This window comes from Indolivaga capnocytophagoides DSM 22835 (assembly GCF_000426485.1).
Classification (GTDB): Bacteria; Bacteroidota; Bacteroidia; order Bacteroidales; family Dysgonomonadaceae; genus Dysgonomonas_A; species Dysgonomonas_A capnocytophagoides.
The window spans coordinates 745,436-860,778 of the sequence record NZ_KE384529.1 but is presented as its reverse complement, the minus strand read 5'-3'; the positions used below and the strand labels follow the sequence as shown (position 1 = coordinate 860,778).

Below are 115,343 nucleotides of genomic sequence, written 5' to 3'. Positions count from 1 at the left end.
TTCAATTTTAAGTTTTTGGCAGATCGTCCATGGCTTTGGAATATAGTTATGTGGGTAACAATGCTTGGTGGAACAAGTGTTGCAGTGACTGGTGTATGGCTAAGTATTAAATATTTGAGACGGAAAATCAAGAGGTTTTCAAAAAAGTGTAGAAAACAATGATACGCAAGTTTATATATTCGCTTCACAGAGTTTTAGGAACAGCAGTAAGTCTGCTATTCCTAATGTGGTTTTGTACAGGATTGGTGTTGATATACCATTCGTTTCCCAATGTGACGACGGAACAGAAAAACAATATGCTCCCATCTTTGCCTGACTCCCTTCCTTCTATCGAAGAGTTATCATCTCGGATCAAGAATCCGGATAAAACAACCAAGATAAGATTGCGTCAGTTTCAGGGACAAACATTGATAACAGCGAGTGAAAAAAAACACAGCTATACTTTCTGCGCTGATACTAATCAGCATGTTCACAAATTAGATTATCAGGCGGTAGAAACTATTGCTAAAAGATGGATAAATGCCCCTGTCGAAAAAGTAGATACATTGAAAGAATTGGAGCAATGGGTTATGTATTCGAAGTACGAACCTGAGTTACCTATTTACAAATTTTATTTTTCGGACGAAAAGCATAGTCAATTATATATCAGTTCTAAATCGGGCGATGTGCAGCAGTTTACGAATGCCGATCAGCGATTCTGGGCTTGGATAGGAGCAATTCCTCATACTTTATATATTCCGGTTTTGCGAAAACATACTCAGCTTTGGATAGATACAATTATGACATTGGCTATTGTGGGGTTAGTGATGTGTGTAGGAGGTATTTATGTTGGAATAGATGCATATTACCGTCGTTATAATAAGAAAGGTAAATTCGAAAGCCCATACCGTAAAAAATGGTATTGGTGGCATCACGTAATAGGGTTGTTGTTCGGTATATTTTTATTAACGTGGGCTATAAGCGGAGTGATGTCTTTGAAGAAAGTTCCGCAATGGCTAGTTAAGACTCATCAGGAGTATAAAATTCCGATGAAGATAAAAGGAAAGCATCCATCTCTTGATAAATATATACTCGACTATCGTTTACTGAAGCAAAAATATCCTGATCTGAAGGAGGTCGAATGGGCATATTATCAAGGTGTTCCTATTTATAAAACAATTATCGGAGGAAAAGAAGTGTCATTCGATGCATCCCAAGATACAATCAAGGAATTATTTCTGTCGCAGAAGGCAATAGAAAAATCTATGCGGTCGATACATGGCGATAGTGTGAGATTTAATGTAACTTTGATAGATGAGTACGAAAACTACTATCTCCCTTGGAAGAAAGAATTGGCTTTGCCTGTTTACAAAGTGGAGGTTGACGATGCTGATAAGAGTTTATATTACATCAATCCTAAAAATGGAGATTATAAATACCTCAATCAAAACCGTAAAACCCGTAAGTGGATATTCAATGCTTTGCATTATTTTCATATCAAATGGTTGATGAATAGACCTGTGTTGTGGACTATTGCTATATGGATAGCAGCCTCGGGCTGTATTGTTATCTCAGCAACAGGAGTTTGGCTGAGTTGGAAATGGATAAAACGAAAATTAAAGAAATAAGGTCTCAGACCTTTTTATTACTTTGGTTCGTATAACAGCCAAAGCCTATTATAAATTGAAAACAGATCATTAAATATTTACTATTACTAAATATGTCGAAAGGTAAAATAATAGTAGCCGGAATTGGTCCGGGCTCAAAAGAAGATATTACTCCTGCTGTATTAGAGGCTGTGCGTCAGTCAGATGTTATCGTAGGATACAAATATTATTTTCAGTTTATTACTGATTTTGTGAAACCCGATGCTCAATGTATTGATACGGGAATGAAGAAAGAACGCCAACGTGCCGAAGAGGCTTTCCGTTATGCCGAAGAGGGTAATGCGGTTTGTGTTATCAGTTCGGGCGATTCGGGAATATACGGAATGGCTCCGCTCATTTTTGAAATGAAGAAGGAGAAAAACAGCGATATAGAAGTGGCGGTATTACCCGGAATCAGTGCTTTTCAGAAAGCTGCTGCCATATTGGGGGCTCCGATCGGACACGATTTTTGTATTATATCCATGTCCGATTTAATGACTCCGTGGGATAAGATCGAAAAACGTATCACTGCTGCTGCTATGGGCGATTTTGTTACTGCTATTTACAATCCCAAGAGCAACGGACGTTATTGGCAGTTGTACCGATTGGTAGAATTATTTTTGGAAGAACGTTCGCCGGAGACTCCTGTCGGTTATATTCGTCAGGCAGGACGTGACGATCAGGAAGTAAAAGTTACTACTTTGGGCGAATTCGATCCCGAGGATGTGGATATGTTTACGATTGTAATTATCGGCAATTCACAATCGTACCGATTCGAAGGCGATAAGATAATTACGCCCAGAGGCTATTATCGCGAAGATGAAGTAGAAGGAGCAAAGAACTTAGGTCAAGATATAATGATCCGTAGCTTCAGAACTATCGATGGCGAACTTAAGAATCGCAATATCCCTCTTGACAAAAAGTGGGCATTACTGCATTCTATCCATACAACAGCCGATTTTGATATGGAGAATATCCTGAAAATAGATGATAATGCCGTAACCAATTTATACAAAGAATTTACCGAAGGTAAGGTTCGAACTATTATCACCGATGTAACAATGGTTGTATCGGGTATTCGTAAAGGAGCCATGGAGCGTATGGGCATAGAGGCTAAATGTTATCTGCACGACCCTCGTGTTGCTGAGATGGCTAAAGATAAAGGTATTACCCGCACACAAGCCGGAATTCGTCTTGCAGTTGAAGAACATCCCGATGCTTTGTATGCATTCGGTAATGCACCTACTGCTCTTATCGAGTTATGCGAATTAGTACGTAAAGGAAAAGCTAATCCCATCGGAATAATAGCTGCGCCCGTAGGTTTTGTGAATGTTCGTGAATCGAAACATATGACTAAACCGTTTAAAAATATCGCTAAATTAATAGTCGATGGTCGCAAAGGCGGAAGTAATCTTGCTGCTACTTTAGTTAATTCGATATTGACTGTTGATGATGCTGAACAATTAAGACCGGGTAGAGATGTCTAAATTTTATGTTATCGGTATAGATGATAATCAAGATCAGCATTTTCGTCCCGAAGTGTTAGATGTTATCCGTTCTCATTCTGTTTTTTCGGGAGGAGCAAGGCATCACGAGATTGTGCAATCTTTTTTACCGTCCGATGCTATTTGGATTGATATTGTAGTGCCTCTTAAAAATGTTTTTGATCAATATAAAGAATACGACGAGGTTGTTGTATTTGCATCGGGCGACCCTTTATTTTTCGGCTTTGCAAATACGATTCAACGCGAAGTGCCGGATGCCGAAATAATCCTTTATCCGTATTTTAATTCGTTACAGTTATTGGCTCACCGACTGGTATTACCTTATCAGGATATGCATATAGTATCGTTGACGGGACGTCCTTGGCTGAAATTCGATCAGGCATTGATAGAAGGTCACCATAAAATAGGAATACTTACAGATAATAAAGAACATACTCCATCGTCTATTGCCGAACGTATGATGGAATACCGATACGACAATTATGTGATGCATATTGGCGAATTACTTGGAAATAAAGATCGAGAGAAAGTGACTACTTTGCCTTTAACTAAGGTAATAGGACAGACTTTTTCGTTTCCGAACAATATTATTATTGAAAAGAACGAGCAGCGTAATCGTCCGTTGGGAATTCCCGACAGTGAGTTTCACTTATTGAATGGCAGGGCAAAAATGATTACAAAGATGCCTATTCGTCTGTTATCGCTGAGTTTGCTCGATTTGCGTAATCGGAAGGTCTTTTGGGATGTGGGCTTTTGTACGGGTTCGGTTTCAGTCGAAGCCAAGATGCAATTTCCTCATCTTGATATTTATGCATTCGAGAAACGTGAAGAGGGTAGGGACTTGATGTTCAATAATACCCGCCGATTTGGAGTGCCCGGCATTCAACCATTTATAGGAGACTTTGCAGAGACAGATATCACGGATATTCCTCGTCCCGATGCCGTTTTTATAGGTGGACATGGCGGAAAGATGAACGAGTTTGTATCCAAAATAGTTTCGGTATTAAATCCGAATGGGGTGATTGTTTTTAATTCTGTTTCGGACGAAAGCCGACAATTGTTTCTGGATGCAATAGAATCGAATAACTTAAAACTTGACCAGAGTATTACTATCAAAGTGGATGATTTTAATGCTATTGATGTGATGAGGGCTAGTGTTTAATATAATATTCGTTGTAGGGGAGTATGCAATACGCCCCTACAGACTTAACAATCAACAGTTCAATAAATAAGTAGAAAAAAATAAGAAAGAATATGATAAAAACAGCCATAATACTGACATCTGAAGTGAGTTTGCCGATGGCGGAAGCAATAAAGAAAGATGTTCTGTATTCCGAGATTTATTCTAAGTCGGAAATCAAAAATACTGTTACAATAGCATCTATTAATGATTGTATAAAAGATATTTTCGATAAAGTAGATGCTATAATATTTATCGGGGCAATGGGAATCTGTATTCGTAGTATAGCCCCTTATATAAAGGACAAGCATACCGATCCGGCAATAGTAAATATCGACAGTACAGGACGATATGTAGTATCTGTATTGTCGGGTCATGTAGGTGGGGCAAATGACTTGACTAAACGTTTGGCTCTTATTACAGGCGGTGAGGCAGTAATTACCACACAAAGCGACAATACAAATCTTTGGGCATTAGATACTATTGGTTCGAAATTCGACTGGAAAACCAGCTCTAATGCAGACAATTTCAATCATCCATTGACTGCTTTTGTGAATAAGAAAGCTACTGCTCTTTTATTGGATGTGGCGGATGAAGGAACTCAGTATCTTGAACGTACTAAGCCCGATCATGTAAAGGTTTTCTACAAATACGAAGATATTAATCAGTCTGAATTTGAACTGCTGATTGCTGTAACTCCGTTTTTATATTCCGATGCTCGTTTGCAGATTATATATTATCATCCTCAGATACTGCATTTAGGAGTGGGATGTCGTAAGCAATGCCAACCGGAAGGAATATTCGATTATATTTCGGCTGAATTACAAAAACTGAATATTGCAAAAGAATCTATAAAAGATATTTCTACAATAGACCTGAAGAAAGACGAACCATTATTGGCTGATTTACACGCGCATTTTAATAATTTACCTGTAAACATCTATACATCCGAAGACCTGAAAGATATAGAAGTGCCCAATCCGTCGGAGAAAGTCGAAGAAGTAACTTCAGTGCAAGGAGTATCTGAATCTACAGCCATAAAGAGTGCAGATGGAGGTCAACTTGTTATTGAAAAACAAAAAGGAAAATTGAGCGAAGGCAACGACTTTACGTTTGCTGTTGCAATAGATAATCATGCCATTAGACAGGGACATATCGAGATTGTAGGTGCAGGACCCGGCGATCCGGATTTGATCTCGGTAAAAGGACGTCATTTTCTCGAAGCTGCCGATCTGATCCTTTATGCCGGAAGCCTTGTTCCTGTAGAATTGACCTATTGTGCAAAACAAGGAGCAGTAGTGCGCAGTTCGGCGTCGATGGATTTGGAAGAGCAATTCGAGACCATGAAAGAATTTTATGATCAAGGAAAACTCGTTGTGCGTTTACATACCGGCGATCCTTGTATATATGGAGCTATTCAAGAGCAAATGGCATATTTCGATCAGTACAATATGTCGTATCATATTACTCCGGGTATATCGTCATTTCAGGCAGCTGCGGCTGCTTTGGAGTCGCAATTTACGATTCCCGAAAAGGTACAGACGATCATCCTCACTCGTGGTGAAGGTCGTACACCCATGCCCGAAAAAGAGAAACTGCACATGCTTGCCCGTTCGCAAAGTACAATGTGTATTTTCCTTAGTGCCACTGTTGTAGATCAGGTTCAGACTGAGTTATTAGAACATTATCCGCCTACAACACCTGTTGCAGCTTGCTATAAGTTGACATGGAAAGATCAACGTATCTACAGAGGTGAATTAAAAGATCTGGCGAAAATTATCAAGGACAATAAACTTACACTTACCACGATGATCGTAGTAGGTGAGGCTATTGATAACCGGAAGGGACTGTCGAAGTTATATTCTCATAAATTTAAACATTTGTTCAGAAGGTAATCATTGATAACCCATCTGATTTGAGTATTTTTGATCGATCAAAAAAAAACGAGTCAATGCAGGAAGATAGAATAAATAAAGCACTCGAATTACATAAACAAGGCTTTAATTGTGCTCAATCGGTTTTTGTAGCTTATTCTGATATTTATAATCTCGATAAAGATATTGCTTTACGCCTTTCAACCTCCTTTGGTGGAGGTATCGGTGGCATGCGTCATGTTTGTGGTGCGGTGTCGGGGATGGCTATGATAGCAGGATTGGAAACAGGAACTTATACCCCTCATGATAAAGATGGTAAGAAACAAAACTACGATGTGGTGAAATTTCTTGCCGGAGAATTTGAAAAAGAGCATGGATCTATTATCTGTAAACAATTGCTGGGATTGGAAGAATGCCCTACTGTGACAAAGAAAAAGCCTTGCGATGAATACATCCGCTATTGTGCGCAACTTATCGAAGAAAAGTTACTAAATAAAGAAATTATATAATACAATGTTACAATTCAATATCGAAAAGCCCAAGGACGAAATTCGTTCTTATCTACAAGAAAAAATAGATAATCTGACTAAACCTAAAGGTTCGTTGGGAGTTCTGGAAGATCTTGCCATGCAAATTGGTTGGGTACAACAGACTTTAGAGCCTAAACTTACGCATCCTTGCCACATAGTTTTTGCAGGAGATCACGGGATTGCAGCCGAAGGAGTAAGCCCTTCTCCACAGGAAGTAACTTATCAGATGGTTGCTAATTTTTGGGCAGGAGGAGCAGGTATTAATTTTTTGGCACGTCAGCATAATATCGACTTACATATTGTGGATTCGGGGGTTAATTTCGACTTTAAGCCAACAGATCCTATTATTGATAAAAAGATAAGAAAGAGCACAAACAACTATCTTCACGAAGCGGCTATGACTCGCGAAGAAATGGGATTAGCTATCGAAAGAGGTGCAGAATGTGCTCAGGCTTGTTTCGATAAGGGGTGTAATATAATCGGATTCGGCGAAATGGGTATTACCAATACTTCGTCTTCGGCATTATGGATGTCTTATCTGGCAAATATTCCTTTGGCTGATTGTGTAGGTGCAGGCTGTGATGATTCGGGTAAAATTATTGAACATAAATACCGCGTACTCAAACAATCTCAGGAAAACTACAAAGGTGATGGTTCGGTTGAAGATATTATCCGCTATTTCGGAGGATTTGAAATGGTGATGGCTGTAGGTGCTATGCTGAAAGCTGCCGAGTTGAAAATGATTATATTAATAGACGGATTTATAATGACTAACTGTTTGTTAGCTGCATCGAAACTTAACAGTAATGTATTGCATTATGCTGTATTTGGTCATCAGGGCGATGAGATTGGCCACAAACTGATTCTAAGGCATCTGGATGCAAGACCGATTCTTCATCTTAGTTTCCGATTGGGAGAAGGTACAGGCGCACTGTGTGCTTATCCGATTGTAGATTCTTCGGTACGTATGATTAACGAAATGAATTCATTTAAAAAAATACAGGTTACCAAGTATTTCTAAGGTAATAACCTGATACAAATATAACGAGGGGTAGATTGTTCAGATCTGCTCCTCGTTTTTTATTTAGCTAAATGTTTGTTTCTTATTGAAAAATATGTTTTATTTGTGATATCAAAATAATATCATAAATATATTAATATGAAAATAGGAGAGAAAAAATTTGAAGGAGCGTGTTTATCGGGATTTCTTGCTTTATTTGTGTTGTTGGCTCTATTAGTAGCCAGTTGTTATATGTTTACTCAAGGGATGGTTGTATTATACATTATAGCTATAATCGGAATAGTCGTTTCTGTAATTGGAATGTTTGGATTTATGATTATAGAACCTAATGATGTCCGTGTGATGATGTTTTTCGGGAAATATAAGGGAACTAATTCTAATAACGGATTTTTCTGGGTAAATCCTTTTTATTCGAAAAAGAAGGTTACACTCCGTGCCCGAAATTTGGATATAGCCCCTATAAAAGTGAACGATAAGGTGGGCAATCCCATAATGATAGGAGCCGTTTTGGTATGGAGAGTAAAAGATTCATACAAGGCTACTTTCGATATAGATACATCGTCGATGAATAACATGTCGGCACAAACCGCAGCCGGTCAGTTTAGTAACAGAATGAAATCGTACGAAAACTTTGTGAAAATACAGAGTGATGCCGCATTGAGACAAGTTGCCGGAATGTATGCCTACGATGATAACGAAAATGGTGTTAATGGTGCTGTAACATTACGTTCCGATAATGGCGAAATTAGCGAAAGGCTTGAGCAAGAACTAAACAGCCGACTCGAAATTGCAGGTATAGAAGTTGTTGAGGCCAGAATCAATTATTTGGCTTATGCAGCCGAAATAGCCAGTGTAATGCTTCGCAGGCAGCAAGCTGATGCTATAATTTCGGCACGAGAAAAAATTGTAGAAGGAGCTGTAAGCATGGTTCAACTGGCTTTAGCAAAATTAGAGAAAGAAAATGTGGTGGAATTGGATGAAGAGCGTAAAGCTGCCATGGTGAGTAACCTTTTGGTAGTATTATGCGCTGATGAAGCGGCTCAGCCAATAGTTAATGCCGGAACATTGCATCATTAACGTTTGAAATCATAATTAATACTTTATTGTGGCAAAAAAAGAAAAAGATACTACCGTTAAAAGTTTCGTTCTTCGAGTCAGTCCCGAAACCATGGAAGCTCTTGAGAAATGGGCTGCCGATGAATTTCGAAGCACTAATGGACAGATACAGTATATTCTTGATCAGGCCTTACGTAAAGCCGGACGAATAGCTAAACCTAAGTAAGTATTGGTCAGATCTATAAAAAAGACTGCGAGAATATATGTTTTTAGATATATTCTCGCAGTCTTTTTATCTGGTAATCTCAACTTTCTTTACAATACCAATTCTTCAAATAAAGATTGTACTGTAGCATCCAGATCGTCCGAAAATCCTGTATGAGGACGTGATGTTTGTATACAAGCACTCTTAACAGCTGTCAGCCAACGGAATCGTTCGGGAATATCCATCGAAGCTATTACTCCGCAGCCTTTTTCGCCGTGTGCTGTTTTTTCGAAAGCCTGTAATGCCGAATCTACTGCATCAAAATCCAACTCTTTGTTGAATAGACTTAAACGATTGATATCGAGAATGTATCTCATCTTTATATACTTAGCCTTTTTCGAGAATAAGATAATCCCGACATTGATAAATTCTTCGCGCTCCACCTTTGGCACTACACGAATGACCGCATATTCATATAAGTGCTTTTCTTGCATCCTGAGCCGCTTTTACGAACAAATCCGAATGATGGATTCGCTCTGTTAAGAAATTATAGTATACATTCTTTATCTCTTCGGGGCTTTCTTCTTCACCTCCCCAGTTGAGCCAGTCGTTAGGCAAAAGATTGGTCATCTCCCTGATTTTTTCGTCAGTCAATATTGCTTTGAATTCCTTATCCACAGATTCTAATTCCGAGGCATAAGGAAGCAATACATGATCTTTGATTTGTGGAAAGGGACTGACTGCATACTTTTCGTAATTCACCCAAGAATGATGGAAATAAAGTGATGCACCGTGATCTATCAGCCACAACTCTTTATTCCAATACAGCATATTGGTATTTCGGGCAGTACGATCTACATTTGTCAGAAAAGCATCGAGCCACACTACTTGTGATGCTAATTTCGAATCTACTTTTGTCATTACAGGGTCGAACGTAAGTGCTCCCGACAAAAAGTGTAATCCGAGATTCAAACCTCTGCTTCCTTGCAGCAGGTCTTGTATTTCTTCATCGCCTTCGGTACGCCCGAAAGCTTCATCGAGATTGATAAATACATATTCGGGCACCTTGAATCCGAGAGTGTGGGCAACTACTCCTCCCAAGAGTTCCGATACCAGTGCTTTGGTTCCATGCCCTGTTCCCCTGAATTTCAGAACATACTTAAACCCGTCGTCGGCATCGGCCAATGCCGGTAGTGACCCTCCTTCTCGTAGGGGCATTATATATCTGGTTACATTTACTGTACGTAAATCCATAGTTTTGACCTTTCTATTACTTAGAAAGCAAAGATAAATGTTTCTTTTTTATTGTACCGATTTATAATTCATGCAAATCAGTATAAAAATGTTGGTTTTATTTATATAATCGGATTTACTTCATAACTAACGCACCCTACCGGGTTTGTTTTTCATTTTGCCTTGATGCAAAACGAAACAAAAAATCAAGACCGCGCCTCCAGCCCGACCCGTTACATGCTCGAAAGCTAAGACAAATAAAAATGATTATCGCCGATGTCTATTTGTCTTTTAACGCTTTCTTCTCACAACGGGTACCCCGGACTTCCGACGATGTCGACAGCCTGACGGGCGTCAGCCAAGCGGCGTCAACTGTAGGTGCGAGGTATCCGTTCTGTGCAGCAAGGCGTAAAGAATAAAATGTGAAGTCCGATAGGACGACTTTATTTTATTCCGCCTGCAAACAGGTAACGGATCGCACCGAAAGTGTGCCGCAAAAGACTTTTAGCTTCCTTTTGGGGCTTAGGCCAAAAGGAACACAAGCAATCTATGATTGCGCGTAGTACAAAAGAAAAGAACGTTTTAAGTAGTGAGGGCAGAGTCAAATTTATTAGAATTATGCCGAGTCTCTCAAAACGACTAATGTAATTGAACCTTTTAGTTCTTAAATCTAACTACAGATTGGTATAATTCCTTATCTTTGCAATCGTTTTGGTGCTGCTGTCCGTATTCGCGGAGAGTAGTGAAAAGGGAATCAGGTGAAAGTCCTGAACAGACCCGCTGCTGTAATCTCTATTCAGTTAACAGTTAACAGTAATCGGTTAACAATAATACTGAGAAAATTTTTGAGCAAGACTCAATATCCACTGTCAGAAACAGTGAACAGTTAGAAATAAAAGTCAACAATAAATAAATTGCTAATTGATATTTGCTAACTGCTAACTGTCAAAGATGGGAAGGTGCTCAGAAACGGAGTAAGTCAGAAGACCTGCCAATACATAATACGTTTAAGGCTCGTGGTAAAGGCTGTAAACATTCACAGATTTGAATCTCTGTTTTTTACGATTCGGTTTTCTGAATATAACATCCTGTACCAAAGAGTGTAATCAAAAACAATATTTTTGAAAGAAAGAATAATGTACCCAATTACCTTTGTATCACTTGGTCCCGGAGAAGCTGAGCTAATAACGCTTAAAGGCTTGAAAGCCCTTCAAACTGCCGATTGTATTTATTATCCAGCAACTATATCGAAAGAGGGAACAGTATCTTCTCGTGCCTTAGATATCATGTCCGAGTTGGATATTGATACCCGAAAAGGAATACCTTTTCATGTTCCTATGAGTAAAGATCGCACCAAAGCTATTGCGGCATATGCCAATGTAGCTAAGGATGCCGAACTACAGTATAAGGATAGCAAAAAAGTAGCCATTGTAGCTGAAGGCGATGCCGGATTTTATTCTTCTATACATTATATATTCGAAACATTAGAACAAGACAACATTCCCGTAAACAGAGTAGCAGGTGTGCCGGCATTTATTGCCGCAGGTGCTTTAGCCGGAATACATGTAGTCAAACTCGAAGAAGAGTTGAATGTTGTTCCGGGAATTATTTCGTCTGATGAACTTACCGAAAAAATTAATCTCGGAAAAGTGATAGTGATTATGAAAGTATCGTTATGTGCCGATGCTATCAAAGAGTGTATCGGTAATAACAAGAATGCCGTTTTTCACTACTTCGAAAATGTAGGAGTAAAAGATCTGGAATATTATACAACCGATATTCAAGAAATTTTAAAACGCAAGATACCCTATTTTTCTTTAATGATAATTCAAGGAAATCCTTTATGAAAAAGTTTCTTATACTTCAACTTACCATCGTAACAGCTATTCTGCTCAGCGGTTGCGGTAATAAACGCAATGATGGCAATGCGTCGTCCGATACCTCGTCTAACGAAAACAGAGAAAAGGTCGAGATAAAATATGCACAAGGGTTTAAAGTAACCGATAAGGGTACTTACCGACTGGTGGATATTGAAGACCCTCAGCACGAAAGCAAGATGACTTATCATTATGCTTTAGTTGACAGAGGACAGAGCCACGATGGTATTCCTCAGAATTATACGGTAATAGAAACACCCGTTCGGAGTGTTATTTGTATGACTACTTTGCAGTTGGCAAACTTTATCAAGCTCGATGCTACCGATAAAGTGGTGGGAATGACAAGTACACATTATCTGTTCAACGAAAAGATGAAAGAACAGATTAAGAACGGAAAAACAGGGCAGATAGGTATAGAAGGAAATTTTGATAGTGAGCTGATTCTGGCTTTACACCCTGATATTATTTTGGTATCTCCATTCAAGAGAGGAGGATATGAAACCATTAAAGACTTAGAAATTCCTCTGGTTACTTTCTTGGGTTATAAAGAAACAACACCGCTCGGACAAGCAGAATGGTTGAAATTTACAGCCATGCTTTTAGGACAGGAGAAGCAAGCAAATGAACAGTTTGCCGATATAGAAAAGAAATATCTGGATCTCGAAAAACTGTGTGAATCGGTTAAAGAGAGACCAACAGTATTGAGTGGCGAAATGCGTTCGGGTAACTGGTATGTAGTTGGAGGTAAAAGTTATCTTGCAGAGCAGTTTTACGATGCAGGAGCACAATATTTCCTGAAAGATAATACCGAAACAGGTGGTCTGAATATGGAATTTGAATCGGTTTATGCACAAGGCGCAAATGCCGATTATTGGCGTATGTTAGTAAGTCATACCGGTGATTATTCGTACGATGTAATGAAGCAGAGCGATGCCAGATATGCAGACTTTAAAGCATTTAAAGAGAAAAAAGTAGTGTGCTGTAACCTGCGTCAAAAGCCGTTTTACGAAAAAGCACCAGTTGAACCCGAAGTGGTATTGGCAGACTTAATCAAAGCTTTTCATCCCGAATTGCTGCCCGATCATCAACCAGTGTATTACGAATTGTTGAAATGACCTCGAAACAAAATACGATATCATTTTCAGTTATATTTATCTCGATTATAGCTTTCTTCCTTCTCAACTTGGTGTTAGGTACAATCGCTATACCCATACGCTCCATCTGGAATATTTTGTGGAATATAGGAGATGAGTCTGTTATCTGGCAGAATATCGTATGGAAATCGAGATTTCCTCAAACAATTACAGCCTTATTTGCCGGAGCAGGATTAGCTATAAGCGGCTTGCAGATGCAAACAGTATTCCGCAACCCACTGGCAGGACCATCCGAATTGGGTATCAGTTCGGGTGCAAGTTTAGGAGTTGCTCTTATGATTTTACTATCGGGTAGTATCGGAGGTATGGCTTTGAGCCGCATCGGATTTTTTGGAGAAATAGCCATCTCTGTTGCAGCTATTTTGGGTGCATTTATCGTGATGACTATTATTATAGCAATATCGCAACGTGTAAGAGGCAATGTTATATTATTGATCATCGGAGTAATGATCGGCTATATTGCGAGTGCAATTATCGGAGTGCTTAAATTCTTCAGTAACGACGAAGATGTCCGCGCTTATGTCATTTGGGGATTGGGAAGTTTCTCTAAGGTATCGGGTAATCAGGTGTATACTTTCGTTGCAGTGATGGCTGTGCTTATCCCATTGTCTTTTCTGTTGATCAAAACGCTCAATCTGATGCTCTTGGGCGAAGGTTATGCCCGTAATTTAGGATTAAACATAAAGCGGGCACGACTCTATACTATCATCTGTTCGTGTATTCTTACAGCTATTATAACCGCATACTGCGGACCTATTGTATTTTTAGGATTGGCAGTACCTCATCTGTGCAGAACCATATTTCGTACATCCGATCATCGTATACTTATGCCTGCCGTTACACTTACGGGTGCATCCTTGGCTCTGTTGTGTAACCTGATAGCACGTATGCCCGGATTCGAAGGTGCATTGCCTATCAATTCGGTTACGGCTTTGATAGGTGCACCGATAGTTATATCGGTATTGTTCGGTAAACGTAAAAACGAAATAAGCTGATGAGTAAGCAGAAAACCATAGAATTGCAAAATCTTTCGATAGGTTACATCACAAAGAAAGAACGAAAGGTTGTTGCTGAAGGCATTACAGCCAATATACAGAGCGGCGAGCTTACTTGCTTATTAGGTGCAAACGGTATCGGTAAGTCGACATTGTTGCGTACCCTTTCGGCTTTTCAGCCTAAGTTGGCAGGAGAGGTGTTTGTGCAAGGTAAAGAAATAGCGTCTTATACAGAAAAGCAATTATCGAAATTATTGAGCGTTGTATTAACCGAAAAATGCGATGTCAAAAATATGTCGGCTCGTGAGCTTATCGGCTTGGGACGTAGTCCTTATACTGGTTTCTGGGGGACGCTGAACGAAGATGATAAGCAAATGGTAGATAAAGCTATTTCGCTCGTCAAAATAGAGAATCTGGCTAATCGTATGGTAGATACTCTTAGCGATGGCGAACGTCAAAAGGTAATGATTGCCAAAGCATTGGCGCAAGATACCCCGATTATATTTTTGGACGAACCTACCGCCTTTCTCGACTTTCCGAGTAAGGTGGAAATTATGCAGTTATTACATCGTTTATCGCGGAAAACGAACAAAACAATTTTTCTTTCTACTCACGATCTCGAACTGGCATTACAGATTGCAGATAAGATATGGCTTATAGATAAGCAGTCGAGTGTAACAATCGGTACCCCCGAAGATCTCTCATTGAGCGGAAAACTCAGCTCATTCTTTGCCCGAAAAGGAATAATATTCGATGAAGAATCAGGATTGTTTCGGGTCGAGAATTCGTATAACAGGAAGATCAGGCTTAGTGGTCATGGTCAGCTTTACACTATGGTACGTAAGGCTTTACTTCGCAATGGTGTGTTAGCAGATCGTATTGTCGAGTCGGATGATTGTATAGAAGTTGATAATAAAAACAGAAGCATATCTCTTTTCCGGCAGGGATTTACTCCCGTAACAGTGGAATCGATAGAACATCTTCTGGATATATATATTTAATTATGATACTTATTCTCGGAGGAACAACCGAAGGACGTCATGCTGTTACTGTTTGTGACGAAGCCTCTAAACCATATTACTATTCAACTAAAGGTGAATCTCAGGAAATTACTTGTGTACATGGTATCCGTTTGACGGGTGCAATGGACGAAGATACTATGTCGACCTTTTGTCGGGAGAATGACATTCACTTGATTGTTGATGCGGCTCATCCTTTTGCGGAAGTACTTCATCAGATTATAGCCAAGGTTTCTAAAGAGTTATCGATACCCGTTGCCCGTTATGAGAGAAATTATCCCGAACATAGCGATAATCTTATTTGGTGCGATACATACGATGAGGCGATTGAATACCTCGAAAATCATAAGATAGATAATCTGCTCGCTTTGACAGGTGTAAATACTTTGGCAAAGCTGAAGCGATACTGGCAGAATCACGAAACATGGTTCAGAATACTGGACAGGGACGAATCGAGAGGGATAGTCGAAAAAACGGAATATCCTTTCGACCGGATTATCTACTATCAACAAGGTGAGGATGAAATCCCTTTGTTCGAAAAGCTCAAACCTGAAGCTATTATCACCAAAGAAAGTGGCGAATCAGGCGGATTTATGCAGAAAGTTGAGGCTGCCGAAAAGCTGGGTATTCCTGTTATAGTCGTGAAACGTCCTAAGCTGGACGAATCTTTTATTTCGGTGTACGGTGAGAATGGTTTGCGGAAGTTTATCGAAAGAGCAGTCCCCGATTTCTTCGAACTTCGTACCGGATACACCACAGGTACATATGCAACCGCAGCAACTAAAGCTGCATTGACAGCCTTACTTACTAAATCGGCATGGAATGAGATAAGTGTGACTCTTCCCAGTGGCGAATGGGTATACATTCCTATTACTTCTACATCGTGGGGAGACAACGAAGTATCTTGTACCGTCATTAAAGATGCAGGTGATGATCCGGATGCTACCAATAAGCAGGCGATAGTATCTACAGTTAGACTGAATACCGAATCGAGAGGAGTACGTTTCCTACAAGGAAAAGGAGTGGGAGTAGTAACCCTGCCCGGACTCGGAATAGAAATAGGTGAACCTGCAATAAATGCTACCCCTCGTAAGATGATTAAACGTGAGGTATTTAAAGTATTACGGCATAATCAATATTTACTTCCCGATCAGAGTGTACGTATCGGTGTAGATGTAACCATATCAGTACCTAATGGCGAAGAAATTGCTAAACGAACCTTCAACCCGAAATTGGGCATTATGGGAGGAATTTCTATCATTGGAACATCGGGAGTGGTAAAACCATTTTCGGCAGATGCTTTCCTTCGCTCTATTCGCAGAGAAATGGATGTCGCAAAAGCCTTGAAATGCGAACGGATTGTTATAAACTCAGGAGCAAAAAGCGAAAAGTTTGTGAAGAGTATTTATCCCGAATTACCGTCTCAGGGCTTTATTCATTACGGGAATTTTATCGGAGAAACTATCAAGATTGCATCCGAATTGGGTTTTAAATATGTTACAATGGGTATCATGTTAGGTAAAGCGGTTAAGCTTGCCGAAGGTTCACTTGATACTCACAGCAAGAAGGTTGTGATGAACAAAGTATTTCTGACCGAAGTTTCAAAAGAGGCAAAATGTTCGCCGGAGACTATCGATGCCATACAAGGTATCACATTGGCTCGCCAGTTATGGGATATAATAAAGGAAGATGAAAGAGAATTTTTTTCAATAATTATACGTAAATGTCATCAAGTATGTGCAACACTTTTACCTGCAGGAGAATTAACAATACTGTTGATTGATGAAGATGGTGCTATTACGAGTTTGTAAGTGGTTTTTTCTCTGACTTCTTTTTGGGTTTATTACCTCTTGGTTTATGTCTTTTTATACTCTCCAAAAATATTGATACACGTTCGTCTCTTTCTCTGTAATTTTCAACCATCAAATAAAGTGAACGTTTGTAGACTGCTCTTATGTAAGTAGGTTTAATGCTTTTCCATAGACTCTCGAGATGAGGAAGTAAACCTTCATTACCCAATACCTGCTCAATCTGTTCATCCGTATGATTTTCGAGACAGCGCATATACCACATCATCCTGCGCACCGATTTTTCGTGTTCATTACATAGCAGGATCGGATTGATCATATCTTCGATAGTAAGGAATTCGATCTCTATATTTGTTGTTGAGTCAACCGACCATCCTTTCGCATCTGTTGTTTTCGTTTTTGATGCCGATACAGCGGGTTGAGGCTTTTGTGCTGACTTTCGTTGTGTTTTAGCTTTTTTCTGAGGCTTAGGGCGTGTGGGGTTAGGTGGGTTTGCTGTATTATTACGGTTGCGTTTATTCTGATTTTGATTAGGTTGAAGCTGTACTCTGAATAGTTTCCTGAAAATAGTATTCCATGTTGCCCTATTTAGAGAACCGTATTTTCCATAAATGAAAAGTAACACAATGCTGATGCTTACGACCAGATATACAAGTGTTATACGGGCGGTATTTTCTTTCTCTTCCTGCTCGTCATACTCTTTTCTCCAATCTTTGTATTCTTCTACATTCTTTAATGCTTTTTCAAATAACGAATCTCCCCGAGCTTCTTCTCTGGCTTTAGCTTTGGCTTCGTATTCGGGGTCCATATAGTCTGCATAAGCTGCAGACCGGATTGTTTTTTCTTCATTTTTTGAGGTGTTGCTGTCAATCCAGTCATCATATATCTTTATAAAATTTTTTATTGATCTTTGATTTGATCCTGATGTTGCAAATGGCGATTTAAGTAGATTTTCTTCACTTATATCTACTCCGTAATTATCCCAGAAACGAATAACTTCTTTGCGTCCTTTAGGTGTTTGATTTATTAATAGTCCGGTTGATGAAGTTATTGTTAATGCAGCTATATCACGGGCTGTTTTTTTCGAAACCTTTGCTCCTTGCCCTTTTAGATATATAAGCATGCTGTGATCTAGGTTCTTAGATGCCTGCATGAGTGGATTAAGAATCTCATCTTTTGGATTTATTTTAGCCCCTGCCTTTAAAATCTGCCTGACAATTGTTGTATCTTGGGTATTTACAGCAAAGTCGAGTACCGATTGGTGTTGCAGCATCAGCATTCTGACAGGAGACCTGTCATCATTCGATTTTGACTTTATTTTGATTCTGTAATTGGGGTTAGCTCCTGCTTCAATTAATTCTTCTATAATGAGTTTCCTCTTTTTCTGTATCGCATACATTAATATGCTGATGCCGTATTCGTCCGTAATGTTCGGAGAGGAGCTATTTAAGCCTAATTTTACATTGTCGTAATTTCCTGTTTTTACAGCTTGTAATAAATACAATTCATTTTCGCTTACTGCTTCTTTTTGTGAAAAAGCCAGTGAAGAAAAGCATAGAAACAAAATGTATAATACCAATAGCCGAAAGTGGGACATGTAAAGACCGGATAAATGTTGTTAAAATACAAAGATAAACTCTTTCTCCGATGATGAAAATTTTTGCAACTTGGTTGCAGTCTATCTCTGTTACCTTTGCTGTATAAATTTTAATAAAAAAATAAAGTTATGTCACAATCACATAGTTGCAGTTGTTGTCACGAAGAAACAGAATCAACAGGTATTTCCGACGGTCATTCTTCTGGCCGCGGATACTCCTTGAAGATCTATTTACCTGTATTGGCTAGCCTGTTATTATTACTTGCAGGTATAGCGATGGATTATTTTGATATTGGATTTTTTACCGGATATATCCGCTTGTTATGGTATGTAATAGCTTATATACCGGTTGGTTATCCTGTACTGAAAGAAACTCTTGAAGGATTTATCAACAAGGAGTTTTTTACAGAATTCTCATTAATGTCTATTGCCACTTTAGGAGCTTTCGCGATCGGTGAGTATCCCGAGGCGGTGGCAGTAATGCTTTTCTATACGGTAGGTGAATTATTTCAAGGTGCAGCTGTAAATAGGGCTAAAGAGAATATCAAAGCATTACTTGATGTACGACCCGATAGTGCGGCTGTATTACGGGATGGTATATATTTGAATGTACCGCCTGAAATTGTTGCCGTAGGTGAATATATTCAGGTAAAAGCGGGAGAGAAAGTTCCGTTGGATGGAGAGATGTTATCCGAAAGTAGCAGTTTTAATACTTCGGCACTGACAGGTGAAAGTAAACCTAAGACAATACGAAAGGGAGAGCCCGTTCTTGCAGGTATGCTCAATCTGGATAGAGTTATAGAAATAAGGGTGGCGAAAGAATATTCCGACAGCTCCCTTGCTAAAATTCTCGATTTAGTGCAGAATGCTGCATCCAGAAAAGCCAAAACCGAGCTGTTGATTCGTAAGCTGGCAAAAGTATATACGCCTATTGTCTTTTTTCTGGCGGTCGCCATTACAGTTATTCCGTACTTTATAGTCAATCAATATGATTTTAACGACTGGCTGTATCGGGCATTGGTATTTCTGGTTATTTCATGTCCTTGTGCATTGGTTATTTCTATTCCGTTAGGTTACTTTGGCGGAATAGGGGCAGCGTCTCATCACGGAATCTTATTTAAGGGAGCTAATTATCTGGATTTGATGACAAAGGTTAATACCATCGTGATGGATAAAACCGGAACTCTTACACAAGCGGTGTTTAAAGTACAGAAGATAGAATCGGCTTTGTATTCACAGAATGAGTTTATTTGTATTGCGGCTTCTATTGAAAGTCTGTCAAATCATCCTATAGCTAAGGCGATTACAGAGTACGCAGGGACAGATATCTATTTGAAGGAGGTTTCGGATACTGAAGAAATTCCCGGACATGGATTGAAAGGTATTGTTGACGGACGGATTGTGCTTGCAGGTAATACTAAACTTTTGGATAAATTCGGAATAGAATACCCCCGTGAGGTACATGCTGTTGTGGAAACGATAGTATTGGTTGCTATTGATGGACAATACGCCGGTTATCTGACTATTGCCGATGAAGTAAAAGACGATGCTGCTCAGGCTGTATCTTCTATGCATCGACTGGGTATTCGTCAGACAGTGATGCTTAGTGGAGATAAGTCGGGTATAACCAAACAATTAGCAGGAGATTTAGGTGTAGATTCGGCTTACGGGGATTTGCTGCCCGAAGATAAAGTTCGTTATATAGAAGAAATTAAGGCTGATCCCAATCATGTTGTTGCTTTTGTCGGAGATGGAATTAACGATGCTCCGGCACTGGCTTTGAGCGATGTTGGAATAGCTATGGGAGGCATGGGGAGTGATGCGGCTATAGAAGTGGCGGATGTTGTAATACAGACCGATCAACCGTCTAAAATTGTAACAGCTATCCGGATTGCTAAAGCTACCCGACAGATTGTCTTGCAGAATATTGTTCTGGCAGTGGGTGTAAAAGTCGCAGTGCTGTTACTCGGAGCATTTGCCGTAGCGAGTATGTGGGAAGCTGTATTTGCTGATGTAGGAGTGGCCTTGCTAGGTATATTGAATGCTGTCCGTATAATGAAAAAGAAGTTTTAATTAGTCGCTTGTTATTATCAGAAAAGATTGATAGTCGAATATTCTATATTTGCGGTTTATTTAACATATAAATAAAGTCTTGAATAACTTGAATAAGGAGTTGTAAATTATTCGGAAAATATTTCTATATTTGTCCGATAAACAACTCTTTTTCTTTTTGAAGATGGTAAATAATCTGATATTTAATAGCGGTGAAGTAATTCTGAATTTTAACTATTCAGGTTTGGCTGTGTCGTGTGAAATATTAGAGAGAGAGAGAGAGAGAGAGAGAGAGAGAGAGAGAGAGACGCAGACCGTGCGTAACCAATAAAAAATATTTCAAAAAACAAAATCTTTTGTGTCAAACTGATACAAACCGACTTGTCGTATCTACATTTCTCACAACATACTTAAATTTCATAAAGAGTAAACTTGATAGAGGACATCGGGTAGGCATATTACTTTTTGATTTGTATACAACAACTACTCTTTATAATACTCTATCCAAGAGTTTACTATGTTTCGCAGCAAGGAGCAGTGATTGCTCTTTGCTGTTTATTTGCTTATTTCAAGAAATCACTGATCTTATCGAAAGTGATTCTGAATTGTTTATCTACTTCATCGGCTATTTTTGTCAATACCGGAAACGGATCCTCGTGTTTGTATTTGTAAGGGTAATCGAGAATGTCAACCCTGATGGGAACATCCCTTCTACTGCCATTCAGTGTATTGATAACTTCGTATGCCGGAACTACCTCATCCTTAGCAAGAGTCAGCGCATAGAACTGATTACTCATCGACCTGAATTTTTCGTCACGATAATGGGTCAGTGTCTTATAATTGAGCATAGATCTGAAATTGATGCCTTCTTCATAGGGAGCATTAAGATAATGCTGTAGCAGCCTGTTGTTACGCATATGACTGTCAATATGTTCGACAACATAAGAATATAGGCTGACATTGGCTTCGCTGTCTAAGATGAATTTCGAGACAGGAGATAACCTGTTGAATACGGCTCCTCCGCAGAAAGTTGCATATTTGGAGTTCGAAAAATATCCGTTTTTGTTTGTCATCATCAGTATTTCGCCAAGAAAAGTTCCGATCGAATATGAAAAGAAATCAATCGATGCTCCGGCTTCTATTGCCGGGTGAAGACCTGCCTTAATTTCTTCTACGAAATGTATGACGTCATAATAAGTTTGCAGCCCCGACCAGATGAAACGCTGTGGTTTATTATGAAGACGGGTACTTATAGCTACATTCGAGAGGCTTGAATTGATGATGATAGGATGCCGTTGTTTGCGCTGTTCGCTTATCTTATACATTTCGTGTGGATCGCTCCAGATCGAAGGAGCCCTGTTCATATGAAAGGCTATCGGGAACAGTACAATTGCTTTGCCTGTTCTGTCTGCGATGTGTTTTGCCCATGGCAGGTATTTACTCCAATATTTTTCGTTGAACCCGTGAAAAAACAAAATGATGCTTTTTGCTTTTTTATCAGCTTTTGGCATAATCATGTGATAACGGAATTTCAGATTCTCGAGAATTTCCGCATCAGTCTTGTTCAACATTTGCTGGATAATATCCGGTTCGTAGTCGTCCGGAATACTTGGTGTATATTCATATTCGTCTTTGTTCTCCAGACCTCCGGGTAAGAGAGAACAGCTTTTTACCTCAAAACTGAAATTACGAAACACGAGATTTTCATCGATCGCGATTTCATCATCAGTATAATTTTCAATGGCTTTCAGATGATTGAATAAATCAATGTATTTCATTGTTATTATACTTAAATAGATAATAAATAGGTCTGAGACCTTGAAATAAGAAAACTAATAGGCTTTACTTAAGATCTTATATCTTATGACCCTAAAATTACATATTATTTACAGATCGTCCTATATAATATATAGGTAGAATTGTTAAGAATTGTAACCCTTAAAAGCATCAGGCGAATAATGACAATACATCTGTATCCGCCCAATAGATATGGGTATATCCGGCTATTACATTTTTGTAGCGTAACAATTTTGTTTCGGTTTCTACGCCTTTGGCAGTATATATATTCGTTTCGGAAGATGGATTCTGCGGAGAATCGGCAATTCGGGAATAATGGAACTCATGTCCTTTGATCTCCCTTCCTGCATAACAGAATGAACGGTATCCCAACTTCAACCGCATATTCTCCATTGTTGCTTTTTGAGGAAAGATCCCGACCATCGGGTATTCTTTGCCATCTTTATCTGTGATAGATTTACTTAGATACATCATTCCCCCGCATTCTGCAAGTATTTTTCCTCCATCTTCAGCATGATTTTTTATATCCTCCATCATTTGTTTATTGCTGCTCAGTTCATTCAGATACAGCTCCGGATATCCTCCCGGCAGGTATAGAAAATCGGACTTTGGTAAATGCTTGTCTTTGATAGGGCTGAAAAATGTTACATTCCCGATTTCTTTCAGTTTCGATATATTTTCGTGATACACAAAGTTGAAAGCCTCGTCATAAGCTACTGATATATTCAGAACCGGATCTGCTGGTATATTTTTAGATGAGGTATAGTCTATTGCAGCACATGTTGTTATTTTAAGCAGCCGGTCTATGTTGATATGTTTCTCAACGAGAGCTGCTACTTTATCTGCGAATTCATCAAAAACAAATTGTTCGTCTATATTTAACCCTAAGTGTCGGGATGGTATTTCTACTTCTGCATTTTTAGGCAGATACCCCAATGGTTCGAGTCCGACATCGTGACAGGCATCTTTCAGAAAACTATAGTGAGACTCAGATGCCACAAAATTAAAGATGACTCCTGCTACATTTATCCCTTTATAAAAATTTTTGAATCCATATAATAAAGCAGCTGCAGAATATGCCATTGATTTAGCATTAATAACCAGAATAACAGGCATACCTATCAATTCTGCAATGTTGGCACTGCTGCCTGCCATACGGTCGTATCCGTCGAAGAGCCCCATAACACCCTCGGTCACCCGAACGTCTTTGTCGAAGCCGTGTTTTGCGAAAATAGATTTGACATGATCTTCGGAAGATAAAAACAGATCAAGGTTGATAGACTTGTTCCCCGATGCCAGATCGTGGTATTTAGTGTCTATATAGTCGGGACCGCATTTGTAAGGCTGGGTTTTGAGATTTCGGTTTTTTAATGCACGGAGCAAACCCAGTGTTACGGTAGTCTTACCCGAACCTGATGTTGTTGCTGATATTAGAAATTGAGAGTTCATATTATAAGCAATAGTAAGTATTTCTTCGTCCGTTTCCTGATTTTGATTTGACTGATCGGAACAAACAAAAATAATACAAAAAAAACGGCTATCCGAAGATAACCGCTTGTATGTATAATAAAATGATCTTAAAAATTGAAAGTTTCCGGATCTGAACCCAGTCTTTGGTTTTTATTCAAAGCCGAAACTTTAGCAATATCATCAACTGATAATTCGAAATCGGTGATGTTAAGATTCTCAATCAGACGCTCTTTGTGTACTGATTTCGGAATGACAATAACGCCACGCTCCACGTTCCAGCGAAGTACTATCTGAGCCGGAGTCTTTTTATACTTTTCAGCAAGTGCGAGTATTACGGGATTACTCAAAATATCTGATTTTCCTGCTCCCAGTGGACCCCATGCCTGGGGGTATATCTTTTTCGATTTGCAATAGCTGATAACGTCCTCCTGTGTCAGGTACGGATAGCATTCTATTTGGTTGACCGCAGGTACAATACTGGCTTCTTTCAATAAATCGTCCAGATGATGCGGATTGTAATTACTTACACCTATAGCCTGGGCTTTTCCTTGTTTATAAAGATGTTCCATATCTTTCCATACCGATACGTATGTTTCTTTTACCGGCCAATGTATCAGATACAGATCCACGTAATCGGTATCAAGTCTCTTCAAACTGGAGTTGATAGCATCTTGTATCTCTCCCGAACGCTGATCGGCATTCCAAAGTTTAGTGGTCAGGAAGATGTCTTGACGGGGTACACCCGAATCTTTGATAGCTTTCCCTACGGCTTCTTCATTTCCATAAATCATGGCAGTATCAATATGTCTGTATCCTACCGACAATGCCATTTTTACGGTTTCGTAAGCAATATTTGCATCTTCTACCCTGAAAACTCCTAACCCTACAGCCGGAATTTTAACGCCATTATTCAAAACAAACTCTTTCATACTTCTGTCTTTTATATATCCTATAAACAGCTATTTTCGTATTAAAACAAAAAAGATAGTTGTTTTGTAAATACAAAAGACGCATTTAACAAAAATTTAGATTGGCAGACTTATACCTTACAAAGATTTAACTTGTGCATCCAGATGTTCGATATATGCCTTTTGATAATATTCGATATTTGGATTCTTCATTACATCATAAAAATGAAAACTATCCAGCTTCGATAATCCGACAAAAGCATTCATTCGATGGAATCCGAACATAACACCTTCGTCGACATTGTGCTGATGAAAAAACTCTCCTTCTATTGTAAATGCGTCTGATGGAGCATTCCATGTTGTTGTAAGCATGTATTTGCGGCCTTGCAGTGATCCGCCTGTTCCGTAATTACGTGTTGGGTTGATGCGGTGACGTCCGTCGCTTACATAAATGCCCTTGTTGTTGCCTTCAGTAAATACCCTGTCGAGATATTCCTTAAAGCCGAAAGGAACCTGAAACCACCAGATAGGTGTATGGTAGATGATGAGATCTGCCCAAACAAATTTATTCACTTCTTCGTTGAGGTCATAAGGGTTGTTGATGTCTGTGGTCTTTACTTCGTAGCCTTCGTGTTGTTTAAAATAGTCGATAGTCCAGTTGGTTAATGTGTGATTGAATTCCCCTCCTGAGTGTCCGAACTTTTGTCCTGCATTTATAACAAATATTTTCTTCATAATTTATTCTTGTTTTATTATAACAATACAAAAATACTATACGCTTATTGATTATAAAAATAATATAAATTATATATTTGTATAATAATTATAATAAACAACAATGGTTAATCTCGAATGGTTTAGAACCTTTAAGACTATTTATGAGACAGGATCGCTCACATCGGCAGCAGCTAAGCTGTTTATTTCGCAACCGGGTGTAAGCTTGCATCTCAACTCTCTCGAAGCTCATGTCGGATACAAACTGTTCGATAGGGGCACTCGTCGTATGATACCTACCGAACACGGTAAGATTCTATATAATTCGATCGTAGAGGGTGTTGATAAGCTCGAAGCTGCGGAGAAGCATTTTTTCAGGAATACCCATTCCGATAAAACAAGTATTAGTATAGGTATGTGTTTTGAAACATTTCAGGTGGTACTCGAATCGCATATCGGTGATTTGCCTTTCGATCTTATTACTAAATTCGGAGGATACGACGAGATGCTTGCAGATCTGGATAAGGGGTTGCTCGATTTTGTAATATCTCCCCAGAGGTTCGATTCCATAAATATGCAATATACCCCCTTCTCGTCCGAGAAAATTATACTTGTGGCAGGGGCGCAGACCGACACTTCTACATTTATAAAAATGAAAGATGACGGAGACTTGAGAGGGTGCGAAAACTGGCTTACCGGTCAGATCTGGTTTGGTACTACCGGCGATATGGAAACGATTCGTAATTTCTGGCTTGCTAATTTCAGGAAACGTCCCGATTTTAAGCCGAACTATATTGTACCCAATAAACTGTCGATTATCCGTTGTTTGTCTGATAAAAAAGGCTTGGCGATTATTCCCGATTTTTTGTGTCGGAAGCAAATCGAAAACGGTGAGCTTAATCTGCTTTGGGAAGGTAAAGTCCCTCTCGAAAATACATTGCATTTTGTACAGCGCAAAAAAACTATTTACGAAAAAGAATTACAGATACTCAAAGATATTTTTGTGAAAGAATTTGAATCGGAATTAGCCGTTCAGCCTAATTTTTGACTCGAAAGGTTAAAACTTAGGTGTAATTCTGTTACATATTATCTATAATACTTATCTTAGCAACGGAAAGTATTAATGATATACTTCTAGTAAATAACAGCCTTTTGTTATTTACTTACTAAAGTAATAAAAAGGTCTGAGACCTTATTGCAGAAATGATATGTCAACTATTGAAAAAGCGATAGCTTCTTTACCTCTCAAAGGGTATTTAGATGTAGATGTACCAAAGGGTACAGATTTGGTTGAAGAGATCAACCGGATGCGTAAAGAAAAGAATGCGATAATACTTGCCCATTATTATCAAAAGGGTGAAATTCAGGATATAGCAGACTTCTTGGGTGATAGTCTTCAATTAGCCCGTGAGGCCGAAAAAACAAATGCAGATCTGATTGTGTTTTGTGGTGTCCATTTTATGGCAGAGACAGCCAAGATTCTCAATCCGACTAAAAAAGTTATTCTGCCCGATACACAGGCCGGATGTTCTTTGGCTGATTCGTGTTCGGGAGAAGGATTGCGTGAACTGAAAAAAAAGCACCCCAATGCTATAGTCGTCAGTTATATTAATTGCGACTCTACCGTAAAAGCCGAGAGCGATATCATCGTTACATCGTCTAATGCGGAACATATTATCCGTTCCATACCCGAAAATCAGGAGATTATATTTGCTCCGGATAAAAACCTCGGAAGATACATCAATCAGGTTACAGGTCGTAATATGATACTTTGGGACGGAGCCTGCATCGTTCACGAAGCATTTTCGCTCGAACGTATAGCACAGCAAATGCTCGATCATCCCAATGCAAAACTGATAGCCCATCCCGAAGCACAGAAACCCGTGTTACAGGTTGCCCATTATGTCGGATCGACTGCTAATATGCTCAATTATGTGGCAACGGACGAATGTCAGGAGTTTATAGTGGCAACCGAAGAAGGAATTTTGCATGAAATGCGCAAGCGTGCACCTCATAAGACATTAATACCTGCGCTTACACTTGATGATACCTGTAATTGCAGTGAGTGTCATTTTATGAAACTCAATACCATGCAGAAGTTGTACTTGTGCATGAAATATGAGTTGCCCGAAATTACTATGGATGAAGAACTGAGACTGAAAGCATTGCGTCCCATAAATAAGATGCTCGAAATGTCGAAGCAAATAAAGTAAAGTCTATAAAAAGGTCTGGGACTTTAACCCAGAAGGAAAACAATGATTTACACAGATGTTTTAGTGATCGGTTCGGGTATCTCCGGACTATCTTATGCACTGAAAGTTGCATTAAAAAAACCTCAGGCTCGCATTTCTATTATCACAAAAGCCGATGAGGACGAGTCAAATACCAAATATGCACAAGGTGGTGTAGCTGTGGTGACAGACTTTCAGAAAGACAGTTTCGAGAAACATATCGAAGACACTCTTCGTGCCGGAGGCGGAGTCTGTAAAAGAGAAGCTGTGGAAGTGGTTGTCAAAGAAGGACCCGAACGGATACGTGAAATAGTAGAATGGGGTGCAAACTTTGACAAAAATGACAATAAAACTTTCGACCTCGGGCGAGAAGGCGGACATACCGAAAACCGTGTAATACATTACAAAGATGTAACCGGAGCTGAAATAGAACGGGCTTTACTTCAAGCTGCATCAAGCCTTCCGAATGTAGAGATCCTCAATCACCATTATGTGATAGACCTGATAACGGAACATCATATACCGAATGAATCGTTTGATAAATATAACCTGAACTGTTATGGAGCTTATGTGCTGGATATTAAGACTCAGGTGATGAAAAAGATGTCAGCTAAGATTACCCTTATGGCAACCGGAGGATGTGGTCATGTATATAAAAATACAACGAACCCATTGATCGCAACGGGCGATGGTATCGGATTAGCGCATCGTGCGAAAGCTAAAATCAGCAATATGCAGTTTATCCAATTTCATCCGACGGCCTTTTACCGTAACCGGGCTGGACAGCTTTCGCTTATATCGGAAGCTGTGAGAGGTTTCGGAGCTAAACTCCGTACTGCATCAGGCGAACCATTTATGCACAAGTATGACGACCGTGAAGAGTTGGCATCTCGTGATATTGTAGCCCGTGCCATAGACAGCGAAATGAAATTGAGAGGGGATGACTATGTTTGTTTAGATTGCCGTCATCTCGATCATAAGAAATTTTTGGAACATTTTCCGAATATATATCAGCAGTGTAAAGACGACGGATTGGATATGTTTACCGACTTGATACCTGTTGTGCCTGCAAGTCATTACCTTTGCGGTGGGATAGATGTGGATTTGTACGGACAAAGCACCATCAAAAATATGTTTGCGGTAGGAGAGTGTTCCAATACAGGCTTGCACGGAGCAAACAGATTGGCATCCAATTCGCTGCTCGAAGCATTGGTTTTTGGTCATAGAGCTGCTCTGAAAACAGTTGAAAAGTTGGATGAGGATAACTTCAATTATATTAACCTCAATAAAGTACCCGAATGGAATCAGGAGGGCTTGAAGGTGACCGAAGAAATGGCATTGCTCAACTATCTACGGAAAGACTTGCAAAGCCTGATGAGTGATTTGGTAGGTATTGTACGCAGTGATGCCCGCTTGCGTATAGCCAAGCAAAAGGAAGAAGAAATATATCGCGCTGTGAAAGAGGTGTATAACCTGTCTTTGCTTTCGCCTCAATTGTCAGAACTTAGAAATCTGGTGAGTGTAGCATTTCTCATCATTACTCAGAGCATAGAGCAGAAAGAAAACAGAGGAGCATTTTATAATAAAGATTTGGATAAAGAAAATATATAATGAACAGACCATCTTATGTGACCGACGACCGGTTACGTCATTTTATCAGTGAAGCAATACGCGAAGATGTCGGGGACGGAGATCATTCGACCATGGCAAGTGTTCCTGCCAATATGATCAGGCGGGCGCACCTGATCATCAAAGACGATTGTATCCTCGCAGGAGTTGATCTGGCTTTGGAAATTTTCAGGTATTATGATAAGGATCTGAAAATAGATGTATTGAAGAAGGACGGAGAGTTTGTCAAAAAAGGAGATATAGCATTCGAAGTCGTAGGATCTGCTCGTTCTATTCTTACAATGGAGCGTTTTGTGCTGAATTGTATGCAGCGTATGAGCGGGATTGCAACCTATGCCCACGATACAGTGAAACTGGTGGAGGGAACAACCACTAAGATATTAGATACGCGTAAGACAACACCCAACTTTCGGATGTGCGAAAAATGGGCTGTTTATATCGGAGGGGCTCAAAATCATCGTTTCGGGTTATATGATATGATTATGTTGAAGGATAATCATAACGATTATGCCGGAGGAATTACGGCGTCAGTAACATCTACCGTAAAGTATCTGAAAGAAAAGGGTAAGGAAATGATGATAGACGTAGAAACCCGTAATTTGGTAGAAGTAAAAGAAGCTTTAGCTACAAATGCCGTCGATATCATTATGCTCGATAACATGTCGCTGGATGAAATGGCTGAAGCTGTGAAACTGATCGGGGGAAAGGTAAAAACCGAAGCCTCGGGAGGTATCACCAAGGAGGCGGTAAAAGCTATCGCAGCTGTAGGTGTAGACTATATCTCTTCGGGAGCGATTATATATGCTGCCCCTGTAAAAGATATGAGCCTCAAAGCATTCTGAGGTCACAGACCTATTAGCTCCATCCAAGTATAACAGTTTTAGTCTTAAGTCTTTAAAATACGACATTAAATACTTTCTGTTACTTAATGGTTATTGAGCTTGTGTAGCAGCAGCTTTCTTTTTGGCTTTTTCTATAGCCCGTTGCTTGTGTATGTTATTTAATTTTTCGGGTATTTCGAAATAGATATCCTGCGATTTGTAGAGAGGACTGGGTTTGATCTTGAAATAATCATACCCAGCATTTACCAATTGATGGCGATATATGATTTCAGGTATTTCGAAGTGAGAGAACATTATATTGTATTCGTCTGCCACATAAATCACTTTAAACGAAGTTAGCGGATCTTTGCCGTCTCCGCTTTTTACAATGATATCAACAAAGGTTTTGTAGCGGTTGCGGTATGGTTCGTATTCACTTTCGGTTTTTTTGAGTTGAAACATAGCGTATGCCATGGCATTATTTGCTTCGAGACTCACCGGATTTTTGGCAAGAATGGCTGTGCATTCGGCAATCGCTTCTTCGTATAGCCCTTTTTCCATCAGCTGATTCATTTTCTCTTCTCCCGGTTGGTTTACGAGATAGTCTTTCTGAAAAGCAAAGCCATAATATATATAGGTGTAATCTATAACCGTAAGAGTGGAATCGAAAGAATTGTACCTTTCTAATAGGTTAGGATAGTAATAGTCGCCCCCGGGGTTAATTACGGCATCTTCAATATCCATGAAATTTATCTTGGGTACATCCTGAGCCTTGCTGGATATTGAAAATATAATCGCAGTTATTAAAAAAAACAAATTTTTTAGCATAATCTAGTGTAAATATGTACGTTTAAATCCCTTTACGCTGTAAAAATACAAAAAAATTAGTATATTGGCAGTCTCTAAATCTGTCAAATCAGCTTATTCATCGATTATATAGTTCTTTTTGTCGAACATAGTTGACAAACTCAGATTTATGAGATAATTTCGCAATAAGAAACAGAGAATATTCAATAATATATTCAAGAAAAGTAGCTTCAAATATTTAATGATATATTTGAGTTTATAGCAGATTCTGATTGTTATACTTACTAAAGCGGCAAATAGGTCTGAGACCTTAATTCCTTTTACAGCTATTATTTTTTGTATATTAATAAAATAAGGTCTGAGACCTCAAGAATAATCAAAAGGATATTTTCAAATGAAAGAAGATAGCAATAAAAGTGTCTTTTTTAATTAAAAGTCCTTTTTAGGTTAGTGTTAGTTAGTGTGTTTGAAGAAAGCCCATGTTGTGAAACACGGGTTTTCTCTTTTTATATAGTTGCCGTTTGTTAATTTAAGAATTCGCAGTTTCTAGTTCAAGCAATTTCTTTTTTCGCCATAGCCCTCCACCATAACCAGTCAGAGAACCGTCCGAGCCGATTACTCTGTGGCATGGAATGATGATAGATATTTTATTCATGCCGTTTGCTCTTGCCACAGCCCTCACCGCTGAAGGGTTGCCTGATTTTTTAGCTTGTTCCGCATAGGATGCGGTTGTACCGTAAGGTATTTCGAGCAGAATATCCCACACCTGCTTTTGAAAAGTAGTTCCGACCATATCCAACGGTATATCGAACGATTTGAGCTTTCCGTCGAAATACGCATCTAACTGCAATCTCAGGGCATTGAAATGGATATTGTCTCCTTGTACGATAGGAGCCTTTAATGATTTTGTAAGGTGTTTAAACTCAGTTTCGAGCATCTTCCTGTCTGAGAATTCGAGCAGACAGATTCCTTTATCCGTAGCACAGGCTATCATCGTTCCCAGAGGAGTTTCGATACGTGTTAGGTTAATAATTTTATTGTCGATGCTTTTCTGTGGAGAAGTGCCTATCAATTTTTTGAATGAGTCGGTAAATCCACTGAGTGATTCATACCCCGATTCGAAGGCAATATCTGTAACACTGTCCCCTTCTTTGTATTTATGGAATGCCTGATTGATTCTGAACATTCGTTGGTAAGCATGGAAAGTGATTCCATGATTGCGTAAAAACCACCTGCGCACCTGACTCGGTTCTATGCCCAGTCTACGTATATCCCAGTCCTTCAGTTTCTGATTGGGGTGGGAGTATAGAGCGTTCAATACTTTCTGTATATAGTCGGGCGTTTTTCCGTATGTTTCCATCGGATGACAGATTTTGCATGCTCTGTATCCTTTGAGTATAGCTTCTTTTGTCGATTCGAAAAACTCAACGTTCTCCCGTTTTGGTTTCCGGGCTGTACAGCTGGGACGACAGAATATTCCCGTTGTTTTTATACCGGCTATAAATGTTCCCTCAAAAGAACTGTCTTTTTCTATCAGGGCTTTATAAAATATATCGTCTTTGTTCATATTTATAAGTAAGGGTAAGTATTTAATGATATACGTTTAGTTTATAACAGACTTTGGCTATTTTACATGCCAAAGCAATAAATTAGGACTGAAACCTTATAACAACTGATCTGCTGTAAAAGTATGGATATCTGTGATGTTTGACAACCGAAAAATGAACATCTATTTTTTTGCTTTGAAGTTTTTGCTATTTGTCGATTAAAAATCCCTATCTGTCGATTTTCATTGCCGACTTTTTCATCCTCTCTTACATTTGAATAAAAAACAGGTCTAAGACCTTAAATGCACAAAAAAATGAAAAAGATTCTTGTAGTATTGGCAGCTTTAGCTGTTTTTGTAAGTATGGAGGCTCAGCCGCCTATGGGAGGTGCCCACGGTGGACGTCCGCCAATGAGAGGACAAGGAGGCATGGATCGTACACAATTTGGAGATTCTGGAGAAATAGGGATTCTGAAGTTTCCTGAAATACCGGGATTGACTTCCGAGCAGCGTGAAAAGTTAGTGAAGGCAGCAACTGCCGAGCGTAAAGATGTGATGGCTCAGATGGATAAGAAAAGAGAACTGCATATGAGTGCCGGAAGACCCGAGCAGCTATCCGAAAAAGAAAAGGCAAAGCTCGATAAGCAGACTCAGAAAATAGATGAAAAAATTGAGAAGATAAAGGCGAAAGCCGATAAAAAATACCGCTCGATATTAGAGCCCGACCAATATCAGGTGTTTGCGGATAAAAAAGCCGAAATAGAGTTTAAAGGAGGACATAAGCAAGGTAGCAGGCCACAGCGGAGAGAGAATACTCAGCGACCCGATGATGATTTTGGCGGTGGAACTCCTCCCGATATGCCTATGGACGGTGGAGGATTTTAACCGCGGTACATGTAAGCAAAAGCAAGTATAACTGATATATTCTGTTGATAACAGACTTTAATCAATTTACTTAACAAATATCAATAAAAGGTCTGAGACCTAATTACAACTATCAGCATATGAAAAGGACTTATATTGTCTTTGCATTTCTTGCAACGATCGGCTGTTTATTTGCTTCCGGGATTAAAGCTCAGGAGGCATGGACATTGAGGTTGTGTATCGAATATGCCAGACAACAAAACATTCAGGTACAAAAATCGCAAGTATCGGCCGAAAGCTATAGCGTGGATGTACTGCAATCGAAAGCTGCACTGTTTCCTAGTCTTACGGGAAGTGTGTCGCAGAGGCTTGCCAATTCGCAGGTGGCCAATAGTAATGGCGATTACAAGTACGAGCAAACTTTTGCAGGAGAGTATTCTCTTAATGCTAGTGTTACGGTTTATAACGGAAACCGCAACAGGGATGCTATCAAAACGGCACAAATGAAAAAGTCGGCACAGGATTTAACGACTCAGGAATTACAGAATTCGATTGAAATATCCATCACTCAGGCTTACTTGCAGATGCTTTATACACGTGAGTCGATTAAAAACAACGAAAATATCGTTGCAACATCCGAAGCCGAACTTAAACAAGCTAAAATATTTCTTGATGCAGGAAGTACTACTCGAAGCGAGTATGCGCAGGTGGAAGCTCAGTATTCGTCTGATAAGTATAATTTAGTGTTGGCTCAGAATTCGTATGATAATTATAAACTTCAGTTGAAACAGTTACTGGAACTAGATCAGGACGTAGATTTTGAGGTGGCTTTTCCGGAAGTCGGCGATGATGAAGTGTTGCAGATGGTGGCATCCAAACGTGATGTTTACAGTACTGCTCTTGCTATAATGCCCGAAATCAAAAACAGTAAACTCGGAATTGATATTGCTAATCTGTCAAAGAAAACGGCTAAGTCGGGATATTTACCCACTGTATCTCTTACCGGAAGTATCGGAACAGGAAATATCTATAATCAGTCGCCTTCGTTCTTTACACAGTTGGATCGTAATTTCAATCAGAGTATAGGAGTGTCGGTCAGCATACCTATTTTCGACAACAGGCAGAATAAATCGAATGTACAGAAAGCTGATCTTGATATCCGTACAGCTGAATTAGAACTGCTGGATACTCAGAAAACTTTACTGAAAACGATAGAAGGATTGTATCAGGATGTGGTTTCGGCTCAAAGCAAATACATCGCAGCCAAAGATCAGTTGAATTCTACCCGTTTGAGCTACGAGCTGGTGCAGGAACAATTCAATCTGGGAATGCGTAATACGGTAGAACTGACTACCGAAAAGAACAATTATACCAATGCTTTACAGAATCTTTTACAAGCAAAGTATACTGCCTTGCTGAGCCTGAAATTATTGAATTTCTATCAAGGGCAGGAAATATCGTTATAAGTGACAATAGCTCTGAGTCCTTAATGCTGGAACAGATGATTGAATACTAACATTTACATAATAAAGAAACAATGAATAAGAACAAAAAGAAATACCTGATCGTAGCATTGGTTGTGCTGGCTGTCGTTGCTGGTATTTATTTGCTCATACCGAAAGGACAGAAATCGCAGATGAAACTGGATACGGCAAAAGCCGAAAAAGGAGATATCTCGACCTCGGTAACAGCTACCGGAACTGTCGAGCCCATTACTTTGGTCGAAGTCGGTACACAGGTGTCAGGAGTTATCTCGAAGCTGTATGTAGACTACAATTCGGTGGTGAAAAAAGGAGATATACTAGCCGAACTTGATAAAAATATCTTGCAATCGGAACTCGAAAACGCTCAGGCAACCTTACAGACCAAACAGGTGGAACTAGCTAATACCGAGCGGACTTATAATCGTCAGAAAGAGCTATGGAACAAACAGGCGATAAGCAAAGCCGATTGGGAAACAGCCGAAACTAATTATAAAACTGCAAAACTTGCCGTAACATCATCTGGAGCCGCAGTTCTGAAAGCCCGTACCAATCTGGGATATGCTACTATTTATTCGACTATAGACGGGGTGGTTATCTCACGTGCTGTGGAAGAAGGACAGACTGTAGCAGCATCATTCAGTACGCCGACACTGTTTACAATTGCCAATGATTTGACCAAAATGCGTGTGATTGCTAATGTAGATGAAGCGGATATAGGCGGTGTGAAGGAGGGACAGAGAGTCTCGTTTACGGTAGATGCTTATCCAGATGATCAGTTCGAAGGAAAAGTAGTACAAGTACGTCTTGAAGCTACAACTACATCTAACGTTGTAACTTACGAAGTGGTGATTGAAGCTCCGAACCCCGACCTCAAATTGAAACCAGGACTTACCGCCAGTGTGAATATTTATACAATGGAAGAGAGCGGTATATTATTGGTTCCGGCTAAAGCTCTTCGTTTCAATCCCGATACGGAATTAATGAAAGGTATGAAAGATATTCAGGTAGGGCAGCCCGTTACAGTCGATGCAAAAAATCCGAAACAAAAGGTTGTATGGGTCAAATCCGGTAATTCTCTGTCGGCGCATCTGGTCACTATTGGTGTTACAGACGGGGTACATACTTCTATAACTCAAGGTTTGAGCGGTGGAGAAGAAGTTGTTACAGGATTATCACAGAACCAGAAAGGCGAAGTTAGTGCAGAAGCTCAGGCTGGAGGCGAATCGAGTCCGTTTATGCCAAAACCTCCGGGGGGAAATAATAAGAAAAAATAAACAATAATAAAAACAGGTCTGAGACCTAAAGAAATAAATAAAATGAGAAAAATATACGGAATCGCATTATTAAGCCTGTGTTTATCTACAACTGTAGTAGTTGATGCTCAACATCAACCACAGCCTCAGCAAAAAGAGCAGGCGAAGAAAACAGTAAAGAACAATTCGGATCAGTATTCTACCGAAGTATACTATTTTACAAAGAATAAATTGTCGGAAGAAGCATTAAGAAAGAAAATACTTAAACTGTCGGGCGTAAAAGATGTACAGATCAATCTGGGTGGTTCGTCTATAACTGTAAAATTTGACAGTAAAAAGAATACAAAGGATAAGCTGAAAAAATCTTTCAACAAATGGGGGACTCCCGGAGACTTCGAAGATCGTAAATCGGGTCATTCCACAGGTAAAAATACTTATAGCGATAAGAATAGGTCTGAGAATCAGCAGAGACCGCAGGGTGAGAAACACTAAGGTCTGAGACCTTGGTTTAGTAATGAGACGTAAAAATAACGAAATGGCAAAAGAAATAATAAGAGTCGAAAATCTGAAACGGGACTTTGTCGTCGGAGAAGAAACGGTACATGCTTTGCGTGGTGTCGATTTCTGTATCTACGAAGGAGAATTCGTTACCATCATGGGAACAAGTGGTTCCGGAAAATCTACTCTTCTTAATATAATTGGCTGCCTCGATACTCCTACACTGGGCGAATATTATCTCGATGGAGTATCGGTGCGTACCATGGGGAAAAACGACCGTGCTACATTGCGTAACCGTAAGATCGGGTTTATCTTTCAATCTTACAATTTGCTGGCAAAAACCACTGCCGTGGAGAATGTAGAGCTTCCCTTGATGTATAATTCGTCTGTATCGGCAAAAGAACGTCGAGCCAGAGCTGTAAAGGCTTTGCAGGATGTAGGGCTGGGCGACCGTCTCAACCATAAATCGAATCAGATGTCGGGAGGTCAGCAACAGCGTGTGGCAATAGCACGTGCCTTGGTTAATGAACCGGTGATAATTCTGGCCGATGAGGCTACCGGTAACCTTGATACACGTACTTCGTTCGAGATTCTCACGCTATTGCAGCGATTATATAGAGAAGAACACCGTACCATTATCTTCGTGACACACAATCCCGAACTGGCGCATTTCAGCAGCCGTAATATTGTTATTCGTGACGGACGTATCAAGGAAGATACGTACAATGATAATATTAAATCGGCAAAAGAAGCTTTGGCTCTGCTTCCAAAAGAAGACTAGCCGTACCAAAACCGAAAAAATATGAATTTAGTCAATCTATTTAAGATAGCTCTGCGAGCCCTGAGCGGCAATAAGTTTCGGGGATTCCTTACCATGCTTGGTATTATTATCGGTGTGGCGGCCGTAATATCTATGCTGGCGATAGGACAGGGGTCGAAGAAGAGTATACAGGATCAGATCTCTACAATGGGATCGAATATGATTAACATACGTCCCGGAACAGGACAGTTCGGCGGAGTAAGACAGAGTGCCAGCAGTATGCAGACGCTTAAACTCGAGGACTTTAAGGCAATTGAAGAGCAAGCCGAATATATATCCATGGCTTCGCCCGAAGTATCGTCTTCGGGTCAGGTTATCTTCGGAGCAAATAACTCGCCGACAAGTATCTATGGAGTAAATCCCTCGTATCTGGATATTCGTAAATATACTATTTCTGAAGGTGAGATGTTTACCGAAGCAGAAGTGAAGACATCTGCAAAAGTCTGTGTAATAGGACAGACCGTAGTAGAAAATCTTTTTACGAATGGCGAAGATCCGGTGGGTCAGACTATCCGCTTTAATAAAATACCGTTTAAAGTGATAGGTGTGCTGACTTCGAAAGGAGATAATACGATGGGGATGGATCAGGACGACCTGATCATCGCTCCTTATACTACCGTTCAGAAGCGTATTCTTGCCATTACTTACATCCAGTCTATATCGGCATCCGCTGTGAGCGAAGATGCTACTGAGGATGCCATAGCGAGTATCGAATCTATTCTTCGTCAGCGACATAAGATAGGTGCAAATGATGAAGACGACTTCAATGTACGCTCGCAAAAAGAACTGATCACCATGATGAGTTCTACTACCGAAATGATGACTGTGTTGCTGGCGTGTATCGCCGGAATATCTCTTCTGGTAGGAGGTATCGGTATCATGAATATTATGTATGTGTCTGTAACAGAACGTACACGTGAGATCGGGCTGCGTATGTCCATCGGTGCGAAAGGAGTGGATATACTGATGCAGTTTCTGATAGAAGCCATCCTTTTGAGTGTGACGGGCGGTGTGATTGGTGTTATATTGGGCATAGGTAGTTCGTTTTTAGTGAAAAATATTTTGTCATGGCCTATCGATATTGAAGTTTATACAGTAGTTTTGTCGTTTATCGTATGTACGGCTACAGGGATATTCTTCGGATGGTATCCTGCCAAAAAGGCTGCCGATCTTGATCCTATCGATGCTTTGCGGTACGAATAAAAAGAACATGATCCTTTGTCTGTAACGAGCAAAAGAAGCATAATAATGAAAAACTTTATAAAGATATTTTCTCATATTCTTGTTTGGTGTATTATATTGTTAGTACCTATCTATATCATGTCTAAAGAAGGTACTTTCGATAGTGGGCCTTACATTTCGTACATGGTGAGAACGGGTATTTTTGCTGTGTTGTTTTATGTCAATTACCTGTATCTTATAGATAAATTTTTATTCAACAAACAGGTAATAAGATATCTCGTGGCAAATATAATTTTGATAACCGCATTATTACTTGTGCAGACTTTATTACTTGATTTGTTGATGCCTCATCCGGAATTTTTTCAACGCGAGATGACCGAACGGAAAGAGGGCAGGCATCCCGGACCTCCTTTCGCTATGAGAATTTTTTCGGACTATCTGCTGATATTTTTTGTTTTGGGACTGAGTGTTGCTATGAAAATGACTATCCGTTGGTATGCAGACTCTATCAAGTTCGAACAGGCTAAAAGCGGTCAGTTGGAGGCCGATCTCCGTAATTTACGGAGTCAGCTTAATCCGCATTTCCTGTTCAATACGCTTAATAATATTTATTCGCTGATAGCGATAGACCAGATCAAAGCTCAGGATTCGGTACATCGGTTGAGCAATTTGCTCCGTTATGTGTTGTATGACAATGACCGTAAGCTGGTTCCGATAGAAAAAGAACTCGAATTTACCCGGAATTATATCGATTTGATGAAATTGAGGGTAAGTTCGAATGTAAGACTCAATGTTATGATCGAAAATAAAGGAAGTAATGATATGATTGCTTCTCTCATGTTTATGACGTTGATAGAGAATGCTTTTAAGCATGGACTCACAAGCAAGGGTGAATGTTTTATAGATATTAAGATTCTGGTCGAAAAAGAAACCGGAGTACTGTGTACGGTAGAAAACAGCCTGCCTGATGTCGATACCCGGATAGAGGCTAAAAATTCGGGTATAGGGCTTGCAAATCTTACTAAGCGTTTGGAGTTGATATATCCCGGCAAGCATGAATTTATTGTCGAGCATCGTCCGGATAGTTTTTTTACTTTGCTGCGAATTGATTTTACCTGAAAATAGCTGACTATGAAACTAAGATGTGTAATAATAGATGATGAGCCTTTGGCTATCGATCTGCTGAAATCTTATGTAAATCAAACCCCTTATCTTGAATTGGTTGCTGCATTCGAGAATCCGTTGGAGGCGTTGGAGGTTATCCGTACCGGAAATATCGACCTCTTGTATCTCGATGTGAATATGCCGCAGATCACAGGGCTTGAATTCTCGAAGACTCTGCCACAGAGTACACGGGTTATATTTACTACAGCTTACGATCAGTATGCAATAGAAGGATTCAGATTGAATGCTTTGGATTATCTGCTGAAACCGATCAGTTATCCCGAATTTCTGGCAGCATCGAATAAAGCAGAGGAGTGGTTTAAATTGACATCTTCGGTGAAAGATAAGTCGCTGGAATCGTCTTCCTCAAGCATATTTATCAAGTCGGGATACAGAATGGAGAAGATCAATCTGGATCAGATCTTATATATCGAAAATCAGAAAGATTATGTCAAATTTCATCTCGAAGGTATAGCAGAGCCTGTCAGCTCGTTGATGAGTATGCAGTCTCTCGAAGAAAAACTGTCATCGCGTCAGTTTATGCGGGTGCATCGTTCGTTTATTGTTAATCTGGATAAGGTAAAAACCATAGAGCGTAATTGTATTGTTTTCGGTAAAGAATACATTCCTGTATCAGACTCATACAAAGATCGTTTTATGGAGTTTTTGAGTAAACATTTCTTCTGATTCGCTAGATAGGTAGTTGGGTTTTTGACGTCATTAACTCAGTTAATTCCTCCAATAATACACAAAGTAAAGTAAATAAAAGGGAAAAAAATAAAAGTAAAGTAAGACGGTCATAGACCTTTTTTATGTCATTAAATACTTTCAGTTACTTTATAATAAAGATTTCTCCGAAAATATCTGGAAAATTTTATCTATCCTTAAAAACTGTGTACTGTGTTGTGTATTTTATGTTGTGTTAATAATTCAATTACCCGATGGGCTTATGGTTACAGCCCGTTTTTTACCCAGATAGATAGAGAGGAGAAGTCCGATAACTACTACGAACATACTGAAAGGGAATATTTTATCCATGCCCCAATGCTCTCCGACAGCACCAACCAAAGGGCCTGTTATCCCTAGAGATATGTCGATAAACAAGCCATAACCGGCTAAAGCCGAACCTTTGTTGGATGCAGAGACCAGATTGACCGCTTCTACTCCCAAAGCTGGAAATACAAGAGCAAAACCGCATCCGGTGATACCTGCACCGAGCAATGCCAGCCATACATTGGGTGCATAAGCCAGAATTGCCAAACCGATGGCTTCGACTGCAAAAGATGCTATACTTACTTTGATGCCGCCATAAGTTTTTATGGCATTACTGAAAACAACCCGGGTGAGTATAAATGTAGCACCAAATACGGTAAGGCACAATGCCCCGTTTGTCCAGTGCATATAATCGTAATATAACGTGATGAAAGTCGATAATGTCCCGAATCCGAGTCCGCCTAATGCAAGGCATATCCCGTAAGGAGATACTTTGGCTAGTACTTTCATAAACGGCTGGCGGTTTTCGATAATTTCGTTCCGGTATGCTTTTTTTCGGTGTGCAACCAGATAACCTGTTACTGCTATTGCCATAATGATGATGGCAACACCTTCTATTCCGATAAATTTTTCGAGATATACACCTAGAGGAGCTCCGATAGCCAATCCACCGTAACTGGCTATTCCGTTGAATGATATAGCTGTACCTGTATGTTGATCTCCTAGTGCCAGCATTGCCCAGTTGATAGGGCTTGCACCGATCATTCCTTCTCCGCATCCGGTAATCAGGCGTGTTATAACCAATATAGCCAAACTGATGTGAGGAATGCCTTTGCATTCGTAAGCTATCCAGAGAAGAATACCACTCAATAAAAAGCTACCCATACTGATAAGAACAGCCGGTTTAGGGCCTTTCTTATCTGTAATATTTCCTGAATACCCCCTCATGGCAAAAGTTGTGAGGTATTGCAGGCTTATTACTAATCCTGCTATTATTGTATTATATCCTAATACTTTATTGATGAAGAATGGCAATACTGCAAGAGGTAATCCTATAATTGTATAGCCAAAGAATGTGAGTATTACATATCCGACCAATGACCTGCTTATTTTATTGGGCATCGGAGATCCTTTTTGTGTCATCATTTCTGTTTCTCTTAACTTATTTAAAACAATCTTCTTTGATATAAAGTGTAAAATTACAACTTTTTATCTTTTCCCTATTTGTTTTCCTTGGTTAAGTAAACTTATATTGTTAAGTAAAATTAAGAGAGTTTCAGATTTGGATTACCTCTGGATCATCATCTTTTGTTTATTGAATAATAGCCGGTTGAGAAACTGTCATTTCTCGCCTTTCATTCAGATTAACTTTCGATAATATAGATTCCAGCAAAGGCAGCATATGATTAAGTCCTCCTGTTTTGATCAGAAAATTCCATAGAGGTTCGAACTTTTTCCATCCTCCCGTATAAAACAGATGTTTGAGTTTGTGCTTTATCAAATCGTGTTTCCATGATGCTTCGAATATATTCGACCATGAATAAAATTCGTTGTATGCCCAGTTGTATCCTTCTTCCAATTCTCGGGTCGAAAGGTTTGTAGTACGGTATACCACATGACGGGTATCGTACAGATCCCAGTTGCGGGATGTAATGCGCCGTGCCTGTTCCATATCGCTGAACAGGCGTGTACCGGGGTAGGGGGTCAGTATGTGGAAGGTTGAAGTAGTAATTGCGTTTTGTACCCCCCAATCCACGGTACGTTTGAATACATCTTTATTGTCGTGGTCGAGTCCGAATACAAAGCTGCCGTTTATCATTATGCCTAATGAATGCAGGCGTTTGACAGCTTCGGAGTAGTCTCTTGCCAGATTTTGCTTTTTGTTGCTCATTTTGAGATTTTCCGGTGAAAAAGTCTCAAAGCCCACGAATACACTCCTGAGACCTGCTTCGGCAGCCTTTTCTATCAGGTTGCCATCGAGAATAGACGCAATAGTTGCCGCTCCTTGAAATACACGGTTCATACCCCGCATCCCTTCGAACAATTCAGAAGCGAATTTTTTATTGCCCAGCAGATGATCGTCCAGAAAATATAAATGCCTGCCCGGTAGGCGGTCTATCTCGGCTAGAGCATCATCTACCAATTGTGTATAAAAAGATTTACCTCCTTCGTAAAAAGCATCTTTATAACAAAAGTCGCAGTGATGAGGACATCCTCGGGTCACAACTATCGAATTAGGAACCAGGTATTTGTGGCGTTTAATAAGATCCCGTCTAACGACAGGCATGTTTTGTAAGGTACGTATTGATGAACGGTAAATCTTTTGTGGTGTTTTGTTCCTGAAATCTTTTAGAAATCGGGGAAATGATTCTTCGGCAGGGCCCAAAAAGATACTGTTGGCATGGAGTGCGGCCTCATCCGGAAGAGCCGTGACGTGTAATCCTCCCAGAATCACATAAGCTCCTTTGTCTCTGTAATGGTCTGCGATGCGGTAGGCTCTGTATGCATTGGTTATGTAGACCTGAATGACTACCAGATCGGGTTCGTCATCCAAGTTTAGTTTTTCGATGTGCTGATCCTGAAGATCTATTTCGTCATCGGGAGAAAGATATGCGGCAAGTGTAGCCAACCCTAGTGGAGGAAATAAAGAGTATTTAATCGGACGCCAGAATGGACTTTCTGCTTCTGTTAATGCCGGAAGAATCATTTTTACTTTCATATCTGTCTGATTTATAGTGTTATTTTATTCTTTGATTATGTTATAAAAAGAACTTTGAATTACAAAGTTATTTAAATTTTTATTTCTGCAAATTATTTTCGTGAGAATTACTAAAAGATTACTTTTAAGTGACGAGAATTTTTTAGTGATATACTTTTAATTTATAAAAGGCTTTGGTTGATTTATTTATCAAAGTAATAAATAGATCTGATGTCTTAAGTAGCTCTAAAATATGGATGCATCATTAATTACATATACTCAGTTTGCCCCTCTCAAAGCGTTGGAAAACTATATCTGTGCATATTGGTTTTTCAGCTCGGAAGAACTTGTTCAGCAGCAGTTTGATATTCTTCCCGATGGCTATTTTGATCTTGTGATAACCTGTAATCATGGATGTATAACCAATTGTCGTCTTGTAGGTATATGGAACAGCCGTATAGCAGTACATTCATCGGTATGCAGACAGATAGGCATCAGGTTTAAGCCATACGCTCTTCTTGGGCTGTTGAATCTGAGGATTGCTGATTTGCTTAATACGGGGACTTCTTTTAACCTTTGGGATTGGGGTATCAATTCAGACATTGTTCTTACGTCACCTCCTGAGACTCTTGTTGGTTATTGGAATGATCTTTTTCTGAAAAAGGTCGATGATAAATCAGAAGATAAGAGGTTACTCTCTGTATTTAACCTTATCGAAAATACAAACGGAATTATTTCAGTAAAAGATTTATCTTCCTTATCCGGAATGTGTGACAGGCAGATGAGACGTCGTATGAACGAACTGATAGGCATCGGAGTGAAAGAATATGCAAACATTGTTCGTTTTAAAAAGACAATGAAATTGCTCAAGACCGATAAAACACGTTATGATGCTTACTTTGATCAGTCTCACTTTATCAAGAACTTCAAAGCATATACAGGAATTATCCCATCTGATTTTGAATTTGGAAATAATGTCCGATTTTTACAATACTTCGATTTTGGAAAAGATTAGTTTTACCTGAAATTTTAAAACAAAGTATTAATGGAAACAACAAATTTGTCGGTATGCTTTCATACTCAAAAAATAGCTGAGTGTAAGGATTTCTATGTGAATAATCTGGATGCGGTTGTGACTTTCGACTCCGAGTGGTATATAGTGTTGCATGTGGACAAACTTAAGCAGTTTTCGCTCTGTTTTATGACTCCTCAGGATGAAACACCTTTGTATGGAAAGGGGGGAGTTACTCTCAATTTTATGGTTAATGATGTAGATAAAGTCTATAACGAGTTGGTGGAAGTGAAGAAACTTCAACCAATCCGAGATTTGACATCTAACCCTTGGGGAGACCGGTCGTTTATCTTGTCCGATCCATTGGGTAATCGTTTATATGTTTATTCGGAAATAAAACCTTCCGACGAATATAAAAACTGTATCAAATAAAGAAAATTTACGCTGCTTTTTCGTAAAAGTCTTACATTATGATGTAAGGCTTTTTTTTTGATTTAAATGCAATTTGTTGAAAATGAGATTAAAAATATATGCAAATTGTATATTTATACATTTTTTGAGCAAAAATATATATCTTTTATTGTTTTATTAAAAACTATTAATCTATATTTGTGGACTAGATCAGGCAAGGTACATAAACATTATAATTACTATACTTCACCCCTGCTGAAGCAATGATATTTGTATTACAGCATCAATGCTGTATGAAGACACTTGTGTTTAGTGACTAAACACACAGTCGCATGTCTTATTGCCATAGCTGCTTTTCTCAACACCAATTGTCAGACAAATAAAACAGGTTTGCCTAAGTCTGTTTTGTTTGCCCTTAGGCTTTGATTCTTCCCAATATTACACCACATTACGGTTCCCTCCTGTTTATTATACCATATACAAAATTTAATCTATCAAAAAAAAATAATATGAGTTTTCTACACCTTTGTGAGCAGATGAAGTGTATAAACTATAATGGTGAATCAGATTCGAGTATTCAAGTCAAAGAAATGGCTGAGAGTTGTCTGCATGAAGAATTTTCGGCATTCAATACGATATTGTTTTTGCCCAAAGGTAAAATATCATACTTCTGGGGTTCTTATGTAGACTGCACCATGTTGGAGGGGCAGTTTTTGTATTTACCTGCGAACTATAAATTTACCTATAAAACAGAGATACAGTCAACTCTACTGTTTCTCAAATTACATCAGAAAATTCAGTTTTGTGATCGTTACCGGTTAGAAGACCTGATATTTACTACTAAAGATAATAGGCATGGGTCTGTTTTTCAGGTCGATATAAAAACGCCTTTTATGTTGGCAGCAAATGATATACTGAACGATTACGTACTGCAGTTGCTTAAAAGTATCGAGAGCGGTTTGCGCTGCGAGGGTTTCTTTACCCTTAAGATAAGAGAACTGTTTTATCTGCTGGGTGCATTTTATCCTAAAGAAGATTTATCGAGATTCTTTAAAAAAGCGTTGAGTTACGATTCTAATTTTTCGCATCATGTTATTCAAAACAGCCACAAGTATCAATCGTTAACTGATCTGGCAGATTCTATGAATATGACTGTCTCAGGCATCGAAAAACGTTTCAAGAAGGTATTTGGTACTTCGGGCTATAAGTGGATGACTGAACAGAAGGTAAAGAAGATTTTCCATGCAATCTGTTCCAGCGATTCTAACTTTAAAGAGATTAGCGAGGACTTCGGATTCTCTTCCAAATCTACTCTGAATGACTTCTGCAAGCGACATATGGGTAAGACTCCGGGGGAGATAAGACGAAATTTTGTGCATCCGGAAAGTTTGAAGAACAAGTAGGAAAAAATGGAGAACCCTAAATCGATGTATGTAATTTATATTTGTAACAAATAAATAGTAGATGTAACTCTTGTGTTGTAAAGTGTTTGATAATCGAGTGGGCATAATGTAGTAATAAATGTGTATCGGCCTAATATCTAATTACATGGTTTTGGTTCCCGCAACTAGTACAACGATTTTTTCGAATACTATTTGATCTCTAAGAGTCAGATGAAAGTCTATAAACAGGTCTGAGACCTTGAAGCAAAATTTTACAAACAAAAACAGAGAAAAGTATGTATATCCAAAATTGACTGTTCTCAAAGAAACAAAGGCTTCCGATAGGAAGAGTAGAGTTGAAAACAACCTGAATGTGATATTTTTCAATCAGAAAAAGATTTAATATTACCTGAAAGCTTATTTCGGGTGAGGGTTCTTCTTATGCTCTGAAAATAGTGTTTGGAGATAGAATTTATAAAAGGCAAATGGTTATAAATGTGTTGGTTGGATAAGTATTTGTCAGTAGCGGCCGGTGGTTCGGATGATCAGATTACTTTCCTTTCTTCTGAGTGAAAAAATGTTCAGAACAGATTAGATAATTAATAAAATTAAAAATGAAAAAAGTATTTCTCAGTTTACTTACTATTACAGGACTGCTTTTCTCGTCGTGTGGAAGCGATGATAATGTGGTTACAGGTGCGTCCGAAGAAGGCGAATTGGTGGCAAAAATTACCTTTGAACAATCGGCTGTCCTCAGGGCGTCCTCTTCTGAATCAACAGCGATACCTAAAACCAGTTGGAGCAATGTAAAACAATTACAGATGTTTCTGTATGATGCCACAGATGGTAAGGTTGCTTTTTCTGCGGTATTTGATCCTTCGACATCAACAGATAAAATATTCAAGTGGACCAATGTGCCCGAAGGAACATATGATCTGGCATTGGTTGCCAATGTTAATTCTGCATCGGATAATATTGCTACTACTCTCGACGGAGGTTCGGCATGGACAGCTTTCGATGCTTATAATGTAAGAGGCAAAAAGCTGAATACTAATATTTTTGTTGACTGGAAGAAATCTACATTCCCATCCGGACATACATTTGAAGCCGGAGACGTTGCTTATACTCCTACATCGGAGGTATTTACCGCTTACAGAAGCGGTGTGACAATCACCAGGGGTGAAACTACCGATTTGAGCGGAACTACTTTAGAATTGCAGAGAGAAGTTTCGTTGATGCGTGTAAGAATCGATAAAACAGATAAAAATCCTACCGCTCCGGCCTTGAGTACAGTAACATTCAACAGTGCGAGCAGCTTTATCGCAGTCCACAACCTGCCTGTGGGGATGGGTTTCAAACTGGGAACGTTTGCCGGAGGTCTTTTACCTAACAATTCGGATTCTAACCGTATTTTAATTGGCTCAACAGGAACTACTACATATAACGATGCTGATCCTTCGGCTGATGATTACCAGCCAACAACTATTCTGGGTAGTGATTATACTCTATGGAAAGATATTCTTGTATGGCCGAATGCAACTAAAGCAGACGGATTATCATCAAGTTCTGATGCAGCAGTTGCCAGAAAATACTTTATCGTAGTTGCAGCTTTGGCTCCTGCCGGCTATAAGTATGCTGACGGAACTACTGCTTCATCTCCACAACCTGTATATTGGTATGGTACAGTTAACGGTGTTTTCTCTCCAAACGTAATACGTGAAGTGAATCTGAAACTGTCATCAAGCGGATTACCCGAAAATCCCGAAAATCCCGGATCGGAAGGTGGTCTTATCATCAGTATCGGTGCTCCTCAACAATGGGATCATATCGAAAGGGAAACTATTGAGCTATAGCTTAGAACTTTCTTAGAGCAGGTATATCTTACCGAAAATCAAAATAGTAAAATAACAGTAATAAGTATTTAATGACATTACGGAGAGATGCTCTCCTGTCGTTTCGTGCTTAGTTGATAAATGAAGAGGTCTGAGACCTTAGTTACTGGCCTTATGTTATTCGGCAATGCTTTCCGTCAGAACGAAAGTATTGCCGGAAGGGTCAGACTACAACTTCGAACCGGTATATAAAATAGGTCTGAGACCTAACTCATGTTTTTATTAGAACATATGATACAAGAATATAATTTTTTGAGACTTTGTTTTTTGATCATCGTTATCTGCTTGTTTTCGGGTATGAGCTCCTGCACATACGATTACTTTGAGGATGAGACAAACTATGTCGTATATGTTCCTAAGGCAGATAAAAGTATCAGGACAGATTCATATAAAATAGAAGACCTGAGCATTCTTGTTTTCAAAACAGAAATCGAAAAAGAAAAGTATTCGAATTATCCGTTTACCGAAAATGCCCGAAGTCAGGAAGGAAACTTCAATTTCAGGCTTTATCCGGGAGAGCATTCTGTTTTTTGCTTTACCAATATGCAAAACATCGAATTCAGCAACTTATCATCTTTCAGTACAGCTGCATTTGCATTAAAAAAGATGTCGGACGGGTATTATCCCGAACCTCCCTGTATATATTCCGAAACAGCAGCTCCTTATATACATTATCCGGGGCCTGTAGTAAGGGATACAATACAATTCGATAAACAATATGTGGGCAGTATCTGTGTCGTATTCAAACGACTGACTAAGATATCGGAGTCTCTTACATTCGATAATATAAAGAAAGTCAAAATCCTGGCCAGAGGAGTTGGCACTGTTCAGAATCTGGCGCAAATAACCGACAGTATCACTACTCGCTCTAAGCGGTCTGATGCAGGGGATATGATGAAACTGGAAGCAGCATTATATAAAAATCCATATAAAGATTTTGATTTTGGATTCCGCAATAATTATTTCCCGTCGCCACAAAATGAAGATAATTCGAACGAACCGATGATACTTACCATAGACCTCATCGGGGCTGATAATAATATACTGTATTCGCTCGATGCCGAGATTACAGACAAAAACTCAATTCCGATGATCTTACACATGAATGAAACTCTTATTGTAGAGGTTGATGGTAATGACGTTCAGGTATTGCGTTTGGCTAACATAAAAGAGTGGTCGCCTAATATCGAATCGGGAGGGAACTCAAGTCCCGGAAACGGTAATGGCATTGAACTTTAATGACGCATTAGAAATAATAAATACGCTTAAATAAGATTGATTTGATGAGACGGTTGATGCAATATATTCCAATGATAGTGATGGCTTTGTTGTTCTTGGCTTTTAGTCCGCAAGCCAAAGGACAGGCTTTGAAAACAAATGTGCCTTTTACATTGGTGGGGAGTCCCAATTTCGGGATAGAGTGGTCAGTAGGGCGTCAGCTCACACTCAACGTGGATGCTATGTGGCTGCCTTACCTTTTCAAAAAAGACGAAGAAGTATTCAGGGCGTTAATCGGGTCTATTGATTTCAGGTATTATGTCAATCCCAAATACTACTACACAAATGACCTTTGGGACGGATTTTATATAGGGCCTTATGGTATGATGGGAAATTTCAATATAGGGTTGAAAGATAAAGATCCCGAAAAAACAAGCTATCGACGCAAAGGCTGGGGTATATCAGCAGGACTGACGGGAGGGTATAAGTTTTACTTATCGAGCCGTTTCCGTATAGACGCCAATATTTGTATAGGCTATGCCAATTTGCAGTATGACAAGTATCAGCTGGGTGGTGAATATGCTGATTTCAAGCTCGAAAGTAAAAAAACAAAAGGCTATGTAGGGCCTACCAAGATAGGAGTTTCTCTAGTATATAACATATTCAGATAAGGGCTTCTTCCTTATTGCAAATATTTATTTATAAGATATGATTTATAAAATATTACGATCAAAATTGATACTTATCGGCATTGTCGCCATTCCCGTATTGACACAGGCTCAGAGTGATCCCTGGTCTGATGGCATGAAGGACAGAAAGGCACGGGGAATAGAATCGAAGGGAGACCGGAAATTTATTCAACAGGATTTCGATAAGGCGATGAAGATATACGAAACCGCATTTAAATACCCGCTCAGTTCGGAGTATTTGGCTTCGTTGCACCTCAAAGTTGGTCGTTTGTTTTCTTCCTTGTCCGACTACAATGAGTCTGTACCGCATTACGACGCTGCAATGGCTATTTCGGATCAGATGTTTACTGCCGGAGATGTTTGTAATTATCTCGACGCATTGCGGTTTTCGGGGCAAAAAATGAAGGCGGTGACTCTTGCTCGAAAATATTCGTTCAGAGATGTTTATAGCAAAGACCAGAGGTATCAGAATATATTGCAGGCTCTTGATTATTCAGATGGATTTATGCCTGTCGGCAGTGCCGAATTCAGCGTAGAATCCGTTGAAGGGGTGAATACATCCAATTCGGAATATTGGGTAGGAGTGAAGGATGGCGAATATTTTTATGCAGCAAGTGCCAGCCGTTTTCACGATCCCAATAAAAAATTCTATTACAACAGCAACTACCATTTGCTTAGTGCAGCTAACGCCAAATCTGGCAATGGAAAGTTCTTGAATATGATTCCTAAAAACCTGCAAAGCGGTCCTGTGACATTTTCAGATGATATGTCTAAAATGGTTGTGACGCAAGCGGCTTATGCCAAGAAGGTAAAAGATGCCGATAAACAGCAGACAAATGCTTTTTATTCCAGATTATATCAGTCGGATTATAATTCGAAACGAAAGAAATGGTCGGCGTTCAAAGAGGTCTTTCCTCAGAAGGAAGGCTATTCGTATTCTCATCCCTGTCTTATAGATAACGGAAAATCATTGTTATTCTCTTCGGATATACCCGGCGGATTCGGTGGCTATGATATTTATATAACTCATTGGGATAATAATCTTAAAGCATGGGGTATCCCCGTTAATCTGGGGGCGCAGGTAAATACCCAAGGTGACGAAATTTCTCCGGTACTGTTCAACAATATGCTGATTTTTTCATCGAACGGACATATCGGATTCGGTGGCTATGATATTTATTCTGTCAGTTACGAGCAGGGACAGGCTGTAACAGGAAGCCTGCATCATTTTTCTTATCCTGTAAATACGGTGATGAATGACTTTAACCTGCTTTATATAGATGAAAACAGAGGATATTTCGTATCAGACAGAAATCAGGAAAGCAAAGACGATATATTCTATTTCGAAAAAAATAAAGCAATATCGCAAAACAGCGGATCGTTGTTCGGCATATCGGAGGCTAAAGCCATTTCTTCCGGTTCGATCAATCTACTTGGTAAAGCTGACGCCAACACACAGCCTCGAAACGAAAAAATAATTCTCCCCGATCATATTATACAAGAGGCTCTGACCTTATACTTCGATTTCGACCATTATGCCCTGAGTGACGAAGCAAAGTTGGAACTCGAAAACTGGTATAAAATAACCGATTTCAACCGGATCGACACGCTTATCGTTGAAGGGTATGCCGACGAGATGGGTTCTGAAGAATACAATTATAATCTTTCGGTCAAACGGGCACAGGAAACAGCTTTCTGGCTCGGAAGAAGAGGTGTCGACAGGGTATTTCTGATAGAAGGAAAGGGCAAAATATTGTCCGAAAACAATATACCAGAGCCTGCAGCCTTTGAAATGGGAAAAGAATTGTCTTCATATGCCCGGATAGGAGACTTATCGGATAAGATAATTAAGAATAAGGTGTACAGGCGTGTGGATATCAAGGCGGTAACAAGATGAAGATGTAAGAATAATAAAATAAATATTTTAACGAGATGCAGTTTAAGAGTAGTTTGTATGTTGGTTTAGTCATGTTGGTACTGGCTTTCTTCGGATTGCCGGTAAAAGTCAAAGGTCAATATATGCCAGTGGTTTATGACCGGACGTATGGAGATGGGATACCCTATCAACATACGTGCCCGGTTTCGAATGGCGAAGTTGCACTTGTCGCTAATAACGATGGTGTGCTGACCGTTTCGTGGATCAAAAGGGATGGAGAAGTACAGGCTTCACATTCGTTTCCGAAAGGATTTGTTTCGGTCAATAACGTGTATCATGTAGGAGAACAGAAATTGTTGATTATCGGTCAATCTTACGATTCTTCACCCAAGAGAAAAGACAAAAATCTTTACGGGCGTTTTGTGGTGACTGACAAATCGGGTGTTATTCTGACTGATGTTTGTGTTGGTGAAGCAGGCAGCGAATTGTTTTGCGGACAACGTCTGCCCGACGGAAGTTTTGTAGTCGGCGGGTATGAGTCACGTTCAGGAAACGTACGTGCCGGAATGTTGTCAAAAGTGGATGCGACAGGTAAAGTCATCTATAAATATGTATCGGATGAAGGCGGTCCCTGCATCGGCTTTGATGTATTGGGTAGTGTTCGAGAGTATGTACATGCGGCATTTACCGGAGAAGACGGAACTGCATCTGTGATAGTACGGTTAGACAGTAACGGTAAAACCGTATTTGTAACAAAATTACCGGAACCCGAATTCCAAATTATGAAAATGGTTACCGCTTCCGATGATCATATCTTCCTGATAGGCAACAGTGCGCTTGCCGGGGGAAGGGTTATAAAACTTCGTCCCGAGGGCGATATCATATTCAGTAAAGAAATAATACCTGCCGCACAGGGTGTATCGCTTGAATATCTGTCTTTAGCCAAAAACGGAAATGTATTGGTCGGAGGTAATGGCGGCGGAAAATGTTATTACTCGCTTTTGCGTAACGATGGTACTGACTTACAGAGATATGTTACCTCCGGAACAGTTTCGGGTATGGGGATGAATGCCGAAAGCGGCGAATCTGTAATTGTTGGTTTCGATACCGAAAGAAGCCGTGGTATGATAACAGGCTTGTCGAAAGACGGACGCCAGATATACCAAAAGGCAACGGATGGCAACTTCGATCAGGTACATATGTCAACAGCCGGAATATTTCTGGCTGGGAATTCTACAGGACGGGTATGTATGCTCTCGAACAGCGGCGATCTGTTGTTTGACCGTTATGCTATCGAAGATGATAAGAAGATGTTCGATGAGATCGTATTTACCGAAAACGGTGATATTCTGTTTAAAGGAATGAAAAACCGTTTGATCAAACTGGGGCATGGTATTTATGTATCAGATGTCAAAATAAATAAACCTGTAAATGGCTATACTACAGCTGTATTTACAGTAACGTTGACAGGTTATCCGGTAACTAATCAAGGTGCGCCTATCCCTGTAAGAGTTGAATATTTTACAAAAGACGGAACTGCCAATCAGGTAGACAATTATACTTCGGTAAAAGGTAGTTTATCGTTTGTTCCTTCTAATGACGGAACTGCCCGCTATATGATTAAACAGGATGTGGAAGTGCCTGTAAAAGCCAATAACCTGATGGAAGGGCGTAAAATGTTTGAACTGTGTCTGGCAAATGTAGAGCAGAGTTATCTTGTAAAATCGGCAGGTGTCGGAGATATCGAAGATCAGGAAGTATTAGTGAAAATGATTAATACTCAGGATGGACTTGAGGGTATGCATGACGTTGTTTACGAATTGGGGATTTTCAAAACCAATGGAGAAAAACTGATCAATGCTACCGGTTCGGATATCGTTATCGAAGGAGTGTACGGCAAAGGTACAGCAGACAATCACGATTTTGATATGGGTGTGAGCCCTCGTTTGGTAGTCGGACGTGGAGCATCTAACGGTAAATTCAATGTGAAAACATTCTCTGATACCCGTTATGAACTGCCCAAAAAGGTTGTCGTCGACTTTAATAAAATATATGCGATAAATGATGCCCGCATCAACTTCGAAAGTACAAATCTAAGCTGTATCGGCACTATTATAGACCAGCCGGCTATGGTAAATATCGCATCGCTGGGAGATCACGGCCGCATGAACAATATCGTCTCCGGATTTTTCAAAGTGTCTTTGGTCAGGGCATCCGATGGGGCTTTACTTACCAATGCAACCGGAGGAGATATCAAAGTATCGTGTTCGGTACTTCCTCAGACTACAGCCGAAGAAGGAAAAGACTTTGCGTTTACCAATCGTCACGATCTGAGAATTTGGGGAGATGGCAACCGAAGTGCGGTAAACTTAAACGGTATTATCCTATTTAATCAGGAAAAAGCAGGAAACAAAAAGTTAGTAGTAGGCATCGATTCGGTAAGTAAACCCGATAATGCACCGGATATATTGATATCGACTACCGAGGCATCTGCCGGATTCGCTATCACCGAATAAGATTTGCTTGATATCCGGTTTTCCGTAAATCCCATAATACAAGAAAGGTATGAAATGTATGGATACACCATTGGTACTATCGTTCCGTTATTCTGAAGTGAAAGAATTCAGAATGTACACAGGAGAAAAAGACAAGGCTAAAGTATGTGATACGTCACACCTTAGGCCGCAAGATCTGTGGGCGGAAGAGATAACCCGTAAAGATAGTTTTTATAAAGAAATGTTGTTGATTTTTGTTGATGATGCCAAACTCAGCATATTGCCATATAACTACTCTTTCAGTTACAGATTGGAAAACCGGATTATTAAAATCTATAGTCATGATCATTCGTGCTGGATACCTTTTGCTTATACCGATGGGCTAAAGGTGGTATTAAAACTCGGACTGTCGTGTCTTGATAATCATAAACGTCGGATCGTCAATTATGACGAAACCGAATCGAGAGTGTTGGATTATGCCGGCTTGTCCTCTATCCATTCTTTAAAAGGTCTGAATACCGGAATTGCATGGTGTAATATTCATTACATCTTTCAGTAAAAGAGTTGTGTAACTGTCAAATATTAATTGTGGTAAAGCCCGATTCTATACGGGTTATGTAAGGTATGAATCAACAATAGGTCTTGGATAAAGATAACTTGTTGTTACGCTTCGTAAATCAAAAATAGGTTTGAGACCTTATAATATTTAGGATATGATTGCATGTATTAAATATATTATTTCAGTTTTCTTTTTGGCTTTTGTCTGTGTTTCGTGTTCCGAAACCAATCAGGTAAATACAGAAGAAAGCCTGTCTAGTGCTCTTTATCTGAGGATAGATACGATTTCCTCTAATATCGGCGATAATACAGATGTATATGTATTTAATGCATCAGGCTCTAATGCCGGCTATTTCCATCACAAAGCATTGAATGTAGAACGAGCTCCGGGATATGTAAAGATGAGTATGCCCTCAGGAATATGGAATCTTGTGCTGGTTGGATGCAGCGAATCGGATATTAGTTCACTGCTTACTTTTCCGGTGTTTTCAGCAGAAAGGTCAGGTCTTCTTATGTGGCAGACTCAGCCCGAAGGAGGGTTGTTGCCTGATGTTCCCGAGATAAGAACGGCTCTCATTGACAATCTGACTATCAATGCCGACCAAACACACACTACATCTGCCTCGCTGATACGTAATGTTGCTAAAGTGAGAGTGGTACTCGAAGACGGTGTAGGCTTTACGAGAGGTAATGGGCATACCGTATCATTGAAGAACGTGCCTACCAGCTTGTCTTGGAACGGAGGCTTATATCCGGATAAAGACAATCCGGTTGTAAGTTCAGTTCCTATGACTAAAGCTATCACGTTTTCCGAATCGTCCGAACAAGGGCATCTCAAGAGTGATACGGTCGACTTTATAATACCGGCTCATAAATCGGTATCACCTGTTGATATTTCGACACACAAAATAACATTGGCGGTAAATTTTGAAAGATCGTCAGGATATGCTTTCAGCAAAGAAGTAGTGATAGAAACTGTTCCTAAGAGTAATTCTATATTACTGCTATCTCTTATTGCAAATGGACGAATGGATATAAAGGTAAATATTCAGGACTGGAATACGGTGTCGTCCCATATAGATCTGCAAATGTTTGATTTTTCATTACTTGAGAATAACGGAACGATTGCTTCATATCAAATGAATATGAAACAGGAGCGTAACTGGTGGATGACGTTGGAAGATACTCAGAACTTTGAATTTGTTGATGACGCGGTGACTTTAGGACAATTCACAGCTTCTCCCGTAAATATACAAGTAAGACGCAAAACGGGAGGGGCTGCGATGTCTACCAAACTCAATCTCATTATTGCAGGATTCGATGGGCTGTACCAGCAATATGATGTAACGGACTTGTATAAATAAATCAATCGGTCTGAGACCTTAAAATATATATGGTGTGATTAATAAATATTTTTCTATAATAAGTTTCATATCTGTGCTTCTTCTGTTTTCAGCCTGCTCGGCCGAAATAGAAGATACTACAGAGACTGCTCCCAGGTCAGACGGTAAGGTGCAGATTGCCTTGCAGCTGCCGATAAGTGCGGAGGATGCGTCTTCTCTGAATACCGAAGTCCTAAGTGAATCTATTATAAAGGATTTGACTCTGTTTATATTTGATTCGGAGACCGGAGAGAAAGAGTTCTCCACACACATTGATATTCTTCCCGCGGTTGCGGCTTCGTCTGAGGTCGATATGAGTAACTGGCTCAACGAACAGATCATCACGGTATTGGATGGTGGTATTCTTGCCGACCTCAACAAATCGAGAGATATACAGATTGTTGCCAATTATACATCGGATCTATCTTATATTACAACCGAAACACAACTTGATACAATAATTACCCAAAAGATAGAACAGAATATTTCTCAACCCGATGCAGATAAACCTCTGGTGATGCATGGTGCTGTATCCGGTCATAATTTTAAGGAAGATTCGCAGGTTACGGTTTCATTGGTTCGTAATGTTGCGAAGATCAAATTGACATTGACTGCCAAGAAGTTTACGTTCGGGGGAGAAGATATTTATCTCGTACCCGATACTTCATCCATGGTATTTAAGGTGATCAATCAGGCAGACAGATCGTATCTGGTGTCAAAGGAGTTGAGCCCATCGACCTTGAATTATTTTAACGGTGCGGAGAAGTATATTGCAGCCGAGTCGAGAAGCGGTACGGAATCGGCTTTGTTCGTTACTCATGCTTATGTGAACGAGAATCTCAAAAGATCGTACTCGTCCGAATCCGATATTACAACTTTGGTGATAAGAGTTCCTTATAAAAGGCTCAACGGGCAAATAAATTACAATAATTATTATAAGATACTTGTCAACAGTGATAATGGTTACCTCATCAACCGCAATACAATTTATGATATAACGGCTACCATTGTTTCACCCGGAGGTGAGACTGATGCTTCTGCTGTGCTGATCAAGGGTACACTGAATGTATTGCCATGGAATGAAAATACAATTACGTCGGATTTGTCTCAAACCTTTCTGTCTATACAGGAAACGATAACCAAAATCGGTGTAGAGAAGAATTTCACATTCACTACAAATGCTTTACCTTCCGAATGTTCGTTGACATCGGAGTCTTCGTGGTTGACAGCATCATTTACGTCATCTAACCAGATAAAGATAACAGCTGCTTCGGATGATTATACAACCCCCCGATCGGGAGTTTTGAAGTTGAAAGTAAAGAACCTTACAAAGATGATAACTGTAAATCAGTATCCTTTTCCTGTGCAGGATGGTTCTATATACCTGACTCCCCGTACGCTTTATTTGTCGGAAGCTGCACCTTCAAAAAATGTATCGTTACAAGTATCCCCTGAAACTTCACGTTGGCTACAGACCGGAGGAAATACGGCAAATGCAACTTGTAATGCAAGCAGTGGTGCAGGAAATGCTTCACTGACTTTTACCGCCGGATCATCATATGGTAATACATACTATAAGTTTGCTAATCTTAATACTATGGAATACGACAGTATCAAAGTCTGCAACCTTCATCTCGAAGTTCCGTCTTCGGTGGAAATAGGAGGACAGGAAGGTACAACCGATTTTACCGATCTGAAAGCATTAGGCGGTGATCAGAAATGGGTAGTGAAAAGTGTTTCCGATTCGTGGATGGTCGTAACCAATGTTGATGGAGTATTGAGAATAAAAGCCGAGGCCGGACCTGATGAACAAAGGCGTACTGGTTCTATAATTATAGCTCATGCAAATGATCCGAATTATACTAAAACAATAACAGTAACACAGCTTGATCATATAATAATAACCATTCCCGAATTTGAGTTCCTTGTATTCAAATACGATTGGACAGGAACAGGAGGACAGGATTTGGATACAGCCACTGAATTTATGAATACAGGACTGACCAAGGTTGACTCGAGACCTTTGGGGTATGGGTTGTATGGTGGAACAATAGGTTTGGCTAACGGATCTACTGCTAGCGAAGCAGGTAACACTGGTACTTCGGCTACTGCAGGTAATGGAGGACAAATTACTGATTCTGCAGGAAAAAGTGTTTTGGTCTGGGGTGGAGATAATACCAACCAGAATGCAGGGGAAAGCCTTTATATTGATGTGAAGAATCTTTGCTCATCAAACAATTACGATGTGTTACCTCGATATGTTTATATTGACTTATATGCCATTTGGTGGAGTACAAGTTCATCTACTCCGATTAAGATATTGCTTACTGCATATAAAGGTGGAACAATGCAGCGATATGCTGATACTTATAACGATTCAAGCTTGAGAAAGAATTTTTATAATAATACGGGAGAGGTCGTTTATAGTAATTCAAGCTCACCCGCAACACGAGTTATTGTGAATAAACAAACACAGGCTTTTAATAATTATCGTACTCTATTCGATAAAGTAGGACGGGTCACATTCGATAAAATAAAACGATCGGCAAGTATTGAAATATACACCAGTTCGGCTGCATCTTCGGCGTCTTCGGTTCTGTTGAGAAGTTCGATGGCTGATATGCCTGCTCAAAGAATTGGAGAATCGAAGACCGACTATTCTAAAAGAGTAGAATTGTATTACAAAAATAAGAAATAGTAAAATGAAGTATTTTATTATCAATATAATGGCTCTGTTGTTGGTTGCTTGTTCAACAGCAGATGACTTACCAACATCCGAAGACGGAGTAGAGATTGCATTTTCGATGAATATACAGGAAAATACATCTGTATCGTTATTGAGATCATCTTCGTATGACGACTCATCTATCCGTTGTGTTGATCTGTTGGTCTTTGATGAACATCAGGCTTTTATGGAGCGTATACAAGTCAATTCGATCGAAAATTCAGGAGATACCCGCACTTTTTCGGCTCGTATATTGCCTACCGGCTCGGCTCGGTCTATATATGTAATCGCCAATGGACGTGATCTTTCGGGCAATGATATAATCAATTTCAGTGAACTATCTTCAGGTCTGAGCATGGAGTCTGTTGCTCAGTTGTTGAAAACAACATCACTCTATGCTTATACTTCTCCTCAATGTCCTTTGATTATGTGGGGCAGAGCAGACCTTACAGAGGTAAGATCGGGGACAACCATCAATAATATAAACATGATAAGGATGGTGGCTGCCATGAAAATGGAGTGTGAAACTCCGACCGAAGAAAATGGTCTTGCCGATTTTTCATTGACAGGTTTTACTCTGCTGCAATCATCGGCTTTCGGAAAGGTAATTCCTTCAGATTATACCTCATCTAATTCTTTGCCTGCATCGGTTAGTTTACCTTCTGGAATACACTATATTAATTATGTAAATACGGAGGGAGCCGGAGTTTGGAATTTAGCTTCATCTAATGTCACATCCGATATTTATTTGTATGAACGCAGCAACATCTTGGATAATACGGGTATTTCGGTGATAATCAGAGGAAAATATAAAGGTGTTGACGGTTATTATAAGATATGGCTGACGGATGGAAATAAAGAGCCTGTAAGTCCTGTTCGCAATCACCGTTATCTGACTCGTATATCACGGGTTTCGGGTTCAGGATACCTTACACTCCAAGAAGCTGTAGCTGCCGATTATACTGCGGATATATTTTTTGAAATAATAGATAATAATGATGACATAACAGATATTGTTGTTGATGCAAAGTACGAACTGGGAGTTTCTTCCAATAGGGTTTCATTCAGTGGAAGCGGAACGAAAACCATCGGAACCGTATTGAGTACAAATACAGCGGTGACATTAACTGCGGTTGCTGATGTGGACTGGATTACAGGACTTTCGTTTTCGGGGTCGGGTAACAGGTATATTCTTTCGGGATCGCTCCTGGCTGCGCCGTCTGCACGTCAAGGCAATATAATTGTAAGAGCCGGAAATCTGGTAAGGACAATAACTGTAGAACAACAACCGTAAATACTGTTTGTCTGTGAAGTGAGTAAGCAACGATAACAGGTCTGAGACCTCAAAATATGATGGTTATGGGTGATATAAAACAAATTTGGCAGAGAGAACAGGATAATAACAGTTTTATCCATCTGTATAAAATTGATAATTATTGGTTCGCATTTGAGCGGTCTGCATTTTATTTATTTTCAACAAGTTCAGTTGATACTGTATTAAAAGTTCAGTATCTAAAAGGCGATAGTGCAATTCTTTTTGCTGCTTTAAAAGATGTAAACAGAATGAAATCAAATAATCCTTATCTGGATATAATACAAGAATCCGAATCGGAGATTATTGTTGGTTGTGCTGTAAGATGCAAAGGTTTCTCCCTTTGGAAAAACAGCCTCACTACTATCATGCCATCTAACTTGTATGCCCAGACCCGAAATTTGTATCATAGTATTAAGACTTTATATCCGGTAGTTGACTTATGAAGATTTTTGTTCTTTCTGTTTTTTTGTTTGTTAGTGGAATTGTGTGTCAGGCTCAAAGATTTGGTATCCTCGCAGGTTTAAATTTCGATGGCTCGTCTATAAAATATCAGGGCGTGGGACTTAGTCAGAAGATCGGTTGTAAAGTCGGATTGTATTACGAAACGAATTTGTTTGCCGAAGACTTGTCCGTAAATGTAGGATTGATGTATCGTTACCGGGAGTTTTCGTTACGCCATAACCTGGATAATACCACCGGAATTTCCTATTATTTTTCCGAGAATTTTATCGAACTCCCAATTGTTTTTCAGAAAACATGGAATCAGTTCAAGTTTAAACCGTTGGTTAAGGCCGGAGTATATTCATCTTATGTGTTTTCGGGAGAAATAAAGGATAATGAAAGTTCTGAATCCCTCAAGTACCGTAAAGGCTCGGATAAGTTTCGAAACGGTGTTGTTTTCGGAGCCGGCGTTTATTTATTACCCTATCTGAGACTTGATGCCGACTATAATTTGAGCTTTTCCGAGAATCACTTATTGTTGGGTGATCGAGAAATTTCACTTAGAGACAGAGGTTGCACCGTTAGTCTGGCATATGTTTTTTAATAATAAACACAAACGATTAGTATATATCATGTTAAACAAAAATAAGAAGAAAGAGTATTCTCCCTTAACTATTTCCGATAGCCTGAGTATTCTTTCTAATGCAGCAACTATCAGGGGGGAGATAAATATTGATGATGACCTTAGGATAGATGGTAATGTATCGGGAAATATAAACAGTCAGGGACGGGTAATCGTTGGCTTGGGAGGATGTGTAACAGGTACTATCAGAAGTAAGTCGGTGGAACTGGTAGGGAAGATATATGGTGATATTATTGTATCGGAGATAGCTATTCTAAGAGCTTCGTCTTTTTGTAACGGTGATCTTATTGCTGCCAATCTGGAGATTGAAGCCGGAGCCAGTTTTTGCGGAAATTGTAAGATGGAGAATGTTCCCGTATAATACACTTCATGACAGGTGTCTGATCGTTTCCGAATGGAATGAAACTTCAGCCCCTACCGGCTATTGTATAATTATAAATAATTGATATTTATATGTTTACTGAAAAAATAAGAAGGCATGCAACCTTTATTTATTTAAGTGTCATATTATTAAACTGCTTTACGGCAATGGCTGTTCACCCTCAGAGTGTACATCCGTTATCAGGAAAAACAGTCGCTCAAAACAAAAGCCTGCCTGCTTCATTGGTATCTTCAAAAGTAGATATGCAGCACAATTCGATACAGTTGACCAAGGTCGAATTAAAGGGTGTGAATAATCTGGAACCTTTTGCCGATCCCGAAGATAAAGGCTACAATGATACGAAAAAGTCTCTGATCGGATTGATGGTATTGCATACAGGCAATCAAGGGAGTAAGATGCCTCAGGGTGTGTATGTGTGGAATGGAGAGAAATGGCTTCAGGCTCAATGCGATTTATGACACAAACTATCAGCTGACAGAAAATATAAATCAGTGTATTGAAAGAAATAACAAAAAGGTTTGAGACCTAAAAGATATAATCCCCTTAATTATTCATTGAAGAAAAGAAGATAACTAATATCGTTTTGTTCAATCCTCTATTATACTGACTGGGAAGTTCGTATGATACCTTTCGAGTCAATCTTTCCTGAGAAATCAGGAGAGATTGCGGAAAGGGTTGGATATCTGGATAATGGATAAATCAAGGTTGAATGATAATGTAAGTAGGTCGGCAGACCTTCATAAATAATATAAGTATATGAAGAATAAATTCATTTTGTTGCTGTTGTGTTTGGCTTCTGCAATTCCCGTAATATCAAAAGATAAAAATAAGGGAAAAGAAAAAGATGGCCGAACGATATTTGTCGAAGAGTTCAGGGATAGGCGTACCGATTGCATGGAGACCTATGAGTATTACAAAACTCCGGATGGAAGGAAAATCCCTCACGGAAAATACAGAAGACAGTGGTCGTTGCCTAAAGGGCATCCGAGTAATTGGTCAGGACAGGAGATGATAACCGCTACTTTTGTCGATGGCCGGCTGAATGGTTTAGTTGTTATTAACTGCGATAAGCGGAAGTGGAAGCGCAAGAACGAGGTTGTGAAAGGAGGCGGACGCGAAGTGAAGTTAGTTGAAGATGAAGTTTACAGAGCGAATAACCTCAAGTTAGTGGTGAAAAATGACACACTGTGTGATGTTTTTAATTTCGAACTGGGAAACTATAGATATGAAGCTACCGGAAAGATCAATGATGCCGGAGAATTGCAAGGAAAATATACCTTATATAAGAAAAATAAGACTGAACAGACTGATAAACCTAAAGGGATAGGTCAGGATTGGATTGTAGAAGAGCAATATATGTGTGATCCCGAATATACATATAAAGATGCTGTTCCTGTATTGACTGAAATTAAACTAGGATATTCCGCTATGAGCCGGAGCGATATGTTACATATCAAAATCCCCCGGCTGAGGCTTAGCATAACACGTATTAAGTAAAAGAAAGTATTTAATGATATAAATAGGTCTGTGACCTAAATTGGAACAACATGGATATGAAAAGAAACATCCTGACTATTTTTATTAGTTTTTTATTACTCCTTTCGTTATTGACCGTCGTTTTTGCTTTTTCGTCGTGCGGATCACGCAAGCAGTATAATCGGTTGGATATAGAAAGACTTTTTATGCAGACTGCTAAACCCGAGATAGACTTTGTTAAAGGTGGAGGTCTCGAAGGTAAGGATGGACCCCGGACTGTTTCTGAAGAGGTTTCGTTTTCGAATCGTGGTGAACAGCAATCTCTTCAGGAAGGAGAGGTTTTTGCAAGCGATGCCGTAAAATTGGACACGACCAAAGTATACAAGCTTAACGAGGTAGTTGTGAAAGTTAAATCTCACTTTGCCCCCGAACGTGATGGTAAGGTGAATATCGATTTTGATATTTTGGCTCCGGTCGATGTATTAGATCCGAATTGGCGATTGGTATTGACTCCCAGAATAATAGACGGAGATAGCATTTGTCCGCTTGATACAGTAATTCTTACAGGAGATAGCTTTAAGGATAAACAGGTTGGTGACTATGAGGCTTACAGCGATTTTTTATCTACTATAGTTTCGCCTTCGGCGTACGATTCATTGTTTGTCGATTGGAAAGGGCTTGATAAAGAAATTCATAAAGTACAGAAACGCAACTATAACGATTTCAGGGCTCAGTATGATCTGATGATGGATTATGAGAACTGGAAGAAAATGAACGAAATGGAGTTTCTCAGTATGGAAGCGATTGTGATGCGTCATAAACGCCATATGTATGAAAAGTACTGGAGGAAAGCAGAGAATCTGACCGATAAGAATGTGAGGAAACAGAAGGAGCCTGAAGATTATCATTCGAAGTATGTACAGAAGTACGAAAAAGATTATGTGCGTTTTCTTAAAGACCGGTTCTCTTTACATTGGGTCGATACCGTGTCGGTGGATATGAATATACATGCACAAAAAGACAGTGTGCTGAAACGCAGCCATATTCCGCGAAAGTACCGCAATCTTTATGCAAAAGGATTGACCATCAGGGATCTGAAAGCAAAACCTTTTACGGCGGAAGATTCGGTGAAAATAGCAAAGCATCATTATCTTATAGACGAAATCGTTTTGAATGAGATGAATATGAACCGCAAGGACGATATATTCAAAGAAATAGTGCAGTTTCCGTATCGTACCGACACAAAAGGAATCAGGACAGATACAGTTATCACAGCCGAAGAAAACATGGTTTATACATACAGGCAGCCATGGAAGGTAAGACCCGGAATGAAGAATCTCAAAGTGGTGTTAACTTCCAAGGTGGAGGCTATGGATCGTACCGTGTTTGAATTTCCACCTTCGGATACACTCACTTATTACATTGCGTCATTGTCTCAGCTTGCCGAAAATTCATTGGCTACCGAGCGTGTACAGCTTCATAAATTTATGTTTGATAAGATAACCGTTTATCCGAAGTACAAATCGAAGAAGGTTTCGAAGTTTGATGAAAGTTCCAATTCCGGTATATTCGATAAACTGCTAGAGGCATATAAAGTATATTCATCCAAGGAAGGACTCGCAGTAGACAGTATAACTATACAAAGCTCAGTTGACTTATCCGGAGACTGGGACAGTAATTATGCTTTATCTCAACATCGGGCGGAATCGGTTATAGAATACCTGAGATCTAAAATGCCTGTCCACTTTGCCGTGACACCAAAAGGCGAAGACTGGAATACGCTGGTCAAAGAAATACAGTTGCGCAGTGATATGCCTAATGGACAAGAGATAATCAGCAGGCTTACTACGGCAACTTATCCAGATCAGACGGAAGAGGATATCAAAAAGGATTTTCCGGAAGATTATAAAATCATAAAAAATGAGATATACCCCAAGTTGGAACGTATTGATTTCAGAGTAGAGATAAGCCGTCCTGATATCGAGAAAGATACTGTGAGAGAAACTTTCCGTGAAGATTATGCGGAGGCTATCAAATTATTGAGAAACGGAGAGTATATGCCTGCTCTTGAAGTATTGGCAAACTATCCTGACTTTAATGCTGCTCTTTGTCTGGCTTGTATGGGATACAATGATAAAGCAGAGGATTTGTTAAACAAATTGCCTCAGGCTGCTAAAAATGAATATCTGCTGGCAATAATAGCGGTAAGGAAGAATGACGATCAAAAGGCTTCGGGACACCTTATAAAGGCGTGCGAACTAGATCCGAATTTATATAATAGAGTAAGTCTCGATTCGGAAGTTACAGGATTGGCTAACAGGCTTAGTCTTTGGTCGAAACTTCACAGGGATTAAGAGTTTGGATGCTTTTAAGTTATAGAAAGTATTTAGTGCTGTAATAGACCTTAATATCCATAAGACGTTGAAAAAGGGAGTGTGGAGAATAAATATTAATTAAAAAAGGTCTTAGACCTAAAAAAGTAAAGATTATGAAGTATATAAAATATTTGTTATTATCTGTATGTATGTTTACCGGACTGAGCATTTTTGCTCAGTCTGATGATCAGGATTCGAAGGATGCGGTTTCTACCGATTGGAAAACCATCTCTTTAGGTAAACTTCAAAAGAAACCCCGGTTCAAAGAACCTATGATTTCGGTACGCTTTATGAATGAAGATGGAAAATCTTACTTCAATCTATCGTTGAAATATATGTTTACCGACGCTGTATTTGAAGAAGCGGTTCCTGTAGAGTATTTTAAAAATCAGAAGATCGAATTTGCCACATCTAACGGGAAGTATGAGCTAAATGCCGTTCGTTATGCCAAGGCTCGCCGTATGAATACAGTTGTGCAGAAGACTGCTGATATCAGGGTTTTATTTTCCGGAGATTTATCTTTTCTGAAAGATAATCTGGTCGAAAATTTTGTAGTTCATTATGCTCAGGGCTATCAGACCATATCTTTGAACAAGGAAGAAGCGGAACATTTGAAAGAAGCTTTTAATCATTATCAGTCGACTATTGCTCCGAAACTAACTCCGAAAAAAGAAGTTAAGTCTTCGCCTACTATTCAGGGAGCACCCGCTCCTCAAAAAGAACACGTTAAGCCCGAACCTGAAGTGAACTCTTTGGATCAGTTACGCAAACGTGCCAAAAACTGGAAAAAATAAATCTTGTTAGCATTCACTTGTTCATTATCTAAACCAACAAGGAGAAGACTTCATGCTGTGTCTTCTCCTTGTTTTATTGAAACCTGATTTAATATCACTTCTCAGTATTCAGAACGGCTATACATTCTACTTCTATAAGCCATTCGGGGCGGCACACTCTGCCTGCTACTATAACGAAAGGCGTATCGGGATAATTATTCTGTATGTATTTGTTTATTATTGTATAGTCTGATACATTTCGGAGATATACGATCATTTGTGCAATGTGTTTCATCTCCGCTTCGGCATCCTTCAATAACATGCTTATATTGACGAATAATCGTTCGGATTGTTTTAGTACATTGTTCCTAAATAGGCATTCTCCGTATTTGTCTATGCTGGCAGTACCCGAAATGAAAATATGTTTTTTGTCCTGATATGTAATGCTTGTTCCTCTTTCGAAAGCGACTCCGTATTCAGCCGTATTATTAAGGTACTCCAAAGCCTGAAGATATCGGATTTCGTATTTATCAATATTGGCGATGGAATAGAAATCGATATTTATGTTTGATTGAGGATATAATCCTTTACCTTCGATTCCGGTTGAGGCTATAAAGTGTGTCGATGTCGTCAGATCCTGTTCTTCGAATATGTCATTTCGAGCTTTAACTATGTGAGAGTAGTCTTTGTCGACATCACGCGAATATATCCATGTGCGGACACAATTGTCTTTCAGATTCATCTTGTTTTGTTCAAGAAGATCTATATGCTTTCTGAATGCGTAGATGCTCTGATCATATACTGTATTCACAGATAACGGAAACGATATAACATTCTGATAAATATGTTTTTGCTCATTTATCTGGCAAAAGTAAACTTCATTGTCCTTGTATTTTTCTATGTGGTCTGCTTCAATGAAAATGAGCAGTATATTTATTTTGTTTCCGTCTAATGGCGGCTGTTCTATAATAGAGACCGGGCAATTACTGTCGGTGATTTCCGTTATTATCGGGTGAGTCTCAAATTCCTTTTTCCGGTTGATGTAATCTGCCATAAATACTTTGGCGAAGATTAAGTTGCGGGTTGAAACATTTAACTCTTTAGTTGTATTGATATACTGTTGGTATAAGCTGTTGAGTTCTTCTTCGAAAGTGTTAGCCGAAAGGGGTTTCAGGCTTATATGATATTCCGGTATACGGACTGTATCTAAAATGTATTTCACTGTATCTGTACTTTTTAATTTTAAACAATAATGTTTCCTGTGATTTAGAGCCTGTTTCATACATAGCTATGTATGCCGCCCAGAAGAAAGCTTACTCCTAAGAAAGTCATCAGTATGGTTAGGAAAGCAAATATACAAAAACAATGGTACTTAAACGGTTGCTGAAATGCAGGAAAGCTTTTCTTGTGAAGTGGTATCGAATAGACTAGAAATGTGATAAGAGCCCAAGTCTCTTTCGCATCCCAGCCCCAATACCTTCCCCACGATATATTGGCCCATACGGCTCCTATAAATATACCTGCTGCCAAAGCAAAAAGAGCGGGGTATAACATTTGCTGACTCCACTGGTACATTTTTTCGTTTTGTTTCGATGAACTGACTCCTATTATTGCCAAGACTGTAATAATAAGGAATAGTATATATGAAAATATAATGATAGAAACGTGCACTGCGAGCATTGGGGTACGCAGAATCGGTGTCATCGGGTTGATCTGAGATATATAATACCAAAGACAAGCTATAGGAATCAGCATTGCTGTTAAGCCTTTCCATCCGATACGTATCCAAAGTATCCAAAGCATAGAGAGGGCAAGCAGGATATATCCGGTGTAAGTAATTCCTATTCCCCAGGGATCGTGATTGACCAATAATACCGTACCCATTTCATCCGAATCGTATGACAGCTGGTAAAGGCGGTAATTGTCTTTGGTGTATATTTTATTCATGGATACCTTGCACATTTCGCCATCGACACGTAAAAAACTCATGAAATCAGAAGGCTTGTCACTCTCTCCATGATATTCGATCTCAAATAATACAAGTTTCACTTCAAACGGAAGGGCTTTTTTTGTCATTCCATCCTCAGTAACATATTCATTCAGGGGCTTTCCCTGCCTAAGGTGTATATATCCTCTCTCGGCTGTAAGATATGTAACTAATGCACCTATCAGTATGATACCCAATGAGCAATGGAGGCAAAAGCTTGGCTTTTGTTTGTAAGCACTCCGGACTATAATGTAGGCAAAAGAACTTATGCCGAAAGCGATCCACAGTACAACAAACCACCATGAACCATAAATGTTTATGGAGACAAACTCTGTCCCATTTAGTTTTTCTATAACTGTTGCAAAAGCAAGGACTACCAATATTGTAATTAGTAGTCCGAATGCTATTCGTTTCAAAGATTTACTGATCATACTTTAGATAGATTCCAGAAATTTGATAAGAGCCGCTCTGTCTTCTTTAGACAGATTACGATATTTTTCTCTTGCATATTTACCGTCTCCTCCATGCCACATAATAGCCTCGTTGTAATTACGGGCACGCATATCGTGCAAATGATCTCCGGCTCCGGTACATTTCTCAGATAAGCCTCGTCCCCAAAGTGGAGTGGTACGGCACCATCCTGTGCGGATATTGTTCACCATTTCGAGGCGGTGTTGAAGCAGATCGGTATATGGCCATATTTTTTGATGAGGATATCTCGGGAGCTTTCCTTTAACTTTGTCATCACCCTTGTAGTCGTCAGCACCTGTTGTCCAAGTTGGACGGTGGCAGCTTGTACATCCTATTGAATAGAACATTTCTTTACCTCTTTTCACCTGATCATTATCCAAATCACGGGCAGCCGGAACAGCTAATCCTCTGTGCCATACCATGAAATTGATATAATCTTCGTCCGAAAGTTCGGGTGTCAGTTCTTTAGACATCAGGTAATCGTAAATTTCCTTTTCTGTCTTGCCCAAGCTTTTCTGTATATCTTTATTTTGAGACATAGCTACAGCATATGCTTCTGTAACATAATGATATCTTCTATCGGAACGAGTTACATTGGTGATATTCCAGATAGCATTAGATCCGGGACCATTTTGCAAAGTTCCGCGCGTCAATCCATAAGTATAACGGCCTGGGTGAGAAGTTCCATCTGCTTCTTTGATGAAATTCTCCGGCTGATACTTTGCATCGTTAAGCTTATATCCCAGTTTTTTCTCTTTTTCATATTGAGCAAGTAATGAATCATCGGGGATAGCATCAAGAAGCCCTGTTCCATAAATACCTATAGTTGCCTCTAAACGTACTTTATAAAAGTCGGGCATTGGAACATTGAATGCAGACCGATCGATTGTTACTTCAGGGTAGATAAGGCTGTATGTTTCTCCATCAGGAAACTTATTTCCAAACTCATCGGTATATTCTTTCCATTCTATTTTAATGCCGGATTCGTCTATCGGAGGCAGGAATGGGGCTATTGCCTGAGTTTGGGGCATACCGGTAAGCTGAGGTACGAAGTTGTCATTTTCATCAGTAACCACCAGCAGATAGCCGTTTCCATGATCTTTCGCTCTATAACGATCCATACGTTTTCCGTGTCCGTATCCGGGGTGGCACGTGATACATGAACTGCGGACAAATGCCGGTCCTAATCCATGGCGTACTCCAGATGTGTTTGATGTAAACTCTTTTTCGAAAAACGCTTCTCCGTATTTGAATTGAAGCGACATTTCCGGATCTTCATCAACAACCGGAGTGGGTTGTTCATACGCAAAGGTTGTAGTACTAAAGGTTGTTCCTAGTTTACCTCCGGAATAATATTCTTCGGCCAGATCGTCTGTTTTGCCTCCACCATTTTCATCTTTATTATCATCACTACAACTTAGTAGTAGTGCCGATAGGAATAATCCGGTGTAGAAGAGATTTGATTTTTTCATGTTGATCATACATTTAATGAAAGTGTCAGTATGTTATATCCATATAATGAATAGTTGATAATGCTGTTTTAATCTATCAAAGAGAATACTTCCCGAGAAGTATTCTCTTTATTTAGATATAAAGGATCTTATATATTATTTCCTGATAGTCAGTTTAGCTTTAGTTAATACATCTGCTAATTCATTGCATGCGACCATAGCTTCTCCTGCTTGTGTACTGGTATAGTTTTTTGCAAAAGGAAAAGGAATTGCTGTTATTTTAGCAACAGCATTGTCTATGGCAGCTATTACTTCTGCATGTAGGCTTGGGTCTACTTTTTTTACATAATCGGCAACAGATGCACCTCTGTTTTTAGAATCGGCGCCACCTAGATAAGCGTTTCTGATGCTTTCTATATTACCTATAAAGTCTATTTTAGAATTGTAACTGTAAGGTGATTCTATGTAATTAATATCGTCTCCGGTATGAGGTTTGCCTATTTTCATGGCACCGACTTCGTCTGCAATAGTTTGGCATCCGTCAAGTATTGTTTCGCAAGCATCAACATTTGAATTACTAAATGCGGTAAGTCCGGGATTCAGCATACATTCTCCATAAGAGTAATTGGTATCATTGTTTTTGCTGTCGTCTCCTGAACCATATGTGATTGCTGCATCCATAGCTATAAGTTTAGCTTTCTTTTCTGCTGTGACATTATTTATGCCTGCCCATGATGCTTCGAGCCTGAAACATTGATTTCTTAGGTCTCCGGCAACAGCCACGACATATATCAGTTCATCGTCAGTTATTTTACTGGCGCTTTTAGCCTGGCCTTCTTCAAATAATATATATTCGATTCCGTGAAATCCGAAAAGACCTTCTTCGAATGTTTCTCCAACCCAGATATCTCCATTTTCCTGAGCCATTTTAGCTAAGTGGTCTTTATTCTTGAGCTCTGCAATAAGAGCATCTTTAGCTAAAGGCCAAGTGTCAATATGTGGGTCAATACCAAAGTCGTCAGCTGGTCCGAATAAGAATGCCTCGCTTAGCTCCCAATAGTTTCGGGCTTTTATCCAGCTATCAGCAGCTGCTTTTACATTTGCATCTGTTTTATCTTTTTTGAGAGCTACTAATGCATTATATAATACAATAGATTCGTCTGCTAAAGATTTGTATGTGGTTATTACTGTATTATTTACATATTGTTTTACAACAGGAGCCAACTCTACTTCTTTAGTATCCTCTTCGGTACCGTTGTTGTTGCTGTCGCTGCACGAAGTTGCGCTTAGTCCTATTACTACCGAAACAGCCATGAGTAAAGGAAATCTTAAGATTTTTTTCATAATTAGTTCAGATAAATTTTCAATGTGTTTATATGTGTTATTTTGTGAAGAATCCTGCATATGCAATGCCTATTGATATGCTGTTCTCATTATTGTAGGGACTTTTAAGAAGCCCTGCTGAATATTCAGCTTTGATTACTACGTCTTTAATAGGATAATAGTTGAGCCCTCCCACAATGCGTTGGCGTTGGCACCAATCGTTCTTGCTGATATCGGCCGGAACTTTATACATGGAGTCGTAATATTCGTAGCGACCAAATACGTACATCTTTTGTTTCTGATTTGCCATTTTAGGTATCTGAGAGAAAATATCATATCCCGCTTCTATACCTGTACATAAAGCGTCCGAAGCTACATTGGTTCGAGGAGATGTTGAATTTTTACTCAGATTCTTATTATATTTAGAGATAATATCTGCATCACCCAGATGTCCATAATCGAAATAGCCTCGTGCAATAAGGTTGTGACCTCTGTATTCGAAATCGAACGAGCCGATAGTTACGGCTCCCTTTACATTATCATATTTTGCTCCTGTTGCTGGCTGTATACTGTTTTTGAAACTGTGTCCGTAATATCCGCTTACACCAAGGCGCAGTCCGGAGATCGAATAGTTGTCGATACGAAGGACTCCTGCATAATTATTGGCTACTTTGAATTCGTATGGAGATGCTGAACCGCCTTGTATCCAGTTCTGGCGGCTGAAAAGGTCTGAATCAAGTCCGGGTATAAGTTGTGCCTCATAGCGCCATTTTCCTAAGTGTCCCCAAAGACTTACACCTGTTTCATGCCATGTACATGGAAGAATAGTATTTTCACCTTCAGGTCTGTATACCGAAAAAAACTCAGTAGGCAAGTGATTACCGTTAGTTAGTCCTACGGGAACGATTATATGTCCCATGCGGAGATTAAGTGCTCGTGAAAATGTTTTTTCAATCCAGAATTGTTCTAAGGCTACTTCTCCACCTCTTTCTATTTCTTTTTCATATTCTCCGGCTTCTTCGGCTTCAAGTTCCACTGCCGATTCGGTTCCTCCGTGTTCGAATTCTATCTCTGCATTCATGCGCCATCCTTTGCCAAACTCATATCCTACAAAAAAAGTCACGTGTGGTATATCGAACCTTCCATGACTTTTGTCGTCTTTATAATTCTCTGCATGGCTGTATCTGTTAATATTATCGCTGTAAAAATTACGGCTCATGGCTATTTCTCCATAGCCTCCGAGACTTAGACGCGAAAGGGTATTTGATAATTTTCCGATGTTGGCAAGAGTTTTCTGATCAAGAGATGCCAACTTTATATTTATGCTGTCTTCTTGATTTTGGGAGAACATGTTGATCGAGTAAATGGTTGATAGGCAGAATAAAAGCAATAGCTTGATTCTTTTCATAGTTCTATAGTGTTTAGTTAAAAAGATTTAAACATTGCAAAATTACATGAGGTGAAAAGCTGTTGCAATACCTAGTAATAATGAAATATATAATGCTCTATACCTAAACTATGTGATAGTATTTTTCTATTAAATATAACTTATATCTATATTTGTGCTGTTTTGTTTAGAATGTTTCTATTTTAAGTATTTTGCATACCAATACTAAATCAGTCTTTTAGATGTAGTTGTTGTATTTGTTAAGCTATAAAACAGTTTCTGTTTTGAAAATGAACATGCTTCGTTAGATTAATCGGACATTTATGTATTTTGATTTTCAGATATATGGGCAATTGAAAAACCCCAAGCACTCTCTGCTTAGGGTTTCCCGAATACTAAAACACCATGTCGGAATATTTTTCTTAGTGGATATTCCTCCGTTTTTTATATAAATCAAGGTCTAAAACCTTTTTTTAGTCTTAATAAGATATAACAGGTTGTATTTGTTATATGTAAGCTTATCTCGAAAACAGCTTAATAATTAAACTTCGGGAATAGGGTAGATGCGAAAACAGATTATTGAAGACATTATTGTCTCAATTTTACAAACTGGTAGTATTTGCTTATCTATAGTTTTGGCGTCATCAGCTTTATTTCCCGAAAGCATCGAACATTGTATCTATGGCAGGTCTTCTGACTTTCTCTATCTTAGAACATCCTTCCCGTTTCATGTTTTGATAAACAGTGGAATTAAGTAGTGTTCCAGACTTTCATTAGAGATTACAGCAGCGGGTCTGTTCAGGATTTTCACCTGATTCCCTTTTCAGTAAATTTATAGATGTATAAATTCACCACCATAACTGATGACAAAGATTATTATTTTTTAGATAAAAAACAATGTTTTGATCAAATATGATTGATAAAAAAAATTCCCGAACAGTCGCAGCTCAGGAATTCTAAGGAGATGTAGAAATTTATACTACTATGGAAATTAGTAAAGGTCTTTTGACCTTTCTATCTTTATTCTGTTTTTGAAGAATTAAATTCGTTCTTTGTGCGTTTTTTTTAACTGTTTATAATACAGGTTAAAACGTGTTTATATTCAAATAACTTGTATTTCATGTTTTTTGTTCACCTCAAAACGAAATGTTTTATTGAATAATGCTTATGGTCTTGATAATCATGAGTGTTTCGTAAATGTTAAACTTTTTTCTGTTCTTGCATTTTTGTCTGATATATGGCACAATTAAAAGAAAGCTCTTTTTAATCGTGTGTTTTTTATTTGATTAATGTATCTTTGAACTCAATTTTTTTGAAGAAATATAAAAAAGGGTCTAAGACCTTTTTAGGATGCTTTGAAAACGCAAAAATTCAAAGCCAATTATGTTCTGCAAATGTTTCATGAAATTTTATCTATTACTTATTACCAATGCATAATTATGAAATTTGCTGTGTCGGGCATTTAACTCTCGACAAAATAGTTACACCTAAGGAAACGGTATATATGTCGGGTGGTGCTTCTTTTTATTTTTCTCATGCTGTCAGTAAACTAAATTCGGATTATATTTTGGTTGCAGGTCTTGCCGAATCCGAATTGCAGGCCGTTGAAGATTTGAGGGCTAAAGGTATAAAAGTGGATGTAATGCTATGCAAGAATAGTGTTTATTTTGAAAATACATATGGCGAGAATCAAGATAACCGAACTCAGCGAGTACTTGCAAAGGCTGATCCGTTTGTTATGGCAGCAATGAATAATATTCAGGCTAACTATTTTCATATTGGGGCATTGCTTGCCGATGATTTTTCGAATGAGTTTGTTGAAGAATTATCTAAAAGAGGTAAAATATCAATAGATTGTCAGGGATATCTTCGTGAAGTAAGGGGTGACAAAGTGTATCCTGTAGATTGGGCTGATAAATTGGAAGTCCTGAAATTTGTGGATGTACTGAAAGCTAACGAAATGGAAATGAAAGTTCTAACAGGTACTTCTGATGTTTATAAGGCTGCCCGATTACTGAATAGTTGGGGAGTGAAAGAGGTGTTGTTAACATTGGGTAGTATGGGGTCTGTTTTGTATGATGGTGAGAATTTTACTATGATCCCTGCTTTCAAAGCTGAAGTTGTAGATGCTACAGGTTGTGGAGACACATATATGGCAGGTTATCTATATAAAAGAGCAAAAGGAGAAAGTGTGGAGGAAGCTGCTAGATTTGCGGCAGCTATGGCCACTATAAAGATTGAGGCTTTCGGTCCTTTTACAGGAACTGAAGAAGATGTTCAGACTGCTATGGAAAAACGAGAAATAAGCATTCCAACGGAAGATATCTTAGCTTCATTAGAAATCTGATATATAAATTGTTTTTATACTTATAAATCAATAAAGGTTGTTTGTGACCTTAGAATAAAAATAGGACTGAATTAACATTCAGTCCTATTTTATTTTATATGAAGTATCTTCTATTTCTTTTCTTGATTCATGGCTTTGGTTGTAGTTGTAACAACTACAATTAAAGCACCTACAACACCTATAACCATATATGCATATTTCATGTCACGGAAATGTGATATGTAGCCTATCAGTAATGGAGCTATCAGTGATCCTACAAAACTTATTGTCGATAATATAGTTAAGGCTATACTGGTCTTTGTCTTTGACTTCTCTCCAACCACACTGTATATAGTCGGAACTATGCAAGAAATCCCCATTCCTACGAGCATAAAACCGATAGAGCAAGGAATGACACTTGGGAATAATCCTGAAACAAACATTCCGATGAAGATAAAACATCCGGCGATTTGTATTGTCCTTTTCTTGCCGAATTTGTTGTATGCGAAGTTTGTAAGGAAACGTCCTGCTGTCATCATGACCATAAATACCAGAAATCCTACTCTTAGAGATGGGGGAGCCTGAACTATCGATTCGAAATATATACTGCTCCAGTCAAACATGGCACTTTCTACTATGAGGGCAAAAAGACCAATGAGTCCGAGTTGCAGTAAGACCATTTCAGGCATTTTAAACTTCTTATCTTTTACTTGTATGGTTTCTTTTACTTCTTCGGGTTTGATATTTTCTACCTCGTCTTCTTGTAAGTATTTTTTATTTATAGCCCATACGAGCACAATTACAGCAAATATGATCGCGAAGTGATAAGTCTGAATAACTTCGAAGTTTATCATCGCAAAGCCGATCAAAGCTCCTAAACAAGCGGCAAGACTCCATGTACCATGAAAAGTAGCCATAATTGTTTTTCCAAACAATTTTTCTATACCAATCCCCTGAGTGTTTAGTGATATATCTGTAAGATTCCAAAATATACCGAATAATACAAGACATCCTCCCAGTATATAGATGTTTGCACTGAGCCCGATTAGAAATAACGCTAGGCCATAGCCAAGTATGCTTATTTGTACCATGATACGGCTTCCGAATTTCGAAACACTATAGCCAGCTAGAGGTATAGCCAGAAATTTACCAACAGGAATTAAAAATAGAATCAATCCCCAGATGCGAGTATCGGTTATCCCCAGATGGTCTTTTATATCGGGAATACGGCTAGCCCAACTGGCAAAGCATAATCCTTGCAGGAGAAAAAAAGTCAAGACTCCTAATCTTATCTTTTCTTTAGAGTAGCCGTTTAAGTTATTTGTCATTATTAAGTACTTTAAATTAAAAATTGCACAAAAGTACTAATTCTGAATTCATTTGCACATAGTTTCTTTTGCTTTATTATGTGTTGTAAGGAATATTTCCATTAATGGAATAAGCGGCTTTTTTTTATCATATTATTTCTCTTAATAAGTATTTTATCTGTTTGAAATTGACGTTTTTATTTAAGATTATCTTAAGATTGTTTTAAATGGATTTTGAAGGATAATGTTTCTTTGATACTTTTTATGTTGTTGATATTTAGTATGTTTGTATTCTTTCTTCGCGATTTTCTGTTTCTTTCTTTGTTTTTATTTATTCTAGATTGATGGTGTTTTGTGCTTGTGTGTTTACTTGGTATTCTGTTTTGGTGGTCTATTGTTTACCCTTTGTTGAAAAAAGAATTAAATAACTATTTTATTCTTTTTTATCCAGTTTTAATAAAAAAAGAAAAGATGTATGCAACGAATATTTGTATTTAGCATCTTATATATAAATGCTTTCTTCAAACACACTAACATTCACTGTTAAAGCATTTGGATTGCATTGGTTTGCCTTGCAAATCGCCGAACAACACTCTGCATAGCTAATGCAATAGAAAAATCAGAAAATACCCATATTTCAATTTTGGGTATTTTTCTGATTCTTCACTTTTTATTTACTCACATTTTTTTTATTTGCTTGATAATCAGTCTTGGTTATCATTTTGTTCGTATAGAACAAATATGTAACTTATTGGTTATTAATATATATCTATTTATCTTTAGGGTGTAAAAGTAATAAACTTACAAAAATATACTATTGTAAATTATAATTTAAAGCATATGAAAAAGATTGTATTAATAGGAGCCAGCGGATTTGTCGGATCAGCAATTTTGAAAGAAGCGTTAGGACGGGGATATTTTGTGAAGGCGATCGTTAGGCATCCTGAAAAGATCTCAGATAAAAACTCTAATCTAGAATTAGTTAAAACTGATGTAATGGATGTTTCCAAGTTAGCTGATGTGTTATCAGGAGCTGATGCAGTTATCAGTGCTTATAATCCCGGTTGGAGTAATCCTAATATTGCTGTTGATACCGACAAAGGGTATAAATCTATTATTGCGGCAACTAAGCTTGCTAATATTAAAAGATTACAGATTGTAGGAGGAGCGGGCAGTTTATTTGTTGCTCCGGGTAAAACTGTTGTCGATTCGGGAGTTATTCCCGATGCTATTTTGCCGGGAGTACTTGCTTTAGCTAAGGTTTTGAAAGAAGATTTGAAAAATGAGAAGAATCTCGATTGGGTATTTTTCTCCCCTGCAGGAACTATTGAACCTGGAGAAAGAACTGCAAAATACAGGCTGGGTAAAGATGATCTGGTCGTGGATATAAATGGCGAAAGTAAAATTTCAGTAGAAGATTATGCCAAGGCTATGATTGATGAGCTGGAAAATCCACAGCACCATCAGGAACGATTTACTATAGGATACTAAGTTGCAGTGAGGTCTGCTGTTTTGCTGAAAAACGAAATCTTGGAGTTATATAGTCGAAAGCGATGTCTAAATTTTAGGCATCGCTTTTGTTTTGTTTGTTTTGGCTATACTTAATTTTTAAATATATCTTTGTAGTATATTCTCAATGAATATTCTTTATGACAAAAGAAAAGACTGCCGTACGGGCAACTCAAATCAGTATTGTCGGTAATACGGCATTGGCTATAATAAAATGGTTGGCGGGTTATTTTGGAAATTCGTATGCTTTAATTGCAGATGCTATCGAATCTACAGCCGATATTTTTTCCTCTATTTTTGTTCTGTTAGGTATCAAATATGCAAACAAGCCTGCTGATAAAAATCATCCTTACGGGCATGGACGTATAGAGCCCTTGGTGACATTTGTTGTAGTTGGTTTCCTTATTGTCTCGGCTACAGTTATAGCTTACGAGAGTGTTGATAATATCCGGACACCTCATGAGGCGCCTAAGGCTTTTACCCTTTATATTCTGGGAGCAATTATTATTTGGAAAGAAATTTCGTATCATTTGGTTATGCGTAAGGCTAAGTTAACCAAAAGTACAGCATTGCAAGCTGATGCGTGGCATCATAGAAGCGATGCGATAACCTCTGTTGCTGCTTTTATTGGTATTTCAATCGCTTTAATCATGGGAGATGGTTATGAATCTGCTGATGATTGGGCTGCATTGCTGGCTGCGTTTATTATACTTTACAATAGTTATCGTATTCTGAAACCTGCTTTAGGCGAGATTATGGATAAGGATATGTATGGAGATATGGAACAGGATGTTTGTAAATTTGCACGGACAATAGACGGAGTTTTAAATACGGATAAATGTCATGTCAGAAAAACAGGTATGACCTATTATATTGATCTGCATATTATTGTCGATAAGAATATAACAGTCAAACAAGGACATGATATAGCTCATAATCTGAAAGATAAAATCAAGGAAGATATGCCCGAGATTGCAGATATACTCATACATGTAGAACCTTCATGGTGATTTGCTTATTTTATGTGCAATAAAATCAATATACGTTCAATTGAACTTCGTGATTTAGAATTTGTAAAAGAAGTTCTTAATGAAGTTATCACTAATCATGATTTTTACCTTAGTGAATACCCTAAATCTGATGGATATATTCGCCAATGGTATGATGAACATCAAAATAGTGATTTGTATGCCATCTTTATTGCAGAAGTTGATGGTACTGCAGCAGGATGGGTATCTTTATCTAATTTTAGATTAATAGATGGGTATGATATATCAGCAGAATTATCTGTGTATGTTTCAGACTGCTATTATAGGATGGGGGTTGCGTCGGCGATGATGAAATATATTGAAGACTTTGCTCGTTCTAAAAATAGATTGCATAAAATCGTAAGTGTAATAACTGCGACTAATTTTGGAAGTATTGCCTTACATGAGAAACAAGGCTTTGAGACTGAAGGAATTTTAAAAGAAGTAGCAAAGAAAAACGGAAAGTATCAGGATGTAGTATTGATGTCTAAGGTCATTAATTAAGCGACAGAATGTGTTTAATGTGTTTAACTAGAGGGTGCTGGCTGTTTTTTTGTGTTTGCAAAGTAATCAGGTGTGAGGCCTTTAATCATTTCTTATAGCTCCTTCTACTGCCCATGATGTAATATTGCTAACAGCTACTGTTGTTACTTTTAAAGTGCTTTCTCCTATTTTCTTAAATAATTTTCCTTTTTCATATCTGACAAAGAAAATATCTCCTTGTTTGTCTTTAAATGATTGTATTCCTGAGTGTTTTCCTCCTTTGATCAATTCGGAGATATAAAAATCCGATTCAAAAATCAGTGGATCATATATCTGAGAAGATCCTTCATACACTGATAGATATGTTTTCATTAAAAGAGGACTCTCATTTTCTGTATATTGTATGCTGTTTAATTGTCTGTTACGACCTTTTCTGTCGGCTTCGGTGTGTTGAGATGCAAAATAATCTTTGTTGATCTTATCGAAATTAAAATTGGCTAATTCCATAACCTGTCTTTCGTATTTAGAGTAGGGGCGTATATAGCTTATACCCTGTGGATTATTCATATATCTATTGAAGTCAACTTCTTCATCGTATTGAATATTATCAGGTCTTCCCACAAAAGGAGAAACAATACTGTCAATAATGACTCCCGACTTGCGCCAATCTATATATACCGGACGTGACATCTTGTTTACTATTCCTATTGTGATTGGTGCATTTTCGCCAAAGAAACTATATGTAACATCAAGGCTGTCTCCTTCTTGTACGAATATTCCGTCTGCTGTTTTATATGTATATGGGTCGTTTGTATTTATTGTTGAATAGAAGTAGGTTGCGGAACACGATGTGCCGAATAGTATAGTGCTTAGCAGTATAGTGAATATTCTCATGAGAAACTGGTTAAGGAGATGCAATGATACATTTTTTTAGTGATTCGTACAAATTCGGTGAATGCTGTTAAGTAAATGAAAGTATTTAATGATATATTTTTAGTTTATAACAGACTTTGGTTGTTTAATTATTAAAGTAATAAATAGGTCTGTGATTTTAAATGTTCAGATATAGCTTGATAGTGGAATGTCATAATATTGTATCTTTGCGGAAACATCTGATCTTTTAAAATCTGTTATGAATAATCTGGCTGCTGCACTTATATTTTTTACACGATTACCTTTTTGGCGTATCTTCTCGGTTCCTAACGAATATTTTAAGCAAGTGATTAATTATTGGGCTGTTGTGGGCTGGCTTACGGCTCCTGTTATGGCTGGTACACTGTGGTTAACGGCTCAAATACTACCGGTTCAGGTCGCTATAGTTCTAGCTATTCTTAGCCGTTTACTAATTACCGGAGCTTTGCATGAGGATGGTTTAGCCGATTTTTTTGATGGTTTTGGAGGAGGAACAATCAAAGAGCGTATTCTTGCTATAATGAAGGACTCTCATATTGGGACTTATGGTGTGGTAGGTCTTATCTTTTATTTCCTTCTGATGTTTATGCTTTTGTACTCCATGCCTTTGTATTGGGCCTGTATAACCATACTTGCAGCCGATCCTTGTTGTAAATTTATAGGCTCATTGATAACTCTCCGGCTGACTTACGCACGTTATGAAGATACCAGCAAGGCGAAAGTAGTATACAATAAAATGTCATTATTTCCTTTGATTATATCAGCCGTTTTCGGATTATTGCCTATATTGTTCTTTATACCTTCGATTGCATGGTGGATTGTAGTACTGCCTTTGGCCGTTTTTTTCGGATTGACTTGGTTGATGGGAAAAAAGATTCAGGGATATACAGGCGATTGCTGTGGAGCTTTATTTCTCCTTTGCGAACTGGCTTTTTATATAGGTAGTGTTATTGTCATTGATAACGGTTGGGTATGATTAAGTAGCTAAAAGAAGATGTACATTTTCTGTAAAATGATTAACGATGAAACTATATTTTATAAGACATACTTCGGTAGATGTTCCTCAAGGTGTATGTTATGGACAGTCTAATGTACCTGTGCGCGAAACCTTTGAACAGGAAGCAGAGCAGGTTAAGACAAATCTGGAAGGTTTGCAATTTGAAGCTGTATATTCGAGTCCTTTGAGCCGTTGTCGTAAATTGGCTAGATATTGTGGTTTTGAAGACCGCATGGTATTGGTTGATCGCCTCAAAGAGATGTATTTTGGAAATTGGGAGATGAAGAGATGGGATGATATTTCCGGTGAAAAAATCTCGAAGTGGTATGATAATTGGGTAGAAGAACCAACTGATGGAGGTGAATCATTCCGGATCTTTTATAATAGGGTTGTATCGTTTCTTGATGAGTTGAAAAATCAGGATTATGAAAATGTTGTAATATTCGCTCATGGTGGAGTAATTAACTGTGCAAAGGTATATGCAGGAGTTGCTACGCTGGATAAATTATTTGAGTCTACTCCTACTTATGGAGAAATAGTTTGTTTGGAAATATAATCGGGGATATGTAAGAGGTCTGAGACCTTAATTTGTAAAAATAGTGTAGTATGGATCGTTATAAGAAAAATAGCCTGTTACAAGCTTTGAAGTACTCCTTTGTTTTCGTCCTGATATTCTGGACTGTAGAAGGTGTTCAGTATCTTGGACTCGATCTCAGTAATTGGGGTATTCTTCCTCGTATGCAGGCGGGTTTGATTGGTATTCTTACGGCTCCTTTTATTCATGGTAATTGGGAGCACTTAATGGCTAATACGCTGCCATTTTTTGTCTTGTGTACAATGTTATTGACATTCTATAAACGCAATGCCATAATGTATTTGATCCTTTTGTGGGTTACTACCGGAATTCTTACATGGATTATAGGACGTCCGGCTTGGCATATCGGAGCTAGTGGAATTATTTATGCTTTGGCTTCATTTTTGGTTTTTGGAGGTATAATGAGTCAAAACGTAAAACTTATATTGTTATCGGTGTTAGTCGCTTTTATGTATTCTGGTTTGGTCTGGGGGGTGTTTCCTCAGGACGAACAAGTTTCATGGGAAGGTCATTTATCCGGAGCTATAAGCGGTATTCTATGGGCTTATTTATGTAGAAAAAGTCTTCGGTTGAAGTCTTTATAAGTGGATTATTATGAGCCGATTTTCGATATTTGCAATTTGTGTTACCCTAAATTTATTAGTAGGTAACTCTATTTTGTTTTTTGTGCCAAATTCACCCAATTATTTTTTGATGATAGGAATGTCTATCGCTTGTGTAATTTGCTATGCCGTATTGTTTTACTTTGTTCTTGTAGAACGAAGATCGGTTCCCGTTATTTTATTATTGTCGATATTGACATGTATTATTATTGAATTGATTGGCTGCTTTATTGCATCTACTTTAACCTCTATAGAAAAAATTGTTTCTATTGAAGATTTTGTTGTGGATATACTTGTCGGGATTGTTATGGGAATATTAGGTAATATGCTGATGTTTCCACTGACTTTAGCAATGGGGTTAGCTAATTTTTTTCTCTTACTTTTTTATCGAAATAATGTGACCTCTAGTTCTCGGACGGATCTTTTCCATAATTGAAATCCGGCGGATAACGTCCCCATTGATCAGCAACAAACTTTTCCGAAGTATATCCCGGAAGTATTTTTCCTTTGCTGTAAACATGCTTCTTGTCTTTGGCATATCTTTCGTCAAGAATTACGAAACTTGACGGATCAGAACTATAAAGAGGTGTATCTTTGTAATATACCTGATTCTTATCCTTGTAATAAGGAAATTGTACGATCTCGAAACTTGCTGCATCAACATTATTATCATTGATCTTTTGACCCATGATATAAACAGCACTGTCTATACTGAATGCCTGATAATCATTGTCGTAAAAACGTAGAGTGTTGATGTCCTTATAATCTATTATTGTAGCGGAACTGTCGCATCCCGAAGTATACAACATGTGTCTGTCATCATAGATCATTTTTTCATTAACAACTGTAATTTTGCCTTTATAGGGAAGTGTGTATATATCATTATCCTTTTCATAAAAAATATACCTGCTATCATAAGGGAGATACGGACTGTCGAATTTCATTGATTGAACATTAGCATTTGTCTTTTCATGCTTAAAGAAATAATGCCGCTTATCTTTATACCATTTCTGGCATGCTATAGGTAGCTTTACCCGTTCGTATGTCTTCGGATCTGCATATTTTATAATTTCAAGTCGGTCTGTTTTAGTAGTTGGCAGATATACATGTCTGCGGTCTTTAGGCAATTCGTTGATCGAATCCCAATAAAAAGATTGACGGTCTACATTCATAAGTATCTTATAAGTATAGAAAACATGCTTCTTGTCTTTTGCAAATTCTGTACTTAATACCTTGAATGAGTGTACATCGGCGGGAATTTCTACATATTGCTGTCTCCAAAGGCTTTCTAAAGAGGTCGAAGGGATGACGTCGTATAATATCTTGGTACGATCGACAGAATAAAAGTAATGAGAAGACTTATATCCGTTGACAGCCGTTTCTTTTCTGCATGATGTATGCAGAAATACCGAAGAAAATATGAAAAAAGATATTAGCCGGAAGAAAAACATGATAAATATAAAATGTTTGTTCTGATACTTGTTACGTAATTATTAACCAATTGCAATCCGACTGTTAAGTTATATAATTTCGATCGAAACAATGTTATCTCTTCACAACTTTTTCAAAATGACTTTATTCTTTTTTTATCTATACAGAAAACTTAAAAGTATAGATTATGAAAAAGAGATTAAAAAAAGCATCAGATAAAATGAAATATTCTGTGATTAATCTGGCTGCAAATGTACCGTCTTATCCTCGATTTACTCGTCATAACAGAGGTTGGATTAATTACGGCGAAGAAAATAATCTTCCTCAACGGATTATTGATCTTAATAATGAATCGCCTGTGAATAAGTCGATCATTGAAAATAAGGTAACTTATATTTGTGGAGCAGGTATTGATGACAGTACGTATTGTGGGAGACCTAATACCATTGAAGATTGGGATTGCTTAATAGAAAAGCTGGCAAAGGATTATGTAACCTTCGGAGGATTTTGTTTTCAGGTGATAGTCAACGAAAACGGTGCAAGCAGAAGTTTGTTTCATACCGATTTTAGTAAGGTAAGGGTGGGGGAGACTGATGATTATGGCACTCCGATCAGTTTTTTTATTTCGAATGATTGGAAGAAGACTTCCGGACAATATGCTCCTGTTGAGATAAAAGCATATGGAACAGAGGATTTGAAGCATGGAGAACCTTATCTTTATTTTTATAAAGATTATGAACCGGGATTGGATTATTATCCTGTTCCTCATTATTATTCAGCATTAAATTATATTGAAGCTGACGGATTGCTCGGCCGGTTTTATCGAAATTCTATTAATAACGGCTTTGCTCCTTCAGTAATAATAACCATACCAAGTAATCCGGCTGATGAAGCCAAGGCTCAATTCAATAAGGATATGCAAGCTTCGTTTTCTGGGACTAATGGAGCCAACTCAATTGTTGTTTTGTATGGAGAGAGTCACGATATTAAACCCGAAGTGACACCCTTTGTGGCAAGTGATAACGCCGATCTGTATAATAATGTCAATGATGTTATCTTTCAGAAAATAATTTCGGCTCACCGTTTATCTTCTCCTACTTTAGCCGGATTGTCGGGTACAGGCAACCTGAGCGGGAATGCAGGTGAAATAATCAATTCCTTTATTCTTTATAACTACACGGTTATTCATAAGTTGCGCCGTAAACTGCTTGATACGCTGAATGTGTTTTCTGTAAATAATGGCTATGGTAACTTAGTAATTAAAGAACTGGAAGTAATCAAACAGATACAGGCTTACGAAAATAAATAAGGTCATAGGTCTTTGAATTCTAACTTTTAATAAAAATAATATGTACACACCTATAGCGTTAATAAACGAGCAATTATTTAAACAACATTCTCCTGTAACAAGTAATGCAGATCTGACCGAATTTATACCTTATCTGTCTATTGCCCAAGAGTTATATATTACTCCCGTTTTAGGGGAATCTTTGATTAGTGAGCTGAAAGATCAGATTGCCTCGAATAGTCTTTCTGATCTGAATAGTGAATTGCTGATAAAGATCGCTCCTGCTCTTTCTTTTTTTGCCGTTTATCAGGGATTGCCTTTTCATTGGGCGAGCATTGTAAACAAAGGAATTACTATACGGGATAGCGAAAACAGTAAGGGCGTAGATATAAATGATGTCGCTCAGTTGAGACGATGGATTAAAGATGATGCGGAAATATTTGTAAAATTATTGGTTGATTATCTTTACTTACGGCGAAGCGATTATCCTCTGTGGAAAATTCCTTACGGATGCAGTCATACAGATTCTGGTTCGGTAAAGCCTTTCGATAGCGGATTTTATTTCCCCTCGAAATAGAAAAATAAGGCAGACAGGATTTATAAGCTTGTCTGCTTTTTTTATCTTTGACCTAAAATTAAAGAAGTATAGTATGTCTGAAACAGTAGAAGGTTTTCTATCTTTTTTTGTTCCTCTGTTTATGGTTTTAATCCATTACTGGTATGTGTCATTACCTTTGACTGCATTGATTATTTTCTCGTATACAAAAACGAAAAAAGAAGGACTCAGGCGTGCTATTCGCATCTACTTGTCCTTCATTATACTTTCGGCTGTATGTACAGGTATTTATGTCTTGTTTTATTGATAAAACGGAGGCGTCTATTTTTCAGCCATCTCAAATTTATCTCTTGACTTAAAAATAACATCCGTATTTGTTTTTGCCCAATTTACCAAAACTTCCAACGCAGGCAATAGGCTTTCTCCGATAGATGTTAACTTATACTCGACACGGGGAGGAACTTCCGGATATATTTGTCTGCTTATCAATCCGTCTGCTTCAAGTGAACGGAGTGTTACTGTAAGCATGCGTTGCGAAATATCGTCCATTGATCTGTGTATTTCATTGAAACGCATAGTACCGTTCCAGCTTAAGGTCATGATAACCAAAAGAGACCATTTGTCGCTTAGTCGTGAAATAATATCCCTTATGGGACAGAAATCTTTTTTTTCAGTTTCTTCCATTTGTTTATTTGTATTTCCTTAGCATACAAAAGTAATAAACTTATTTTTAGTAACCTATTAAAGATATACTTATGAATCAAAAAATGGTAATAGTCCTGTATTGAAATAAAATGTAACTTTGCCTTATAGGAATAAGATTTCAGGTCTTATTCCAGACTTTAGAACCATAACCTTAATAATTGTTTATGGTCTTGATAGATTTAATTTCCGACTTAAAATGACAAAGAAAGAATATAAAGAACAATTCGACGAAGACGATGCTGTCGGTTGGCTGGCCATCGATAAAAAAGTAGAACAATTGTATGGAGATCAGAAGCCAAGACATTATGCACCTCCTCTCCATTATATATTGGGCGGTCAGGATCCATTAGACGGGACGAGTATATATGATTCGCAGAAACAGGAGTTTCATCGTCATTTTATAAGTTATGGAATGTCCGAATTGTATTACAATGAAGATGCTGCCGGAGCCGAATTTAGTAAATGGGGATTTGAATTTACATTCAGGTTGAAACCTTTTGACGAAGATGGAGAAGATCCTATTTGGGTGATTAATCTGATGAATAATCTGGCTCGTTATGTGTTTGAAAGTGGTAAATGGTTTGAACCGAACCATTTTATACCGGCTAATGGTCCCATACGATTAGAATCAAAAGCCGATATAGGTATTGTTGGAGTGGCTTTCACTCCTGATCCTGAATTGGGAACTATACAGACTCCTAACGGCGAAATAACCTTTTTGCAAATGGTTGGTCTGACAGCCAATGAGATAGAGCGCTTAAAAGAAAATCCGAAAACAGATGAAGTTGAAAAATTTTTAAATGAATTGAGAATTGAAAATCCACTTTTAATAACTGATCTGATGAGACGTTAAGCCTCATCAGATTTTATTTTATCTATTTCTATAGTTGATCTTCCCAGTCTTACTGTTGAGGGGATGAAGAATAAAACGACCCCGACCATGCATACTGCTATCCCTGAATAGATGAACGCATTAGTCAACCCTATTGCCTCAGCTATAAATCCGGTAGCCAGTAGTCCGGGTATGGACGGCATCAATGTAAGGCTGTCGTATATTGAAAAAGCACGTCCCAAAACAGACTGATCTATTTTGGTTTGGAGAATTACCGTGAATGAGCCGCTCCAGATCGCAACAGCTATTCCTCCGATACCCGTTAAGACTGCAAATGCAATGAATCCGTTTGAGGGAAGCACCCCGGAGAACAGAAAAGTAAGTCCTACAATAATACATGTGATAGCTATTAGTATTACTTTGTTGAATTGTTTCATCATTTTTATTCCTAATAATGCTCCGCCAAGCAGCATACCTATTCCCCAGGCTATTTCCACAATGCTCATTTCGTACGAACCTCCCATAAAATATTCGATAGTAAACAGAGGAAATAAAGCTGATATGGGTAGGATGAAAAACATAACAACAACTTCGCAAAGGAAAAGCCACGCCAAACCTCTTTTGGAGAATATAGCATGTAGCCCTACTTTTACTTCTTTGAGAATATTTCGCTCCGTGTTTTCGGGTTTTTCCGGATTGGGGATAAAGACAAATAATAGTGATGTACAGGCTATAGCCGCTCCAATGACATCAAGCATCAATACATAAGTCATGTCGAATAAATTGATCAGTAAAGCTGCGATAGCAGGACCTGTAATGCTGCTTATCGAGTAAATCATTTGATTAACCCCCGAGATACGCATTAACTCAGTTTCGGGAGCAAGCAGAGGTATACTCGCCTGCATAGCCGGTGTATGAAAGGCACTTCCAGCCGAACGTAAGGCCAGTAAAATGTATATTTGCCAGACATCGACTTTACCCAGATAAAACATCAAACAGAGAATTCCTGTACACGCTGCAATAAATGAATCGGCTAGTATCATGGTACGTTTACGGCTCCACCTGTCAACAAATACTCCGGTGAATAAACCCAGAACCAACTGAGGCAATAATGATGCTATCATTGCATAGGCCAAAACTGTGGCGGATTTAGTATGAAGACTCAACCAGAATACAACGGCGTACCCTACGATAGAACTTGTGAGAGTCGAGAAGAATTGCCCCGACCATATTATGGCAAATGTTTTTTTCCAATTATTCATAAAATAAGTAAATGAAAGTATTTAATGATATATATATTCAAGCTATAACAGGTTCTGGTTGTTATACTTGCCAAAGGATAAATAGGTTTGTGACCTTAAAAAAGGGATACAAAGATACTGCTTTTTATCCGAAGAAAATAAGGTCTCAGACCTTTTACTGACTTTGCAATCATAACATCAACAGATAGTTATTACTCTGAAATACATTGTTCAATACTTTCTGTTACTCCCTTGTGATTATTAAGATCCGCTTAAGCCATTTTGTATGTCAGATTATTCACCGGATATTCATTATTTTTTCATTAGCAAAGATGATGCCCTTTTTGCATTTTTCTGTAATTTTAAAGTCTGAAGCTTTGATTTTTAATAATAACAAAAAGGTCTGAGACCTTACTTACTTCATATATAATTCGAAAAAGTTATGAATATTAGAAGATTATCATCACTTTTACTTTTTTTGATGTCCCTTAGTTTATTTAGCCAGAGCCGGATGGATCGTCCGAAACTGGTTGTGGGGATAGTAGTAGATCAAATGAGATGGGACTACTTATACAGATATTACGACCGTTATAACAACGGAGGGTTTAAACGTTTGCTAAACGAGGGATTCTCGTGCGAAAATACGATGCTCAATTATGTGCCGTCTTATACGGCGATAGGGCATAGCACTATTTACACAGGATCTGTTCCGTCGATACATGGTATAGCGGGTAATGATTTTACGGTGCAGGCAACCGGACAATCTCTTTATTGTACACAGGATGATAATGTGCAAAGTGTTGGAACTGCAGATAAGAATGCAAAAGCCGGAAAAATGTCGCCCTTCAATTTGAAAGCAACGACTATAACCGATGAGTTGAAATTAGCAACAAATTTCAGGTCAAAAGTTATCGGCGTATCCATAAAAGATCGAGGAAGTATTCTTCCTGCCGGACATAGTGCTGATGCGGCTTATTGGTTCGATGGAGAATCAGGCAACTGGATAAGTAGTACATGGTATATGCAGCAATTGCCAAAATGGCTGGTTGACTTTAATAATAAAAAACAAGCTCAGAAATATCTGGAACAAGACTGGAATACATTGTATCCGATAGATACTTATGTGCAGAGTACAAAAGACGATAATGTGTATGAAGATACTTATAAAGGGGTGGATAAAGTGACTTTCCCTATTCTGACATCGAAGCTCATTAAAGATAATACTCTGGGGTTAATCCGATCTACTCCTTATGGTAATACCCTGACATTGGATGTCGCTAAACTGGCTCTCGAAAATGAAAAACTTGGTTCACATAATGTGACAGACTTTTTGGCTATAAGCTTATCTTCGACCGATTATGTAGGTCATCAGTTCAGTCCTAATTCAGTAAAAACTGAAGATACCTACCTCCGCTTAGATAAAGATTTGAGTGATTTCTTCTACTTTCTTGATCTTAAAGTAGGAAAAGGCAATTATGTTGTATTTCTGACTGCCGATCATGGAGGAGGTCATAACGGACAGTTTCTTAACGATAATAAGATCGAAGGTGGAAACTGGGATGAAAAACAAATAAGAAATGATCTGAATAAATATTTACAGCAGAAATTCGGGGTTGCTCAACTTGTTCGCAGTCTGTATAATTATCAGGTCAACTTCAATTATTCTCAGATAACTCCGGCTATTAATATGGACGATTTGAGAGCCGCCAGTATATCGTATCTGGAAACTATTCCGTCTATAGCTTACGCTGTGGTGACAGACAAAGTATCGGAAGCTTCTATTCCTTCTGCCATAAAAGAAAAAATTATAAATGGTTATAATCGGGAGTTGTGCGGCGAAATACAAATCATATTAAAACCCGGATGGTATAGCATGAGTAATATGAAAGGTGCTACGCACGGGGCTTGGAATCCTTATGATGCACACATTCCTCTTGTTTGGATGGGATGGGGAGTTAAACATGGCGTTTCTAATACCGAAGTATATATGACCGATATTGCACCTACAGTGGCAGCTATGTTGCATATACAAATGCCAAGCGGATCGATAGGAAAGCCTATTGTAGATTTATTGAACAAATAATGATCTAATCCATATAAAAATAGAAAAAGCCCGGTAAAACTGCCGGGCTTTTTCTATTGAAAATTACTATATTATGATACTAAACTCAGATATCTTACTCACCTAACAAATCTTCGTATAGGTTTTTCAATTTATCTCTCAGATACAGCACTGCATATCGTTTTCTCGACAATAAGGTATTTATAGGAATACCTGTTGATTCCGAAATTTCCTTAAAAGAAAAACCTTGTAATTCGGTTAATTCGAATATCTCTCGCTGCAGGGGAGGTAATTCTTCCAGAGCAGTGTCTAGTTCTGTCCACACCATAGAACGGAGATAAGATGTTTCGGGAGAAGCATTGTCAGCCAAAAGTACTTCTGTCACTTCTGTCAGAAAGTCATTCTCTTCATTCTTGGAATAGGTTGGCATTTCTTCGTTTTTTTGCCTTCTGCCCCATTCTGCAATCTGATTACGGGTTACGGCGTATAACCAACCCGAAATCTGGTTAATAGGATTGACCAGAGGATCTACTTTCGACAGTTGATAAAATACATTCTGCAATATATCTTCACTGTCTTCTTTCGATACTACCCGCTTTGAGATAAAACCCCTTAGTTGTGCCTGATATTTAGTAAAGACTTCCGATACATTGAGTGATTCGGGTAAACCTGCACTCATATTATTTTGTAATATCTGCTCCATCTTCTAAGTCTTCACATTCAATATCGTTACACCAATATTTCTTATGTCTGGACATTTGGCTGCGTATATATTCGCGCCTTTCTTCGGGTGACATATGCTGTAGTTTTTCCTGAATTTGTCCTTGCTTATGTTCTTTTTCTTTACTGCAGCATTTGCGGCAGTCCCCCGGACGTCCAAATTTTCCGAAAAGGAGACGTGCCAGAATAAATATCCCGGCTGCCTGACAATATGTGATTGACGACCAGCCTATAACTTGGGGTATAATGGCATTCCACAATAGCATGACAACAGCTATTACAACGAGAGCTATAGCTACAAATGCTACACCCTTTAATATACATTTACCGATAGACTTCTTTTTTTTCATTATTTGTTGTATTAAGGTCTTTGAACCTTTCTTTTTTTATTAGCAAAATTTATGCCTTTCTATTAATGAAGTCGTGATTAGTAAAATAATATTTTATGAAAAATCTTTTTTCTCGGAAAAATAAAATGTATAATGGCAATTATTTGATTATTATTTAGATATGTTTTCCTCAAACTTTTCTAGTTTCTCTTTCTCTCCTGCAAGCCAAAGAACGTCTCCGATTTGTAATACAGTGTCGGCTCCGAAGCTTGCCATTGCTTCTCCTTCTCTGTCAATACTGATAATCATGCAGTCGGTTTTGTCTTTGATTCCCGAGTTCTTAATTAAGATTCCGATGAGAGGCGAATTTTCATCTAATTCGTATTGAGAAACAACTATTTGCTGTGCAATATTTACATGTTCTTGATTGTCGTATTCTTTCTGTTTTTCATCTAGAGCTGTAATTAGCTTTTGAAGTTCTTCGTCCGTACCTGCCACTACCAATTTGTCGAAAGGGTAAAGCCTGATGTTGCCATCCGGAATATTGATTCTTTCATCCCCTCTGATAATACTTACGATATCTACACCGGTCGATTGTTTAAAGTTGAGTTCGGACAGTGTTTTACCTACTCTCGGTGAATTTTGAGGTACGCTAATTTTTTCGATATGTATATTTTTACTCAACAGCTTAGATTTTGCATTTTTAGCGACAGCTTTTTGGCTCTCTTCTGCAATTTCTTTATCGTTCAGATTACGGAAAAACTGGTTTTCCATCTTTTTCGATTGAGTTTTGAACCCGTTTGTAAATATAATAGCTGTTGCTATAACTCCCGAAGCTAATAATAAAATGCCTGTTGCTCTGGGAAATAAGGGTATTAATACCATTAGTATTAGAACAACACACAATGCTATGCGAAGTGTATCTAATGCAATTAGTGCACCTTTGTTGAAATTGCTGTCTTTCCAAAGTTTTTTAGCTTCGGCAGACCTGCTTTTACGTCGCATAATCGAACGCATGAATGGAGCCATTAGTAATAATGTTATCAGAGCCGCACTGATAGCACCCCAAATACCCGGAATATAGTCTGTTACGTAAGATATGATGAAATTTTTCGCAAAAAAGTAGACCGCTAAAGACAAAGTGAAGTATATGGCTACAGTAGACAGTACGTTTTTCAATAAAATATTCCAGTCGGTTTGATGATTAACCGTTTTTCTGTTCGATTCGGCATAACCGGTAATCAGTTTTCCCCATTTGTCCGGAATAACTTTTTCTAAGGCATGATATATCGGTTCTGATATTTTGATAAAATAGGGGGTTGTAAATGTAGTAATAACCGACACTGCTACGATGATAGGGTATATGAAATCACTAATCACTCCTAGCTGCATCCCCAGTGTGGCGATGATAAATGAAAATTCACCGATTTGAGCAAGGCTGAACCCTGCCTGTAATGATACTTTTAGGCCTTCTCCCGAAGCTACAACTCCCAGAGTGGCAAAAATAACACGTCCGACCAACACTACTATTGTTAATAATATAATGGGAACGATATATTCTACTACAATTTCGGGGGCGATCATCATACCTACAGAAACGAAGAATACTGCTCCGAACAGGTTTTTGATTGATTCTATTACATGTTCGATATGTTTCGATTCAATTGTTTCTGCTAGAATAGAACCCATGATAAATGCACCTAGTGCAGCCGAAAAACCAACAGAATCAGCAAATAGCACCATACCCAGACATAGTCCAACAGCCACGATAAGCATTGTTTCGTCATTCAGGTGTTTTTTAAACTTTTTCAGGAAACTCGGGATCAGATATATCCCGACAACAAACCAGATAACCATAAAGAATCCCAAACGTAAAACACTTTCCAGCAATCCTGCTCCTTCTATATGATTGCTTGCGGCAACAGTTGACAGCAGTACCATCATCAATATGGCTGCAAGATCCTCTACTATAAGCATACCGAAGACAATTCCTGCAAATTTTTTCTTTTGCAATCCCATGTCGTTAAAAGCTTTGATGATGATGGTTGTCGAAGACATAGACAGCATTCCCCCAAGGAATACACTTTCCATTTGAGTCCAATTCATCATTTGTCCGATGATATATCCGATAACAATCATCGAACCCATATTGACCAGGGTTGCGATTGATGCTGTACCGCCTACATCCATCAGTTTTTTGAAGCTAAATTCGAGACCTAATGCAAATAAGAGGAATATTACCCCGATCTCAGCCCATGCCGAAATATTTGACATTTCAACGATATTAGGCAACAGTCCAAAGTGTGGACTAATCAGAAATCCGGCAACTATATAGCCCAGTACAACCGGTTGCTTGAGTAATTTGAATATGATGGTTACTACTCCGGCGGTTATGAGAATAAGAGCCAGATCACTTACTAAAGGTGGTAGGTGTGACATATAATTTGTTTTATTTTTTTTGACAGTTTGATTAAAGCAGAATCGCTTTTTGGCAAATATAACGAAAAAAAGACGAAAAATCGAATTAATTATAGCAAACAGCTAGAAATAAGGTCTCAAAGCTATTTGTTATTTATTGTGTTTTTTTTTTAATAGCCGCTTACTTTGGATAAACGGCTATTTAAGGTTTCAGATCTATTTATTGCTTTAATAATTTAACAACCAAGGTCTGTTATAAACTAAAAGTATATCATTAAATGCTTTCTATTGCTTATATACTTAATTTTTAGACTCTTTACTTTGTGAATAGTTTCCTGTATTTGAAAAATAAGTAGAATAACAGTCCTCCAAGAATGATCCCTATAACCCATATACAGGCTTTCTGATACCAAGTCAGCTTATTGATCTCGACAGTTTGTATTACTGGATAGGGGACACGTATTGAGTCGGACTTAATAATGGTGTCTGTTATAAATTTATTGCGGTACAGGAATTTATATTTAGAGTAGAATACAGAGTCATTCTTTTCTTTAATAAATACGGAGTCGTACAAATGTACTGAATCTCGTTGTATCGTATTTATATATTCGGTTCTGCTGCTTTCTACAGGTACATAAGTTTTGTTACTTTTACATGCCGGAAAGGTCAATATAATGCAGATCGATATTAGTTTGATTGTTATTTTGTTCATTGTAAAATTTGTTTTGCTAGATTCCATATTCGAAAGCGGTCTTTGTAACCGTTAAGACCGCCGTTTATTCTTTTAGTCAGGGTGATAAAATCGGTTTCATTCAATGTCGAATATTTGTTAAGTTTTCGTTTATCCCAGTACCAAAACGCCGAGAGTACAGCATATAGCGGTTCTTTTAATAAATAAGGATTGGTTATGAAATCGATTTTCAGGTTTTTCGATAAAGATGTATAATTGGCACGTCCTGTTATTTGTATAAGTCCACGCCCTTTATACATAATTCCATCTCCTTTATATATATTCCCGAGATCTTTACGATTTTCGTAAGCTTGCCCGGAAGCTATTTCTTCTACATATCTCAACTGACCGGATTCATGTCCGATCTGAGCGAGAAAGGCACACATGGCTTCGTATGTGTCCATATTGTATTCAGAAGAAAACTGATTGATATATGGCAAATATTTATCCCTGTTTGCTTGTGTAGAATATGTGTAGATTTGCTTTAATTGTTCGTTTGTTATTTTCATCATTATTCGGTTTTGCGTAAGCTGCATTCTAGTACAGTACATTTGTATCGCTGTAGCTGAGAAATATCTTTTGTGTTTTGGGATACTGTTTCACGGAGAGTTGATATTTCAGCTTTTAAGTAATCGTTGGTGTCTCGCAAATCTTTTATGGTGCTTTGATATACTTCCTGTACAGCCTTCATGGCATTGGCTTCTGCTTGTTTTTTGCTATATTTCATAGAAACTAAAGTAAACAGCCCTCCGCCTGATACAAAAGCCAAAATCGGTTCTAAGTATGTTGATAAAAATTCGGTCATAGTTGTTTTTTTATTTTAGGTATATTAGCCGATTAAAAAATTCAAATCCCTTTTCACCTGTTCGAACATAGCTGCATGTCCGACAACGGTCGGATGCACGCCATCAGACATTACATAGCCACTTTTCCATAATGTCTCATTATCCGGTTTGGTGAGTGCAGATGAAAAATCAACATACAGTTCACCCGATGCTTTTACCCAGTCGTTTATAGCTTTAGTTACATTGTCATAATTTATACCTTGACGTGGAGGGATGGTTTGTAGTATCGGTATTTGATTATTATCCTTACATTCATCTATCAATTGCTGCATGTATGGAGTATATGAAGAAAGGCTGCTGTGGTTGGTTCCTAGTGCCAGAAATACATAAGGAGACTTAAATAAACTATTCTCAATTTTAAAACGACTAACGAAAGCTGCGTTGGCTAATTCACCTCCTTTACCGGATATGTGTACAAAAGAGGTTCCTGTTTCGTCTGCCAATAAACTACTCCACTTATTGTAAACACCGCCCGAAGTGAGAAGACTGTTACCCTCAATATAAGAATCTCCAAAAATGCTTACAATAGTATTGTAGTCATATTTGAAGGATAGAACAGCATTTCTCACTGTGACATCTCCGGATACAACACCAAAGAATGGAACACCCCAAGATGTTGTTGTGCCTGATGCGGTAAGTTTATCATAATTAATTGTAAAAGTATCTCCAGTGTCAGAAGACAGGGTGAATCTCAAATTAAGAGCATCCGGCTTATCTAAAGTAACAGTATAGCTATTACCCGAAACTATAGAAAAAGGAAGTGTCTGTGTATCAAATAGAACATTTTGATAGGTGTATACTGTGAGGGTATTCCCTTTCAATTTAAAAGATCCACCCTCAGACCTGCCAATACGAATACTGGAATCGGAATTAGCTTTGAATAGTACATCAAAAGCTAGATTCTCAGTAGACATATAGGCTTTATACGTTAACTGGGATGCTGTGTCAATACCACGACCTACAACATTGACTGTATTGGTCGTTATGGCAGAATTATTGAGTTTAAAATCCTTCAAAAACGCTTTAGGTCTTTTAGGTATATCTATTGAGAGTTTAGAAAAATCACGTAATACTTTCTTTGAAACAACGTCCCCTTTTTTTGTTACAAGACATATCTGATCTTTGTTGGTTAGTTCATATTTAGTTCCCATTATTTTTATAGTGCATTGGAACGTAGCAACCGAGGTTCTCCTGCACAACGCATATTTAGCTGCATTCGAAGGTCTTTTTACTATAAGTAATGCTTCGGCAGTTGTGTTATCCGGAGCAGATATGAACACATCGTTAATATCGTAAAACGCTAAAACTCTAGCCGAAGTGCCATCATCAAAAGAAGTTACCTTAAATTCAGATGCTCCATTCGGAATATCAGTTAAAGGACTTCTTACATAACCATAGCTGGAGGGTAAAAATTGCCCGTCATAATTAATATAAGAAGAACTGACGGATAGTGCGCTTGATGGTACATTCACCTCAGTATAAGCTCTTATTGTATATCCTGTAGTCATGGCATTACCCTGACAAACTGCATACATCTTAGCTCCGGCAGGTATAGGTATGGTGACCAGTGTCTCAGCTCCTACGTTTGGAGGGGATGAGATAAATGCACCTGCACCATCATAAAATGCCAGAACCTTAGCAAGAGAAGCATTACCATTGGAATATAACTCTATCTCTGACGCACCTGTAGGTATACTTAACTTGTCGGTTCTTGAATAGAGACTATTTGATACGAAAGTGCCTGTATCTGATATATATCCCGCTATTGAGATGTCACTTCTAGGATATATTTTCTCAAAGGCAATTCCGTCAACTTCGTTTATAAATTTCGCATTACCATTTTCAAGAAACAGATATTGTCCATCCATTTGTATAGTGTCATTATTGGATAGCATCTGCAATTTATCATAATCTATAAGGTCACGAAGCTCGTTTATCTGAGCTGCACCATTAATTATTTTAATTGATACTATCTTGTCTGTATTGGTGTAGGTCTGTGTTCCGTCTGATACAAATCCGGCAAAGTATTCACGGGATGAAGCCCGGCAAAGTGCATATTGTGTTGCATTGCTAGGTATATCTACTAATACGGGTGTGTCTGCGACTGTATTGGGTATCGTAGATATAAATCCTCCGGTACTTGTATAAAATGCCAGTGACCTACCACCCAAATTGTCAGGCAAAGGTACAACCTGCATTTTTGTTTTTCCTGCCGGAATAGCTGTTATAGGTGTATGCCAATATCCTGATGTTGTATTGAATGTTCCATTGGGCAGCAGTGCTCCGACAATGCTTAATGCTGATTCTGAGATATTATCGACTTTGGTTGATAGGGTGATTGTGCCTTCTGATATTATGAGGTATTTGCCATCATTAGAGATGGTTTGTCCATCCGATACAATCTGGATACCTCCGCTTGTTCCATCTTTACCGGGCTCGCCTTTCTCTCCTTGTTCGCCTTTATTCCCTTTCAGAAGATCAACTGATACCCTGACTGAGTTATTATTGTTATCTGTGCCAAGTGCATAAAATCCGTCGATTGTTGTTGCTTCGGGTAATTGCGAAACTTTCTTTTTGTTTATTTTTTCCATAATTCTAATATTGGTATGAAGTAATTGTCTTCGGTTGTGATTAGTTGATTGTTTTCGGTTGTCAATAGTGATTCTATAATTCTATTGTTGAAGTTGATCTGAAAAAGAGGATATACTGAGCTTTTGTTGATCGTGAGGTTATAGCCCGATGACCCGCCGATTTCTCCTGATATCTGAGAAAAAGAAACTGTGGCTCCTCCATCTGAACCAAAGCAAAAATATTTGTTCTCGTAAGTTTTGAACATAACTAAATATTTTGTTGTGTTGGTTTTCAGTAAATTCGAAGTTTTAGCTGCTTCTAATTTTCGGACAAAAGTGGTTAGCTGTTGTTTATAGATGCCATTATCCATCGATTCTTGAAATTTCGAAGATTCTATGGTTTCAACTTCCATGTAGTTGTAATCAGAGATTCTGACCGATTCAACAAAACATTCATCAAACAGCATGTCATCGGTGAAACGATAAGCTATAAAACTCCGAATATCCAGCAGAAAGATGTTCGAAATACCTCCGGTGTTATATCCCGTATGTTTTTCTATTCCTGTAATAATATTCTTGTTCATCTTTTTAGTTATAGATAAAATCAAAAACATTTAAATTATACAAAATAAAATTATTTATAATATGATTTGGTTTATATTATAAACTAATTTATATTTGTCGAAAAATAGAAGAAATGAAAAATATAATATTGATAATTTTAATGTTAGTTTCTTTAAGTCTATATCCTCAGATGATGATTAAAGGGATTGTGACTGATGCACATAACAGTCCGTTTGCATATGCGAATATCTCTATCGAAGGAACAATAGATGGTACGACTTCCGAGGAGGATGGAAAATTTGCTCTTGAAACATCCGAAAAAGGAACTGTTGTATTAAAAGTGACCATGCTTGGGTATGATGAATATAAGCAGACGATAAGCTTACCCTATAAAGATTCGCTTCATATTATTCTAAAACAGAGTATACAAGCATTGAAGGAAGTCACAATATCTTCAGGAGGTTTTCGATTGAAAGGAGGTTCCAGCATGGAACAGAAGAATGCTGTAGAACTTGTAACTGTTGCCGGTTCGGAGGGAGACTTGTTTAAATCACTGGGAATGCTTTCTGGAGTTCAGGTTTCAGGGACAGACGGTAAACTTCTGGTAAGGGGAGGAGATAGCCGCGAATCACAGACTTATATAGATGGTATGCATGTAATGAATGCATATACGACTATGCCCGAAAATGTATCGTCAAGGTCACGTTATTCTCCATTTCTTTTCGAAGGTATGAGTTTTGAACAAGGTGCATATTCTTCCGAATATTCTCAGGGATTATCGAGCGTATTACCTCTTACTACAAAAGATAAAAGTTTAGATACTAAAATAGGAGCCCAGATACTGACTGTTGGACTAGGTTCGGGTGGTACTAAGGCTTGGAAAGATGCATCGACTTCTTTTAATTTCGACTATACGGATATGGGACCATACAATGATGTGTTTTATCCGAAGGAACGAAATAACAGATGGACTAAGCCTTATCGTTCTTTTGCAGGACAAAATCAGTTTCGCTTTTCATTAGGCAAATATACGACCTTGAAGACATATGCTACGTATGCGAAAACGACATTTAATATGTTGGAAAAAGACGCTTTTTCGGATTCGAAGCGGGATTTAAATATGAATGAAGACAATTTATATTTGAATTCGACACTTAAAACCAGAACTGACGACGGAATAAATTTTTTTATAGGAGGGGCTTTCTCGTATAATAACCAGACTATTAAAGGAGGACGTGTGGCTTATGACAAAGTAGGCATAAAAGAGTCGGAAATACATCTGAAATCAAAACTGGGAAAACGTTTCAGTTCTTTATATAAACTCGAAGGCGGTATCGAAACTTTCATTAATAAGTACGATTTTTCGTATCGGGATACTACTTTATTTAAAGATAATATGAATCATACAATTACAGGAGCATATGTGTCGAATGATTTTATTATAACATCAAACTTTTATGTAAATGCTTCGGTACGTGGTGAATATACTTCTATTAATAAGTCATGGAATATTTTACCTCGAGTAGCTCTTAACTATGAGTCAAATGGATTGACATTATTAGCAGCTTATGGTAAATATCAGCAATTAGCGGATAAGGATTATTTATTATTTAATCACAAGTTAGATGCGACGGAATGCGAGCAATTTGTAGCCGGTGCGTATTATCGGGATGGTGCACGTACTTTCAGAATTGAGTTGTATCATAAAAATTATGATAATCTTACTACAGGAAATAATTATCGGTATCAGTCAGGAGGAAAGGGGTTTAGTAATGGTATTGATGTTTTCGTCAATGATCGCAAATTTCTGAAAAGGTGGGAGTATATGATTTCATATTCTTACAATAATTCGAAACGGATGTATAGTGATTATAATGAAATGGTATCGCCTACTTATTCAACTAAACATAATGCAGCGGTAGTCTTAAAATATGATTTATTTCAATACAAAACCTTTTTGGGTGTCACTAATAGGTTTGCAAGCGGGCGTCCCTATCATGATCCGAACAAAAGCGGAGTAATGAATGCCGAAACAAAGCCTTATTACGCTTTAGACCTTTGTGCTACGTTTTTATTGCATCCCCGATTTATTGTTTATACATCGGTCTCTAATATTCTGAACCGAACTAATGTGTATGGTTACCAATATTCGGCACAAGAAAATAGGAATGGGAAATTTGATCGTATAGCAAAGGTACCTTATCAAAATCAATTCTTTCTGGTCGGATTTTTTCTGACAATAGGAGGGAAAGACGCTTATAATCCATCCAATTTCTAAAACTCAAAATATAAACAATTAAAATATATGTATTATGAAAACCTTAATGATCATTATTTCTTTATCTTTTACTATCTGTTATGGTTTTGTTTCGGCTCAAACAGCAGATGCTGTTTATGTGCAAGCCATGACGAAAACTGTGGCTAAGTTAGATTCGAGTTATACTGTTCCATTGCTCAGACAGCAAAAAAATCAGTTCGATCGTATAGCATCTAAGTATACAAAAGAATGGCTGCCTGTTTATTATTCTGCATTCTGCAATATTCAGAGTGTATATATGAACCCGAAAGCAGATGGAAACGCTATATTATTAGATGAGGCAAAAGAAAAATTGTCAGGACTGGACAAGTTTCAGGATATAGACAAATCGGAAATTAATACCTTATGGGGATATTATTATACAGCTTTTATATCTCTGGATCCGCAAACCAATGGTGCAAAATATTTCGGGCAGGTAATTTCTTTTTATAAAGAGGCTATAGCCCAAAATGAGCAGAATCCTCGTCCTTTGTTTTTACTGGCTTTCTTCAAAACTAATCTACCCGCCTTCATGCAACAAGGAAAAGATTTGTGTGCCGAATTGTCGAAAGCCGAGGAATTGTATAAAACAGAAGATCGTAATTCAATTACTCCTCATTGGGGTGAAGAATTTTTGCAGATGCTGAAATCCAAGTGCGTTGGTTCTGTTCAGAATCAATAAGTATATCGCGGCTTTTTATTACTTTTGTCTTTAAAGATATGATTTATGGAAAATAAATTTAATGAACAAGATAGCCTTAAGGTAATCAATGAAATGATTATTCAGGCAAGAGGAAATTTTCAGCGGGGGGCAGGCAATAGCCTTATTTTGTGGGGATATGTCATAGCCGGTATTTCGTTGCTATGCTTTATACTGCCTAAGGTTTTTTCGATAGGGCATTCGGTTAACTGGCTTTGGGCTTTAACGTTTCCCTTATTTGTCGGTCATATGATTTATCAACGGAATAAAACACGTAAAGCAATGGTTATTACCCATCTTGATAAGATAGTCGGTGCTATCTGGTTAGCTATGGCCATTACAAGTGGTTTGTTTGTTGGTGCTGTTTTCTTTGTTGCAGTATCATTATCGACTAATATTCCGTTCATATTTATATCACCCATGATGATGGTATTCAGTGGATCGGCATTATATATAACAGCCAGAGTATATCGCTTCAGACCCTATGTGTACGGGGCCTTCGTATTTTGGTGTGCGGCTATATTGTGTCTGCTCCATTTTATACTCTATCAAGGAGCCGATCTGGAATTTGTTATACAGTTTTTAGCTATGATATTTGGTTTTGTTGTACCCGGACATATTTTAAATAAAACTGCTGAAGGTTATGTTTAAAGAGCTCGATCCGCTATTACATTCTCAGCTGCGGTTGGCAATAGTATCTTTACTGTTGTCGGTCGATAAGGCAGACTTTGTCTTTATAAAAGAAAAGACTGACGCTACTGCCGGAAATCTGAGTGTGCAGATAGAGAAACTGAGTGAAGCTGGATACATTGAAGTCGACAAGTTTATTGACGGCAAACGTCCCCGAACAGTTTGTAAAATAACAAAAAAGGGGGTCGCGGCTTTTGATAGTTACGTGAAGGCTCTACAAGATTATATTGGAAAGAAATAAGTTTCTTATTCCTATTTCTTGAGGTTCAATATTCTGCTTAATAGAAAAATACTGAGTTTTATGTTTATCCGTTTTTTTGATTATATAACAGGGAGAGGAAGTCTGAAACATACTTTTGTATGGTTTAGTACAGCTGTCGTTCTTACTGTTTATGCTGCTTATCAGACTATTTTATCCGGAGAAAAAAGCCTGATGGATGTAATTCTATTCAGTATCACTGCTTTATTAGGATATTTGAGTGTCGTGACATTGGCTTTTCGAAAACCTCTTTCTGGTAATATCTTCGGGATGACTGCCAATGTGGGAGAGATGTATTCGCAATTTCAGTTTCGTAATCTGGGTATGGTGTTTAGCGCGGCTTACTATTTATGCTTTCATGTAGTTGGCCTGCTTACTTGGACTAAGCGAGAAAATCAGGATGAAGACGGGCTTGTAAAAACAAGTAAAACCAATCTGGGGTTTATTCTTTTTACTGTGTTATCGGGATTTATTGGATGTATTATTCTTTATTTTTACGGTTCGCGATGGGGATTGGTTCTTGACGATACACCTGTTTTATTTTATCTTAATATTCTGGCATTTATAATAGGAATTCTTTCACAGATGGCCATGATATTACGGAAGGCGTGGTCGTGGTATATGTGGCTGGTTTCTAATTTTATATGGTTTCTGATCAATTACATGTCAGGAAACTATATATTTATGATACAATCAGTCTTATATGAATGGAATTGTATTTTGGCAATATATATATGGTATAAAGAGAGTAGGAGATAAATCCTACTCTTCGTCTTCATATCTGTCCAACTCATTTTCATAGAATACAAAAGCCTGTTCAAGCATCTTATCCAGATTTTTATCATTCTCATCCGATCCGTCAAGGATTTCATACTCTTCCGAATCGACATCCAATATAAACCGGGGTTTTTCGGTATGTACAACATACGTGTTTTCCGGATAGTCGTCATTATCTGCAATTAGAAATTTAGGAAGTTTCATCTTGTTTTTATATTTGTTTTCGCAAAGGTAGTTATATTGCAAAAAAGAGTTGCGGTAAAAGCAACTCTTTTTTCTTAATTAAGGTCTTAGACCTTTTTATTGACTTTGTAAGTGTGAATACAACAGATAGTTATCATTTTATACATCACTAAATACTTTCTGTTACTTATATAGGTAGTGTAATATTATGGTGTAACAACAATGTCCGGTGTTACAGGTGTGATAATACTTTCATCTTTCAGAAGTTTTCCAATCTCAATTTCTGTGCCTGCTAAAACTGTTGTCCATCCGTTTGCATCAGCATCGGCAGCTCCTGAAGCATAGTTGAACGAAGTAGCACTCAAACCGTTATTGCGCCCAAGCATAACTGCTCTGCCTGATTTGTCGACAACGATAGCGATAAATCTGCCCAAACTTAAAGCATCTCCTTGATTAAGAATGTTGTAATCGTATTCACTTACTGTGAAATTGACTGTATGCGTGCGGTATTTTCCTCCATTTCCATTTACGGCCAGTTCGTCTGACCAAGATGCTGTGCCTTCTGAAAAGTTTACTTTGTAGATTGATTCTCCGGCAGGCATCTCTATTTTGCCGATCACTTTGTTTCCTTCTTCACCTTCTGTTCCTTGTTCGAATGTGAATGTAGGATTGCTGTCGTGATTAATGAGATAAATTGCTCTGATACCGGCGACTCTGTATTGGCAGTTTTCTTTACGTATATTAGCTGTTAATTTGCAAGACATAATATGAATTTTTTTGTTATAAAATTGTGTTTCTTGAGTTGATGATCTTAGTTATAGAATACCACTTCGTCTTCGAATGGGATCACGAAGCCTAAGCGTAATCTTCCATCGATAAATATTTTGCTGTCGTGAGGAGCAGGGAATTGTCCTATTCTGATTTCTTCGGTATCGCTCAGCAGATCAGTAGCGAGTAAGAAGTTCGTAATGTCTGCAGCGATCATTGTTTTGCTATTCAGTCCTTTCACCGGAACAATTTCGATTCCCAGATAATATAAGTTCTCATTTGCTGCCGTAAAAGCGGTAGAGATAACCTGATTACTAACTGAGGCCAAAGCCATCTTCAGACGTTGCAGGCTTTCGAAAGCAATATATATTTTTAAGGTTCCGTTTTCAATCCCTTTTGCCAAAACATTTTCGGGAATCTCATTGTATACTTTTTCAATTTCACTGATGATATTGGTTTTTGTCAACGCTGCACCTGTGATTTTTAGGGCTTCGGTGCTCGATGTTAATACCTTGATTGCTCCATCAAAATCATTTGGGTTTGAGCTGCTGTCTCCATTAAAGATTTTAGCCTCAATCTCAGAGCTTAATTCATCTGCAAGCATAGCCATTGTAGCTTCTTCCAAAGCTTCGGGTAATTCGCTGTTTTTTGCTCCCGGCTTAAGCATGATGTTGATCCGCTTGCGTTCGAGATCATCGATACATTGTTCGAGATTGATTTTATATGTTTTGATTTGAACTTCTTTTTCGCTAAGCTTGAATATTTGTTCAGGAGTCCAAGCGCAATCTCTCCCATCGGGTTGTAGAAGTGTACTATCGAAATTTAAAAGATTCAGCATGGTGCTTTCCTTTACACCTGTGATTACATCGATTTTGCCGTTTTCGATAAGTCTGCCTCCGAATAGAGCTTTCGTAAACCAATCCATATTAGTACTAGGTTGGTAACTCAGAGGTGAAATGTTATACATATTTGCCATAATATTTAAAATTATTTTAGTTTGTGTTATTTATTTTGTTTGTTTTTGATTGATAATGAAAGAGCCTGAGCCATCTGTTCATAGCGTTTCATTTCTGTGTGTTTTCTGCCTTTCCTTGCGGTTGATACAGGTAGGGAACTGGGCGTATGCTTTCGCAAAGTTTGTATTTCGCTGTTTGCTTCCTGAGCGATAATTGCGAGTTCGGAAAGTTTGGATTCGAGATCGGCGATTTTCTTTTTCAAAGTTTCTACCGATTCTTTTCCTGCTGCTTGTAGACTCTCTGGAGCTGTTGCTTGCTCGAGATCATTATTCTTTACTGAAGATTCCTTCGTTTCGATCATTTGACCGTCTTCATCAACAACCAGAATATTTCCGTCTGATAATGGATGTTCTCCGGCAGGAAGTTGTTCTCCGTCAAGTGTTGTAAAGCCATCTTTATCTACATATACTTCTTTTCCATCAGCTAGAGTGAAGATAAGATATGCAATTCCGCTAGAGGTTGAGTCTGCTTTTTCTGCAGATTGGATATCGAGAAAAAAGCGGGATATCCGTGATAGTAACGCTGTCGTTTTACTTTTTTTGTTCATTTTGTTTAGTTTGTTTGATTTCAAGTTGCTTTGTGTTTCCGGTTTCTGAATGAAGAATCCTTCCAGCGAAAAGCCTTTGACATTGCCCGTCATAATCTCAGTATCCCAATAATGCTTGTCTGCTATCTTATAGCTGCACATAAGAGTACCTTTGGGTAGTGAACTGAATCCTAATGCCCGAGACTTATCTTTTTCCGGATCTTCGATAATCCATAATTCCGATAGGTAATTTCCTTTGAGAGGCGCTTGGTGTTGATGAGTTGTGTTTTGTAAAGCAAGCCCTGTCCGCATCATCTTTTGAGCGATTTTTTCTATTTGCTCGATTGAGAATTTGATATAATACTCACCTAGTTTAGAATCTTTTCGATAGATCAATTGATCGGGGCGTAAAACAACTCCTGTTAATATTTGCTTGTGTGGGTCTTTGTTTAGAAATACTTCCGATTGTTGTTTTGATAATGCAATAAAATCACTTTCATTGGCAGGAGAATCAACAAAAGATATTGCATATATGCCACTGTCGTCCTCTGGATTTTCATTTATCAGACAATTGTAAATAGGTATGTTCATAAAATGTAGATTTATAGTCTGTGACCTTGATTTTAGGTATAGATAAATCTGTTTTTATTTTTTCGGAATAATATTCAATATTTTTAGAGTTTAGTGTTCTTTTTATTGTAAGTGTTTGTTCTGTAGTTTGTTTGTTGTTCCTTTTTTGTGTTTTATTTTTCAAGATAGATTGACTTTTGAGTATAGATAAAATTCTTGTCCCCGAATTTCGGTGACAAAAAAAGTCTTATTATTAACAAATAATAAGACTAAAGTTTATGATGTATAATGTTTTTTGAATCAATTGATCTTGATGAATCTTCCGTTCATATGATCTATCATATAAGTAACAGTCTCTTTCTTTGTTTTAGTGAATACTCCAAGCCCTATTCCGCCTCCCCGATATCCTCCGCTTCCGATTCCAACCGAAAAGCTGGGTGCAAAACCTACATTAGAAGAATTATATTCGGCATCGAAAAGTAAATTTCCATTGTCGGGATATACAGTATAATATTTTTTATCCAAAGCAATGTATATCTGCCCATCGAGAACCACAGCATATATATCAGATGGGTTGACTTTCCGGAATTTATTATTGGAACGATCTATTATTTTTATTTCAGATAGTTTCTCTTTTTTGAATCTTACTTCCATTTTTGTCACTATAGGCTGTTGATTTTTGAAAGAATCAAAAGTATAGTAGATTCCATCTCTGTATCCTTGATCTTTATAGAGTTCCGAAGATTCTTTCTCGATAGTATCTATATGTCGGATGTCATCGAGTGTATAAGGTATATTGTCTGTATATGGTTGAGTAAGATTATCTGCAATAAACGATGTTATCGTTGAAGAGATCTCTTCTTGCAGGCGCGGCGATATGTTTTTACCGTTTGCAACCTGGATTTCGGTGTCAAGAGTTGCAATCATGTAGAATTGAGAGTTTAAAGATTCGTACAAGGTTGCTCTTATATGTGAAAAACCTTTATCTCCTTCTGTCTCAAATGAAAGATTTCTCAATTGGAATAGCATTGTTCCATTTTTAGCTGTACGATCGGTTATCATATTGACAAAAGATGATAGTTGCCATGAGAATAATTCTGCATTGACAATATATTGATCCCTGGTTCTGTTCAATCGATTATCCATGAATGATATAGTGTTATATAGGCTGTTTTGAACAATGGGATGTGTTTCTTTGATATCCAGAGAGAAATTGTCTCTTTGTTGTGCTGAGATATTCAGAGCAAACATTATTAAAATGATTGCCGCCATTATATTCCTTTTCATACGATTGGGTTTGGGTTGTTTTGATCTTTCAAATATATAATTAAACAATAAATATGAGGATTATGTTATCTGAAAATAGATTAAAATAAAGTATTTTTGCTCAAAAAATAACAGAACAAGGTCTTTGACCCCTTAATAGTTAGGATATGCGTAGTTTTTATTTCTACTTACTTTTATCAATCATTTTGGTTTCATGCAGTTCAGACGAAACACCTTATTCTTATCTGAGTCGTCCGGATGCTGTGGCAGAAACAGCCCGGTTGAAATTGAGTGTATCCGCTGACAATTCTTCATTTTACTATCTTATTCAGGCCAAAGAGATATATCTTATCTGGGGAGATGGGTCGAAAGATACCGAATATGTGCTTAAGAATAAAGTTGTGATAGATTCGATTAAGCCAACGGAATATATATATCCGAAGTCAGGAGACTATGATGTGCAGATCAAAACATTGGGCTTGATAAAACTAGACTTGTCAAAAATAGACAATGCGCAGATTGAAAAAAATAAGCAGAACTCCATCTCGGAGTTGACATTAACTAACTGTGAAAGTATAACTGACCTTCGGTTTGCGAATCAGCCTATAGCCTCGATTGATCTTACCGGGTGTACTACTCTGAAAACGTTGTATTGCGGTTATCCCGATGGAGTACAGTCTCTAACAGGACTTGATAAACTCGAAAATCTGGAGACTATTTTTATAAACGGGAGTTTGGGTACTGCGTCCGCAAACTTTACCGCCAGTGATTCGCTAAGAAGTATTTACATCTCTCATTCCGGTTTTACTTCTCTTAATATCGATGGGTTGGCAGCTGTGAAAACTATTGTGCTAAAAGATAATTCGCAGTTAAGTTCCGATGCCTTGAATATATTATTTACTGCATTACCTCATGCTAAAAATACTGAATATACGATTTCTTTATCCGGCAATAAAGGTGATGATGAGTGTGATAAATTGATTGCTGTGAAAAAAGGCTGGACTTTTAAGTAAATCGGGCTATATTGTAGAACATATTAAGGATTCAGACTTAATATGATACAGAACCTTAACAAAATAACTATTTGTTTGTTATATAAGTGATAACAAATTGCGAATGAAGAATTACAAAACATTTTTAGCTCCGAAGGACGAAGTCTGGCAGCAGGCTGTCGACAGGTATAATCTTTTTCGTGAGGCAGAGATGCAAGAATACTTTTCGATGAAAGATTATTCGTATCATTTCAGGGACAACAGAGCGTATGATCTCAGCCTTGCCCCTAAAATATCGCCTGCTATTATTGCTGATTTTGAAATCAGGACAGGGGTAAATGTTCCTGATGGGCTGACTGATATGTTGTGTACGCATGGAGGATTTAAAATAGGAGAGGGGATTCTTGATATTTTCGGCGGACGTGATCAGGCTGTTTTTCCTAATCTTGAACAGACGTTTGCTAAATACGGATATGCCGGCTTTACTACAAAAATCGGTAGCGGAATGTTGAAATCTTTAAACGGATTTTATTTCTTCTTTGGCATTAGTTTTCCGGAGAGCGAAGAGATGAGTTTTTTGTATTTCACTAAAGCCGGGAATTTCGGAAAGATGCTTTTTGCTCCCCAAAATGAGAATTTGGTTCTTAAGAAAGTACTTCCGGCAATGTTTAACGGATCCTCCGAAAAATTCACGCTCGATGGGTTGATCAGTAATCAGATTGATAGGGTGATTATTAATGCGTTGACTGTAAAGGGATATATTGACTAAATAAAAATAAAAAAACAACATCTTAAAAAACTATAAAAAAACTATATTTTTCTTCAAAAATAATCTCGGAATTTTTATCAAAATACTCTGAACTTAGCTATCTTTGTTCCGCTTTTAAATAAGCGTAAGTATTGAACAAAGCATATTCGGTTATTACCCGTGACGGTATTGTATCTGATAAAGCCAATGGATCTTAAGGAATGGATGTGTTGTCAATAAAAAGCTGAGACTTTTAAAGGTTTTTTAGGTTGAAATTTAATGCATTGATTTGCAAAATTGATATGAAAAATAAAGTGTTGGTAGTTGCCGTTGTGGTAGTTATGGCAGCTTGTAAAAATGCTTCGAACGAATCTTCGCAAATTCAGAGTTTTTCGGCAGATACTGAAATTTCTATTGATACGGCATCTACGCCTGCCGACCCTGATGCTCCTCTTCAATTGGTTCAAAAACATGATCTTACCGCAAAAGACCTTTACACAGACTACGATGGAGGAAATCAGCTGAAAGATTATTTTGTGATCGAGCTGATAGACAAGGCTACATTTCTAAAGAATAAAGCCAATGCCGTGACTTTTATTACCGGCGATTCGGCTTCTTTCCCTAAAATCAATGGTGTACTCAAGCTAAATACAGCTAAAGGAACAATTACTTTTACCGATAATCTCAGTGGAAGTGAAAAGCATAAAGAATATTCTTTTGTCGGTGATATTCCTTCTTTGAGTGTGTATCTTATGTCGGGTATTTACTGGGAAGACTGGGATTATTTTTTCGTTGACAAACATTCCGGACATATAAAACAGCGTTTTTCGAATTTCCCTTATATTTCGGCTGATATGAAATCAATTGTCAGTATAGATGTAGATTCGTTCGAAGGTGCTGCCTATATTGACCTCTATCAGATAACTGACAGGCGTTATATTGATCCTCAGATAGGGATGTATATCAAATGCTGGATACCTATCGATTCGCCCGAAAAAATGTATTGGGCAAAAGACAACTACTTATATATACCTGTTGCCAATAGCCGAGATTATTGGGAAGCCGATGGCAATTACTCTGGGCTAGATCAGTATATTCGCTTGAAACCGGCAGCATAGAAAAAAGAAGATGAGAGCTGAAAACTCTCATTTTCAACTCTCATTTTTTATCCTCAATTATTTATTATTAGCTGTTCACTGTTCGTTCGACTGATACCATTGTTCGTTGAGCATCAGCAATATCGGTAACCGACACGACCGGACGGAAGTCGATATTTGAAATCGCATCCAGTATCTTATTTATTTCGGGAGCGGTAACCGAATCTACAACTTCGAGATTGGTCAGTTGGCCGCCCGATTCGTATATCCGCTTCGACTCGATTCGCGGAAAGTTCTGTCCTCTGCTCCGGCTGAAATATCCGGTGAGGTCTTCGGCTGTGAGTTCTCGTCGTTCACGGTTGATATAATCGACTAAGCCCAGATTTTTGCGGGTAGATATACGATTGACAACAAACTCATCGCCTTCGACTTCTATATTTGATCCCTCGATACGCATACCGCCTTGCGTGTGACGTTTGCCACGAAGAAGTCCGCCGTCTTCCAGCTTATCCCATTGCCGTTTAATATTGGCTATTTGTATAGCTGTGGCTGCTGCTGTGATGGCTGCCATAATAGGTCCGATAATAGGTCCCATACCCCAAGCTTTGATGATCGCGGCTGATTGATTGGCTACGGCGGAAGCCAATGTTTGAACTAGTTCTATTTTTTTTTGCTGTTTTTCTTTTCGCTTGATTTGTTTTTCTATTTCTTCTTTTTCTTTTTCAGCGTCTTTCTTTTGTTGAAGAAGTTCTTCTGCAGCAGCCGATTCACGGGCATAATTTTCTTGAAGAGTGGTTGAGTGGGCACCTGATGCTTTTTGCATTTCTTCGTATAGTGATTTTACTTTGTCGGCTTGTTGCTGATAGGCTGTCGTTCTTTCTTCTATAATTTTTTGAACGTTAGTTTGGTCTTCTTTCAGATCGGTTATTTGTATTGACAAAAAGTCTTTTAATACCGAGCCTGCCGCACTATATACTCCTTGCCATTTTGTATGAAAATCTGTTATCTTTTTTGCCACTTCATCAAAGAATAACTGATAAGCTTTTCCCATCTCTTCTGTGGAGCCGTTTACTGCTTGCTGGTCGGCTATTATTTGTGTATTTATTTTGTGCAGGGCATTTTTTTTGTTCTCCATTGCCTGCGCTTCGCCAAGCGAACCTTTTTTGTACGAGGCTATAAGCTTGTCGTGATATTCGGCTATGCGCTTGTATTCTTCTTTGGCTGCTTCGATATTTTGCAGGCGGAGTTCTTTTATTGCTTTGTAGTTTTCTTTCGTTTCTTTTAGTTTGATAAAGTTGAAGGTACGTCCTGCTTCGGTTTGTCGTTCTATCGCCGATGTTGTTAAAGCAGTAATACGAGTATTACGCTCTGTTTGCAGTTTCTCTTCTTCTTTAATATAAACTAATGTCTGTATCAGATCCGAATTTTGGGCTTCTTTTTTGAGGTCGTTTTTGTGTTGAAGAGATTTTCTTAGATCATCTGATTTTATTTGATCATCTGCAGCTATGTTTTCTTGTAGGCTGGTTTGTTGTTTATTATATTCTTTCAGATATCTTTCTTTTTCTTCCAGGATCTTCTTTAGCTTTTCAGCATCAGCGGAATATAATTTTTCTTGAAAATCGTAATATGCAATATATACTGATTTCGATTGTTCAGTATATTTATAATTAGTATCGTATTTCTTTTCGGAAATATATTTAATATTATCGATTTGTTTCTTTAAAGATTTTTCTAAATACATTTCCGCCAATGTATTTATCTTCTCTGATGCAGTATTGACTTCGGGTATGATTTTAGCAATAGCTTCTGCCATATAGTCGGTATTAGTTCCTATTATATCGCTAAAGTCTTGAAAATTGGCAAATGTTTTTGCTAGGTTTGACGATAGTATTGCAGATGTGCTTGTTGCTTTATCTAATACCGAAATATTATCTTTTAATTTTTTTTCTCCTTTGGTGTTGAATTCCAGAGTAATAATTTTCTTCTTTTCTTTCATCTTTTCTATTATAGATAAAAAAGAAAGGTTTATTTTCGAATTTCAACTGGAATGCCTTCTCTAAAACCTGAACTGAATGTTGTTATAGTTATAGGTATTCCATTCACATGCGTAATATTCACATCTACAGGCGCACTTTGTATCGCATTTGGTATAGGTGCAGGTGTAGCAGCTGTAGTATCCGCTTTGGCGGTAGGGATAATATTTATTTCTTTAAAGAAGTTTAGCGCTAAGAAAATAGCAATAACAGTAAGTACAATTTTAGTGTAGATATCCGTTTTCATAATCAATGAGTGTTAAATTGGTTTATCTACAAATATAGTGTTTTGTTTGGTTAGAGGATTAGAAATCCTCAGTTATTGCCTTGGGATTTTGAATCCCAAGGGACGGGGTGATAATATGGCAGAAGTACTTATTGCTTTATCTAATGTCGTAAGATTGTTTATCGTTTCTTTTAGTTTTTTGTCGCCTTTAATATCAAGTTCAAGGGTTACTATTTTTTTCATCTCTTTCATCTTTTCTATTATAGATAAAAAAGATGAGAGGTGATAATTATTTGTCGCTATTTTTTAAGATATCGATAGGTAATCCATCTGTTCTAGGTAATTCCTTATAATAATTATCTATATTAATTTTTTTTCCATCTATATGCGTAATATTCACTTCCACAGGGGCACTTTGTGTAGCAGTGGGTATAGGAGCGGGTGCAGCAGTTGTAGTATCGGCTTTGGCGGTGGTAATAAGTGTCGTATTCTGAAAAACTAATACGCCTAGGAAAATAGCAATAATCGTCAGTACAATTTTAGTGTAGATATCCGTTTTCATAATTCATGAGTGTTAAATGGTTTATCTACAAATATAGTCTTTTGTTTGGTTACAGAATTAGAAATCCTCAGTTATTAGCCTAGGGATTACAAATCCCAAGGGACGACGTCTATCCAGTGCATCTGCCAGTTTCTCTACATTTTCGGTTGATTCTTTCACTCCGTTAATTTCTATAACGAATGTTTTTTTCTTCTTTTCTTCCATCGTTTTTAAGTATAGATAAAAAGAAAAAAATCTGAATGTTAAAATAAATTATTTTTATTATTACCACGATAGATCTTGAGCCAAACTAATAGGAAGACCCAATGATGTAGGATATTTAGTTATTTTATCCCCATAACGCCCTTTTTTATCTACATCAATTTTTAGTCCATCTATATGCGTAATATTCACGTCTACAGGCGCACTTTGTGCAGCATTTGTTATAGGGGCGGGTGGAGCAGCTGTAGTGTCAGCTTTGGCAGTAGTAATAAGTGTCGTATTCTGAAAAACTAATACGCCTAGGAAAATAGCAATAATCGTCAGTACAATTTTAGTGTAGATATCCGTTTTCATAATTCATGAGAGTTAAATGGTTTATCTACAAATATAGTCTTTTGTTTGGTTACAGAATTATGAATCCTGTGTTAATAGCCATGGGATTGCAAATCCCATGGAATGGACACGGAGGGGAAGATCGAGGTTATTTTGTTATTTCAACAGAAATCGGTGTATTTTTAATATTGACAGGTAATGTACAATAATAATCTACTCCAACAATTCTGACATCCACAGGTCCATCTTGTACAGCATTTGGTATAGGTGTAGGTCCAGCAGTTGTAGTATCGGCTTTGGCGGTAGTGATGATGTCAAATTCTTTAAGCAAGCTTACTGTCAAACAAATAGCAATTACAGTTAATACAATTTTAGTGTAGATATCCGTTTTCATAATTATGAGTGTTAATTGGTTTAGTATTGCAATATACGAAAAACGGGATTCTTTTTAGAATCCCGTTACACTATTTTGACTGATTGTTTATTGTTTTTCTACTTTATTGGAGAGAAAGTCGCTGACAGTCGTTTTCCACTCGTTGAGCCATGTACGAGGATAGCTTTCGTGTGTAGCATCGGCAAACATGTGCTGTTCTTTAATATCAGAGCCTATATTATTATATATGCGCATCGATTCGTCTACAGGTATGTGTTGGTCTTTGCCTCCGTATAGCAATAGTGTAGGTACTTTAATGTCTTTAACAAACTGATCGGGATTCATCGAAAAGGCATTGAAGCCGTTAACTGCCCCTCCCCAAAATGTCATCAGATAGGAGAGT

The 115,343-nt window shown here is 38.2% G+C and carries 108 protein-coding genes and 2 riboswitches (2 of these 110 running past the window's edge); of the genes, 67 read left to right on the top strand and 41 right to left on the bottom strand.

The genetic code is table 11. The features are described 5' to 3' along the window. The 9 genes from K322_RS0117005 to K322_RS20715 form a co-directional block, all read left to right on the top strand. On the top strand, nt 1-162 hold the final stretch of the coding sequence (locus tag K322_RS0117005; protein ID WP_026627955.1) for a PepSY domain-containing protein. The gene continues 1,323 nt to the left of window position 1, outside the view; only the last 162 of its 1,485 coding nucleotides appear in the window; the start codon falls outside the window, past its left edge; its stop codon occupies nt 160-162. Beyond that, nucleotides 159-1,607, top strand: a complete 1,449-nt coding sequence (locus tag K322_RS0117000) for a PepSY-associated TM helix domain-containing protein (RefSeq protein WP_026627954.1) — start codon at nt 159-161, stop codon at nt 1,605-1,607. Before K322_RS0117005 ends, K322_RS0117000 begins: the two co-directional genes overlap by 4 nt. Before the next feature lie 92 nt (nt 1,608-1,699). Continuing rightward, nucleotides 1,700-3,112, top strand: a complete 1,413-nt coding sequence (gene cobJ, locus K322_RS0116995; RefSeq protein ID WP_026627953.1) for a precorrin-3B C(17)-methyltransferase — start codon at nt 1,700-1,702, stop codon at nt 3,110-3,112. Continuing rightward, on the top strand, nt 3,105-4,292 hold the full coding sequence (locus tag K322_RS0116990) for a bifunctional cobalt-precorrin-7 (C(5))-methyltransferase/cobalt-precorrin-6B (C(15))-methyltransferase (protein ID WP_026627952.1): 1,188 nt from the start codon (nt 3,105-3,107) through the stop codon (nt 4,290-4,292). Before cobJ ends, K322_RS0116990 begins: the two co-directional genes overlap by 8 nt. Nucleotides 4,293-4,384: 92 nt before the next feature. Next, the gene (gene cobM / locus K322_RS0116985) at nt 4,385-6,205 is read left to right on the top strand and encodes a precorrin-4 C(11)-methyltransferase (RefSeq protein WP_035332334.1); all 1,821 of its coding nucleotides are present in this window, start codon (nt 4,385-4,387) and stop codon (nt 6,203-6,205) included. 56 nt (nt 6,206-6,261) lie between these two features. Further along, nucleotides 6,262-6,693, top strand: coding sequence for a C-GCAxxG-C-C family protein (locus tag K322_RS0116980; RefSeq protein ID WP_026627950.1), 432 nt, complete (start codon nt 6,262-6,264; stop codon nt 6,691-6,693). A 4-nt stretch (nt 6,694-6,697) separates the two neighbouring features. Next, the gene (cobT, locus tag K322_RS0116975; RefSeq protein WP_026627949.1) at nt 6,698-7,735 is read left to right on the top strand and encodes a nicotinate-nucleotide--dimethylbenzimidazole phosphoribosyltransferase; all 1,038 of its coding nucleotides are present in this window, start codon (nt 6,698-6,700) and stop codon (nt 7,733-7,735) included. A gap of 138 nt (nt 7,736-7,873) precedes the next feature. After that, nucleotides 7,874-8,812, top strand: a complete 939-nt coding sequence (locus K322_RS0116970; protein ID WP_026627948.1) for an SPFH domain-containing protein — start codon at nt 7,874-7,876, stop codon at nt 8,810-8,812. A gap of 28 nt (nt 8,813-8,840) precedes the next feature. Continuing rightward, nucleotides 8,841-9,017: a ribbon-helix-helix domain-containing protein gene (locus K322_RS20715; protein ID WP_084158603.1), complete on the top strand. Its 177-nt coding sequence runs from the start codon at nt 8,841-8,843 to the stop codon at nt 9,015-9,017. 89 nt (nt 9,018-9,106) lie between these two features. Here K322_RS20715 and K322_RS0116960 read toward each other — a convergent pair whose 3' ends face one another. Together K322_RS0116960 and K322_RS0116955 are read right to left on the bottom strand one after the other, a co-directional pair. Beyond that, nucleotides 9,107-9,490: a DUF3037 domain-containing protein gene (locus K322_RS0116960; RefSeq protein ID WP_026627947.1), complete on the bottom strand. Its 384-nt coding sequence runs from the start codon at nt 9,488-9,490 to the stop codon at nt 9,107-9,109. Next, complete coding sequence (locus K322_RS0116955) at nt 9,468-10,250, bottom strand: HipA family kinase (protein WP_026627946.1); 783 nt, start codon at nt 10,248-10,250, stop codon at nt 9,468-9,470. Before K322_RS0116955 ends, K322_RS0116960 begins: the two co-directional genes overlap by 23 nt. A 674-nt stretch (nt 10,251-10,924) precedes the next feature. After that, a riboswitch (cobalamin riboswitch) is annotated at nt 10,925-11,239 on the top strand. 123 nt (nt 11,240-11,362) lie between these two features. Here K322_RS0116955 and K322_RS0116950 point away from each other — a divergent pair. From K322_RS0116950 to cbiD, 5 genes are read left to right on the top strand one after another with little or no spacing between them, the layout of a single operon-like run. Further along, a complete protein-coding gene (locus K322_RS0116950; protein ID WP_026627945.1) occupies nt 11,363-12,076 on the top strand; it encodes a precorrin-2 C(20)-methyltransferase in 714 nt (237 codons plus the stop codon). Beyond that, the gene (locus K322_RS0116945; protein WP_026627944.1) at nt 12,073-13,221 is read left to right on the top strand and encodes an ABC transporter substrate-binding protein; all 1,149 of its coding nucleotides are present in this window, start codon (nt 12,073-12,075) and stop codon (nt 13,219-13,221) included. Before K322_RS0116950 ends, K322_RS0116945 begins: the two co-directional genes overlap by 4 nt. Continuing rightward, nucleotides 13,218-14,255, top strand: a complete 1,038-nt coding sequence (locus K322_RS0116940) for an iron ABC transporter permease (RefSeq protein WP_026627943.1) — start codon at nt 13,218-13,220, stop codon at nt 14,253-14,255. The genes K322_RS0116945 and K322_RS0116940 overlap by 4 nt, the downstream gene beginning before the upstream one ends. After that, complete coding sequence (locus K322_RS0116935) at nt 14,255-15,256, top strand: ABC transporter ATP-binding protein (protein ID WP_026627942.1); 1,002 nt, start codon at nt 14,255-14,257, stop codon at nt 15,254-15,256. The genes K322_RS0116940 and K322_RS0116935 overlap by 1 nt, the downstream gene beginning before the upstream one ends. Before the next feature lie 2 nt (nt 15,257-15,258). After that, on the top strand, nt 15,259-17,085 hold the full coding sequence (gene cbiD / locus K322_RS0116930; RefSeq protein ID WP_026627941.1) for a cobalt-precorrin-5B (C(1))-methyltransferase CbiD: 1,827 nt from the start codon (nt 15,259-15,261) through the stop codon (nt 17,083-17,085). On the opposite strand, the gene K322_RS0116925 is transcribed toward cbiD, so the two are convergent. After that, nucleotides 17,072-18,679, bottom strand: a complete 1,608-nt coding sequence (locus K322_RS0116925; protein WP_026627940.1) for an ankyrin repeat domain-containing protein — start codon at nt 18,677-18,679, stop codon at nt 17,072-17,074. The genes cbiD and K322_RS0116925 overlap by 14 nt on opposite strands. 129 nt (nt 18,680-18,808) lie before the next feature. Between K322_RS0116925 and K322_RS0116920 the strand changes: the two genes are divergently transcribed. Beyond that, on the top strand, nt 18,809-20,752 hold the full coding sequence (locus K322_RS0116920; protein ID WP_026627939.1) for a heavy metal translocating P-type ATPase: 1,944 nt from the start codon (nt 18,809-18,811) through the stop codon (nt 20,750-20,752). A 542-nt stretch (nt 20,753-21,294) separates the two neighbouring features. Here K322_RS0116920 and K322_RS0116915 read toward each other — a convergent pair. From K322_RS0116915 to K322_RS0116900, 4 genes are all read right to left on the bottom strand, one after another. After that, complete coding sequence (locus K322_RS0116915) at nt 21,295-22,509, bottom strand: DUF6051 family protein (protein WP_026627938.1); 1,215 nt, start codon at nt 22,507-22,509, stop codon at nt 21,295-21,297. Nucleotides 22,510-22,678: 169 nt separating this feature from the next. Further along, nucleotides 22,679-23,977, bottom strand: a complete 1,299-nt coding sequence (locus K322_RS0116910; RefSeq protein ID WP_026627937.1) for a cobyrinate a,c-diamide synthase — start codon at nt 23,975-23,977, stop codon at nt 22,679-22,681. Between the two features lie 128 nt (nt 23,978-24,105). Then, nucleotides 24,106-24,927, bottom strand: a complete 822-nt coding sequence (locus K322_RS0116905; RefSeq protein WP_026627936.1) for an aldo/keto reductase — start codon at nt 24,925-24,927, stop codon at nt 24,106-24,108. 117 nt (nt 24,928-25,044) lie between these two features. Next, the gene (locus K322_RS0116900) at nt 25,045-25,641 is read right to left on the bottom strand and encodes an NAD(P)H-dependent oxidoreductase (RefSeq protein ID WP_026627935.1); all 597 of its coding nucleotides are present in this window, start codon (nt 25,639-25,641) and stop codon (nt 25,045-25,047) included. Nucleotides 25,642-25,744: 103 nt separating this feature from the next. On the opposite strand from K322_RS0116900, the gene K322_RS0116895 reads away from it, so the two are divergent. The 4 genes from K322_RS0116895 to nadC all read left to right on the top strand — a co-directional run bounded on the left by K322_RS0116895 (nt 25,745) and on the right by nadC (nt 30,322). Then, nucleotides 25,745-26,668, top strand: a complete 924-nt coding sequence (locus K322_RS0116895) for a LysR family transcriptional regulator (RefSeq protein ID WP_026627934.1) — start codon at nt 25,745-25,747, stop codon at nt 26,666-26,668. 160 nt (nt 26,669-26,828) lie between these two features. Then, complete coding sequence (gene nadA / locus K322_RS0116890) at nt 26,829-27,833, top strand: quinolinate synthase NadA (protein WP_026627933.1); 1,005 nt, start codon at nt 26,829-26,831, stop codon at nt 27,831-27,833. A gap of 42 nt (nt 27,834-27,875) precedes the next feature. Further along, the gene (nadB, locus tag K322_RS0116885) at nt 27,876-29,462 is read left to right on the top strand and encodes an L-aspartate oxidase (RefSeq protein WP_026627932.1); all 1,587 of its coding nucleotides are present in this window, start codon (nt 27,876-27,878) and stop codon (nt 29,460-29,462) included. Beyond that, nucleotides 29,462-30,322: a carboxylating nicotinate-nucleotide diphosphorylase gene (gene nadC / locus K322_RS0116880; RefSeq protein WP_026627931.1), complete on the top strand. Its 861-nt coding sequence runs from the start codon at nt 29,462-29,464 to the stop codon at nt 30,320-30,322. The genes nadB and nadC overlap by 1 nt, the downstream gene beginning before the upstream one ends. A gap of 90 nt (nt 30,323-30,412) precedes the next feature. Here nadC and K322_RS0116875 read toward each other — a convergent pair whose 3' ends face one another. Both K322_RS0116875 and K322_RS21300 read right to left on the bottom strand, forming a co-directional pair. Then, nucleotides 30,413-31,117 (bottom strand): DUF4919 domain-containing protein, encoded by a 705-nt coding sequence (locus K322_RS0116875; protein ID WP_157279512.1) that lies wholly within the window; start codon nt 31,115-31,117, stop codon nt 30,413-30,415. Between the two features lie 520 nt (nt 31,118-31,637). Beyond that, on the bottom strand, nt 31,638-32,675 hold the full coding sequence (locus K322_RS21300) for a bifunctional transcriptional activator/DNA repair enzyme AdaA (protein WP_026627929.1): 1,038 nt from the start codon (nt 32,673-32,675) through the stop codon (nt 31,638-31,640). A gap of 294 nt (nt 32,676-32,969) precedes the next feature. On the opposite strand from K322_RS21300, the gene K322_RS19900 reads away from it, so the two are divergent. From K322_RS19900 to K322_RS0116830, 8 genes are all read left to right on the top strand, one after another. After that, nucleotides 32,970-33,539 (top strand): hypothetical protein, encoded by a 570-nt coding sequence (locus tag K322_RS19900; RefSeq protein ID WP_134436541.1) that lies wholly within the window; start codon nt 32,970-32,972, stop codon nt 33,537-33,539. A gap of 119 nt (nt 33,540-33,658) precedes the next feature. Next, nucleotides 33,659-34,984 carry a TolC family protein gene (locus K322_RS0116860; protein WP_035332330.1) on the top strand — a complete coding sequence of 442 codons (1,326 nt, stop codon included), beginning with the start codon at nt 33,659-33,661 and terminating at the stop codon, nt 34,982-34,984. 71 nt (nt 34,985-35,055) lie between these two features. Next, nucleotides 35,056-36,276 (top strand): efflux RND transporter periplasmic adaptor subunit, encoded by a 1,221-nt coding sequence (locus tag K322_RS0116855; protein WP_026627927.1) that lies wholly within the window; start codon nt 35,056-35,058, stop codon nt 36,274-36,276. Nucleotides 36,277-36,318: 42 nt separating this feature from the next. Further along, nucleotides 36,319-36,747, top strand: coding sequence for a heavy-metal-associated domain-containing protein (locus K322_RS0116850; protein ID WP_026627926.1), 429 nt, complete (start codon nt 36,319-36,321; stop codon nt 36,745-36,747). A gap of 43 nt (nt 36,748-36,790) precedes the next feature. After that, complete coding sequence (locus K322_RS0116845) at nt 36,791-37,534, top strand: ABC transporter ATP-binding protein (RefSeq protein ID WP_026627925.1); 744 nt, start codon at nt 36,791-36,793, stop codon at nt 37,532-37,534. A 21-nt stretch (nt 37,535-37,555) separates the two neighbouring features. Further along, a complete protein-coding gene (locus tag K322_RS0116840; protein WP_026627924.1) occupies nt 37,556-38,776 on the top strand; it encodes an ABC transporter permease in 1,221 nt (406 codons plus the stop codon). A gap of 45 nt (nt 38,777-38,821) precedes the next feature. Continuing rightward, nucleotides 38,822-39,874 (top strand): sensor histidine kinase, encoded by a 1,053-nt coding sequence (locus tag K322_RS0116835; protein ID WP_026627923.1) that lies wholly within the window; start codon nt 38,822-38,824, stop codon nt 39,872-39,874. A 12-nt stretch (nt 39,875-39,886) separates the two neighbouring features. Then, entirely contained in the window at nt 39,887-40,606 is a 720-nt protein-coding gene (locus K322_RS0116830; RefSeq protein WP_026627922.1) for a LytR/AlgR family response regulator transcription factor, read from the top strand. Between the two features lie 243 nt (nt 40,607-40,849). Here the strand turns inward: K322_RS0116830 and K322_RS0116825 are convergent, their stop codons facing one another. Beyond that, the gene (locus K322_RS0116825; protein WP_051290904.1) at nt 40,850-42,058 is read right to left on the bottom strand and encodes an MFS transporter; all 1,209 of its coding nucleotides are present in this window, start codon (nt 42,056-42,058) and stop codon (nt 40,850-40,852) included. Nucleotides 42,059-42,224: 166 nt separating this feature from the next. After that, nucleotides 42,225-43,631, bottom strand: coding sequence for a B12-binding domain-containing radical SAM protein (locus K322_RS19895; protein WP_051290902.1), 1,407 nt, complete (start codon nt 43,629-43,631; stop codon nt 42,225-42,227). Between the two features lie 232 nt (nt 43,632-43,863). On the opposite strand from K322_RS19895, the gene K322_RS0116815 reads away from it, so the two are divergent. The 19 genes from K322_RS0116815 (at nt 43,864) to K322_RS0116715 (ending at nt 66,676) form a co-directional block, all read left to right on the top strand. Next, nucleotides 43,864-44,625, top strand: coding sequence for a DUF6597 domain-containing transcriptional factor (locus K322_RS0116815; protein ID WP_026627920.1), 762 nt, complete (start codon nt 43,864-43,866; stop codon nt 44,623-44,625). A 30-nt stretch (nt 44,626-44,655) separates the two neighbouring features. Then, complete coding sequence (locus tag K322_RS0116810) at nt 44,656-45,054, top strand: VOC family protein (protein ID WP_026627919.1); 399 nt, start codon at nt 44,656-44,658, stop codon at nt 45,052-45,054. 488 nt (nt 45,055-45,542) lie between these two features. Then, nucleotides 45,543-46,436 (top strand): helix-turn-helix domain-containing protein, encoded by an 894-nt coding sequence (locus tag K322_RS0116800; protein ID WP_084158602.1) that lies wholly within the window; start codon nt 45,543-45,545, stop codon nt 46,434-46,436. 593 nt (nt 46,437-47,029) lie between these two features. Beyond that, nucleotides 47,030-48,268, top strand: a complete 1,239-nt coding sequence (locus K322_RS0116790; protein WP_026627916.1) for a FimB/Mfa2 family fimbrial subunit — start codon at nt 47,030-47,032, stop codon at nt 48,266-48,268. Nucleotides 48,269-48,604: 336 nt separating this feature from the next. After that, nucleotides 48,605-49,546: a hypothetical protein gene (locus K322_RS0116785; protein WP_260204081.1), complete on the top strand. Its 942-nt coding sequence runs from the start codon at nt 48,605-48,607 to the stop codon at nt 49,544-49,546. A gap of 44 nt (nt 49,547-49,590) precedes the next feature. After that, nucleotides 49,591-50,196: a DUF3575 domain-containing protein gene (locus K322_RS0116780; protein ID WP_026627914.1), complete on the top strand. Its 606-nt coding sequence runs from the start codon at nt 49,591-49,593 to the stop codon at nt 50,194-50,196. Nucleotides 50,197-50,233: 37 nt separating this feature from the next. Continuing rightward, the gene (locus K322_RS0116775; RefSeq protein ID WP_026627913.1) at nt 50,234-52,111 is read left to right on the top strand and encodes an OmpA family protein; all 1,878 of its coding nucleotides are present in this window, start codon (nt 50,234-50,236) and stop codon (nt 52,109-52,111) included. Nucleotides 52,112-52,146: 35 nt separating this feature from the next. Continuing rightward, a complete protein-coding gene (locus tag K322_RS0116770; RefSeq protein WP_026627912.1) occupies nt 52,147-54,606 on the top strand; it encodes a Calx-beta domain-containing protein in 2,460 nt (819 codons plus the stop codon). Between the two features lie 49 nt (nt 54,607-54,655). Then, nucleotides 54,656-55,144 carry a hypothetical protein gene (locus K322_RS0116765; RefSeq protein WP_035332325.1) on the top strand — a complete coding sequence of 163 codons (489 nt, stop codon included), beginning with the start codon at nt 54,656-54,658 and terminating at the stop codon, nt 55,142-55,144. Between the two features lie 154 nt (nt 55,145-55,298). Then, entirely contained in the window at nt 55,299-56,507 is a 1,209-nt protein-coding gene (locus tag K322_RS19890) for a FimB/Mfa2 family fimbrial subunit (protein ID WP_026627910.1), read from the top strand. Between the two features lie 34 nt (nt 56,508-56,541). Then, entirely contained in the window at nt 56,542-59,223 is a 2,682-nt protein-coding gene (locus tag K322_RS0116755; RefSeq protein WP_026627909.1) for a BACON domain-containing protein, read from the top strand. Between the two features lie 4 nt (nt 59,224-59,227). Then, nucleotides 59,228-60,544, top strand: a complete 1,317-nt coding sequence (locus tag K322_RS0116750) for a FimB/Mfa2 family fimbrial subunit (RefSeq protein WP_026627908.1) — start codon at nt 59,228-59,230, stop codon at nt 60,542-60,544. Between the two features lie 65 nt (nt 60,545-60,609). After that, nucleotides 60,610-61,008: a hypothetical protein gene (locus K322_RS0116745; RefSeq protein WP_134436527.1), complete on the top strand. Its 399-nt coding sequence runs from the start codon at nt 60,610-60,612 to the stop codon at nt 61,006-61,008. Beyond that, complete coding sequence (locus K322_RS0116740; protein ID WP_026627906.1) at nt 61,005-61,610, top strand: outer membrane beta-barrel protein; 606 nt, start codon at nt 61,005-61,007, stop codon at nt 61,608-61,610. The genes K322_RS0116745 and K322_RS0116740 overlap by 4 nt, the downstream gene beginning before the upstream one ends. 28 nt (nt 61,611-61,638) lie before the next feature. After that, nucleotides 61,639-62,010: a bactofilin family protein gene (locus tag K322_RS0116735; RefSeq protein WP_026627905.1), complete on the top strand. Its 372-nt coding sequence runs from the start codon at nt 61,639-61,641 to the stop codon at nt 62,008-62,010. A 92-nt stretch (nt 62,011-62,102) separates the two neighbouring features. Beyond that, nucleotides 62,103-62,489 carry a hypothetical protein gene (locus K322_RS0116730; RefSeq protein ID WP_035332320.1) on the top strand — a complete coding sequence of 129 codons (387 nt, stop codon included), beginning with the start codon at nt 62,103-62,105 and terminating at the stop codon, nt 62,487-62,489. A gap of 298 nt (nt 62,490-62,787) precedes the next feature. Beyond that, entirely contained in the window at nt 62,788-63,528 is a 741-nt protein-coding gene (locus K322_RS0116725) for a hypothetical protein (RefSeq protein ID WP_026627903.1), read from the top strand. 50 nt (nt 63,529-63,578) lie between these two features. Beyond that, nucleotides 63,579-65,861: a hypothetical protein gene (locus tag K322_RS0116720; protein ID WP_260204077.1), complete on the top strand. Its 2,283-nt coding sequence runs from the start codon at nt 63,579-63,581 to the stop codon at nt 65,859-65,861. Nucleotides 65,862-65,995: 134 nt separating this feature from the next. Then, nucleotides 65,996-66,676 (top strand): hypothetical protein, encoded by a 681-nt coding sequence (locus tag K322_RS0116715; protein WP_026627901.1) that lies wholly within the window; start codon nt 65,996-65,998, stop codon nt 66,674-66,676. Between the two features lie 94 nt (nt 66,677-66,770). Here K322_RS0116715 and K322_RS0116710 read toward each other — a convergent pair whose 3' ends face one another. The 5 genes from K322_RS0116710 to K322_RS0116690 form a co-directional block, all read right to left on the bottom strand. Then, complete coding sequence (locus tag K322_RS0116710; RefSeq protein ID WP_026627900.1) at nt 66,771-67,877, bottom strand: Rid family hydrolase; 1,107 nt, start codon at nt 67,875-67,877, stop codon at nt 66,771-66,773. A 56-nt stretch (nt 67,878-67,933) separates the two neighbouring features. Then, nucleotides 67,934-69,073 carry a cytochrome c biogenesis protein CcsA gene (gene ccsA, locus K322_RS19885; protein ID WP_026627899.1) on the bottom strand — a complete coding sequence of 380 codons (1,140 nt, stop codon included), beginning with the start codon at nt 69,071-69,073 and terminating at the stop codon, nt 67,934-67,936. 3 nt (nt 69,074-69,076) lie between these two features. After that, nucleotides 69,077-70,585 carry a di-heme oxidoredictase family protein gene (locus tag K322_RS0116700; protein WP_026627898.1) on the bottom strand — a complete coding sequence of 503 codons (1,509 nt, stop codon included), beginning with the start codon at nt 70,583-70,585 and terminating at the stop codon, nt 69,077-69,079. 135 nt (nt 70,586-70,720) lie between these two features. Next, a complete protein-coding gene (locus K322_RS0116695) occupies nt 70,721-71,908 on the bottom strand; it encodes an imelysin family protein (RefSeq protein WP_026627897.1) in 1,188 nt (395 codons plus the stop codon). A gap of 37 nt (nt 71,909-71,945) precedes the next feature. Next, nucleotides 71,946-73,295, bottom strand: a complete 1,350-nt coding sequence (locus K322_RS0116690) for a hypothetical protein (RefSeq protein WP_026627896.1) — start codon at nt 73,293-73,295, stop codon at nt 71,946-71,948. A gap of 645 nt (nt 73,296-73,940) precedes the next feature. After that, a riboswitch (cobalamin riboswitch) is annotated at nt 73,941-74,148 on the bottom strand. A 555-nt stretch (nt 74,149-74,703) separates the two neighbouring features. Between K322_RS0116690 and K322_RS0116685 the strand changes: the two genes are divergently transcribed. Continuing rightward, nucleotides 74,704-75,621 carry a PfkB family carbohydrate kinase gene (locus tag K322_RS0116685; protein WP_026627895.1) on the top strand — a complete coding sequence of 306 codons (918 nt, stop codon included), beginning with the start codon at nt 74,704-74,706 and terminating at the stop codon, nt 75,619-75,621. Nucleotides 75,622-75,731: 110 nt separating this feature from the next. On the opposite strand, the gene K322_RS0116680 is transcribed toward K322_RS0116685, so the two are convergent. Continuing rightward, nucleotides 75,732-76,928 (bottom strand): MFS transporter, encoded by a 1,197-nt coding sequence (locus K322_RS0116680; RefSeq protein ID WP_026627894.1) that lies wholly within the window; start codon nt 76,926-76,928, stop codon nt 75,732-75,734. Between the two features lie 819 nt (nt 76,929-77,747). Between K322_RS0116680 and K322_RS0116675 the strand changes: the two genes are divergently transcribed. The 3 genes from K322_RS0116675 (at nt 77,748) to K322_RS19880 (ending at nt 79,948) form a co-directional block, all read left to right on the top strand. Next, nucleotides 77,748-78,398, top strand: a complete 651-nt coding sequence (locus K322_RS0116675) for an NAD(P)-dependent oxidoreductase (RefSeq protein WP_026627893.1) — start codon at nt 77,748-77,750, stop codon at nt 78,396-78,398. Between the two features lie 158 nt (nt 78,399-78,556). Next, the gene (locus K322_RS0116670) at nt 78,557-79,426 is read left to right on the top strand and encodes a cation diffusion facilitator family transporter (protein WP_026627892.1); all 870 of its coding nucleotides are present in this window, start codon (nt 78,557-78,559) and stop codon (nt 79,424-79,426) included. Between the two features lie 12 nt (nt 79,427-79,438). Continuing rightward, complete coding sequence (locus K322_RS19880) at nt 79,439-79,948, top strand: GNAT family N-acetyltransferase (RefSeq protein ID WP_051290895.1); 510 nt, start codon at nt 79,439-79,441, stop codon at nt 79,946-79,948. Between the two features lie 81 nt (nt 79,949-80,029). Here K322_RS19880 and K322_RS0116660 read toward each other — a convergent pair whose 3' ends face one another. Further along, the gene (locus tag K322_RS0116660) at nt 80,030-80,821 is read right to left on the bottom strand and encodes a hypothetical protein (RefSeq protein ID WP_026627891.1); all 792 of its coding nucleotides are present in this window, start codon (nt 80,819-80,821) and stop codon (nt 80,030-80,032) included. Between the two features lie 238 nt (nt 80,822-81,059). Here K322_RS0116660 and K322_RS0116655 point away from each other — a divergent pair, with 238 nt between their 5' ends. From K322_RS0116655 to K322_RS20920, 4 genes are read left to right on the top strand one after another with little or no spacing between them, the layout of a single operon-like run. Beyond that, nucleotides 81,060-81,815 (top strand): adenosylcobinamide-GDP ribazoletransferase, encoded by a 756-nt coding sequence (locus K322_RS0116655; protein ID WP_026627890.1) that lies wholly within the window; start codon nt 81,060-81,062, stop codon nt 81,813-81,815. 46 nt (nt 81,816-81,861) lie between these two features. Beyond that, nucleotides 81,862-82,392, top strand: a complete 531-nt coding sequence (cobC, locus tag K322_RS0116650) for an alpha-ribazole phosphatase (RefSeq protein WP_026627889.1) — start codon at nt 81,862-81,864, stop codon at nt 82,390-82,392. A gap of 50 nt (nt 82,393-82,442) precedes the next feature. Continuing rightward, nucleotides 82,443-83,015 carry a rhomboid family intramembrane serine protease gene (locus tag K322_RS19875; RefSeq protein WP_051290893.1) on the top strand — a complete coding sequence of 191 codons (573 nt, stop codon included), beginning with the start codon at nt 82,443-82,445 and terminating at the stop codon, nt 83,013-83,015. A gap of 10 nt (nt 83,016-83,025) precedes the next feature. Then, complete coding sequence (locus tag K322_RS20920) at nt 83,026-83,469, top strand: hypothetical protein (RefSeq protein ID WP_157279509.1); 444 nt, start codon at nt 83,026-83,028, stop codon at nt 83,467-83,469. Here the strand turns inward: K322_RS20920 and K322_RS0116640 are convergent. Next, on the bottom strand, nt 83,438-84,484 hold the full coding sequence (locus K322_RS0116640; RefSeq protein WP_026627888.1) for a DKNYY domain-containing protein: 1,047 nt from the start codon (nt 84,482-84,484) through the stop codon (nt 83,438-83,440). The two genes, K322_RS20920 and K322_RS0116640, sit on opposite strands and share 32 nt — an antisense overlap. A 167-nt stretch (nt 84,485-84,651) precedes the next feature. Here K322_RS0116640 and K322_RS0116635 point away from each other — a divergent pair, with 167 nt between their 5' ends. The 3 genes from K322_RS0116635 (at nt 84,652) to K322_RS0116625 (ending at nt 86,615) form a co-directional block, all read left to right on the top strand. Then, nucleotides 84,652-85,773 carry a phage portal family protein gene (locus K322_RS0116635; RefSeq protein WP_026627887.1) on the top strand — a complete coding sequence of 374 codons (1,122 nt, stop codon included), beginning with the start codon at nt 84,652-84,654 and terminating at the stop codon, nt 85,771-85,773. Between the two features lie 40 nt (nt 85,774-85,813). After that, complete coding sequence (locus K322_RS0116630) at nt 85,814-86,329, top strand: DUF6712 family protein (protein ID WP_026627886.1); 516 nt, start codon at nt 85,814-85,816, stop codon at nt 86,327-86,329. Nucleotides 86,330-86,402: 73 nt separating this feature from the next. Continuing rightward, a complete protein-coding gene (locus tag K322_RS0116625; RefSeq protein ID WP_026627885.1) occupies nt 86,403-86,615 on the top strand; it encodes a hypothetical protein in 213 nt (70 codons plus the stop codon). Nucleotides 86,616-86,629: 14 nt separating this feature from the next. Here K322_RS0116625 and K322_RS0116620 read toward each other — a convergent pair whose 3' ends face one another. Further along, the gene (locus tag K322_RS0116620; RefSeq protein ID WP_026627884.1) at nt 86,630-86,992 is read right to left on the bottom strand and encodes a winged helix-turn-helix transcriptional regulator; all 363 of its coding nucleotides are present in this window, start codon (nt 86,990-86,992) and stop codon (nt 86,630-86,632) included. A gap of 217 nt (nt 86,993-87,209) precedes the next feature. On the opposite strand from K322_RS0116620, the gene K322_RS0116615 reads away from it, so the two are divergent. Further along, the gene (locus K322_RS0116615; RefSeq protein WP_026627883.1) at nt 87,210-87,866 is read left to right on the top strand and encodes a suppressor of fused domain protein; all 657 of its coding nucleotides are present in this window, start codon (nt 87,210-87,212) and stop codon (nt 87,864-87,866) included. Here the strand turns inward: K322_RS0116615 and K322_RS0116610 are convergent. Beyond that, nucleotides 87,863-89,107 (bottom strand): MFS transporter, encoded by a 1,245-nt coding sequence (locus K322_RS0116610; protein WP_026627882.1) that lies wholly within the window; start codon nt 89,105-89,107, stop codon nt 87,863-87,865. The genes K322_RS0116615 and K322_RS0116610 overlap by 4 nt on opposite strands. A 421-nt stretch (nt 89,108-89,528) precedes the next feature. On the opposite strand from K322_RS0116610, the gene pafA reads away from it, so the two are divergent. Further along, nucleotides 89,529-91,169, top strand: coding sequence for an alkaline phosphatase PafA (gene pafA, locus K322_RS0116605; protein ID WP_026627881.1), 1,641 nt, complete (start codon nt 89,529-89,531; stop codon nt 91,167-91,169). A 94-nt stretch (nt 91,170-91,263) separates the two neighbouring features. Here pafA and K322_RS0116600 read toward each other — a convergent pair whose 3' ends face one another. The 8 genes from K322_RS0116600 to K322_RS0116565 form a co-directional block, all read right to left on the bottom strand. Beyond that, a complete protein-coding gene (locus K322_RS0116600) occupies nt 91,264-91,851 on the bottom strand; it encodes an RNA polymerase sigma factor (protein WP_051290891.1) in 588 nt (195 codons plus the stop codon). Beyond that, on the bottom strand, nt 91,829-92,218 hold the full coding sequence (locus tag K322_RS19870) for a hypothetical protein (protein WP_035332315.1): 390 nt from the start codon (nt 92,216-92,218) through the stop codon (nt 91,829-91,831). Before K322_RS19870 ends, K322_RS0116600 begins: the two co-directional genes overlap by 23 nt. A gap of 150 nt (nt 92,219-92,368) precedes the next feature. After that, nucleotides 92,369-94,636 carry a cation:proton antiporter gene (locus K322_RS0116590; RefSeq protein WP_026627879.1) on the bottom strand — a complete coding sequence of 756 codons (2,268 nt, stop codon included), beginning with the start codon at nt 94,634-94,636 and terminating at the stop codon, nt 92,369-92,371. Between the two features lie 295 nt (nt 94,637-94,931). Further along, nucleotides 94,932-95,327 (bottom strand): hypothetical protein, encoded by a 396-nt coding sequence (locus K322_RS19865; RefSeq protein WP_035332313.1) that lies wholly within the window; start codon nt 95,325-95,327, stop codon nt 94,932-94,934. Continuing rightward, on the bottom strand, nt 95,324-95,857 hold the full coding sequence (locus tag K322_RS0116580; protein WP_157279506.1) for a glycoside hydrolase family 19 protein: 534 nt from the start codon (nt 95,855-95,857) through the stop codon (nt 95,324-95,326). The genes K322_RS19865 and K322_RS0116580 overlap by 4 nt, the downstream gene beginning before the upstream one ends. Beyond that, nucleotides 95,857-96,150, bottom strand: coding sequence for a hypothetical protein (locus K322_RS19860; protein ID WP_035332311.1), 294 nt, complete (start codon nt 96,148-96,150; stop codon nt 95,857-95,859). Before K322_RS19860 ends, K322_RS0116580 begins: the two co-directional genes overlap by 1 nt. A 24-nt stretch (nt 96,151-96,174) precedes the next feature. Further along, a complete protein-coding gene (locus K322_RS0116570) occupies nt 96,175-98,781 on the bottom strand; it encodes an SGNH/GDSL hydrolase family protein (protein ID WP_026627877.1) in 2,607 nt (868 codons plus the stop codon). Next, entirely contained in the window at nt 98,769-99,344 is a 576-nt protein-coding gene (locus tag K322_RS0116565; RefSeq protein WP_026627876.1) for a hypothetical protein, read from the bottom strand. Before K322_RS0116565 ends, K322_RS0116570 begins: the two co-directional genes overlap by 13 nt. A gap of 113 nt (nt 99,345-99,457) precedes the next feature. On the opposite strand from K322_RS0116565, the gene K322_RS0116560 reads away from it, so the two are divergent. Genes K322_RS0116560 through pnuC form a run of 5 tightly spaced genes read left to right on the top strand, consistent with a single transcriptional unit; the run spans nt 99,458 to nt 104,028 of the window. Further along, a complete protein-coding gene (locus K322_RS0116560; RefSeq protein ID WP_035332309.1) occupies nt 99,458-101,602 on the top strand; it encodes a TonB-dependent receptor in 2,145 nt (714 codons plus the stop codon). Between the two features lie 34 nt (nt 101,603-101,636). Then, entirely contained in the window at nt 101,637-102,302 is a 666-nt protein-coding gene (locus tag K322_RS0116555) for a hypothetical protein (protein WP_026627874.1), read from the top strand. A gap of 45 nt (nt 102,303-102,347) precedes the next feature. Further along, a complete protein-coding gene (locus tag K322_RS0116550; RefSeq protein WP_026627873.1) occupies nt 102,348-102,971 on the top strand; it encodes a hypothetical protein in 624 nt (207 codons plus the stop codon). Further along, the gene (locus tag K322_RS0116545) at nt 102,964-103,251 is read left to right on the top strand and encodes a winged helix-turn-helix domain-containing protein (protein ID WP_026627872.1); all 288 of its coding nucleotides are present in this window, start codon (nt 102,964-102,966) and stop codon (nt 103,249-103,251) included. The genes K322_RS0116550 and K322_RS0116545 overlap by 8 nt, the downstream gene beginning before the upstream one ends. A 60-nt stretch (nt 103,252-103,311) precedes the next feature. After that, a complete protein-coding gene (gene pnuC / locus K322_RS0116540) occupies nt 103,312-104,028 on the top strand; it encodes a nicotinamide riboside transporter PnuC (RefSeq protein WP_026627871.1) in 717 nt (238 codons plus the stop codon). 3 nt (nt 104,029-104,031) lie between these two features. On the opposite strand, the gene K322_RS0116535 is transcribed toward pnuC, so the two are convergent. From K322_RS0116535 to K322_RS0116515, 5 genes are all read right to left on the bottom strand, one after another. Next, nucleotides 104,032-104,250 (bottom strand): hypothetical protein, encoded by a 219-nt coding sequence (locus K322_RS0116535; RefSeq protein ID WP_026627870.1) that lies wholly within the window; start codon nt 104,248-104,250, stop codon nt 104,032-104,034. 185 nt (nt 104,251-104,435) lie between these two features. Beyond that, nucleotides 104,436-104,993 carry a hypothetical protein gene (locus K322_RS0116530; protein WP_026627869.1) on the bottom strand — a complete coding sequence of 186 codons (558 nt, stop codon included), beginning with the start codon at nt 104,991-104,993 and terminating at the stop codon, nt 104,436-104,438. Nucleotides 104,994-105,040: 47 nt separating this feature from the next. After that, nucleotides 105,041-105,973 carry a hypothetical protein gene (locus K322_RS0116525; protein ID WP_026627868.1) on the bottom strand — a complete coding sequence of 311 codons (933 nt, stop codon included), beginning with the start codon at nt 105,971-105,973 and terminating at the stop codon, nt 105,041-105,043. 26 nt (nt 105,974-105,999) lie between these two features. Next, complete coding sequence (locus K322_RS0116520) at nt 106,000-107,130, bottom strand: XkdF-like putative serine protease domain-containing protein (protein WP_026627867.1); 1,131 nt, start codon at nt 107,128-107,130, stop codon at nt 106,000-106,002. A 279-nt stretch (nt 107,131-107,409) separates the two neighbouring features. Next, entirely contained in the window at nt 107,410-108,396 is a 987-nt protein-coding gene (locus K322_RS0116515) for a hypothetical protein (RefSeq protein ID WP_157279503.1), read from the bottom strand. Nucleotides 108,397-108,542: 146 nt separating this feature from the next. Here K322_RS0116515 and K322_RS0116510 point away from each other — a divergent pair, with 146 nt between their 5' ends. The 3 genes from K322_RS0116510 (at nt 108,543) to K322_RS0116500 (ending at nt 111,233) form a co-directional block, all read left to right on the top strand. Next, entirely contained in the window at nt 108,543-109,388 is an 846-nt protein-coding gene (locus tag K322_RS0116510) for a leucine-rich repeat domain-containing protein (protein ID WP_026627865.1), read from the top strand. Between the two features lie 103 nt (nt 109,389-109,491). Further along, a complete protein-coding gene (locus tag K322_RS0116505) occupies nt 109,492-110,136 on the top strand; it encodes a hypothetical protein (RefSeq protein WP_026627864.1) in 645 nt (214 codons plus the stop codon). Between the two features lie 281 nt (nt 110,137-110,417). After that, a complete protein-coding gene (locus K322_RS0116500; RefSeq protein ID WP_157279500.1) occupies nt 110,418-111,233 on the top strand; it encodes a hypothetical protein in 816 nt (271 codons plus the stop codon). Nucleotides 111,234-111,300: 67 nt separating this feature from the next. Here K322_RS0116500 and K322_RS0116495 read toward each other — a convergent pair whose 3' ends face one another. The 7 genes from K322_RS0116495 to K322_RS0116460 form a co-directional block, all read right to left on the bottom strand. Further along, the gene (locus K322_RS0116495; protein WP_026627862.1) at nt 111,301-113,208 is read right to left on the bottom strand and encodes a hypothetical protein; all 1,908 of its coding nucleotides are present in this window, start codon (nt 113,206-113,208) and stop codon (nt 111,301-111,303) included. Nucleotides 113,209-113,237: 29 nt separating this feature from the next. Then, complete coding sequence (locus K322_RS0116490) at nt 113,238-113,492, bottom strand: hypothetical protein (protein WP_026627861.1); 255 nt, start codon at nt 113,490-113,492, stop codon at nt 113,238-113,240. Nucleotides 113,493-113,760: 268 nt separating this feature from the next. Then, entirely contained in the window at nt 113,761-114,033 is a 273-nt protein-coding gene (locus K322_RS0116480; RefSeq protein WP_026627860.1) for a hypothetical protein, read from the bottom strand. A gap of 57 nt (nt 114,034-114,090) precedes the next feature. Further along, a complete protein-coding gene (locus K322_RS20915; RefSeq protein WP_157279497.1) occupies nt 114,091-114,237 on the bottom strand; it encodes a hypothetical protein in 147 nt (48 codons plus the stop codon). 60 nt (nt 114,238-114,297) lie between these two features. After that, nucleotides 114,298-114,588, bottom strand: coding sequence for a hypothetical protein (locus K322_RS0116470; RefSeq protein ID WP_026627859.1), 291 nt, complete (start codon nt 114,586-114,588; stop codon nt 114,298-114,300). 127 nt (nt 114,589-114,715) lie between these two features. Further along, nucleotides 114,716-114,961, bottom strand: a complete 246-nt coding sequence (locus K322_RS19855; protein WP_035332305.1) for a hypothetical protein — start codon at nt 114,959-114,961, stop codon at nt 114,716-114,718. 87 nt (nt 114,962-115,048) lie between these two features. Beyond that, a protein-coding gene (locus K322_RS0116460) for an alpha/beta hydrolase (protein ID WP_026627858.1) crosses the window boundary here: on the bottom strand, nt 115,049-115,343 show its final stretch. Its footprint extends 671 nt past the window's final position; only the last 295 of its 966 coding nucleotides appear in the window; the start codon falls outside the window, past its right edge; its stop codon occupies nt 115,049-115,051.

What these genes read in the sequence shown, in the direction of transcription:
- K322_RS0117000 (WP_026627954.1), top strand. Translation starts at nt 159, where the DNA reads ATGATACGCAAGTTTATATATTCGCTTCACAGAGTTTTAGGAACAGCA.
- cobJ (WP_026627953.1), top strand. Translation starts at nt 1,700, where the DNA reads ATGTCGAAAGGTAAAATAATAGTAGCCGGAATTGGTCCGGGCTCAAAA.
- K322_RS0116990 (WP_026627952.1), top strand. Translation starts at nt 3,105, where the DNA reads ATGTCTAAATTTTATGTTATCGGTATAGATGATAATCAAGATCAGCAT.
- cobM (WP_035332334.1), top strand. Translation starts at nt 4,385, where the DNA reads ATGATAAAAACAGCCATAATACTGACATCTGAAGTGAGTTTGCCGATG.
- K322_RS0116980 (WP_026627950.1), top strand. Translation starts at nt 6,262, where the DNA reads ATGCAGGAAGATAGAATAAATAAAGCACTCGAATTACATAAACAAGGC.
- cobT (WP_026627949.1), top strand. Translation starts at nt 6,698, where the DNA reads ATGTTACAATTCAATATCGAAAAGCCCAAGGACGAAATTCGTTCTTAT.
- K322_RS0116970 (WP_026627948.1), top strand. Translation starts at nt 7,874, where the DNA reads ATGAAAATAGGAGAGAAAAAATTTGAAGGAGCGTGTTTATCGGGATTT.
- K322_RS0116960 (WP_026627947.1), bottom strand. Translation starts at nt 9,490, where the DNA reads ATGCAAGAAAAGCACTTATATGAATATGCGGTCATTCGTGTAGTGCCA.
- K322_RS0116955 (WP_026627946.1), bottom strand. Translation starts at nt 10,250, where the DNA reads ATGGATTTACGTACAGTAAATGTAACCAGATATATAATGCCCCTACGA.
- K322_RS0116945 (WP_026627944.1), top strand. Translation starts at nt 12,073, where the DNA reads ATGAAAAAGTTTCTTATACTTCAACTTACCATCGTAACAGCTATTCTG.
- K322_RS0116940 (WP_026627943.1), top strand. Translation starts at nt 13,218, where the DNA reads ATGACCTCGAAACAAAATACGATATCATTTTCAGTTATATTTATCTCG.
- K322_RS0116935 (WP_026627942.1), top strand. Translation starts at nt 14,255, where the DNA reads ATGAGTAAGCAGAAAACCATAGAATTGCAAAATCTTTCGATAGGTTAC.
- cbiD (WP_026627941.1), top strand. Translation starts at nt 15,259, where the DNA reads ATGATACTTATTCTCGGAGGAACAACCGAAGGACGTCATGCTGTTACT.
- K322_RS0116925 (WP_026627940.1), bottom strand. Translation starts at nt 18,679, where the DNA reads ATGTCCCACTTTCGGCTATTGGTATTATACATTTTGTTTCTATGCTTT.
- K322_RS0116920 (WP_026627939.1), top strand. Translation starts at nt 18,809, where the DNA reads ATGTCACAATCACATAGTTGCAGTTGTTGTCACGAAGAAACAGAATCA.
- K322_RS0116915 (WP_026627938.1), bottom strand. Translation starts at nt 22,509, where the DNA reads ATGAAATACATTGATTTATTCAATCATCTGAAAGCCATTGAAAATTAT.
- K322_RS0116910 (WP_026627937.1), bottom strand. Translation starts at nt 23,977, where the DNA reads ATGAACTCTCAATTTCTAATATCAGCAACAACATCAGGTTCGGGTAAG.
- K322_RS0116905 (WP_026627936.1), bottom strand. Translation starts at nt 24,927, where the DNA reads ATGAAAGAGTTTGTTTTGAATAATGGCGTTAAAATTCCGGCTGTAGGG.
- K322_RS0116900 (WP_026627935.1), bottom strand. Translation starts at nt 25,641, where the DNA reads ATGAAGAAAATATTTGTTATAAATGCAGGACAAAAGTTCGGACACTCA.
- K322_RS0116895 (WP_026627934.1), top strand. Translation starts at nt 25,745, where the DNA reads ATGGTTAATCTCGAATGGTTTAGAACCTTTAAGACTATTTATGAGACA.
- nadA (WP_026627933.1), top strand. Translation starts at nt 26,829, where the DNA reads ATGTCAACTATTGAAAAAGCGATAGCTTCTTTACCTCTCAAAGGGTAT.
- nadB (WP_026627932.1), top strand. Translation starts at nt 27,876, where the DNA reads ATGATTTACACAGATGTTTTAGTGATCGGTTCGGGTATCTCCGGACTA.
- nadC (WP_026627931.1), top strand. Translation starts at nt 29,462, where the DNA reads ATGAACAGACCATCTTATGTGACCGACGACCGGTTACGTCATTTTATC.
- K322_RS21300 (WP_026627929.1), bottom strand. Translation starts at nt 32,675, where the DNA reads ATGAACAAAGACGATATATTTTATAAAGCCCTGATAGAAAAAGACAGT.
- K322_RS19900 (WP_134436541.1), top strand. Translation starts at nt 32,970, where the DNA reads ATGAAAAAGATTCTTGTAGTATTGGCAGCTTTAGCTGTTTTTGTAAGT.
- K322_RS0116860 (WP_035332330.1), top strand. Translation starts at nt 33,659, where the DNA reads ATGAAAAGGACTTATATTGTCTTTGCATTTCTTGCAACGATCGGCTGT.
- K322_RS0116855 (WP_026627927.1), top strand. Translation starts at nt 35,056, where the DNA reads ATGAATAAGAACAAAAAGAAATACCTGATCGTAGCATTGGTTGTGCTG.
- K322_RS0116850 (WP_026627926.1), top strand. Translation starts at nt 36,319, where the DNA reads ATGAGAAAAATATACGGAATCGCATTATTAAGCCTGTGTTTATCTACA.
- K322_RS0116845 (WP_026627925.1), top strand. Translation starts at nt 36,791, where the DNA reads ATGGCAAAAGAAATAATAAGAGTCGAAAATCTGAAACGGGACTTTGTC.
- K322_RS0116840 (WP_026627924.1), top strand. Translation starts at nt 37,556, where the DNA reads ATGAATTTAGTCAATCTATTTAAGATAGCTCTGCGAGCCCTGAGCGGC.
- K322_RS0116835 (WP_026627923.1), top strand. Translation starts at nt 38,822, where the DNA reads ATGAAAAACTTTATAAAGATATTTTCTCATATTCTTGTTTGGTGTATT.
- K322_RS0116830 (WP_026627922.1), top strand. Translation starts at nt 39,887, where the DNA reads ATGAAACTAAGATGTGTAATAATAGATGATGAGCCTTTGGCTATCGAT.
- K322_RS0116825 (WP_051290904.1), bottom strand. Translation starts at nt 42,058, where the DNA reads ATGATGACACAAAAAGGATCTCCGATGCCCAATAAAATAAGCAGGTCA.
- K322_RS19895 (WP_051290902.1), bottom strand. Translation starts at nt 43,631, where the DNA reads ATGAAAGTAAAAATGATTCTTCCGGCATTAACAGAAGCAGAAAGTCCA.
- K322_RS0116815 (WP_026627920.1), top strand. Translation starts at nt 43,864, where the DNA reads ATGGATGCATCATTAATTACATATACTCAGTTTGCCCCTCTCAAAGCG.
- K322_RS0116810 (WP_026627919.1), top strand. Translation starts at nt 44,656, where the DNA reads ATGGAAACAACAAATTTGTCGGTATGCTTTCATACTCAAAAAATAGCT.
- K322_RS0116800 (WP_084158602.1), top strand. Translation starts at nt 45,543, where the DNA reads ATGAGTTTTCTACACCTTTGTGAGCAGATGAAGTGTATAAACTATAAT.
- K322_RS0116790 (WP_026627916.1), top strand. Translation starts at nt 47,030, where the DNA reads ATGAAAAAAGTATTTCTCAGTTTACTTACTATTACAGGACTGCTTTTC.
- K322_RS0116785 (WP_260204081.1), top strand. Translation starts at nt 48,605, where the DNA reads ATGAGCTCCTGCACATACGATTACTTTGAGGATGAGACAAACTATGTC.
- K322_RS0116780 (WP_026627914.1), top strand. Translation starts at nt 49,591, where the DNA reads ATGAGACGGTTGATGCAATATATTCCAATGATAGTGATGGCTTTGTTG.
- K322_RS0116775 (WP_026627913.1), top strand. Translation starts at nt 50,234, where the DNA reads ATGATTTATAAAATATTACGATCAAAATTGATACTTATCGGCATTGTC.
- K322_RS0116770 (WP_026627912.1), top strand. Translation starts at nt 52,147, where the DNA reads ATGCAGTTTAAGAGTAGTTTGTATGTTGGTTTAGTCATGTTGGTACTG.
- K322_RS0116765 (WP_035332325.1), top strand. Translation starts at nt 54,656, where the DNA reads ATGAAATGTATGGATACACCATTGGTACTATCGTTCCGTTATTCTGAA.
- K322_RS19890 (WP_026627910.1), top strand. Translation starts at nt 55,299, where the DNA reads ATGATTGCATGTATTAAATATATTATTTCAGTTTTCTTTTTGGCTTTT.
- K322_RS0116750 (WP_026627908.1), top strand. Translation starts at nt 59,228, where the DNA reads ATGAAGTATTTTATTATCAATATAATGGCTCTGTTGTTGGTTGCTTGT.
- K322_RS0116745 (WP_134436527.1), top strand. Translation starts at nt 60,610, where the DNA reads ATGGGTGATATAAAACAAATTTGGCAGAGAGAACAGGATAATAACAGT.
- K322_RS0116740 (WP_026627906.1), top strand. Translation starts at nt 61,005, where the DNA reads ATGAAGATTTTTGTTCTTTCTGTTTTTTTGTTTGTTAGTGGAATTGTG.
- K322_RS0116735 (WP_026627905.1), top strand. Translation starts at nt 61,639, where the DNA reads ATGTTAAACAAAAATAAGAAGAAAGAGTATTCTCCCTTAACTATTTCC.
- K322_RS0116730 (WP_035332320.1), top strand. Translation starts at nt 62,103, where the DNA reads ATGTTTACTGAAAAAATAAGAAGGCATGCAACCTTTATTTATTTAAGT.
- K322_RS0116725 (WP_026627903.1), top strand. Translation starts at nt 62,788, where the DNA reads ATGAAGAATAAATTCATTTTGTTGCTGTTGTGTTTGGCTTCTGCAATT.
- K322_RS0116720 (WP_260204077.1), top strand. Translation starts at nt 63,579, where the DNA reads ATGGATATGAAAAGAAACATCCTGACTATTTTTATTAGTTTTTTATTA.
- K322_RS0116715 (WP_026627901.1), top strand. Translation starts at nt 65,996, where the DNA reads ATGAAGTATATAAAATATTTGTTATTATCTGTATGTATGTTTACCGGA.
- ccsA (WP_026627899.1), bottom strand. Translation starts at nt 69,073, where the DNA reads ATGATCAGTAAATCTTTGAAACGAATAGCATTCGGACTACTAATTACA.
- K322_RS0116700 (WP_026627898.1), bottom strand. Translation starts at nt 70,585, where the DNA reads ATGAAAAAATCAAATCTCTTCTACACCGGATTATTCCTATCGGCACTA.
- K322_RS0116695 (WP_026627897.1), bottom strand. Translation starts at nt 71,908, where the DNA reads ATGAAAAAAATCTTAAGATTTCCTTTACTCATGGCTGTTTCGGTAGTA.
- K322_RS0116690 (WP_026627896.1), bottom strand. Translation starts at nt 73,295, where the DNA reads ATGAAAAGAATCAAGCTATTGCTTTTATTCTGCCTATCAACCATTTAC.
- K322_RS0116685 (WP_026627895.1), top strand. Translation starts at nt 74,704, where the DNA reads ATGCATAATTATGAAATTTGCTGTGTCGGGCATTTAACTCTCGACAAA.
- K322_RS0116680 (WP_026627894.1), bottom strand. Translation starts at nt 76,928, where the DNA reads ATGACAAATAACTTAAACGGCTACTCTAAAGAAAAGATAAGATTAGGA.
- K322_RS0116675 (WP_026627893.1), top strand. Translation starts at nt 77,748, where the DNA reads ATGAAAAAGATTGTATTAATAGGAGCCAGCGGATTTGTCGGATCAGCA.
- K322_RS0116670 (WP_026627892.1), top strand. Translation starts at nt 78,557, where the DNA reads ATGACAAAAGAAAAGACTGCCGTACGGGCAACTCAAATCAGTATTGTC.
- K322_RS19880 (WP_051290895.1), top strand. Translation starts at nt 79,439, where the DNA reads ATGTGCAATAAAATCAATATACGTTCAATTGAACTTCGTGATTTAGAA.
- K322_RS0116660 (WP_026627891.1), bottom strand. Translation starts at nt 80,821, where the DNA reads ATGAGAATATTCACTATACTGCTAAGCACTATACTATTCGGCACATCG.
- K322_RS0116655 (WP_026627890.1), top strand. Translation starts at nt 81,060, where the DNA reads ATGAATAATCTGGCTGCTGCACTTATATTTTTTACACGATTACCTTTT.
- cobC (WP_026627889.1), top strand. Translation starts at nt 81,862, where the DNA reads ATGAAACTATATTTTATAAGACATACTTCGGTAGATGTTCCTCAAGGT.
- K322_RS19875 (WP_051290893.1), top strand. Translation starts at nt 82,443, where the DNA reads ATGGATCGTTATAAGAAAAATAGCCTGTTACAAGCTTTGAAGTACTCC.
- K322_RS20920 (WP_157279509.1), top strand. Translation starts at nt 83,026, where the DNA reads ATGAGCCGATTTTCGATATTTGCAATTTGTGTTACCCTAAATTTATTA.
- K322_RS0116640 (WP_026627888.1), bottom strand. Translation starts at nt 84,484, where the DNA reads ATGTTTTTCTTCCGGCTAATATCTTTTTTCATATTTTCTTCGGTATTT.
- K322_RS0116635 (WP_026627887.1), top strand. Translation starts at nt 84,652, where the DNA reads ATGAAAAAGAGATTAAAAAAAGCATCAGATAAAATGAAATATTCTGTG.
- K322_RS0116630 (WP_026627886.1), top strand. Translation starts at nt 85,814, where the DNA reads ATGTACACACCTATAGCGTTAATAAACGAGCAATTATTTAAACAACAT.
- K322_RS0116625 (WP_026627885.1), top strand. Translation starts at nt 86,403, where the DNA reads ATGTCTGAAACAGTAGAAGGTTTTCTATCTTTTTTTGTTCCTCTGTTT.
- K322_RS0116620 (WP_026627884.1), bottom strand. Translation starts at nt 86,992, where the DNA reads ATGGAAGAAACTGAAAAAAAAGATTTCTGTCCCATAAGGGATATTATT.
- K322_RS0116615 (WP_026627883.1), top strand. Translation starts at nt 87,210, where the DNA reads ATGACAAAGAAAGAATATAAAGAACAATTCGACGAAGACGATGCTGTC.
- K322_RS0116610 (WP_026627882.1), bottom strand. Translation starts at nt 89,107, where the DNA reads ATGAATAATTGGAAAAAAACATTTGCCATAATATGGTCGGGGCAATTC.
- pafA (WP_026627881.1), top strand. Translation starts at nt 89,529, where the DNA reads ATGAATATTAGAAGATTATCATCACTTTTACTTTTTTTGATGTCCCTT.
- K322_RS0116600 (WP_051290891.1), bottom strand. Translation starts at nt 91,851, where the DNA reads ATGGAGCAGATATTACAAAATAATATGAGTGCAGGTTTACCCGAATCA.
- K322_RS19870 (WP_035332315.1), bottom strand. Translation starts at nt 92,218, where the DNA reads ATGAAAAAAAAGAAGTCTATCGGTAAATGTATATTAAAGGGTGTAGCA.
- K322_RS0116590 (WP_026627879.1), bottom strand. Translation starts at nt 94,636, where the DNA reads ATGTCACACCTACCACCTTTAGTAAGTGATCTGGCTCTTATTCTCATA.
- K322_RS19865 (WP_035332313.1), bottom strand. Translation starts at nt 95,327, where the DNA reads ATGAACAAAATAACAATCAAACTAATATCGATCTGCATTATATTGACC.
- K322_RS0116580 (WP_157279506.1), bottom strand. Translation starts at nt 95,857, where the DNA reads ATGATGAAAATAACAAACGAACAATTAAAGCAAATCTACACATATTCT.
- K322_RS19860 (WP_035332311.1), bottom strand. Translation starts at nt 96,150, where the DNA reads ATGACCGAATTTTTATCAACATACTTAGAACCGATTTTGGCTTTTGTA.
- K322_RS0116570 (WP_026627877.1), bottom strand. Translation starts at nt 98,781, where the DNA reads ATGGAAAAAATAAACAAAAAGAAAGTTTCGCAATTACCCGAAGCAACA.
- K322_RS0116565 (WP_026627876.1), bottom strand. Translation starts at nt 99,344, where the DNA reads ATGAACAAGAATATTATTACAGGAATAGAAAAACATACGGGATATAAC.
- K322_RS0116560 (WP_035332309.1), top strand. Translation starts at nt 99,458, where the DNA reads ATGAAAAATATAATATTGATAATTTTAATGTTAGTTTCTTTAAGTCTA.
- K322_RS0116555 (WP_026627874.1), top strand. Translation starts at nt 101,637, where the DNA reads ATGAAAACCTTAATGATCATTATTTCTTTATCTTTTACTATCTGTTAT.
- K322_RS0116550 (WP_026627873.1), top strand. Translation starts at nt 102,348, where the DNA reads ATGGAAAATAAATTTAATGAACAAGATAGCCTTAAGGTAATCAATGAA.
- K322_RS0116545 (WP_026627872.1), top strand. Translation starts at nt 102,964, where the DNA reads ATGTTTAAAGAGCTCGATCCGCTATTACATTCTCAGCTGCGGTTGGCA.
- pnuC (WP_026627871.1), top strand. Translation starts at nt 103,312, where the DNA reads ATGTTTATCCGTTTTTTTGATTATATAACAGGGAGAGGAAGTCTGAAA.
- K322_RS0116535 (WP_026627870.1), bottom strand. Translation starts at nt 104,250, where the DNA reads ATGAAACTTCCTAAATTTCTAATTGCAGATAATGACGACTATCCGGAA.
- K322_RS0116530 (WP_026627869.1), bottom strand. Translation starts at nt 104,993, where the DNA reads ATGTCTTGCAAATTAACAGCTAATATACGTAAAGAAAACTGCCAATAC.
- K322_RS0116525 (WP_026627868.1), bottom strand. Translation starts at nt 105,973, where the DNA reads ATGGCAAATATGTATAACATTTCACCTCTGAGTTACCAACCTAGTACT.
- K322_RS0116520 (WP_026627867.1), bottom strand. Translation starts at nt 107,130, where the DNA reads ATGAACATACCTATTTACAATTGTCTGATAAATGAAAATCCAGAGGAC.
- K322_RS0116515 (WP_157279503.1), bottom strand. Translation starts at nt 108,396, where the DNA reads ATGAAAAGGAATATAATGGCGGCAATCATTTTAATAATGTTTGCTCTG.
- K322_RS0116510 (WP_026627865.1), top strand. Translation starts at nt 108,543, where the DNA reads ATGCGTAGTTTTTATTTCTACTTACTTTTATCAATCATTTTGGTTTCA.
- K322_RS0116505 (WP_026627864.1), top strand. Translation starts at nt 109,492, where the DNA reads ATGAAGAATTACAAAACATTTTTAGCTCCGAAGGACGAAGTCTGGCAG.
- K322_RS0116500 (WP_157279500.1), top strand. Translation starts at nt 110,418, where the DNA reads ATGAAAAATAAAGTGTTGGTAGTTGCCGTTGTGGTAGTTATGGCAGCT.
- K322_RS0116495 (WP_026627862.1), bottom strand. Translation starts at nt 113,208, where the DNA reads ATGAAAGAAAAGAAGAAAATTATTACTCTGGAATTCAACACCAAAGGA.
- K322_RS0116490 (WP_026627861.1), bottom strand. Translation starts at nt 113,492, where the DNA reads ATGAAAACGGATATCTACACTAAAATTGTACTTACTGTTATTGCTATT.
- K322_RS0116480 (WP_026627860.1), bottom strand. Translation starts at nt 114,033, where the DNA reads ATGAAAACGGATATCTACACTAAAATTGTACTGACGATTATTGCTATT.
- K322_RS20915 (WP_157279497.1), bottom strand. Translation starts at nt 114,237, where the DNA reads ATGGAAGAAAAGAAGAAAAAAACATTCGTTATAGAAATTAACGGAGTG.
- K322_RS0116470 (WP_026627859.1), bottom strand. Translation starts at nt 114,588, where the DNA reads ATGAAAACGGATATCTACACTAAAATTGTACTGACGATTATTGCTATT.
- K322_RS19855 (WP_035332305.1), bottom strand. Translation starts at nt 114,961, where the DNA reads ATGAAAACGGATATCTACACTAAAATTGTATTAACTGTAATTGCTATT.